Raw genomic sequence first — 112,519 nt, 5'->3', positions numbered from 1 at the left:
CCCCTGCGACAACAGCGGCCCCGGCCAAAGGCGCGAAAGCGGTGTTGAGCAGAAGTTCCAGACCGCTGCGCCAACCGGTAGTGAGGGAGATGATACCGGTAGCGATCCAGAAGAACGGCAACACCACGAAGATGGCCGACTTCACGAAGTAGAGCCCGGCGAACCAGCGCTCTTGCGCGGTGGGAGGATTGGCGGCCAGGGCGGACGCGAGACTGGACGGCCGGATTCCCGTTGCAAGCTTCCACGGTTCCAAGGCGCCGGTCGCGCCGCGCGCGATTTCCCTCGCGGCGTTGGTCCGCATAGGAGGCCGCCAGCCGAGGAGGCCCGCCAGGTCACCGGACCGGTAAAGCATCGCGGCGACCCAAGCGGGCAGGACAAACTCCCTCGCCCTCCCCCACCCCAGCCACTCGCGGTAGCGGGCGACAATTTCGCTCATGGTCAATGCTTCCGGCCCTGCGAGTTCGAGCGTCAGGCGGGACGGGCTATCCCTGCCAATCAGGTTCAAAACAGTGGAAACGACGTCGTCGAGCTGCACGACCTGGAGGAGGCCCGTGCCCGGCATTCTAGGCAGCAGAGGCAGGGCGGCGAGCCCGCGGAAGAGGGCGCTTGCGCCGAAGGCTGGCCGCCCGAGCACGACCGAAGGCCGCAGGATTACCCAATCGAGATCACGCTTCATCAAGGCATGATCGCCAGCCAGTTTGGTGGCCGAGAAAGCTGAAGGCTGTTCCCGGTCGACACCGATCGCGGAGAAATGGATAACCCTTCGAACGCCACCGCGCTCGCAGGCAGCAAAAAGGGCCGAGGCGCCGCCGGCATGAACTTTGTCCGTATTGTCCCGAGCACTGTCCTGCAACACGCCCGCGCAGTTCACGACAGCGTCGACCCCATGAAGGTGTGGAAGCCAGACTTCCGGCTCCAGCGCCTTCGCCATATCGATAATGACGGTTCGCCCCTTAAATAGGCCATTCGATGTGCGGCTACGGACAGCCCGGACAACCTCGTGCCCCTCCGCCCCAAGGCGCGCGCACAAAGCCGCGCCGATCAGACCTGAAGCGCCAATGACCAGAACGAACATGGGTTTAATTGATCCATCAGGTTCTTTCCCCTCTCGATCACGTGGCGTTTCTCCCCGGTCGAACCAAGCTTCTCAACGCTTCAGCTTCGTCTATCGAACCTGGTGCCCGCCGGAGTGTTCCAAGCTCCGCAATGGCTATGGCGCCGGCAGCACCGTTCTCTTCAACTCTGGTGCCGCAGGACGCAACACCGATGAGGTCAATCCGGCCCGACGTGGCAGTCGCTGGTCGCGAGGATCCCGCCGGAACAAGCCGCCCCCATGCCAAGTTAGGATAGTGGTCCCGGAGCGATGCAGACAATGAAGACCTACTGGCTTGAACAAGGAGCCGGCCAGGTAGTCGTGTCGCGTCAAGTAGCTGAGGCGCAGACGCCGTGGGAGGCGGCGACGAAAGTCACGGGCAAGGCTGTCCATGGCCGGCGTGATGGGCCGTTCTGGGTACGGGTCACGGATCAGGCGACGCTTACGACATTCAAGTACGCGTATGACTGAGAGGGTCCTCCCATAAATATCGGTACTCGTTCGGTAAGGCATCCTAGCCCCAAGCGCAAAAACCGATACAACGGGGCGAGATAACGCGGTTTTTTCCTCAATTGCATCAAATCTTATTTCGCCATTGGCGGCCCTGGGCGTAACCATGTTTGATGAAGAACTACGTGGTCGAAGTGATGTCTGGGGAAGTGGTCACATCCAGGCAGTCGGTCCAAGCGCACACCGCCGCTGCGGCGGCATCTCGTGCAACCGGGCGGGCAGTGCGAATCCGAGCAAATGAAGAACTTTGGGTCAGAGTGACGGACGAGCAGAATCGGGTCGTCTACAAATACGCCTTTCAGTGAACGGGATGGGCCGGCATTGCATGGAGCGGCCTCCGCGCTCCGACCGAGGAACCCGCGCCCCTCGGCAAGGGCGCGGGCCGGTGTCGCACACCGATCTGCGAGACTTGAGGGGAACTCATCGCAGACATGCTCAAACTGCGCCTGGACGCTCTGGTTCCGATGCCGACCGGCAAGCGTGGCTTGGAACTGCGGCCCGCCATGGGCTGCAACAACTATCGCGCAGGCAGAGCAAGAGAGCGCGCTAGCATCTGTTATTCAGGGCAGATCTCGCCAAAGGAGGCGTCAACCGTCAGCTGCGCGCCCTTTTTGACCGCCTTTGCCTGGGGTTCTTCCGTGCTGAACAATTCCTCGATTCACAGGTTTGGACAGATGGCTGCCCGCGAACATCGCTGCGAACAACTTTTGCGAGGCGTCCAGTTTCAGTCTCGGGTGCGAAGAACGCTGCGGAGACGCAACAGATCATCGCCGCGAGCCGGAAGCTGTTTAGCCAGTCCGAAAATCTGTAGAGGCGATCGCGGTCGGCAGGCTTCATTACAGGGGAATACAAACCGATCAGCGAAGCACTCACGGAAAAGAACCCATCGCAGCGATAGAGGCGCCGTCGTCGGATTTGAGCAGCCGTATCCAGCTGAGGCCTCGTCGAACGGGTGACGATGCGAATTCGAGGCCGCCTCTCAGGCGTCGAACTTGCGTCCAACACGGCTATTCCGCTCACGAAGAGCTATCTCGCGGTGAACATCGTCGAGCTTTGCTCTTATCGAAAGAGATCGTCGCCTCATGAGGAGGAACAAAATTACAATCATAAACAACAGGACGATTTTCATTGCGCCTAAACATCTTCATGCTGCGATGTTCCACGGGCCGCAGAATTTGAGCGGACAGAACCGAAATGCGGTGATGCTTGCGCAAGGACGCCTCCTTTATCGGCCGTTCGAGCGCTTTGCGATCATGGGTATTCCTAAGACCGACCGATCCGGGTCAGGAGACCTGCTCGATTTCGGGGCAGGCCGATAAGGCGCAGTCAGTGTCAGTTAGCGAGATTGAGTTGCAATGCGCTATGTATTCCGGGCGACAGACAGTTAGGCCTTGTTCCGGTAAACCGCCACAATGAGCAGGCTCAACGAAATATGCGGTTGCACGAATACTGCCAGGCAAAGGCGGATGGAGCGGACTGGCCGGAGTTCCGCGACATGTGGCGGACGATCGCCGCCAGCTATGCCTTGCTGATTGGACTTGAGACCCGGGGATCACAAGGAACTGCTGTCGAAGTCCGGCGGCGTCCGAAGGCTACGGAACCCCCGATGGACCAGAGAATTTGAAGTGGTTCGTGGCGTAGTCACTCCCCATCAACAAGGCGGGTATATTCACGCTTGATCACCCGGTAGCAGGTGCACGAAGCGGCCTCGAGGCCCTTGCGGTGGGCGATCCTGATATTTCCACGTGTATAGTCGATTAGGCCCGCCCTCTGCAGGGTCGCGGCGGCCACACTCACGCTCGGGCGATGCACACCGAGCATCTGGGAAAGAAACTCCTGCGTGAGCGGAAATTCGTCGCTGTCGACGCGATCGTGTGTCTGAAGTAGCCAGCGAGCACATCGCTCCTGCACTTCATGCAGACGGTTGCAGGACGTGTTCTGCGCGATCTGATTCAGCAGGGCCATCAAGTATCGCAGCAGAAACTTGTGTAGCGTCGGAGCGCTCCGCAAGGCCCGTTCAAAGTCCCGCACCTTCATGCGAAGCGCATGCCCCGGGATCTGTACCATGGCGCGACTCGGGACCGAAGCTGTCCCAAGAAGCACCGGGAACCCGACCATCCCTTCGGGACCAATCGTCGCGAACTAGACGATGTCGCCGGTTTCGGGCTCGTTGACCATCGATGCGACGCCGCGTTCGACGAAATAGACGTACTCGATTGGTTCGAGAGCCTCATGCAACACTGTTTTCAACGGTAGCGGGACAGGGTCAAGATCGGGAGCTACTGCCTCCAACTCTGCGCGAGGCAATCTCGCCAACAATTTGTTGCGTGGGGTCATGCGGGCTCCGTCGGGAAGCGCACGCAAACCAAAGCAGAAATTACGCTGGCGTGCGCCGATCCCAGGCGGACCAAACTTGCGAAGCGGCAAGCTGTTCCGCTCGGGTCAGCGGGCCGCCGTCAATGGATCACGGTGGTTCGCCTCCTGACAGCAGCCTCGGCCGATCCGTTGCGTTCGCTTCGACAAGGGCAGCAAGGCGAGAAAGGAAACCCAGCAGCCCTTTTTCAGGATCATCGTCGTCGCCCGTCATCACTGTGATGCCCCAACGCGCCAGCACCGCTTCCTCGACGGGATCACGATGCGCCATGAAGATGAAGGAGGGAGGCCGATCCGCCTCGTAGCCCGATCGGCTCCAGGTCTGCCAAAGCCGGTGCAGGAGCAACCGGATGTTCAGGTCGGAAAGGCTGTAGCCGATGAACAGAACCGTGCTGCCCAAGGCGTCCGAACGAAACCTCACGTCGAGCGGCGAATCGAATGACAGCCGGTCAAGGTAATCGGTTTCTGTGAGAACCAAGGAGGAATCGTCGTCGAAGTCGCCGTGGAATTTCACGATGTAGGGGACGTCCCTGCGAGCCTTCGAGACATCCCGCGCATTGGCCACTTTGACGTATTCGACGCCATGTATCTCAAACGCAACTTCGAGGTTTCGATCGTAGTTCGTGGTATAGATCACTGGGAAGTTCAGCGCGACGATGAGACGGTGCAATTCGGATTTTTGGATTTTCTCGCGGCTAACGGTCCAGTGCCGGTCCATCCAACTGCGAAGCGGTCCGATACTTCCATGCTTGATGCGGTAATACTCGGCCAAGGTCTGAAAACGACCGCGCTGCTTGCCAAGGTCCACCTCCAGGCCCAGTTCATCCGCCATCCGCTTGATCAGTTTTTCCCAGGACGGCAGGCCGACACTCATGGAGACGCCCGCCCCCACGAAAAGCACGACGTCGCGTTCCCTAATGGAGTTTGCGAGCGCCACAAGAGGATCGCCGCTCATTGCCTGACCCAGTAGCGATGATCCCCTACTACCGTAGTGAGCGTCGTCTCAAGAGCAGCGCCGGCGCCTTGCATGCCAACGGGCCAGTCACGACTTGCACAGTTATCGTTGTATCCGGATAGACCCACACTCACCTGCCAAGCGGCTTATGCGAGAGCTCCCTCAACGCCCGTTATCGGTTGCCGGTCATGCAATTTGCAATCAGTCACGATGGGCGGGCCTCGCTCCGGCGCATGACCGCGCCCTTCAAGCCTTTTGTGATTGGCACCGTCTTCTCCATGAACCGCACCCAGGCCTGCGGGATGCGGCGATACCCGAACCAGTATTCGTTAAGAATGTTCCGGATCCGCTTTGCATTGGTCTTGCTTGACCCTAGCGGACGTCACTCGAGCTCGCGCAGCTTCCGAGCTTCCTTGACGAGCACGGCAAGATTGTCTCCATGTTTTCGGATCAATTCCCGGGCCTGTTGCTCTGTGATTCCGTTCACAGCGGAGAAATAGGCGAGCTGCTCTGGATCAACTGTCGAAATGCGATTTGGGTCGCGTACGTCGCCATCAGCGCTTTCAGTCCCGAAATTCAGAATGTTCACACGAGCGCGCACGACATCCTCGCATCAGCTTTTGGGTCGGGCCGGCCGGACGATACGGCTGCACAGAAAGCCAAGAATGAGCCGCCTCACCCACTGGAGTCTCTTGGTTCTTTGCAGCAAGTACATAGCTGGCCGCTCTCTGCTGGACGCGACCGAACCATGTCCGAGAGACATTGTTCCCGACGGCGATCTCATTCGGCGGACCGGTCGCAGCTCTAAGCGGCACTAAACTTGCGGGGATGCCCCGCGATCTCGCGACGAGACGGTCAAGCCGCTTTCGAAAGCAGGGACACGTCGAAACTCGCCAAGCCGTAGCGCCAGCGATGGTTCGTCGCCGCAACGCGACTCTGGTAAAAAAGGGTCAGCCTATCGCCCTCGATCATCACGGTCGAATGGCCGTTTTCTCCAGGCCCGCCCGGATCGAGCACCGGCCCGATCGAGGAGTAAGGTCCGGCAATGGTGTCAGCGATGGCGAAAAACACCCGCTGCCGACTGCCCCGCTGTCCGTTCGGAAGGAAGCAGGTGGCGTTGAGGAGCACGCGGCCGTCCGGAAGCTCCACCAACTGGGCACCTTCGATCCCCCATTCGTAGTCGGGGTCGTCCCGCGTGTTGTGGTGGGGAATGTCATTGTGGTCCAGGATCTTGCCCAGCCGCTTCCAGGGTCCGAACCATGAATCTGACTGGCTGCGGACCAGATAGATGTCGGGCTGCGGTACGCGGGTGAATTTCGGCATCCCGGAATAAACCATGTAGCGCTTGCCGCCGATGAGAGCCGGGTGCGGATCATAGATGCCGTCTTCATCCGTGTCCGGCACGGACAGGATTGCCGGATTGAGCACCACCCAGTTGAACCCGTCGTTAGACACCGCGTGTTCACAGCGGCCGCCGGATTTCATGAACTCGGTTTGGATGAACATGTGAAAGACGCCGTCTTCGTGCACGACGCCAGGCGCCGCGACGCCCGACCCCGCGACAGGGAGCTCAATCGTCGCGTGCTCCGTCCACGGTCCCTGCAACTCCGGCGCCGTGGCGTGAAGAATCTTCCAAGTCTCGCTGGTCACCGTACCGCTCGATCCGAACACATGCCAAAGCCGGCCGTCAAAAACCGGACAAGGATCCTTGAGATCGTCCACCGTCTGAGGGTGAAACAACGGGAACACATTCGTCTCGAACTCGATCTTCATCCGTCTGCCCCAGTGATTGCCGGCCGTTAAGCGCCCTAGCTTCGGTCTGACGAATCAATTCAAGCCGCTGGACATTTTAGCCGCTGATTCAACGAAAATGCGGCGACTAGGCGGCCTTCCCCAGAAAGCTGCCTGCAGGCCGCAGCCACACCGTTTAGCGCGGAGCTCCGCCTGCATATCGCTCGCTGGCTGGAACAAGTTAATCAGCGGACAGTTAGACATGCGGCAGGAATAGCTTCCTGCATCTCGCGATTAACAAATGTTATTCGCAGTCTAAACGGCAATGTCATCAGGGAAAAGCTTATATGGACGCGGCGCTAAGAATACCAGCCACCATCAAAACCAGAAAAAAGCAAGATTTATTGATATGCTTTTCCCATTTGCGATGGAATTTCGTCTATCAACGTCCGCAGCACATTCTCACGCATGCCTCGAGAGAGCACCAAATCGTGTACTTCGAGGAGCCCGTTTTTGAAGAATGCTCCCACTCGTCCATTCGGTTTTGCGACGCTGCGCCGGGCATTCGGGTAGCGACCCCTCTGCTCCCGATCGGCACCAGCCCCCCCAGAGCCGATGCAATCCAGCGCAGATATCTGGACCGGATCATCGCGTCGACACCGCACGCCCAATTGACCGCCTGGTATTATACCCCGATGGCGCTGCGCTTCAGCGCGCATGTAAACTTCGACGTGTGCGTCTATGACTGCATGGACGAGCTTTCGGCGTTCAAGAATGCGCCGGCCCAGCTTGCGCTCCTGGAACGGGCGCTCTTCGAACGCGCCGATGTGGTCTTTACGGGCGGCTTAAGCCTGTTCGAAGCCAAGCGCTCCCAGCATCGCGCGATCCATCCCTTCCCCAGCAGCATTGACGTCAACCACTTTCACAAGGCGAGGGCGCCCGGCGAGGAGCCGGCGGATCAACTCACCATCCCGCATCCTCGGGTCGGCTTCTTCGGAGTCATCGACGAGCGCCTCGATATCGATCTTGTGGCGCAGGCTTCCAACGCGATGCCTGACGTGCACTTCGTGATGCTTGGTCCGGTCGTCAAGATCGATCCGGACAGCCTGCCCAGGGCAAATAACCTGCACTGGCTCGGCAGCAAAGCCTACAAGCATTTGCCCGACTACCTTCGGCATTGGGATGTCGGGTGGATGCCGTTCGCGCTCAACGAAGCGACACGTTTCATTAGCCCCACGAAAACCCCCGAATTCTTAGCCGCCGGCCTCCCTGTGGTCTCGACCGCGATTGTTGATGTGGTGCGAAGCTACGCTGCCGCCGGCCTCGTCGACATTGCGGACGCCGAGGACATCGAGGCCAAGCTGCGCTCCGCGCTCGCGCAGCCGCGCAATACGCGCCTGCCGGCGGTCGACGCCTATCTGGCCAACATGTCCTGGCAGCGGACGTGGGACGCCATGGCCGCCCATATCAGGAATGCCGGTGCAAGCAAGAAGGTCGTGCCCTTCCGCAGGAGCGCATGACATGTTCGATTGGCTGATCGTCGGAGCTGGCTTTGCCGGCAGCGTTCTCGCGGAACGGATCGCCTCGCAAAGGGGCGAAAGCGTTCTTCTCATCGACCGTCGCAACCACATCGGCGGCAACGCGTATGACTGCTACAACGAAGCCGGAATCCTCATCCATCGGTATGGACCGCATATATTCCACACGAACGCCCAGTCGATCGTCGATTATCTCTCGCAATTCACCGCTTGGCACCCTTACCAGCACCGTGTGCTCGCTTTCGTGGACGGCAAGCTTCTGCCGATTCCGATCAACCTCGATACGATCAACCGCCTCTACGGTCTGGAGTTGAGCTCGACCGAGTTGGAAGACTTCTTCGCGTCCCGTCGTGAGACAGTTGAGGAAATTCACACTGCCGAAGATGTGGTCGTCAGTACGGTCGGCAGAGAGCTCTATGAGAAATTCTTCCGAGGCTACACCAGAAAGCAGTGGGGGATCGATCCCAGCCAGTTGAGCAAGTCGGTGACGGCCCGCGTCCCAACCAGAACGAACCGCGACGATCGTTATTTCGGCGACAGCTTCCAGCAGATGCCGGCCGGCGGCTATACGCGCATGTTCGAACGAATGTTGCACAATCCCAACATCAAGATCATGCTGCAGACCGATTATCGAGAGATCCGAGAGCGGATCCCGTTCCGGCGGCTGATCTACACCGGACCGATCGATGAATTCTTTGACTGGAAGCTTGGCCGTCTCCCCTATCGCTCATTGCGCTTCGAGCATGTCACCCTCGACTGCGAGCAATTTCAGCCGGTAGCCGTGGTGAACTATCCGCAGACGGAAGCCTATACCCGCATCACCGAGTACAAGCATTTGACTGGCCAGAGGAATGTCCGGACCAGCCTCACCTACGAATACCCGACAGATATCGGCGACCCGTATTACCCTGTGCCGCGGCCAGAAAACGAGGCGCTCTACAAACAATATGAAGCCCTCTCTGCCAACTGTCCCAACGTGTGGTTCGTTGGCCGTCTAGCGACATATCGCTACTACAACATGGATCAGGTCGTGGGGCAGGCCTTGGCCACCTTCGCGCGTATTCAGAAGGAGCTCCCGGCTACGCACGATTCGCAGACGGCTATCGCGGCGCCCGCCTAACCGCCCGTCCGCGTGTCCGGCACAGCAAGGTCGCGCGCATTAAGAATGTCGCTGAATAGCCTCTGCTGCCTCGCGAGTTCATCGGCTACCAGCTGGCGTATGCGGCGCGAGCCACCCGCATGGATAACGGAAAACAGGCCAACTTCGGCGTGGCGGGAATTGTCCCATCCAGGATAGGCAGTGATAGGATATAGGCAGATACCCTCGATCGGGGCTCCCTGGCCGATAGCATCCCGCACTTCATCACAGACATAATGAAGCCAGGCCGGCCCTGCGGATCCTTCTGCGCCGGTCTCTGCAATATAGAGGGGCTTGCTGTACCGTCGCGCGACCTCGACGAGCATTTCCGACAGAGGCCGGTATTCGTGGTGGCCCATAGGGATTGTCGGCCCCTGCAGATACCATTGATTGTGTGGATAGAAATTGAGCCCGACCACGTCGATCAGATCTTCCGCTCCCCCCAATTCCGGTGCGATTCGCCCCATCAGCATGTCGTAGGCTTCAAATTGTCCTTGGCGAGCATTCTCCGCACGTCGCATTTCAGGACCGCTGCGGTCCCGCGGCGCGATGTGGATAAGCGGCTCCGCCCAAATGAAGCGGCATTCGGGATCAGCTTCACGCATTGCTTCGATACCCTTGACGGCCATCTTCACTAGGTGGCGCTTGAACCAGCCCTTTCTTTTAGGTCCGGCAGGCGGGAAATAACCAACTTCGACGGCCCACGCGAAGAACGAAATTTCGTTGATCGGGCAGACCATTGCGGCTTTGCCCGTCATTGCTCGATGCAATCTGACGGCTTCGCCCGCAAAAGAGGCATAGCTCTCGATCATTCGTTCGCTGCCCTGGTCGAGATAATCAGGGGACCCGTAGTGAAAGACATCCCAGATAACTTGAACGCCCGCGGTTCTGGCAGCTTCGAGCATGAAGACCCAACTCGACCAGTCATAGACGCTCGGAGCGCTTTCGATCAGATGCCACCGCAGCCCATCACGGATGGTCCTCAACCCCAACTCTGCGCAACGACGGTAGTCGTCCGCGGCGTGAATGTCATGGCTTGTTGCCCGCACGAGATCCAGACGATGGCCATCTATCCGACGGTGCGAGGAGCACTCGAACCCAGCCATGAAAAAGCTTTCGAAAGCGGCAGGAGGAATGTGGCCCGGCATCAGACCTGTCTCACATGATCGCTGGCTTCGAATGCTCGATCGGCATGTTCCTGATGCTGGTCATCCCCCTGCCTCAGCAAATGAAGACCAGAACCATCACGCACAAACTTTTTGAGCGCTTCACTCAATTGATATACCGCAACATGATGCCGTGCAGCCATCTGTAAACGCTAATCTCGGCAGGCCGAGTTGCCCGCTCTGCAATCGCAGTCTGGAGTGTCACGACAACCAGATCGTCGCCGGCCATCACCGAGCCCCCTCGGTAGCGAGCGGCTTGTTTGCGCAAGGGGCCAAGCAAACGAACAACATTCAATCGGGAAATTTCACAGGGTGCCATGGCGGTGATTTTACCAGCTCAGCGAGAGGCCGCGTTCACATAGGTTGACCTCGCGCTTTGTGTTTGGAGCCTATCTGTCGACGTCTCCCAGCACGATATCGATAGATCCGAGGACAGCCGTAACGCGCCTTCATAACAACGGGCCAAGAATCGGCCTATGAAGTCGCCGTGCAGCAACTCGAAATGCATGGCCCACCGGCTATTTCACGCCAGACTGGGAAGCCGCCGAGCGCTCGGTCCGCGACCTGGCTGCTCTGAGCCCGGAACTGGTGATCAGCGGTCATGGAGCCGCCGCGGCTGGCGCAGGAATGCGACAAGGTCTCGATCGTCTCGCCGAGCGGTTCAGAGAAACCGCGGTGCCCGCCGGTACGAAATATGTCCGCAAGCCCGCCACGGTCACAAATGGCCGCGCCTACCAGATGCCGTGACCGGACTGGCTGACAGCCCGGCATCCATGCTCAACCACCTCCCCCGGCCAGCCCGCCGATCGTGACGGACCACGCCAAGCGGCGCTCACCTCGCGGCACAGCTCCACAATACGAGGTTTCCGCCTCTAGCTCCGATCTGACGACAACCTCAGACGGAGTGGTAATGAAGCCGATCGAGAGCTGGGCCGAGGCCTGTGACCATTTCGGTTCGCCACCAGAGCGCTCGAGATCGAGCGTCATTGGCAGTCTGCGGCAGGAAGATAGACCGCTGAGTGTTCATCGGCGGCCCTTGACGCCAAAACAACGCCTTCCGATATCTTGGCGGTGGGTCACCTAAGGCCGCCCAAGGTGCTGGATAGCCTGTGCGGCGCCAACACGGGGGATGGCAGCGGGAGTAGGCACATGGCAACCGACGTTTTTCTCAGCCTTGACTGTGCTTCCGAAGTGCATTCTTGCGAATCCGAAGACGAGCATCGAGACGTCTTCTCACGTCCCGTTCTGATCAATGACGAGTTCCTCGGCCCCCGAAGCATATGCTGCGCCATGGACGCGATTGAATTTCTTGAGGAATGGCCAATTGAGCAGCGCGGACGCCTGCACTCGTGCGCCAGCGATTTCTGCTGTGCTGCCTATGACGGACGCAGGCCCGCCGATCTCGCCCGACAAATGTTCATCGCTTGGGCTTGTGAGGTTGGGATCGCTGTCGGCCTGTCGTTCGACGCCGAGGACCTACCAGCACGGGTTGCGATCCGGGATTAGCTTCCTGTCCCTCGGCCAAGTGAATGCCGGATTTTCTCCCCCAGTCGTACATGCGGGTAGGTTTGGTCAGAAGAGCGGTCCCGTGGTCGAGCGTGCCGTTGTGGACTAGGCATTGCGGGTATAGTCGGTCGTGTAAAGCACATCACCGACGGATGTATCGCCTGATGCGATCGGCAAGCGCGATGGCATTTCAGGCATGATGACGTCGTAAACAGAAGAAAACGGCAGCTGACCGGCCTCGACAGAGTCCAGGGCCTTCTGGGGCGTTCTCATCAAGGACCGAGTACCCCATCGACGGGCTTCGACCGCCATCAGCCGCAGGCGGTCCTCGTTTTCGACCACCATGATCACATTTTGAGCGCGCCCGAGAGGCTGAGCCGTGACAGGTAGTGCCTCGCTGTCGGCAGCCACACCGTGCGCGCGCGGCATGTAAATTCTCCGCGTGGTACCGACACCTTGCGCGATAGTTTTTCACACTGCCGCCGGGCTGGCGCGCGAAGCCATACACCTGGCTCAGCCCAGACCCGCTCCCTTACCTGCGCCCCTGGTGAACAAGGGATCGAAGGCCTTCGCCAGCACATCCAATGTCATTCTGGTTCCCGGGTGACGGCGTCATGACGTATTGCCCGAATTCCATGCCGCTCTCCCAGGCATAGCGATCGTCCTGCTCAGGGGTTTCGATCCCTTAAAAGATAGGCGCAGCGTTCAGCTCCGCTTTTCGATCTCCTGCAACGCATGTCGGACGGCGCCAATCAAAGTCGCAGTCGAGTATGGCTTTTGCACCCACCCCAGGGGATTGGCCGCCTCCGCTCGGATCCTCACGTCCCGATCGCCATGCGCCGTTGTAAAGATGCACCGCATTCCCAACTCGCGATTCAACTCTAAGGCCGCATCGACACCATCCCGCGTTCCAAGTAATCGGATGTCCATTAAGACGAGCGCCGGCCTTAGCGAATTCGCCATGCTAATTGCCCCATCGGCGCTCATCGCCGGGCCGGCGACTTCGAAGCCGGCGGCAATAAGCCCTGCCTCCACATCGAGCGCGATCAGGTAGTCGTCTTCGACGATCAGGATCAATTGGCCTCGGGTCTCTCCGGGTCGTTCGCCGCTCATATCATCGCGCGAGAAAACCACCTGGGGCTTGAAGGATCGATTGATATCCGCCGCAAAGCTTAGCTCACGTATCGACGCTTTTGGGCGCAAGACCGCTCTCCTGGGACAGCTGAGAAAAAGTGACGGTGCACCTGGATGGCTGCCGGCCGACTTCAAAAGTCCCGCCGATCTGCCGCACCAGGCCTGCAACAAGTCGCAGACCCGACGAAGAAGATCGCACCGAACTGAGTTCGAAGCCTGGTCCCTCATCCTCGACCACGAGGCTAATGTGTTCGCCGCTTAGCCGGATCGAAACGTGGATGGTTCCTTTCCCATCTCCAGGGAAACCGTACTTCACGGCGTTGATCAAAAGCTCGTTGATGATCAGCGCCAGCGGCATCGCAATGTCGTTTGGCAGTTGGATTGGATCTGCCTCACAGTCCAAATGAACGCCTGACGGGAACATCTGTTTTGCCGTCTCACAAACAGCTCCCAGGAAAGCCTCGGCTCCGAAGTTGACAGCATCAGGCGTGTCATAGAGGACCCGCTGCGCCGCAGCCATCTCCGCCACCCGCTTGCTGGCCTCGTCCAGAACGGTCCGTGCCTCCGAACTCTTGCTGGTCCTCGCTGCCACCGAAAGCAGGGACTTCAGCATCATCATGTTGTTCTTGACGCGATGATTAAGCTCATCGAGCAAGATCCGCTGCTGGGTTTCGGCTTGCTTGCGCTCGCTCACATCGACCAGCATGTTTATGCCGCCGGTGATGTTTCCAGCAGCATCGCGCATCGGTGTCGGATAGGGAATGAAAGGAACCCTGCTCCCATCGGGCCGCTCGGCCACCGCTTCATACCCCCGGATAGGCCGCCCCTCACGCAGGGAAACCGCCATTGGACACTGGTCATGGGGAAGCGGCGTTCCATCGGGCCAGAAGAGCTTCCATGTCACGCACCATTCGTCGGTGCCAATCTCTGGCGTTCGGCCGGCCAGTTGCACTGCCGCTTCATTGAAATAGGTGATCTTGCCGTCCCGATCGGTGGTGTAGATCGCAGCAGGAATGGCGGCGAGCAGGTCTTTGAGTTGGCGTTCGCTGTCTTGTATTTTCGCTTCCGCGGCCTTTTTGTCGCTTATATCTCGGGCGATCTTGGAAGCCCCAATGATGCGGCCTGACGAATCCCGGACCGGCGATATCGTAAGAGAGATGTCCACCAGCGTTCCGTCTTTGCGGCGGCGAACCGTCTCAAAGTGATCGACGAGTTCGCCCTTGCGGATGCGACCTAAGATCAGCGGCTCCTCGGCCAGCCGGCCCTCGGGAATGATGGTGGTGATGGGCCTGCCGACCATCTCCGCGGCCGAATAGCCGAACAGGCGTTCGGCGCCACCATTCCAGGTGGAGACGATGCCGTTGAGGTCCTTGCTGACGATGGCGTCATGCGACGACTCCACGATCGCCGCCAGCCGCTGGGCCGCTTTTTGAGCTCTGACACGCTCAATGCCGAACCCGAGTTGGCGCGCGATTGTCCGGGCGACTTCGATCTCTTCCGCCGAGCAATCGTGCGGCTCGTCGAAATACGCCATGAACTTGCCCAGCAGACGCCCGCCTTCGGTTATCGGGATGAAGCAGGCCGCGCCGATGCGCTCTTTCCGGATTGACTGTTTCAAGCTGTTGGGAAGTTCGGCCTGTTCCACATCGCGCACGAAGATCGGCTGTGGATCGCGGTCTGCCGCGGACCATGGGGAATGGCCTTGCACGGCGACTGGATACGGATCCGATAGCCCCCGCCAGGCGACAAACTTCATGCTGCCGCTTTCCAGAAGCAGAACAGAAGCACGCTGACATCTCAGCCCGCGCTGAATTGCGTCGAGCGCGGCCTCATAGACATCTTCCGGGGCTAGGGCGTGCTGGAGCATTTCTGTCAGTTGATGCAGCGCAGCCTGCTCCTCGGCCCGCCGGGCGAGTGCCGCCTCGATCTCTCTCCGCTCGGAGAGGTCGTGCTGCACCCGGACTGCGTAGCGAAACTGCCCGCTGGCGTCGAGAACACTGGAAGATGTTACGACAGCCCACAAAAGCGACCCGTCCTTGCGCACGAACCGCTTCTCGATGGTGTAGCTTTTGATCTCACCGGCGACCTGTCGGCGATATTTCGCGCGATCCGCCTCGACGTCGGCAGGATAAGTCCAATCGAAAACTAGTCGACCAATCAATTCCTCCTGCGTATAGCCCAAGAGGTGGCATAAATGCCCGTTCACTCGCAGCAGCCGGCCTTCGGCGTCAGCTTCGACGATACCCACGCCGGCGCTGTCATAGGTGAGTGCAAGCCTCTGCTCTTGTTCGCGCAACAGCTCTTCCGCTTTGACCTTTTCGGTCACATCGATGGTGATGCAGCGGGTGTTGATCATCCGTCCGCCAGCGGAACGCGCGTTGGATGTTATCTCCACCCAACGGATGGAGCCGTCACTGGCGCGCAACCTGGCGCGATAATGCTGAAGGTGCTCACGCCGAGAAAGGCGGTTCAAAATATCGTCGATCGTGGCGGGATCGGCGTGAAATTCCCGGATGTTGCGGCCAATGTATTCTTCGGGCGCGTAGCCGAGGAGGTCCAGTTCGGCTCGATTGGCACGCAGTATGGTGCCGTCATTGCTGACTATGTGAAGCCCAACGGCCGCATTTTCGAAGAAATCCTCCAGTTCGCTGCCGGGAAACAGGACCGCACCAGTCCCATCGGCGTTCCCGTTGCTTCCGAAGGATCGCGCGCCAGAAATGCTGGAGGGCAAAGCTCGTTGTTCCATGAAGTGCCGAAAACCCCTTAACCCACGTTAACACCAGGTCAGGCAAGAGGTTCCAACGGCTTGCAAATTCTCATGTCTAAGATGTGTGATGAGACCAAAGGCGGGAGCAGCGGTAAGGGCCGACAAACTCTTTTGCGGGAGCGCGGTTGTCATGTCGAGTGCACTTGGGGAACCCTTCAGCCAGAGCGCCAGGTTTGCCTCGCCGTAAGCTATTGTCTTTGATTTGGCTTTTCCTTGCGCAGCGCCGCCAAAGTGTGGTTGTAGAAGCCAGATTGGCTATGCAACCACCAGGGACGCAGTGCGGACTATGTGCGGACGATGCACGTTCGCTTTGGTGATTAGCAGCGACCTCAAGCCGATTTGAGCCTGAGGGACGGAAGCGGCATCTCGCAGTGGTTCCGGGCAAAAGCAGACGCTGCGTGACGAGCACTTAGGAACCTTTCACGTAACGCCCAGTTCTGCTCGGTGTCTGGGATCAGTTTGCCGGTAACGATGCAACGAAGCAGGCGGAATTCGGAAGAGCTCGCATCGCTTGTGCGACAGCAGTTCAAGAACGAATGATGCGACGCCACTTGTGTGCGCTCCCGATTTTTCGCTCCGAGCGATGGCTGCCCGACCATTTGCGTGCAATCATGGACCGCCTCAGGGCAAGCGACATGAAGAGGCCCAAACGCTTAGTTCAGTTACCGGCACGACGGGAACTGCCTGCATTGCCAGCAACGCGCGGTAGGAGAAGCTGGCGCGGTCAAACCTTCTGAACCGAATCGCGCGACCGCTTGTATGGACATAAACGCGCTCAGTTGAGCGCGCTCGGGCATATAACCTGGTGGTCAAGCAGCTTTTGACGCCTCGGGCTAACTTACCCGAGACATTGGCTAAGTGAGCTACTGCAATGCGGGCTGCGACGGTTGCTTGCCCGGCTGGTCGCCACCGGTGCTAGACCGAGATGTTGGGTCCTTGTCCACCTGTGGGTTCTGGTCGACCGGGGCCACGTTCATGTCGTCGGCTTTGGACCTTGTCGGATCACTTTCCGCCGGATTTGGGCTGGCGGATGAGGGCGCCCGACTATTCTCCTGGGGCGCTGGCTTTTCCTGGGTCGCAGGTGTCTTGGCCGACTCACCATAGATCTCGGCAACGCCCCATGCGATCGCCGCCAGGACCAGCCCGCAGATCAAAACGGCAAGAACCGGAAGTCCGCGGCCACCCTGGCGCGCTTTCTTTTCGGGGATCTCATTGGCCATCGGAATAACCTATCTGGAGAGGGAGAGTGCCTGTGGCACGCCTCTGGTGCTGGAGCTAACAAGCGATTCCGAAGGATGTTCCCGCATTGAATAAGAAAGCACTCGGCGGAGGGTTTCACTGTCGAATCTCCAAGTCAGCAACTGGAACATGGGAAGGCGTTGGGACAGGCATATTGGCCCAAATGCCGTGGGAATGCCTCAATTGCCGGTCGGCCGCCCGCGCGCTGGCGGACGGTAAGGTGAATGTACTTTTGCGTCGTCGGTGAAGATAGCGGCGCAGCCAGCAGCATCCCAGGCAAATACGGCGCCCGGCACGGCCCGTCATTCGTCCCTCCAAATCACCCGCTTCTCCCAGCGGATTTGCACCAGCCGCCGATAGCGCATCGTGTGCGCCTGCTCGCCGGTCGGATGGAATAGCTCGGCGTCCATCCACTCCGGCTGCCGCATTGCTGGCAGCGCACCTTCTCGCGCACCTCGTCGGTCGTAACGTTGCCCGATGACCTCCCGCAACTCGAGCGGCTTGTAGAAGCGCCTGATGTTGCACTTGCCGCAGCGGATGCCCGCCACCTGCCCCGCGTCATGGGCACGCGTAAGGGTCCAGGCAGCGCCTCTCGGCCACTTCTCGGGTTGCTCCGGCATCCCTTGAAATGAGGATTCCTGCTTGGTCAAGAGGCGCTTGACTCCAGAGTTCTCATTTTGTTCACTAGACTCCTGACAGCCACAGGGGAGGTCGGTCATGGACATCATGATGGACGCAAGGGGCGCCACACCTGAAGAAAAACAGCGCGGTATCGCAGCGGCTTGGGCCGTGATCGAGCGTTTTGGCTTGACAGCCGAGGAAGCGGCCGAGGGCTCATTCGCAGTCGAAGTTGGGACGACATGGGCTTTCCGCCGGACCAGGAGCCATCGGAAGACGAGTATGCTGCCGCGGATGTTTGGGGGGCGGCCGGCAATGCCACAACAAGGGGTGGTCTGACGAGAGGCGCAGCAGTTGCAAGCCGTGAACTTGAGGAACGAGTTCTATGATGAGCGGATCGCCATGCTGGCACGCGCGGCAACAGATGACATGGCTGATGGGTGGCGGGCGAGAGACCTCGTCATGGCGGTCATGGTTGCATATACGCCGCTCGCTTGTGCGCAGTTCACGCCGGACGAATCCGACGAGCCAAAGCGCCACGCGGTGTTCGACGCGATCGACGCGCTTGAAGCGGGATCAGCGCCTCTCAATTGAGAAAGGCCGTTGAATGTCGAGCCATGTCGTGCCGGAGCAGAAAAAGCCGAAGCTCATTGTCGTGGTCGCCTTTGACCGCGGCGAGGATGGCGAGCTGTTTCCGATGTATGGGCCTACCGATCAGCAAAGCGAAGAGCGGGCGATCCGAACTGCCAAAGCGCTAGCAGGCAAGCACGTTGGTGTGATCGCTTGGAGCCGGGATGCCGATCCGGCGCTCGGCGACTATGGACCGCCAAACACCCTCTTTGTGAGCGGCGATGTACCCGACCTGGAGTGAGCAGCGCGAATGTGCGGACGCTACACCCGATATCTGCCGTGGTCCGAAATCCACCGGCTTTACCGCCTGACCGCGCCGGCCGACGTGGGCCGCAACGACGCGCCACGCTACAACATCGCGCCGACTGACGAGGTGCCGTTCATCACGGCCGATAACGGCAATCACAAGGTCCGAACCGGCCGTTGGTGGTTGGTGCCTTTTTGGGCGAAGGAAATGCCCAAGGCACCGATGTTCAACGCGCGTATCGAGACCGTCGATACGACGCCGGCATTTCGGGACGCCTTCAGATCGAAGCGCTGCCTGATCCCGGCCGACGGCTTTTACGAATGGACTATCAGCCCGGCCGATCGCGGCAAGGATCCTTGGCACATCTTCATGCCGGGTCACGCGCCTTTCTCCTTCGCCGGCTTGTGGGCCTATAACAAAACGCTGGACGTGACGAGCTGCACCGTCATCACCGAGCCTGCCGCCGAGCCGATGCGCCAGCTTCACGATCGTCAGCCGTTGATCCTCGATCCAGCCTACTACGATGCCTGGCTGAACGCGGAGACGCCGGCAAGCGACCTGAAGGACTTGCTCTCGCATGACATCGACGGGCAGCTTCAATTCAACCGTGTCGGCCGAGAGGTGAATTCCGCGGCGATCAACAAGCAGCCCAACGACCATTCCGGGCTTGTCGGGCCAATCAATCCGCTCTGAAAAAAGTGCCCGGCCCCGCAGATGCCGCAGATCAACTGCGCAAGGGTGCGTGGACCGGGCTCACCCAAGGCGCGCCGCCAGAAATGGGGTGACTTCTCTCAAAGCTCGATGCCACGATCAAGCGCATTAACCCGTGTTAGCGGGCCAGCAACTAGCGGCGCTGTGTTGCGTATGTGCAACCGTTACATCGACAGCAGGGTATCACGAGCCGGAACCCAAGCAGTTAAATGCTCATCATGGTGACACAGGATTCGCGGGCCGAGCCGACCGACAAAGTCAGCTGCCGTTGCGCGTGTTAGCCCACCCGCTCAAGTTCCTCCGACAGACTCGCAAGGTCAATGACACCCTGCCTGAAGAGGCCGAATAACTTAAGCGCGACCTGCTCCCGGTCCATCTCATCGGCGATGCGATGCCTCGCGCAATGGTCGTCGAGAGCTTTTGCCAGGATCGTCAGTTCGGCTGGTTCCACCACTTGATACGCCGTCATCACACGCCTCCCACACCGCGACGCCTGGACGATACACCCAAAAAAATCAGCTTCGAGTCAAACCTCTTTAGGACTGAGGTCCGATGCCGCCGCGCAGCAGTCGTCCTGGCTCCGCCAATAAGTCCTCGGGACGAGCGATTGTTGCATCCTTGCGCGCTTGCTTGCCGACCAGCGCGAAGCTTGAGGAAACCTAGCCCTCCTGCTCCTGGGGTAGGCCGTCGGTTAGATCGTAAAAATCGGACTTCGAGCCCACGAAAATATGCTTGGCAAGGCGCAGGCCGGTCGGTGGGTCAAGGGTTCCCGCAGCGACGAATGTTTCAACACCCGGAGCCGCCTTCCAGAATAGGTTACCGCCGCAGCGGGAGCAGAAGCCGCGCTCGACGTGACGTGACGAGCGGTACCAACTGAGGGTCGACGACGCTACCAGTGCAAGATCCTTCGAGCGACAGGCCGCCATAGCCGCGAAGTTGCCGCTGGTGCGGGCGCATTGGGTGCAGTGGCAGGCTATAGGCTGTGCAAGCTCGCCCGCTATTTGGTAACGCACACACCCGCATAGGCAACGACCAGATGACATGGAGACCTTACCCGTAGAGGAAGATTTTGTTCCATGAAGTTGCAAAGCTCGTTGGAGTCAGTTGATTGGAGTCATTATGTCGAAGTAGCCCTTCAGGTACATTTCGGGGAGACGTAACGCAGCTTCTTCTCGTCCTCAGGCGTCTCGACGTAGCTGACAAGGAGGCTTCAGCCGCCGCGCTGTGTTCTTCTTCAGTCCTTGGGAAGCGGCGGAGGGTTCCAGAACAGCGTCGCTTCTAAAGGGGGATGAAGAACAGCCAGCCCGCGTGCGCATGAGAGCTCGAACGAATTACTGGATTCGATTCCATAACTCGGAGTTCATTAGGACAGCTGGTTTAGCGATTGGAACAATCTCCGGGCGGTCGGCTTTGTTTATCGAATTCAACGGAGGGCCAGCCAATGTCCATCATTGAGAGCATCACCGGCATTTTCTCGTCAAAGGAAGAGCCGAAAAAGGCGCGTGCAAGAAGGACCGCGCCAAAGAACGCAACACCAAAGAAAGCCTCTGCCAAGTCGTCAGCTACCAAGAAGACTGGTGCGGCTCCGGCGATGTCGGCTCACTCGAAAGACGCCGCCCCCAAGAGTAAGTCAGGGCAGCCGAAGGCGCCGGCCAAAAAGAAAGCAGCTCACTGACCGAAGACAACCCCGCGGAAGCGGGGTTCTCATTCAGCAGACGGGCTTTGAAACGGCGTCAACTGCTGGGGTGGCCACTAAGGAACATTCGTTATCGGCCGCTGTTCTTCTCTGACCAGGAGGAACAGCCATGGCAGACGACAAGACCAAACGAGATTTTCGTGACCGCGATCGCATCTCGGCCGACGAGGATTACGAAGTCCGCTATTTCGCCAAGCAGCATCGGATCAGCCCCGACCAGGTGCGCGATCTCATCAAAGAGCACGGCAACGCCCGTAAGACGTTAGAGCGAAGAAAGCTTCGGGGATGACGAGACTTGCCGAACTCGGCTCTCCGAAACGGGTGACGGTGCACTGCCCGCCGGCTCGAAGGAGGATTCCGACTTCTACCGGTGCGAGACATGCGGCCAGTTCGTCGACTGCAAAGACCTCAGGCAGGTAATGTGGCACCAGTTCCAGGACGAGCATGAGCCGCCGGAGTTTGACGCATGAAGCCCGAAGATTGACCGTCCACGGTCCGGCCAGAACGAAGCCGAAAATCTACCTCAGATGGAAGCTTCGACCGCGCAGTGAAGAACGCCGTCAAGGGGATTAAGCCCGGAGACGACTAGCCGCCGCCCGTTCCAACGATGGCGATAGGGGGTCACCGCCCGCCGAGCGGATAAAGGGCACTCTTAAGGTGGCCGAGAGCGATCCCAACTGCCGGGCAGCGCTCCAACTGATCAGGTGACGAATGAGGGACTCTGCCCGCCCGGCGTGCCTCCAAGCGAACGGTCTATCAACGGCCAAGATGGACTTTCGCTGGCCGAAGCCGAGGCCGCGCGATCGTTGCCGTCAAAACTCTTGAGCTTCGACCCGCAAGAGATACGGCCAGCGCCAGGGATAAAGTCGTAGCTGGCCTTCGGTTCACACCACCTGTTCCTTACCTTGACTTGCCGCGCCCGCTACGAGCCGGAACAAGGCTTCGCCCTGATCGTTGGGACCGTGACGGAACGGGGGATTGCATGAAAACCTACCTGGTTGAAGAGATGGCCGGCGACACGCCGGTGTCCCATCACACCGTGATCGCAAACACGCCGTGGGAGGCTGCTGCGGTCGGCACCAAGAAAGAGGTTCAGTCGCGCAGAGATGAACGGCTATGGGTTCGCGTCACCGATGAAGGCAGCCGCGCCGTGTATAAGTATGCGTTCAAATAGGCCGTAACGACCTGTTCAAATCGCCCGTCCACCACGACAGGCGGAACGAGCAACGAACAGCGGCGTTCTTGTGGATGGCTCCAGAAGATGACATTGACATGGTGAAAGGCCATGTGAAGTTGGGGAACAGCATTTGGTTCGTCAACACCAACTGATTGCCCAACTCACGCGCGATAATCTGCCTGTGGCCAAGCTATCAATTTCCTTCACCGGTTGGAGGACATGCCGGAGCTGCATCGCAAGCATTTGGCCCGGATCCAACGCAAGGCCGCGGATAATAGCTGTTCACCTCGCGACGGGCCGCTTTTGAAGCCCGATCCAGCCCCGCATAGTGTGGACGCGTTGGAACTAGATTCCCGATAACCCCAAGCACGGCACTGGGCGATTCATGTGAGCTGAGGCAAGAGCATGACCCGCTTCAAGCAGACAGCTATTCAGAATTTCGGCGATACCGGAATGATCGCGAATATGGTCGTTGAAGAAGCGACCTTTTGCAAAGGCAGAACGGAACGCCACGTAAGTCTCAGGAGGCACCTCGTCAAAGTCGTACCGCTTGCCGCTGCTCACGAACCAGACCGAAAGGGTCCTTGCTCACCGGATCGTACTCTGTCTTTCTGATCGAGGTGGATGGCATGGCGCACCCATCGTTACAGGTTCGCCAACGATCGGAAGCCGTTTTTGTTTCAGGTACGCGAATTAACGCCCAGCATGAAGACGACAGCGACTTACGATTCGGCGGCGGATACATTCACGCTCGAGAAAGGCATCTGGCAGGGGACGTTTCCGATCGTCGATTTGCCTAAGTGGGTGCACTTCTATCGCCAGCAGATGGAGCGCTACCCCGCACATGCGGGATCGTATGCAGAGGATGTAAAAGCCCTTGAGGCGCTGGCGGCTGAGTTGCGTTGGCGGCAATAGAAGAGCCCGCACCGCGGGAACGGTGCGGGCCTATGTCGGGGTACTGCCGACCCCGACACGACGCGTGCGGGGTTTTGGGAGGGGATTGCGTCGCGGCTACCAAACCTCGATCCGACTGGAATGTTCCGCCGAAACTGTGAGGCTCGCGGGCCGCGTACCCAGAGTAGGTACTGAGAAAGTCCGAGCCCGGCCCGCAGATCGAGGGTGACACAGGATTGTGCGAGCCGGGCCAAGCCGCCGGCACCTATTCCGGGGGGAAGCGGTTTTCAAAAGCCGGCGGTGAGCAAAGTTGTTCGACAAACCCTCGTACTGAGGACTGAGGTCCCATTGCGGTACTTGCGATGGTCTATCTGAAAGAGCCCGTCGGCCCTGGTTGCCAGGATTGGTTCTTCATCGGCCTCCCTGCGACAACCGCATCTCCAGTGGAGGGCTGGTGCTGCTACTCTCCGCCCCGACGCGGTGCGCGGCGGGCCCAGCCTGCGCACCGCGTCCTTGGTCAACTTCACCCCCGGCCCGATGTTCCATTAGCGGTTGCTTGACTAAGCCGCTGCCCGCTCCAGACTCTTTTTTATGGCGAAGGGCCAATTCAACATCGGCGATGAAGTCGCCATCACCGCTACCGTGCGCAGGCGCGTCACGGAGGATCGGGTGAGCGTTTCGATTCCGACTTATAACCAACCCCACTCGATCATCGAAAGGGCCAAGGTGATGAAAGGCCAACCGATAGAACTGGTCGGCGACGTCAAGCGTGTCGATGAGGACCAGGTTACCGTCAATCTCGGAGTGCCTGTGACTGTGAACGCCGGCACCCTCAAGCTGGTGACACGCTACGTCGCTCCGAAGCGGAAGAGTCCGCTGATCGACAATGCGACTTCAGGCTCCCGCTATTTCGGTCTTGCGTCTTCTTGGACGAGCGCCTCGAGAGAGGGACAAAGCCGTGAAGGCGCTTTGAAGTAATCTATCGCCCGAGCGGCAGCTTAGACACTGACTGCAGCTCGGCCTCGTCTCTGATTCCTGCGAGGTAATTTGCCAGGAGCCGAGATGCGAGGGCTTCGCGTCGCTCAGGTGATTGATGTTCGTCCTTCAGTTTGTCGAACACGCGACCGAGCAGCGCAACTTCTGAAGGACTGAAGACGCCCGCCTCTCTGGCTCTCTGATAAATTGGCATGAGGTCCTCCCAGCACTGGCCGAGCCCTCAAACGCAGTCAACTGATCTTTGATATCCTCAGTTGTCAAGAAAAACCGCGCTAAGGGTGGGAAGGTGTCTCGCACTGAGTGCAAGGGAGCCAGATGCGATGGGGATCCGCTGTGAGCCGCTAGTCTGGCGCAGGGTTGGGGCCATTTCCTGCAGCAGACTTTGCAGGGCAGCTTTGCGCTCGATCAGCGGCTGGCGGCGGAGGTCGCGACCGTTCAGGTGCAAGAGGTCGAAGGCAAAGAACATGATCTTCGAAGAATTCGGACTTCCCAGCTCTCGCTCCAAGGCTTGAAAGTCAGGCAGGCCTGTTTTGCCGAGGACGACAGCTTCACCATCAAGGATTGCGGATTTAACAGGGAGGTTTGCCGCCGTCTCAACGATGCGCTTGTATAGGTGCGACCAGTCATAGCCCCGCCGCGTAAACGCCCTCGCCTGCCCACTTTCAATGATGAGTTCTGTCCGGTAACCGTCGTATTTGATCTCGTGCAGCCAGTCGGCGTCGGCGGGGGTCTTTCGACGAGCGTCGGTGATTGGAAATCGATGAAGGCGAGTTGCCCCTTCGGTTTAGGCATGCGCTGCGGACTCCCTGAACCCTGATTCAAACCTGGCCGTCGCGATCGGTTCCGATAAAATTAGCAAAAGTGCATGTAAAGCCTGCCCTGGACGCCTATTGCGGATGCATTGCCGAGAGCTTCCGCGATCACACCATGCCTGAAGCAGCATCATTTTAGCTAAACTGTATGTGCGGCGGACCACAGGTTCGCCAGGCCGGCGCACGCTTCAGGCAATCTCCCAACGAGAGGCCCCGGCCACCTTAGCCCGCTGCAGTTGGTGGTGGCACATCTGCAGCGGGTTTTGGGGTGAATGCGCTAGCGGCGGAGCCCCGACGTACGGGCCCTGCATCATCACATGAGTGGCCAGACCCGGATCGCGCTGATAGCGAAAGCAAGTTGTGCGGACAGCGAGTGGCTGCGCGCAACCACCCTTTGGATCAAGCGCGTCGTAAAGCCTGGCGCGCCACGTTCGGCTGCCGAGGTCGCTGATGTTGTCCTAGCTCGATGGACCGAGTGTTGGCCGTCATCGTAGTGATCCGTCGCTGCCGGAGTCTGAGAATGCGGCGATGATCGCCTCGAGCGATACGTTCAATGCGCTGGAGAAGGTGCGACCCTTCTGCCAGACCGCGACGTAGTGATAGAGCGCCGATGGTTCCACCGGCCTCGCCTCAAGGTGAAAGGCAGCGTACTCGCGCGCGATGATCTCGTTGGTTATCGCAATGCCAAGCCCGGCCGACACGTACCCGGCTTCGTGACCGTTGCAATCGAACTCGACAAGTATGTCGGGCTCGGCACCCGCGAAGCGCAGCGCATTGAAATTCATCTGATGGGCAGCGAATTGCGGATCGATATCGACGATGGTCTCGCCGGCGAGGTCCTGAGCCTCGACACGGTCCTGTCGCGAGAACCGGTGGCCGGCAGGAAAGATGCAGACATTGCGCGCCGATCCCAGCGGCGCCCATTCGAACAGGCGCGGGTCGAGCGGCAACCTTGAGATTCCAAGGTCGGCTCGGCCGGCCAGGATGTGCTCCCCGATCTGCTCGTAGCTGCCTGAGATAGAACGCACATTCGAGGCGGTCTTGGCATGGATGATGGCAACCACCTTGGGCAGCGTCACGAAGCCAAACACCGAGGGAGCAGCGATCGCGATCCGCTGCTTTTCTTCATTCTTCATCGCAAAGATGGATGCTTCCAGGCGCCCGAGCGACGTCAGCGCCATCTCGACGTTCCGCAGCAATTCCCAGGCCTCGAGAAGCGGCACGATGCGGTTGGCGGAGCGCTGGAAGAGCGTGAGGCCGACCGTTGCCTCGAGCTGCTTGACATGCTGGCTGACGGCTGGCTGGCTGATGCCGAGCTCGGCCGCGGCGCGCCTTGTCGAGCCGGTGCGCAGCACGGCGCGGAAGACTTGCAACTGACGGAACTTGAAGCCGCCTGGCAGCGGTTCCATTGCCTGCGCTCCTCCACGATGGGCCGTCGCCGCACTTTGCGGGCGGGCAAAAACTTGTGGGTGTTGCGCCTGAGATCAGGCGCGCTCCGGGACGGACTATAATATAGTCACTATAGTGACTGGTAAAGCTGAAGCTTTGCTTATCGCTATGCGCGCATGCGCCTGGCGGAGATTTTTGGAGCAAACGTTCGCAGGGTCCGCCTGAAGCGCGGAATGACCCTGGAGTCGCTGGCGACCGAAGCCGGCCTCGCCTACAGCTATATGGGCGGCATCGAACGCGGGCAGAGAAATCCCAGCCTGGACGTGGTCGAGAGGATCTCGAAGGCTCTGGAGTGCGATCCCGTCACGCTGTTCCGCTCGACCCCCGCGGACAAATAGCTGGCCTGCGAAGTCCAGGAAGCCAGCCCTCAAACCCCCTCCCCGCCGCGCGGGCTCCGCGCTCGTCCCGGCCCGCCAGATGGGCCGCCCCTTTGACTTGCCAAGCATCGGCTGTGCTTTGCAGTGCAAGGTTAATTGACCCACGCGGCCGCCGCGTAACGCACAGCAGTTCAGATTAATTCCGCGCTATAACAATGACTTATAGCAACATTTCCGAAAATTATTGATTGATCTGGGATAAGTCCGATATTACCGTAAGAGAAATCCACAAGTTACTTAGAATTACCTGTGGTAGAATCCGCAACCATAGGTGTGCCAGCCGATTCTGAACTGCAGACGATCGGCACGTCTCACCGTATTGCACCCCGAGGAAAACGCCCGATGGGTGGTTTTACTGCTCAGTTTGCTGTCGCCCTGACCGTGACCATCAGCCTTGGGCTGATCAGCGGCTGGCTTGGGACCGCCGTCGGATTGCTTCTGGCAATCTCGAAAGGCGCGGCTCACCACCCGATGCTCGCCGGTATGGTGACCGTCTACACCACGATTGTGCGTGGCCTGCCTGAACTTCTCATTATACTGCTCATCTATTTCGGCGGGACCACGCTCGCAAGCCGGCTCGCCGGCCGCTATGTCGAGGTGAACGCCTTCACCGCCGGCGCGATTGCGCTCTCGGTCGTTTTCAGCGGCTACGCGACCGAAGTGTTCCGCGGCGCGATCGCCGCCGTGCCCGCTGGCCAGACCGAAGCGGCCAAGGCGCTTGGACTGAGCGCCTGGCAGCGCTGGCTTCTCATCATCGGGCCGCAGATGCTGCGGCTGGCGCTGCCAGCCTACGGCAACCTCTGGATCTCACTCTTCAAGGACACGGCGCTGGTTTCGATCGTCGGTCTCACCGACATCATGCGCGTGGCCTATGTCGGCGCCGGATCCCAGCGCGCGCCACTGACCTTCTATCTCGCGGCATCCGCGCTCTATCTGTCGCTGACCACCTTCACGCTGCTGTCGATCCGCATCGCGGAGCGGCGCTATCCAGCTCTTGGCCGCTAGGAGGGCGCGCTCCATGAACCTCGGTTTGATGCTCGACGCCGTCACCGTGCTGCCTTCCGGCATTGCGCTTACCCTCACCCTGACCGTCCTTTCGCTGACGGCCGGATTCCTTCTGTCCGTGCCGCTGGCCTTCGTCCGCGCCTTTGGGCGACCCGCCTTCTCGGGCGCGGCGCTGGCCTACACCTATGTCGTTCGAGGCACGCCGATGCTGGTGCAGCTCTTCCTGATCTATTACGGCCTCGGCCAGATCCAGGCTGTACGGGCAAGCATCTTCTGGGTGGTCCTGCGCGATCCCTTCTGGTGTGCGCTTTTAGCCTTTTCCTTGAACAGCGCCGCGCACACGACGGAGATCCTCTGCCGCGGTCTCCAGTCCGTGCCCGGGGGCGTCATCGAGGCGGCTGCGTCGGTCGGCCTGAAGCGCTTCCAGACAGCCCGCCTGGTCACGTTCCCGATCGCTTTCCGGATATCGCTCCCGGCCTATGGCAACGAGGTGGTGGGCATGATCAAGGGCTCGTCGCTCGCAGGCACCGTGACGCTGCTCGAGATCACCGGCATGGCGAGACAGATGGTTTCGACGACCTTCGCTCCCTACGAGATCTTCATCGTCGCCGGGGCGATCTATCTGCTGCTGACGTCAATAGCCGTAAAAGCCACGCAACTCCTGGAACGCAGGCTTTCGACCGACCGACGGCCCGCTCAGCGACAGAGATCGCGATGGCGCCCGCCCCTGCCCGGCCAAGGCATCACGACGCCGTCGCCCTGATCGGGCCGACTGCAGAAACTCCTACCAATCCAAATCAACGAAGAGGTGCATCATGCGCATACCCCTTGTTATTGCCATCACGGTCGCGGCGCTGACGCCGGCCTTCCCCGCCGGCGCGCAGAGCGAACGCGTCATATCCATCGCCTCCGAGGGCGCCTCGCCGCCCTGGGACGGCACGAACGAAAAGGGGGAGCTCTACGGATACGACATCGATGTCGGCCGCGAGCTTTGCCGCCGCATCGCGATCAAATGCACTTTCGTGCCGCAGGATTGGGACGGGATCATACCCGCCCTGCTGGTCGGCAAGTTCGACGTGATCATGTCCGGCATGGCGATCACCGAAAGGCGCAAGCAGTCGATCGCCTTCTCCGCCCCTTACGCCAGCGGCTTCAACCAGTTCGTGGTGCGCAAGGAACTTGGTCTCGATCCTGGCGACATTACGCAGAAGGTGAATCTGTCGACCGTCGGAGACAAGGAGAAGGCGGCCATCGAGCGTCTGCGCTCGACGCTCAGCGGCAAGGCGATCGCGGTGCTGCGCTCGTCGAACTCGGAAGCGGTGGTCAAGCAGCTCATGGGCGATGTCGTGACGATCCGCAGCTATGACAGCCTCGACAACATGAAGCTCGACCTCGCGGCGGGCCGCGTCGACGGCGGCCTTGCCGACTATTTCACGTGGCGGGATTTCCTGGAGACGCCGTCTGGATCGGGGGCAGCGTTCTTCGGCCCGGAACTGAAGGGCGGGCTCTGGGGGCCGGGCGTCGGCGCCGGCATGCGCAAGGACGATGCGGAACTGCTCACCAAGTTCAACGCGGCGATCGACGCCGCCACCAAAGACGGGACGATCAAGGCGCTCAGCCTGAAATGGTTTAAGACCGACATCTCGCCGGCGGTCACCAATTGAGCCAGCGCCGAGCCCCGCTACGCATGAGGCCAAAAGCCGGCCGCCCTCCCCTCCTTCAAGGCAAGCTTCCATGAATAACCAATTCTGCGCGGTCGTGACCGGCCAATCGTTGATCACTCATGACGTCCGTCATGTCCAGGATGAGCGGTTCACGGAGGTTGAACGCTTCTTACAACAGGGCGACGTCGTCTTCACCAATTTCGAGTCGACGATCCTGGGGAAACACGGTGGCTGGCCTACCAAGGGTAAGTACTTCGGCTATTCCACGGCTGAAGTGCTGGATGCATTGCAGGACATTGGTTTTAACGCGCTCGCGCTCGCCAACAACCACGCCTTCGATCTCGGCGCCGGCGGCATCCTCTCGACGCTGGAGGAAGTGGAGCGCCGAGGCTTTCTCCACGCCGGCATCGGGACAGACGAGACCAGCGCCCGCAAGCCGGGCCGCCAGCGCTTGGGCGGCCGAGAGGTCGCGCTCCTTGCGTTCGATGCAGGACCCGGTCCCGCGAGCATGTATGCCGAGGACCGCACGGCCTTCCGCCCTGCCCGCCCCGGCGTCAACCGCCTCAAGACCTTTCGCAAGATCGGGGTTCCGGACGGGCATCTGCGCAGGCTGGCAAGACTTGGCGAACATCTGAAGTGCTCGGCCTTCGAGCTCACCAATTACGCGCAGCCGGAGGACCCAGTGGAGGTGACCGCCGGCAGGGAGATCAATTTCTACGGCACGGTGTTCACGCAAGCCGCCGACTTCGGCCGGCTGATCGAGATCGATCCACAGAGCGCGGACGCCCATTTGTCGGCCATCCGGCGAGCGGCGGCGCAGGGGGATTTCGTGATCGCCTACCTCCATCACCATCATTGGGAACCGGGCTGGCAGGACGTGCCGCGCTGGGTGCGGACCTTCGCCCGCACATGCGTCGACGCGGGCGCCAGCCTGTTCGTCAGCCACGGCGCGCCGGTCCTCCAGGCGATGGAAATCTACAACGGCTCCCCGATCTTCTACGGCCTCGGAAACTTCCTCTTCCAGGTGCACGCCGACGAGACGGAGTGGGATCCGCCGGAGGTCTGGCAAGGCATCATCGCCGCCTGCCGCTACGATCCGGGCAAGATCCTCACAGAAATTGACCTTCTGCCCGTTACGATCGGCGCCGAGCCTCATTCTCCCGGATCAGCGGCAGGAACGCTGGTGCCGCTCAGCGCCTCCGGAGGCACCGCGCATGAGATCCTCGAGGGATTCGCCAGGCGCTCGCGGGCATTCGGCGTCGAGATCGACATATCCCTGGCCCGCGGCCGCATCGAGGTGCCCGCCGCCAAAAAATTCGGCTGAAGGGTCCAGCCGGCTTCAGGATGTCCGGCGATCGGCAGGCGCAGGCTCCCCAGCCGGCTCGTCATCGCCGTTCCGGTCGAGCAACGCCAATTCCTCTCCCAACGCTGCGATCAGGGAAGAGAGGCGACCGCGAACGCGCGGCGGAAGATGCATCAGGCCCTCGATCAGATGCCTCCCCTCGGCGCTGGCGATGAACGCCAGGCGCTCATCGACCGGCAAGGGTTGCTCCTGGTGGCGGCTCTCATCATTTCCCGGCAGGCCTTCGAAGAAGCGGCTGACCGGAACTCCGAGCGAAGTGGCGATCTCGTAGAGCATTGACGAGCTGACGCGATTGCGGGCGTTCTCGTATTTCTGGAGCTGCTGGAAACTGATGCCGATGGCGCGGGCGAGTTGGCCCTGCGAGACGTCCGACTGGACGCGAACCGTCGCAATCTGCCTGCCGACATGCCGATCGGCCGGATGAGGTTCGCTCTCCACCGCCTGCTTGCGCGTTGTCCGAAGCAGGACGGGACGTTGCGGTTTCAACAAGGCTTCCGATGCTCCAAAGCGTTCCACCCCCGACAGGTTTGCCGCGACACAGAGGTCTCGCTCTCGTCTGCCAAGCAGGGACGGTCAGCCATTTAATATACCTTATGAGGCTTAAAATCACCCTATAGGTGGCAAAGACCATGTGCCTGCCGATGGTGGATGCATGGTCAGTCCACGACAGATTCGGGCCGCGCGCGCTTTGCTTGGTTGGTCGCAGCAGGAGCTTGCCGACAAGGCGATCGTCTCGCTCAACGCGCTGGCCCGTCTGGAGAGCGGCAAGGTCGATTCCCGGGTCAGCACGATGCAGGCCATCGAAGCAGCTCTGACCAGGGCCGGCGTCGAGTTCCTGCCCGCTGGTCAAAAGGGCGAGGGTGTCCGCCTCCTCGATCCTCACGGCTGAGCCCCCTGCCCCGACTGCTGGCCAATCCGAACGACGTCCTCCAGTACCGAACGTATCTGTGGCCATGGAAATTCAGGATCGTTCTCCGAAGGCTGTCCTTCCCTCAGCACCGCGTCGAGCTTGGCGGCCACTCCTGCAAGCGACGTGGCCCGGGCCGGGACAGAACCTCGAGCAAATCCGCCGCTCTACCAGCAGCTTCGCGTTCAGCCCTCAACGCAGCCGAGTAGCCAAGTTCGTGATCGGCGGTATCCCAGCGGGCCTGATGAGCCGCAAAATCGGCTTCTGCCTTCTCGCCGTCAGACGACTGAATTGTCGCGCAAGGAAGTCCGACCGTTTCGATCAGTTTGCCGCTCCAGGCAATGGCGGCGGGGCTGGTCTACGCTTTACCTCGTCATGAGAACTTAGCAGGTCAAGCCATAGAAAAGTCCCCATGTTCGACCAGAGTTAGGGAGCCGCCGATTGGGCGAATCCCGTTAAGGCTAGCGTGCTCCAGTCTGGCTTTTATGGGACTTTCGAAGCACAAACGGCGAACATAGCGTACCGCCTGTGTGCAACGCGTCTTACAAGAAGACAATCAGAAGGGGTTCAAAGGCCCCGACGGCATGAAGTTCGGTGTCGACGTCCGCCTGTATTGCACTGTCTATGGACAGCAGAACGTGACCGTTCTCGACAGAGATGGCCGAGTGGCCGATCGGATGATGCTTGACGGTCCTTGCCCTACCAACCTCGCCTTTTCGCGAGATGGCAAAAAGATACTTAGATCCTTGAGGCTCCTTGCGCGGGGCAGGCCTACACTATCCGAACACACGTTAGGACTGATCGCGCCAGTTTGCTAGGCCCCGATTGGGACGTCAGGAGCAGACCCCATCCAACGTCCCTATTCGGCGCAATGTGTCTGGGCCCGCAAATAGCATGTCGGCTTTTGTAATGGCGGCGAGAATGACCGCAATGTGGCGCGTTGCAGATCGGCAGCATCGGGCCGAAAGCGGTAGGTCAGCTTGCGGTATTCAGGAATCGATAGCGGACGCAATTTGCGATGCTCTATGTCTCGAGCTAACCGGTGGGAACATGGAATTCGAAGAGAATACGTCGGCTCGCCCATAACTGCCAGGGGCGAAGGCCGGGCGCAATGCAGCTCAGGGCAGTGAAACGGCGAGTCGGCGAGTGTTCGCAGATAGGCGATCACGTTCAGCCGGTCAGTTTCATCGGGTGCGCCTCGAACGTCCATGTTCACGCCCGGCGTCGTGAGAGTAGGACCCGCGAGAAAATGTTGAGGTCCTCGTACGTCCAGGAACCCTCCCAGGCCAAGAGGGTGTGGGAGTAGCCGTCGAACTTCGTCGACGCCTTGTCGCGTCCGACGACGTTCCACAAGTTCGGCCCCTTGGTAGGTACATCCTGTGCACGCACGACATGACAGAAGGAGCAGTTGGAGGCAAAGAACGCCGCGCCCTTTGCCTGGTCACAGATTGCCAGCCTCGCGTAAATCGGCTCGGGCTTCAGAATGACGACCCCATGAGCCTGCAGGTAGGCCGCGATGTCGGGGTGGTCGTCGTGCTTTGCAAGGTGGTAGGGCGTGATAATGCCGGGTAGACGGGCGGGGTCGCCCTGGATCCAGATGGCGTTCACGTCTGCGCCGGCTTCAACGAGCACCTTGACACAATCGAGACAGCCGTTCGCGACCGCGAAGTGCAACATGGGCTCGCCGCCTCTCGCTTTGGCATTGGGGTCAGCACCATGTGACAACAACACTTGCATGAGGTCGGCGTAACCCTTCAGGACAGCAACGGTGATCGGCAGACCGACCGCCGACTCCTTGCTCACCCCCGCGCCGCGCTTGATCAGCAGTTCCGCCGCCTCGGGATGGTGGCTGCGTACTGCCAGGAAGAGAGGAGTGGCTCCCTTGTCCTGCTCCTCGATGGCCGCCCCTGCATCGAGGGCCGCTGCGATAGCGGCAAGGTCCCCGTTCTTGGCCGCCTCGTGAAGCGGACTGCCTTGGGAGCACGCTTCCAATCAGTTCACGCATCTGGCTCTCCCTGGGCCGACACGGTGATTGAGAAGCGTATATCCGCTCAACTCCCTCGACTACTCCGGCGCGTCGCGCTCGCCATGAACGCAGATCAGGCGTATACTTAACGATTGCTGGCTGGGACCTGACGGAGCCGGCAACGGAGAGCGGGAGACTCCGCCTTACGATCTGGCGCGATTCTAACTCGCGTTGTTCCGCGCGCTCTCAAGACTGCCGCCTCGGCCGGCCTCTCGTTTGCGCTATTCCGGCCGCCATCACTTTTTGTCACTGGAGGAGAAAACAGCTTTTCACTGGAGGAGAAATCATCATGTATTACCTTCCACGACGCGAATTCATCGCTCAAGGCAGCGCGGCCCTCGCGGCGCTGGCTATTTTCCACTCACGGTTTGCCCAAGCCTTTCCAAGCCGAGCGGGTGAAACCGTGATCCCGTGGCTTGATCAGCCGCAGCCCAATCCCGTTCCGGCGGTCATCCAGAGCCAGCTTGTCTGGGAGGATTTGGATTCCTGGGTGACGCCTAATGAGAAGTTCTTCAGTATCGCGCATTTTGATCGGCCAACCATTGATGCGAACGCCTGGAAGCTGGAAATCGATGGGTTGGTGAAGAAGCCTCTGAGCCTGTCGCTTGCCGACCTCAAGGCCCGGCCGCGCCAGGAGGTGGTTTTCACCGTGGAATGCTCGGGCAATCACGGTTTTCCATTTTTTACCGGCGGCATTGGCAATGCCCGCTGGGCAGGCACACCGCTCGCCGCCATTCTTGAAGAGGCAGGCGTGAAAGAAGACGGCATCGAAGTTGTTTTCTGGGGCACTGATGTCGGCGACATCGCTCTCAAGGACAATAATCGCGACGTCAAGATGCATCAGAATTTCGCTCGCAGCATGTCGCTCGCCGATGCGACGAATCCCAACAACATCCTGTGCTACGAGATGAATGGTGCCGCTCTGCCAGCACCCAACGGTTTCCCGGTGCGGCTCATCGCGCCCGGTTGGTACGGCATCGCTAACGTCAAGTGGCTCAAGCGCATTGAGATACGCAACAGGCGCTTCATGAGTCTGCTGATGGCACGAGACTACGTCACCATCCGTGAGGAAGAGCACAATGGCGAGACGGTGTGGGCCGAGACCTCGGTAGGCCGCGCATTGCTGAAGTCCGCGCCTGCCAGGGTGACGCGCAGCGATGCCGGGTACCGCATCAGCGGTGCGGCCTGGGGTGCGCCAATCGCAAAGGTCGAAGTGAAGATCGATGATGGCCCGTGGACCGAGGCGACGATCGACCATGCGGAAGAAGCTGAATTCGCGTGGAAGGTCTGGTATCTTGACTGGAAAGACCCATCAAAGGGCGAGCACACGGTCACCTCGCGCGCCACTGATACGTCAGGCAAGGTCCAGCCCGCGATGGACGATCCGGTTATCGCCAAGAAACACACCTACTGGGAAAGCAATGGCCAAGTCACGCGCCGCGTCAGCATTGCTTGAGAAGGTTACCGGTGGCGGCCCTACCAGACTGACGAGGATCGAGGTGACCTCACTCCAAATATGGGGCCACCCGTCATTGCTGTCGAGCAAGCCTATGTCGCGGGCGCATTCATTGATTCGGACAGTCCGCTGTAGGTGCAATGCCGCTAGGAAGCTTTGGGGCCGGCAGCGGAATGGCGGCTTTTGGTATCCGAAGAACGATAGCGGACGTTCGCCCGGTGAGACCAAGGTCAGAAGCTGACCGATGCAGACCTTTGTGTCGATCACTCGGAACGGCTGCAAGTAAACTTGAAGGCACCGTTCGCAATCGTGCGAACGGTCTCCACCGACATCGAGGCGCTGACGTGATGTTTGGCGCGAGCAAGTTTTGGGCTCGCGGCCAACGCAAATTGGGCGTATCGTGGCATATCGTCGGTTGCTAATAAATGAGCCGGCGACTGAGAGCGCAAGACTCCCGCATCGGACTGGGCGCGTTCGAACCACAACTACTCGTTGCGCCCACGAGACCATCTGCCTCCGCCGAACCTCTTTTGCCCGGTTCCGCCCAGAATTGCCGTTTGCGATTCGGAAGAGGAGCGTTCCGATGCGTACTATTCAAAATCGCCGCACCTTCGTGGCCAGCGCTGCGGCGATCGGCGCCGCAAGCCTCATCGGCGGAACGACTGAGGTCTGGGCCGAGGCGCCCCCGGAAACGACTACTGTGCGGCTGGGCCGCTGGCTAGGTGGAGCCTATTGCTGGGGTTCGCTCTATCTCGCCGGGGAGCTGCTGCGCGCCGACGGCATGACCGACGTCCGCTACGTCGAAGGAGACACCAAGGTCGACAACACGCTGTGGCTCGCTGGCGGAGCGACGGACTTTGATTTCAACATGCCGACGATGCATATCCGGTCCATCGATGCTGGAGCACCTATCAAGATCTTGACCGGTGTGCACATGGGTTGCTGGGAGCTGCGGGCCAGCGACAGAGTCAACGGCGTTGCTGACCTGAAGGGCAAGCGGGTGGGGATTTGGGCCCTGAATGACCATCCACACGTATTCCTTAGCCTGATCGTCAACTATGTTGGGCTGGATCCCGGCCACGACATCGAATGGGTCGTGGGGCCCTCGCCGATGCAGGATTTTATCGGCGGCAAGGTCGATGCCTTCCTCGCCGACACCAGCGCGTTCTCGAAGGTCCGTTCCGATGAGATAGGCCACACGATTGTCAGCAACTTGGTCGACCGTCCATGGTCGGAATATTACTGCTGCATGGTCGCAGGGAGGGCGGACTATGTAGAAAAATACCCGCTGGCGACCAAGCGTGTACTGCGAGCCATCCTCAAGGCTGCCGATTTCTGCGCGTCCGCCCCGACCTCGGCGGCGCGCGAGCTGGTCGATCGCGGCTTTCTGCCGAGCTACGACCTTGCACTGACGACCCTGCAGAATACCGCGCACGACAAATGGCGGACCTACGATGCAGAGGATTCGGTCCGCTTCTATGCGCTCCGCATGAAGGAGACGGGCATGATCAAGTCGAGCCCGCAGGCAATCCTGGCCGCCGGCACGGATTTCCGTTTCCTCAACGAGCTTAAGCGCGAGCTGAGGAGCTGAGCAGCTAGCTGGCTCGTGTGCTTTCCTTGGAAAGGACGGCCCAATGCAGATCATCCAGACCCGCCGCCGATTCCTGGCCGGTGCTGCACTGGCGGGCGCTGCCGGTATCCTCGGTCTTCCGGAGTCACTCCACGCGGAACTGCCATTGGAAACGACCACGGTTCGGCTGCCGCGGTGGGTAGGCGGTTCCTACTGCTGGGCCGGCGCGTACATCGCCGGGGAACTGATGCGCGCAGATGGCTTCACAGACGTTCGCTACGTGGAAGGTGACAGGAGCGTCGACCAATCGGAGTGGATCGCACGCGGTGAGACGGATTTCTCGGTCAACTTTCCGCCGAACCAAATTGCGTCGATCGATGCCGGCGTGCCGATCAAGGTGCTAACCGGGTTGCACTCGGGATGCCTCGAACTGATCGCCAAGGAGAGCATCCGCAGCGTCACGGATCTGCGGGGCAAGAGGGTGGGCGTTGATGGTTTCAACAACTCGCGACACGTGTGGCTGTCCCTCATGTCCGCCTATGTCGGGCTCGATCCCGTCAACGATATCCGGTGGGTCTTGACCGAGAACGTCAAGCCCACGGAACTGTTCGTCCAAGGGAAGATCGACGCCTTCCTCGGGACCCCGCCCCAGCCGCAGGAGCTGCGCGCCAAGAAGATCGGCCACACCATCCTCAACAATGCCGTCGACCGCCCATGGTCACAGTATTTCTGCTGTATGATCTCCGCGACGACGGATTATGCAAATAGGTACCCGGTGGCGACCAAGCGGGTCTTGCGCTCCATTCTGAAGGCCGCCGACCTCTGCGTGTCGAATCCGGAAATGGTGGCCCGGCAGATGGTCCATCGCGATTTCGTCCCGTCGTTTGACTACGCGCTGCAAACGCTGAAGGATATCCGGTACGACCGCTGGCGGGAGTTCGATCCTGAAGACTCGATCCGGTTTTACGCCCTGCGACTTCAAGAAGCCGGCATGATCAGGTCGAGCCCCCAGAAGATCATCGCAGACGGTACCGATTGGCGGCTCCTCAACGAGCTAAAGCGAGAGCTGAAGATATGAGCAACAGGCAAGCATGTGGCCGAGCGCTCGCCATGGTGGCATGGCCGAGGCTCGGGTTTGTGCACAACACGGCATCCACTGGTCACCGTTCTCGGTGTCACACTGGCCAGCATTTGGAAGGGAGGTCCCGATGCGTACCCTATACCCCGGACGGTTCAACCGACGCAGCTTCCTGCATGGGATGACGATGGCAGGGACAGCCGGGCTGCTGGGCTGGTCCCACCCTAGCCGGGCCGCTGCCGAGCCGCCGCCCGAGACGACGCGGATCCGGCTCGTCCGGATTCCCAGCATCTGTCAGGCCCCCCAGTACGTAGCCGAGGAACTGCTGCGCAGCGAAGGGTTCACCGACGTGCAGTATATCCAACGAGAGGGTACTGCGGATATCGCACCGGCCCTCGCCTCCGGTGAAGCCGACCTCAACAATCATTTTGCCGCCCCGCTCCTTCTCCGCCTGGAGGCGGGGGATCCCATCGTCATCCTGGGAGGACTCCACGTCGGCTGCTTTGAGCTGTTCGGGAACGATCGCGTCCAGTCAATCCGCGACCTCAAGGGCAAGACCGTGGCCGTGCCGTCGCGAGATTCCAGCCGGTACGTCTTTCTCGCCGCTATGACGGCGTATGTGGGCCTCGACCTCCACAACGACATAAATTTCGTCACGCATCCGGGACCCGAGTCCATCCGGCTCCTGAGTGAGGGCAAGATCGATGCCTACCTGGGCTTTCCTCCCGAACCGCAGGAGATGCGGGAGCAGCGGATCGGCCATGTGGTGATCAGCAGCACCGTCGACCGGCCCTGGTCGCAGTATTTCTGCTGCATGCTGGCTGGAAACCGGGAGTTCGTGGACAAGTATCCGGTGGCCACGAAACGCGCGCTGCGCGCCATCCTGAAAGCGGCGGATTTCTGCGCCAGCAAGCCCGAGCGGTCCGCGCAGCTCTTGGTGGACCAGGGCTATACCAGGCGCTATGACCACGCCCTCCAGGCCATGGAGGCGATCCCCTACGGTTGGCGTGAGTATAGCGCCGAAGACACCCTGCGCTTCTACGCCTTGCGCCTCCACGAGGTCGGGATGCTGAAGAGCACCCCCCAGACGCTTTTGGCCCAAGGCACCGACTGGCGTTTCTTCAACGAACTTAAGCACGAGCTGAAGATCTGACTAGGCAGCCAGCCCGTGCCATTTTCAACGCGAGGGAGAACCCCATGCAAATGATCCAGAACCGTCGTCGTTTCCTTACAGGCTTGTCTGCGCTCGCAGCCGCGGGCCTTGCGAAGGGCCGCAACGCGGCCGCCGCCGAAGCTGCACCTGAAACCACGGTCGCCCGCTTTGCGGCGGCGCCCGGTATCTGCATTGCTCCGCAGTACGTCGCCGAGGATCTGATCCGCGCAGAGGGGTTCTCGGATTTTGGCTTTGTGGCCGCCGAGGCCGGCATCGCCCAGACCGAGATGCTGGCGCGTGGCGACATCGACTTCGGCATTGACTTTGCCACGGCCCTAATCATTCCGGTTGACACTGGCGCCCCGATCAAGGTGATCTCCGGAGTGCATGTCGGCTGCTACGAATTGTTCGGACGCGAAGACATCAAAAGCGTCGCGGAGCTCAAGGGCCGCAAAGTCGGCGTGGGCGGCAATCTATCGTCGGATCCGCATATATTCGTCAGTGCCATGGCGACCTATGTCGGCCTCGATCCGCAACGCGACATCGAATGGATCGTCGGCGCAGCAAAGCCGGCGGAGCTCTTCGCCGAGGGCAAGGTCGACGCCTTCCTGGCTTTTCCGCCTGAGGCTCAAGACCTCCGCGCCCGCAAGGTCGGCCACGTCATCCTGGACAGTTCCAGGGACCGGCCGTGGTCGCAATATTACTGCTGCATGCTGGCGGTCAACGCCGCGTATGCCGAGAAAAATCCAGCCGCCACCAAGCGCGTCATCCGGGCCATCATCAAATCGGCCGACATCTGCGCGGCCGAACCGGAACAGGTGGCACGCCTCCTGGTGGATGGCGGACACACCGAGCAATACGACTACGCTGTGCAGTCGCTCCGCGAGCTCCCATACTCTAATTGGCGTGACTTCGATCCCGAGGACACGATGAGGTTCTTCTCGCTGCGGCTGCATGAAGCCGGAATCGTCAAGTCAAGCCCAAACGAGATCATCGCGAACGGCACGGATTGGCGCTTTTTCAACGAGGTCAAGCGCGAGTTGAAAACATGAGCGAGTGGCCGGCGCGCATCTTGGTGCTGGCGCTGATGGCCGGACCGGCGCAGGCGCATGACGCGCCGCATGATCAACGATTGCCGGCAATAGGACCGGCTCCAGATTTTACGCTGACATCACAGGACCGGGCGCGAGTCTCGCTGCACGACTTTCGCGGCAAGGTGATCGCCATTGCATTCATCTATACGTACTGTGCCGACGTCTGTCCCATGCTGACCGCCCAGATGGCCAGGGTGCAGGAAAAGTTGGGTAGTGCGTTCGGACCCAAAATCGCCTTCATTTCGATCACCGTCGACCCGGAGCGCGATACGTCCGATGTTTTGAAGGAATATGCGCAGAATTTTGGCGCCGATCTGAAGGGCTGGTCTTTTCTTACCGGCGATCCGGCGATTGTTCATGAGGTTGGACGGAAATATGGGGTCTTCGCGAAGAAGGCGGCGAACGGTGATGTCGACCATACCTTGTTGACCTCGCTCGTAGACCCGAATGGCATCTTGCGAGTACAATATCTTGGCGTTCGGTTCGACCTGGAGGAGTTCCGGGATGACCTTCTCAGCCTCTTGGACGAATCCAAATAGCTTAACGAACCGGCTCGTTGGCTGGGTTGCCCGGCTGCCGGCGCGCGTCCAGACCAAGCTCTTGATCGCGTTCCTGTCGATCGTCGGCCTGCTGATCGTGCTCGGGGCCGTCGGGTTGCAGGTGCTGAGTGGCGTCAACGATCAGACCAACGAACTGATCAAGCTGCAGCGCAGGATCGCGGCCTACCGCCAGGTACAGCACGATACGACCACCCAGCTCTACGGCATCTCCACCGCCCTGTTGCTTCAGGACGACCGGATGCTGGATGCGGCGCTGCGCCAGCTCAATCAGTTCGGCTACGACCTCGACCGCATGGAGTTCGTCGCCAAAGCCGAGGTGGACGTGCTTGGCCAGGTCAGGCAAGAGTACGAACGGCTGACGGCCGGGGTAACGCACGTGGCAGGGCTCGTCCGCGCCGGCCGTACCGAGGAGGCGCGCAAGGTTCAGCTTGATGAAATCATACCGTCGGCTGATCGCCTCGAGCGGCTGACAAACCAGCTGGTCAACATCGCCGAAGCCGACATGGTGGTGGCCATCGAAACGACCGAAGGTGCGTACGGCACGTCCAGACTGATCGTGGTCTCGTTTGCGGTGGGCAGTATACTGCTGGCGTTGGGGCTCGGCTACATCATCTCCTGGTCGTTAATCGAACCTGTCAAGAAGATCGAGACGCGTCTCAGCCAGATAGCGGCCGGCGACTTTGCCCAACAAGTTGCCGTCGCCAATCGCGACGAACTTGGAGTCTTAGCCGCTAACGTCAACCAGACCTCCGACCAGCTGGGGCGCCTGTATCAGGAGATTGAGACGCGCACCCAGCAGCTCGACGAAGCCCTTCAGCAGCAGACAGCCACTGCAGACGTTCTGAAGGTCATCAGCCGCTCTACCTTCGATCTGCAGGTGGTGCTCGATACGTTGGTGGAATCGGCTGTCAGGCTCTGCCGTGCCGACAAGGGTGGTATCGTGCAGTTGCTGGATGGCGTATTCCGCTATGTGTCGACGCATGGCTACCCGCCCAGTTTCCGTGCTTATGTCGACGCTAATCCAGTTCCAGCGCTTGCCGCAGGCCGAGGCTCCGCCGTAGGGCGCGTAATCGAAGAACGGCGTATCGTACAAATCGAAGACGTGACCGCTGATCCAGACTACCGCATTGCCTTGATCGCTGAGGCAGGCGGATTCCGCACCGTCCTCGCTGCACCGCTGTTGCGGGAGGGTGATCTCGTTGGCGTATTCGTCCTGACGAGGGTTGAGCCGCAACCTTTCAATCCCAAGGAGATCGCGCTCGTCGAGACATTCGCCGACCAGGCGGTGATCGCCATCGAGAATGCGCGGCTCTTCGAGGCGGTGCAGTCACGGACGCGCGAGCTTGCCGCGTCAGTTGGTGAGCTCGAGGCGCTTGGTGAGGTGAGCAAGGCGGTCAATTCGACGCTGGATCTCGACACGGTGCTGAAAACGATCGTCGCCAAAGCGGTCCAGTTGTCGGAGACGGATGCTGGCACCATCTACGTGTTCAGCAGCACGCGGCAGCAATTCCGTCCGCGCGCAAACTTTGGGATGAGCGATGAGCTTATCGCCGCAGTCTCGCACCAGACGATGGGGCTGGCCGATATGGGGATCGGCGACGCGCCCGGACGGTGCATGCCGGTGCAGTTTCCCGACCTCAGCAAGGAAACCTCATCCTTCCTTGTGAGAAAGACGATCGTCGACGCCGGATATCGCGGTGTCCTGATCGTTCCGCTGCTGAGGCCCAACAAGATCGTCGGTGCCCTGGTCGTCAGGCGCCACAAGCCAGGTCCATTCGATGAGCAGGTTGTTCACCTGTTGGAGACCTTCGCAGCCCAATCGGTGGTCGCGATCCAGAATGCCAAGCTGTTCCGCGACATCGAGGAGAAAGGCCAGGAGCTGGAGGCAGCCAGCCGCCACAAGTCCCAATTCCTGGCGAATATGAGCCACGAGCTCAGGACGCCGCTCAATTCGGTCTTGGGCTTCACAGAGCTGCTGGTCGACGGCATCTACGGCGAACTCCCGGACAAGGCCAAGACAACCGTCGCGCGCGTGCAGGCAAACGGTCGTCACCTCCTCGGCCTCATCAACGACGTACTCGACCTTTCCAAGATCGAAGCCGGACAGCTCACGCTGGCGATCGAGGACTACTCCGTCGCGCAGATTGTTCGATCGACCGTTGCCGCTGTCGAGCCGCTGGCTCGAGCGAAGGGTCTTGAGCTTTCAACGACTGTTGCCGAGAACCTTCCAATCGGTCGCGGGGACGAACGCCGTTTGACGCAGGTTCTATTGAATCTTGCAGGCAATGCCGTCAAGTTCACCGAAACGGGTGCGGTCGACATTCTTGCCGATGCGGTCGACGGCCACTTCGAGATCACCGTCCGAGACACCGGTCCCGGCATCGCGTCCAAGGACCAGGCTCTCATCTTCGAAGAATTCCAGCAGGTCGACAACAGCAGCACCAGGCAGAAGGGTGGCACAGGTCTTGGCCTGGCAATCTCGAAGCGCATCGCCGAAATGCATGGCGGAACCATAGACGTTGAATCCGTGATCGGGTCAGGGTCGACATTCCGTCTGAAGATACCAACCCGGATGAATGAGGACGTGAGGGCCGCATGAGCAAACGAATCCTTATGGTGGAAGACACCGAGGACAACCGCCAGATCATCCGCGATCTCATTGCCACCACCGAATACGAACTGATCGAGGCGGCGGACGGCGCCGCCGGCATCGCAGCAGCCGGAGCACAGAGGCCAGACCTGATCCTTATGGACATTCAACTTCCGGTGATCGACGGGTATGAAGCGGCCCGCCGCATCAAAGCCGACCCGGCGCTCCGGCACATTCCGATTATCGCCGTCACCTCCTACGCGTTGTCGGGCGACGAGGCGAAAGCCCTTGCTGCCGGGTGCGATGGTTACATTGCCAAGCCATTCAGTCCGCGCCGGCTGCTTTCCGAGATTCGCGGGTTCCTTTCTTGAGGGAGGCAGCGCCTTGCACGATCCGCCACGCATTCTCGCGGTCGACGATACTCCGGAAAATCTCGAGATCCTGCGCATGCGCCTCGAGGCGAACGGCTACGAAGTTGCAACCGCTGCCGATGGTGAAGAGGGGCTTGCGAAAGCCCGCGAACTCACGCCGGATCTGATCCTGCTCGACATCATGATGCCGAAGCTCGACGGCATCAGTGTGGTGCGCATGCTCAAGCAGGACACCTCCCTGCTGGCGATTCCGGTCATCCTCGTCACCGCGAAGGCCGACACGCGCGATGTGGTCGAGGGGCTAGACGCTGGGGGCGACGACTATTTGACAAAGCCCTTCGAGCACCAGGCGCTGTTGGCGCGGGTGCGCTCGATGCTGCGCCAGAAGGCACTTCACGACACTGTCGCGAAGCAGGCCAAGTGCCTTGAGGACCAAGCCGCGCAACTTTCCGACTGGAACCGCTCGCTCGAGCAAACCGTGGCCGACCAGGTGACGGAGCTCGAGCGAATGGCGCGGCTCCGGCGGTTCCTGCCCGTACAGGTCGCCGACCTCATTGTTGCGACGGGCAATGGAGACGCGCTCTTGCAGAGCCACCGTCGCGAGGTGACCGTTGTCTTTTGCGATTTGCGCGGCTTTACGGCCTTCGCGGAGACCGCCGAACCCGAAGAAGTCATGACGGTTCTTGCCGAGTATCATTCCTGCCTTGGTCAACAAATCGTCCGCCACGAGGGAACTCTCGAGCGGTTCGTGGGCGACGGCATCGTCGTGGTTTTCAACGATCCGCTGCCATGTGCCGACCACACCGAGAGAGCTGTCTCAATGGCTGCCGCAATGCGCGACGCGATTGACGAGCATTCAGAGCAATGGCGCAAGCGGGACTATTTGCTTGGCTTTGGGATCGGCGTTGCCAGGGGCCACGCAACCATCGGGCGCATCGGTTTTGATCAGCGCTCGGACTATGCCGTCATCGGCACTGTGTCGAACCATGCCGCCCGTTTATGCGAGGAGGCCAAATCGCGCCAGATTCTCGTTAGCCAACGGGTCGTCGGAGCTGTCGAGTCGCTGGTCGAATCCGTTCCTGTTGGCGAACTGACGCTGAAGGGCTTTCGCCGCCCGATGCCTGCCTATGAAATCTTGCGGTGGATTGGTCGGCCAAGCTAGTCTAGCGTTAGACGCACTCCGGTCTCTTCGAACGATAAGGCCCAACCGTCGGCACCAGCCATGGACCAATCTCGAAATCGCCGCAACGGGGGAAAGGCGGTCGTTCCGCGAGTAATAACCAATGGCAGTGCTGGCGCACCCTCGATCTCCAGCGTAATCACCGGCGAGGTCTGCTTTCAAGCGGCAGCAAGTCTAATCTCTACGTCCGACATCAGGCGCGGAGCGGACATGTCTCACGGCCGGAAGTAGTCCGACCGCTTTGGATGATGCTGCCCAAATGCTCATCAGGCGCAAAGCAGTGTACTGGCGCGGGAGACCGTTTGGGAACTCGTTAGCAAGCCGGACCCGCACATCTAGCCGTCGGCGAATGCAAGGGGCCATCTGCAGTCGAGCCGTCTCTGCAATCTTCCAGCATGGTTGCTGTGTGGGTACAGCAGTCACTTCCACAGCCTAAGGCATAGGCCCTCGGCGCTTCGCCGGGGCCTGGCCAAATCTCATCCAGCCTCGTCAGCGATTCATTCGAGAGGTTCAGTGAGGTTGCCTTCAAGTTCTCGCGGAGCTGGACCACCGCCCGGGGCCCGCTGATCACCGCGCTGACAACCGGATTGTGGAGCAACCAAGCGAGGGCCACGAGAGCCGGCGCTTCGCCCAGTTCATCGCAGAGCGCTTCATAGGCTTCCAATTGCGGGCGCAGTTCGGCGACCCGCGTTTGAGGCGGCGTCGACGAGCCGTGCCCCTGGGCTGTCCCGCGGAGCGCGCCGCCGAGCAAACCACCGCCGATCGGTCCATAGGGGATGAGGCCCACCTCGTAGTGACGCAGCGCCGGAATCACCTCTAGCTCAATGGTGCGCTGCGCGAGGTTGTAGAGGCTCTGCTCGGACGCCAGTCCCATCAGATTGCGCGACGCGGCCGTGCACTGGGCGGTGGCGATGTCCCACCCGGCGAAGTTGCTGCTGCCCACGTAGGTGATTTTGCCCTGGTGGATCAGCTGCTCCATCGCCTGCCAGATTTCCTCCCATGGCGTGGCCCGGTCGATGTGATGCATTTGGTAGAGATCGATGTGATCGGTCTTTAGCCGCCGCAAGCTGGCTTCGCAGGCGCGTCGGATGTGATAAGCAGACAAGCGGCGATGGTTGGGACCAGTATCCATCGGCTGGTAGACCTTCGTCGCCAACACAATGTGGTTGCGCCGGCCGCCCTGCGCGAGCCAACGGCCGATTATCTCCTCGGAGATGCCGTAGCCCTTCTCCATTTCGGGCGATTGCGGGCCGCCATAAACATCCGCAGTGTCGAAGAGATTTATGCCGGCGTCGAGCGCTTCGTCCATGATGGTGACACTGTCCGACTCATGGCGTTGCCGAGATGGCCGAGGATCTCGCGGCGTGGTCCCGCACCTTCGCACTTCCGCGGGGACAACTGAGCGCTGAAGCGGCTGCTGCCGCGCTCCAACTGTGGCTTTCTCCCGCCGCTTGCGACGCGCTTGATGCTGCGATGCGTTGCTGAGCGATAATGTTGCAATATCAATCGTTTGTGAAGCTAACCTATCATCGCGTGCCAGCTTCTCACGACGCGTATAACCTGTCAGCAAAGGGCCCACTCGTCATCGGCGGCACTGATCGTTCCCCGCTCCAATCGTCTATGAAATTCCAGCCACGACGGGTCAGTCACGAAGCTTTTCAAACTGCCACACGCCTCGGCCAGGGGAGCGGAGCCAAGACGCTCCGCAACCGCATGGGCGCCACCGGGCCCATCATTCAGAAGCCGCTCGAACGGATCATCGCCGCCCTCGATCACCCGATGTCCCCAAGCCCCCGAAACGTCGTCGGCCGCGAGAGCTTGCCGAAGGTCGGGAGCGACGCCCGCAACCTCGAGCGCCCTGTGAACCACATGGCGCATCAATGGATAGAAGACTGGTTGGTGGCTGCCTCCCAGGACCCGCATCCCGGGCAGGATGGACACTACCAGCATGGCGGTGAAAAAATTTGGGATGAGAGTACGGTCTGACAGCCGCGCCACAATGTCTGAAGGCTTAAAGCCGGCGACCTTTACGCCGCTCGAGGAATCGATCAAATCTCCCGAGGCAAGTCTCAGCGGAAGACGCTTGCCATCGTAATAGAACCAGAAGTAATCGGTAGCCCGCGTGAGCCACCCACTCCAGGGACCGATGGCCAGCCGGTCGATTTCCGCAAGGATATTGAAAGCGAGCGCGGGCTGCTCCAGCAGCGACGTGCGAAGCCAGGAATCTGGGTCTGACAGATGGTCCGCCACCAGGTCTGCGATGTCCTCGTCATCGATCTGCAGAAACGCGAAACGGCTTCCGAAGAGTTTTGGCCAAAGCGCTTGGTTGGCAGCCTTGACCGCATGCGCAGGCCGCTGAAATGGCAAGCTCGGCAGGAGATCGCGCAGCCGCGCCAGCTTTTCGCCGCCCGCCCCTGGATCCACAGGCATCAGTCGATAGGAACCAGGCCCGGTCAAGAGATTGTAGCCGACCATCTGGCTTCGGCTGAGGCCGAAGACGTTGACCGGCCTGCCGTCAACACCGAGCCAGCCTGGTCCTTTGCGCGATCTTTCAACGAGGCTCACTGTTGAAACCGCATAGGACACATAGGTGGAGCAGCCATGCGCGGCGAGACCAAGCATACTGAAGACGTGCGTGTAGTACGCTTCGGGGTCGACGAGCAGAAGCAAATGCGGCCCCGTCTGCAGCACGCGCCGCCGTTCCAGATCACCGCAGATCTTCCCGGCCGTATCGGCGGCGAGCCCCGAGCGCATCGCCGCCTTCCTGATGATGCCCAACAATTTGTCGAGTGCCTGCCTCCGGACCGCGGGTATTGACCCCGAAGCTGGCGCCTCGAAAAGGCGAGACGCGTAGTCGCGCACCGGCCGGGAGCGAAACGGCCTCATCCAAGGATAAAGCGCCTCCAGCGCCTCGAGGACCGCCCATTTCGCATCTATCTCTGCAGTTAGCTCGTCCACCTCACGATCCGCCCTCTTCTTCCGTTGCCCTACCCGAGGCCGATGTCGACGCCGCGTCAATGCCGATCGCATATGCATATCATCCGACGCCAACCCATGCTTTGCGACCGTGTTGCGATTTTCAAATACTTGCTGCCATTAGATGCCGTCGGCCTAGAGTCTGCATTTGCGGCGGAATTCCGTGGGCGACACGCCGAAGGCTTGGCGAAAGGCAATGGAAAAGTGACTCGAGCTTCCGAACCCGCACTCCAAGGCGATTTCGGTTGCCGATAGGCTGGTTGATCGCAACATGCAGCAGGATTTCTCCAGGCGGCGCTCTGCGATGAATGCATGCGGCGTCTTGCCTGTCGACTGCTTGAATGCCCTGCAGAAGTGGAACCGGCTCACACCAAGCTCCTGCGCCAGGACCGAAAGCGTAAGGGTTTCGCCCGACAACGAGCCTATCATCTCCATGGCACGCTTGAGGTCGAATGGAGACAGTCCACCTTTCATAGGTTCATGATATGCGCCATTCAGTCTGACCATCTGCACGAGCAGTTGCCTGGCCTGGCTCTCAACCATCGCGGCGCTGAACGGATCAGGCTGTTTGAGCTCGATTGCGATCCTCTGCAACGCCATTTCGACGAGACCGTCTCGAAATCCGATCGAAGGCGGCAAAACCGTTCGGCGATGTCGCACCGCCTCCCCGAACATCTCCTCCGCGAACTTCTGCTCGATCGAGACCAGCAGGAAGGAAGCTGTCTCGTCGCCCTCGTCCCAACCGGTCCAATCGTTGCCCGCGGGCACAAAGACGACCGAGCCGGCCCGGCGCGGCGAAAAGGAGATCCGGCGCCCGTCGACAAAGTCCTCGCCGTTGCACGCCGCGCCCTGCAGGTTCATCAGGAACACGTGGCCTGGACAAAAGATCTTTGTCTCTTGCCGCTTGAGGCCGGTCCTTTTGACCAAGTCCACCCGTACCTGCCCCCAGCATTCATACTGATGAGCAAGCGTCCGGTGCTGCGAAGGACGCATGTCGTTAGGATCAAAGCCAAGACTACACACGGCCCAAAGCGATTCCCGTACTTACGCAACGTCAGTTCTGTTGGTTTGCCAAACCTTAGGTTGCCAAACAAATCACGAATAACTCAGGATTGGTAGAAGATGTGGCTTTATCGAAAAAACCGCAATCAATGGAAAGCCGCCAGTACCTAGCCTTCCTACGACTTGCCTCAGTCAATGCCCATCCGGCAGAATATTAGACTATTCTTAAACTCTGTCGGAACCCCTCCCCAGGCGCATTGGCACCTCACCATCTCGATGGGTGCAGAGGCACACTGCGATGCGCGGACTTGATGACTTCCTGGCTGAATGCGACCACGCCCCACGCCTCAACGAACTTGCCGGCTTCTTTGCCGCGACAGCCGCGGGCAAGAACGGCGTTCCTCTGCGCAAACCGGTGGCCGACAATCGCCTGCTGCCGCGTGACGAACTTCTGCGCGACCTGGTCAGCCTGCACGCGGCGCGGCAGGGCTTTTTCGACCAGCATTACCACGGCAGCATTCCTTACAGATTGGAGGAAGAATGCCGGATGGCCTATGCGGTCCTAAAGTATGCTCGCCATCGCGGCCAACCGCTCTCGCTGTACAGCCTTGGAATGGCAAGGACACTGTCGGAGCTGTCCGAGGGGCAGATACGCACCTTGTCGTGCAGCCCAAACCCTGAGAACTACGACTGCTTCATGGCGTATGGCGAGCCGCCGCATGCCGACTTCTTCATTGGCCCCTTCCACAGGCTGACCAAGGACGTTCTCGCCTCCACTCCACGGCTGGCGGATTTCACCTCCGGCTTCGACATCATCCTGGAGGATACGACCTTTCAGATGTACTCGCCGAACCGGCCGGCTCAGATCGAGTTCGTGAGCCAGCACCTCAAGCAGGACGGGATCTTCGTCTTCGTCGAGAAGTTCCGGGCGAGCGACGAGATGGACTACAGGCTGCGTGAGTACCAGAAGGATTTCGGCTTCAAGGCGCGCTATTTCCCTCCTGAGGAGATCGAGAAGAAGAAGGCCGCCGTGCTGAATACGATGTTTGGCAATGAGGTGACAGTGGCCGACATGGGTGAGGCCATACACAAGCATTTCAGCCACTGCGTTCTGACATGGAACAGCGGGAATTTCTACTGCCTTGCAGCGAGCAACAGTGAGGAAAACCTGAACCGCTATGTTTCCCAGATGGCCGCCCCGGCCATACCACACGAATATGTTTACGAAACCAGCGGGCATGGCGGCTCCGCGGATTGACGCTGCCGCAGCGTCGAGCCGGTTGGCCCAAACAAGCTCTGTCAGCGAGACGTCCGAGTCTTGAGACAGGCCAGCAACACTTTGCACCGCCTGGACCATGTGTTCGCAGCTGTCGACCATGGCAGCCTCAGGCAGGCGGCAAGAGCTCTCAGGGTGCGGGAATCCTCTGTCAGCCGCAACATCGTTGCCATTGAGCAGGTGCTCAACATGCAGCTGTTCGATCGCGACGTCCATGGCGTGCGGCTGACGGAAGCAGGCCGCGCCTGGACGGACCGCGTGCGGGTTCACTACGAAGGCTTGCAGGATGCACTCGCCGGCGGTGATGACGGCAATCAGGACGCCAGGACGATCCGGATCGGATTGTGCGCCCAGACGGGGCGCGCATTCGTGGCTCGCCTCGTGGAGCGCTTCCACCATCTGCATCCGGACGTCAACGTCGCCATCGAGGACATTGGACATGAACAGTGCCTGGCGGCGATACGCCGGCGGCGCCTCGACATCGTCTTTGCGCACGGGCTCCAGAACACCGCCTCATGCCGAAGCGAGATATTCGCCCATGAGCGCTTGTTCGTTCTCCTTCCCCGCCGCCATCCGCTCGCGGACAGGCTTGCGGTGAGTTGGCAGGATCTCGCGGGAACCAGTCTGCTGGTTTCGACTCCATCGCAGGGAGACCTCACCTTGCTGGAGCATCTCGCTGCCAATGGAGGGCCCATTCCTCAGATATGCCGCGCCAGCGAAACGACGGTCATCCTCAAGGTCCAGCTCGGTCACGGTGTGACCCTGGCGGGCGAAGGCTTCGCCAGAGCAGTGGCCATAGAGTCTGCGGTCTGGAAGCCCATGCAAGGCCAGGACAGCAGCAGGTCCATACAGGCGATGTGGCTGGACTCGAACCCCAAGCGCGCTCTACTGCGGCTGCTGGGGACCGCACGGAACATGGCTTCGCCAAAGCCGCTCGAGCCTGTCGACGGGAGGCTGAAACCCGGCTACCGGTCGCCGATCAGACATGACTGATGGCGAGACGGTCAGACGCTCGCTGACCGCCTGGCGCTGGCAAAGCCACGATCCGTCGCAATGAAGCGCTCCAGCATTGCAACGATGAGCCGCGGTGGATCGGCGGGCCGTTGTCCCGCCTCGCGACCGAGGATCTCGGCATAAGCGGTCAGGTCGCGATGCAATGCGGCCGGCAGCTCCACCGTGACCTTGACGGGCTTGTCGTCGGCGATCGGCCCGAGTTTCAATTTTGCCATTTCAGCCTCCATAAGGTTCGAGCACGAGATCGCGCGTGACGATCACGCGCACTGGAAAACCAGGCCGGATGGTGAGCGTCGGCGCAATGTTGAGCTGCCGCTGGACGATCTGCTGGCCGGTCTGGCTGATGCTGTCGGAGGCGCCTTGGCGCAGGGCACGCACGATGTCACTGTCCTCACCCGAGGAGCCTGCCTGGGCGCCGATGCTCAGAACCGTGGAGAGCGCCGCCGCCTTGAACAGCTCTCCCCAATGGTAGTTCACGCCATCCTCCAGACCGGCATAGCCTTCCGCGTCGGCGCCCGGCTCACGTTCCAGGACGATTGAGCGCCCGTCAGGAAAGATCACCCTGGTCCACACCAGCAAGACGCGTCTCTGGCCGAAGCCGACACCGTTATCGTACCGGCCTACGAGCCGCGCCCCCTGCGGAACGAGGAGAATCCGTCCAGTTGGGCTGTCATAGACATTCTCCGTCACCTGGGCGGTGATCTGGCCTGGCAGGTCGGAGCGGATGCCCGTCATGAGGGCGGCTGCGATCACGGCCCCGGCCTGAAGGATGTTCTTCGACGCCGGCAATTCCACGCGATCGGGCGAGACGGTGCGCTTATCGGGCGGCTGATCGAGGAAGGCGCGCTGCCGGTCCTGCGCCGACGGCGGCGCGGGCTGGGGCGCGAGGCCAAGACTCGCAAGATCGGGCTGAGGCCTGGGGTCGGCACTGGTCTCAGCGGCAACAAGGCCGCTGGCAGGCCGGGTTTGGGTGGATGCGAAAAGGCGCGCGGTCCTGGCTGCCTCCAGCTCCTGCTGCCTTCGTTGCTCCTCCGGATCAGGCCCGACGGCTTGCGGTGACGCCACGAGGCCGGCGTTCTGTGCGCTGAGGATCGGCCGGCCGAGATCGCCAGGAAGCGGCGGACCGAGCTTCGGGACGCCCGCATAGTCCTTTGGAAGGGAGGAGAGCCCGTCGGGGGTCTGGCGATTGTCCGTCGAATAGAGTTCCTGGCCTTGGCCCTGCTGTCGGTTCTGAAGCGCGTAGATCAGTGCCCCGCCGACAGCCAGGCTGGCGCCCAGCCCTAAGCCGGCCAGCACCTTGCGTGACAGGCGCGTCACGCGCGGCGGCTCGGGGCGCAGCCGCATGCCCGCGCCCGGCTCGTGGGTCAAGCGCCGGCCGTCATCCTGGCCTGGCGAATCCGGCCATTCGTTCTCACCGACCGAGAATTTCGAGCGGGCACCGTTATCCGCGCCCTTGGCTTGATCGCTGAAGGGGTCGAATCTGTCCGTCACGACGCTGGCCCTCCGCCCTCGCCCCGGGCGCTGGTGGAACGCCAGGATTCGCCCGAACCTCGCATCCACGAAAATGCGCCGGCGCGTTGCCCATCCGTTCGAGAGACACGGACTCGGATCTGGTTCTTACCGGCGCCGAAGCGCAGCTCGGCGGCGGCAAACAGCCGATCGACGATCATGTAGTTGCCGCGCACGCGATAGTTCACCAGCTCTGAGGTGTCACCTTGCGGTCCCACCACGAAGAGCGGCGGCATCTCGCCTTGCCCTATGCCGCTCGGGAACTCGATGAACACCTGCCTGCCATCGTCGAAAGCGCGCAGCGGTCGCCATGGCGCGCGATCTCCGGTCACCTCGTAGCGGAAATTGACGCGGGACAGGTCGATCCCCGTCGACACCGGCTGCGCGGCCTCTGCCTGTTGGTTCTGGCGGTGCAGGGCAACGAGCTGGTCCTGCGGATATTGCCACGAGACCGAGGCCATATAGGTCGAGGGCATCGAGCGCAGTTCCATGTGATAGGTGCGCCGGTCAGTATTGATGACGAGGTTGGTGAGAAGGTCGGCGCGGGTCGGCTTCACCAGGATGTGGACCTGCTTGGTCGCGCCGGAGCCGCTCTCCGTATCGCCGATGATCCAGCGCACGGTATCGCCGGCTGCGACCGGACCGGAGCCGACAAGCTGCTCGCCGGCTTGAAGCGCGATGTCGGTGATCTGGCCCGGCGAGGCATAGACCTGGTAGAGCGCGCCATCGACGAACGGGTAGGCCTGCATCGAGTTGATGAAGCCGTCACGGACGGGCTGGACGCGCGCAGCCTGGTTGGCAAGATTCACGCGGGCTGCGGGATCGCTTGGCTCCGCCTCTGCCTTCCCGCTCTTGCCTACCGGCTTCAATTGGCCGGGAAGCGGCAATGGCTTTGGAAGCTCCACCACCTTGACGGGCGACGGGGGATCGACCGCTCGCACGGCGGGGACCGGATCGTCATAGGAGATCTCCGGCGGCTTCTGCCGGGTGGCGCATCCCACGAGCGTCGAAGTACCGAGCAGAAATACCGGCAACGCCATCTTGCTCAAGGCAGGCATCGCGCGGAGGAAGGGCGGGCGCGCCGCGGGGGCGGATTTGCATTGTGCGGGCGTCATTGGCCAAGCTCCTTCGACCAGTTGATGGCGTTGATGTAAATGCCGAGCGGGTTCTTCCTCAGCGTGTCGGCGTCGCGCGGCGGCTGCACGACTATGGTGACGATGGCGGACCAGCGCTCGGTTGAAGCGAGCGAGCCGTCCTGGTAACGGCGCTCGATCCAGGCGATGCGGAAGCTTGCCGGAGAGGCGCGGATGACCGACGATACCTCGACGGCGACCTGCTGCTTGCCGATCCTGGTGAACGGGTCGTTGGCGCGGGCATAGTCGTTGAGCGCCAGCGCGCCGCCCTGCGTCGTGAAATCATAGGCGCGCAGCCAGTTCTGCCGCAGGATGACCGGATCGGCGGGGATAGACCTCACCTGTTCGATAAAATGGGCCAGGTAGAAAGCGATCTGCGGATCGCTCGGCTGATAATCGGCGGTCGCCGGCTCAACGGCCTGGGCCTGGCCGAGGCGGTCGACCTGTACCACCCAGGGGACGATCGAGCCGCTGGCCGATTGCCAGACGAGCGCGCCGGAGACGCCCGCGGCAAGCGCCAGCGAGCCGAAGGCCATGTAGCGCCAATTGCGGGCCTGCTGGCGGGCGGAGCCGATGCGCTCGTCCCAGACCTGGGCGGCGCGCTGGTATGGCGTCTCCGGTCGGGGGGATTTTCCGTAGTGCGTGGACGGTCGTTTGAACATGCTCAGTCGCTTTCAGACAGGTTGATCGAGGAGCCGCCGCCATGGCTGTCGCCACTGCGAACGGCGTGAGCGGCGGCCTGGACGCCATGGGTCATCTGTTGCGAGCGCTTCATGCGCATTGCCCAGGCGGGCTGACTTTCGGCCGCGCGGTACGCCACGCCAGTAGCCCCGCCGCCGCTGCTCGCGGCATTCCCGCCGATCGTGCCGGCGCTGGATGATCCGCCGGTCATCTCGAAGGCGGCGCGAGTGCCGGCGCGGTGGCTCTCCTTCGTTGCGCAAGCGGCATGATTGGCCGCGCGCTTCAGAGGCGAGACGACAGCCTGGGCGCCAGCGGCGGCGACGCCACGCAATCCGGCCGCCATGCCGGAGAAGCCGGACTCTCCGGCCGCGCCGAGCTGGTATGCCGTGGATGCCCCGCCCGCGGCCGCGGCGCCACCACCCGCCGCCGTGCCAGCGGCGCGTGAGAAGGCTGCCCCACCCGCCGCTGCAGCGCCGGCCGCCGCAGTCCCTGCCGCGATCATTCCGCCCGCGGCGAGGCCCGCGCCGACTGCCGCGCCGGCGCCGAGCTGCGGGCCGCCGGAGACGAGACCGTTGGCGATGCCCGGGCCGAATATGCCGAGACCAAGCAGCGACAGCGCGGCGAGCACGATCGCCATGGCGTCGTCGATCGACGGCGTGTTGCCATTGAACCCGGAGGTGAATTCGGAAAAGAGCGTCGAGCCGATGCCGATGACCACCGCGAGCACCAAGACCTTGATGCCGGACGAAATGACGTTGCCGAGCACGCGCTCGGCCATGAAGGCGGATTTGCCGAACAGACCGAACGGGATCAGCACAAAACCGGCAAGCGTCGTCAGCTTGAACTCGATCAGCGTGACGAAAAGCTGCACCGCGAGGATGAAGAAGGCGAGCAGCACCAGCGCCCAGGCGAAGAACATGCAGGCGATCTGGATGAAATTCTCGAAGAAGGACCAGTAGCCCATCAGATTGGAGATCGAGTCCAGCAGCGGCCGACCGGCATCGAGCCCGGTCTGCGCCACCTTGCCCGGGCGCATTAGATCATCGATGGCAAAACCGGTGCCCGATGCCTTCAGGCCCAGGCCGGCGAAGCTTTCGAAGACGATGCGGGCGAGGTTGTTCCAGTTGGAGATGAGATAGGCGAAGACGCCGACGAACAGCGTCTTCTTGACCAGGCGCGCCAGGATGTCGTCATCGGCGCCCCAAGACCAGAAGAGCGCCGCGAGCGTCACGTCGATGACGATCAGGGTTGTGGCGACGAAGCCCACCTCGCCGCCAAGCAGGCCGAAGCCGCCGTCGATGTAGCGCGCGAAGACCTCGAGGAAATGGTCGATGACGCCGGTGCCGCCCATCGTCAGCGAACCTTTGGCCCGGAGGCCGCGGCCTGCATTGGCGGGACGCTCGCCCCCTGCCCTTCTTTCCGGTCCGGATCGGCCGATGCCGGCACGTTCGGGAAGAGCGTTGCCGGCTGAGCGGGAGCGGGCGTGATGGCCCCTTCACGCTGGCGCAGAAACCGGCGCCGGCTTTCAGCCCACGCCCTCAGACAGCCGGGATCGCGGGGGCCGGTCTCGCCTATCCCTGAGCAGCGCAGCAATTCGGCCGCGAGCGGATCTCGTGGTGCGATGGTACGGTCGCGCAGCGCGAGGGGCTCGGACTGCTTGTGGGCGCTCCTCGTCGCAATCCAGGCCGCCGCGACAGAGGTTGCAATGAAAACCACCGCGGCGAGGCGGGCGAATATCCTGGTGTCCATCGCAGGCCTCAGTTCTTGCCGTAAAACATCTGCGCGTTGCCGGGCTGGTAACCCGCGCCCTGCGTCAGGAAACGGCGGCGCTGCTCCCTGCCCTGGTCGGCGGCCGTGGCCTGCTCGGCGGCCTGCAACGCCTGCGCCCGGCCGTTCGCGGCGACCACCGCGGTGAGATCGGCAAGTTGCTGCGCCTGCAGTGCGAGGAGCTGGTTGCCGGCCTGCGTTGCCTGGAGCGCGCCCGTCGCGCCCTGGCTTTGGCCGACCAGCGCCGTCATCTCGGAGCGATTGGCGTCGATATTGCCGACGACGCCGGCCTGCACGCGCATGGCGTCCTGAAGGCCACCGACCGTGTTTTGCCAGCGCGAGCGCGCGTCGGTGACGAGTTGCTGATCCGACGCCGATAGAGCGACCGCGCCGTATTTCTGCTGGAAGGCCTGATCGATCTGCTGGACGTCATAGGCAATGTTCTGCGCCTGGCCGAGCAACTGCTGGGTGCGCTGCACCGACTGCTGGAGTTGCTGCAGCGATGAGAACGGCAGGCTGGCGAGATTGCGGGCCTGGTTGATCAGCATCTGCGCCTGGTTCTGAAGCGACGTGATCTGGTTGGTGATCTGCTGAAGCGAGCGCGCTGCGGTCAGGACGTTTTGCGAATAGTTGGATGGATCGAAAACGATGAAGGCGTGCGCCGGGACCGCCATCATCGGCACGAGGCTGACGGGAGCGAGAGCCAGTGCGGCGGCGAACCGCATGGCAACGGAACGATGCAGTTTCATGAGGACTTCTCCTTGCTGCTGAAGGCGGGGCTGGTGAAGGCGGGGCTGGTCAATGCTGGGCCCGCGGCGGCGGAACTGGCCAGGCTGGGGACGAGCTCGGCCGCCCAGCCGAGCCCGCGATAGCTGAGCCAGGCCGCGAGGAAGGCGTCGCGGCCGTGCTCAGCAATGATGCGGGCGATCGCGGCCTGATCGGTTCTTGCGGATGCTGCGCAGAGCGCGAGCGCGACATCCGACAGTCCGAGCTCGAACAGCCGGTTGCCCCGGCGTGACTGGCAGTAGTAATCGCGCTTGGGCATTGCCCGCGCGATGATCTCGATCTGCCTGTCGTTGAGGCCGAAGCGGCGGTATATCGCGGTGATCTGCGGCTCGATCGCGCGCTCGTTCGGCAAAAGAACCCGGGTCAGGCAGCTCTCGATGATCGCCGGCGCGATCGCCGAGCCATCGATGTCGCTGAGCGACTGCGTTGCGAAGACGACGCTGGCATTTTTCTTGCGCAGCGTCTTCAGCCATTCCCGCAGCTGGCCGGCAAAACCCTCATCGTCCAGCGCAAGCCAGCCTTCGTCGATGATGAGCAGGGCTGGTGAGCCGTCAAGGCGTTGCTCGATGCGGTGGAAGAGATAGGAAAGGACCGCCGGCGCGGCGCCTGTTCCGATCAGCCCTTCGGTCTCGTATGCCTGGACCGGGGGGGAGCCGAGCCGTTCGCGCTCGGCATCGAGCAACCGGCCGTAGGAACCGCCGACACAGTAGGGACGGAGCGCCTGCTTGAGGTCGTTCGATTGCAGCAGCACGACGAGACCGGTGATCGTGCGCTCCCCGACAGGCGCGGAGGCCAGCGAGGTGAGCGCCGTCCAGACATGCTCCTTCACCTCGGGCGTGATCGCCACACCCTCGCGGGTGAGAAGCGCCACGATCCAGTCTGCCGCCCAGGCACGCTCTGGAACGTCGTGGATGCGAGCGAAAGGCTGCAGGCTGACGCTGTCGTTCGCCCCATCGCTGAGGTCACCGCCGAGATCGTGCCAGTCGCCGCCCATGGCGAGCGCCGCCGCGCGGATCGAGCCGCCGAAATCGAAGGCGAAGACCTGCGAGCCGGCATAGCGGCGGAACTGCATGGCCATCAGCGCGAGGAGCACGGACTTGCCGGCGCCCGTCGGCCCGACGACCAGCGTGTGGCCGACGTCGCCGACGTGAAGGGAAAACCGGAACGGGGTCGAGCCTTCGGTCTTGCCGAACAGCAGGGGAGGCGCTGCCAGATGCTCGTCCCGTTCCGGCCCCGCCCACACCGCCGACAGCGGAATGATGTGGGCGAGATTGAGAGTGGAGATTGGTGGTTGACGGACATTCGCGTAAACGTGGCCCGGCAGGCTGCCGAGCCAGGCGTCGACGGCGTTGATGGTTTCGATGATCGCGATGAAGTCCCGTCCCTGGATGACCTTCTCAACCAGGCGCAGTTTTTCATCGGCGGCGGCCGGATCATCATCCCACACGGTCACCGTCGCGGTGACGTAGGCCATGCCGGCATAATCCGCGCCGAGTTCCTGCAGCGCCAGGTCGGCGTCGGCGGCCTTGTTGGCGGCATCGGTGTCGACAAGGACGGATGCCTCGTTGGTCATCACCTCCTTCAGGATCGCGGCAATGGACTTGCGCTTGGCGAACCACTGACGCCGGATTTTGGTGAGAAGCCTGGTCGCATCCGTCTTGTCGAGCAGGATCGCGCGCGTCGACCAGCGGTATGGGAAGGCCAGCCGGTTTAGTTCATCGAGTAGACCCGGCGTCGTCGCGGTTGGGAAGCCGGTGGCCGTCAGAACACGCAGATGAGATGCGCCGAGCCGCGGCTCGAGGCCGCCGGTCAGCGGCTGATCTGCCAGCACCGCGTCGAGATACATGGGCGTCTCTGGAACGCGCACACGATGGCGATTGGTCGAGACGCAGCCATGCAGATAAGTCAGCGTCTCGGCGTCATCGAGCCAGCGGCACTCCGGCATGAAGGCTTCGACAAGGCGAAGAATCCGATCGCTGCGGTCCGCGAAACCGGTGAGCGCCTCATGGGCATTAAGGCCTTTTTTCTGGCGCCCTTCGTAGAGCCAGTTCTCTACATGTGCCGCGTCCTCGGGAGGCGCAAGATAGGTGAACGTCAGGAAGTAGCTCGACTCGAAATGCGCGCCGATCTCCTCAAAGCCCGCCTTGCGCTCGGCGTCGACCAGCGCGGAGGCCGCATCCGGAAACTGGCTGTCGGGATAGCGGGTCGACGGATGACGTTGCGCCTCGGCGAAGATCGCCCAGCCGGAACCGAGACGGCGCAAGGCATTGTTGATCCGGCCGGCCACCGCGACGAGTTCCGCGGGGACGGCGCTGTCGAGATCGGGACCGCGAAAACGCGCGGTCCGCTGGAAGCTGCCGTCCTTGTTGAGGACGATGCCTTCTCCGACCAGGGCCGCCCAAGGCAGGAAGTCGGCAAGCCGGCTGTTTCGATTCTGGTATTCAGCAAGGTTCATCATCGGGCGCGACCCTTCAAACGGTGAGATGCGGCGGGATGCGCAGATGCCGGCGCACGACATCGACGAAGAGCGGATCGCGCTTGGCAGCCCATGCGGCGGCAAGATGGCCGATCGCCCAGATCGCGATGCCGGCAAGCCAAAGCCGCAGCCCCAACCCGACGGCGCCGGCGAGCGTCCCATTCATGATGGCAATGGCGCGCGGCGCGCCGCCGAGGAGGATCGGCTCGGTCAGGGCTCGATGAACAGGGACCGCATACCCCGGCACCGCATCATCATGCATCGACCCGCTTAGCTGGACCGTGTTCGCCATCAGACCAGCGCTCCGCCGGCAAACGAGAAGAAGGACAGGAAGAAGCTCGAGGCCGCGAAGGCGATCGAGAGGCCGAACACGATCTGGATGAGCCGGCGAAAGCCGCCCGATGTATCGCCGAAGGCGAGTGTCAGGCCGGTGACGATGATGATGATCACCGCCATGATCTTGGCGACGGGCCCCTCGACCGACTGCAGGATCTGTTGCAGCGGCTGTTCCCACGGCATCGACGACCCGGAGGCAAAAGCGGGGGCGGCCGTCACCAGCGAAAGCGTTGCGGCCGAGGTGGTCATGGCGAGACGACTTGCGAGGCGCAGGCGTTGGATCACGGACGTTCTCCTTCTGGGTGTTGGATGAGCGCAGTTTGCGTGCCGGTGTCCTCGATGACGGCCGGGGCGACGCGGTAGTCACCGTCCGGGCCAAGGCCCTCGATGCGGGCGAGTTCGGTCAGGCGCCGCGCGGAGCCACGGCCGGAAAGAACGGCAACGAGGTCGATGGTCTCGGCGATCAGCGCGCGAGGCACTGTGACGACCGCTTCCTGGATTAGCTGCTCCATTCGCCGCAGCGCGCCAATCGCGCTTCCGGCATGGATCGTGCCGAGGCCACCTGGGTGCCCCGTGCCCCAGGCCTTGAGCAGTTCGAGCGCCTCGGCGCCGCGCACCTCGCCGACCGGAATGCGGTCGGGGCGCAGGCGCAGCGAGGAGCGGACGAGATCGGAGAGCGATGCGACGCCGTCCTTCGTGCGCATCGCCACGAGATTGCGCGCGGCGCACTGCAGTTCCCGCGTATCCTCGATGATGACGACACGATCGTCGGTCTTGGCCACTTCAGCCAGCAGCGCGTTGACCAGCGTTGTCTTGCCGGTGGACGTGCCGCCGGCGACCAGGATGTTGGCGCGGGCGGCGACGCTCTGGCGCAGCACGTCTGCCTGGGGCGCCGACACGATCCCGGCCGCCACATAGTCGTCAAGTGTAAAGATGGCGACGGCGGGCTTGCGGATAGCGAAGGCCGGCGCCGCCACCACCGGCGGAAGCAGCCCCTCGAACCGCTCCCCTGTCTCGGGAAGCTCGGCGGATACGCGCGGAGCGTAAGCGTGCACCTCGGCGCTTACGTGGTGCGCAACCAGGCGGATTATGCGTTCGCCGTCGGCTGCCGAAAGACGCTCGCCGCTGTCGGCGAGGCCCTCGGACAGGCGATCGATCCAAAGCCGCCCATCGGGGTTCAGCATCACTTCGACGATGCCTGCGTCGTCGAGATAGCGCGCGATCGCAGGTCCGAGCGCTGTTCGCAGCATGCGCGCGCCGCGCGCAAGTGCTTCCGAATTGTGAGGCGAAGCTGTCATGCCGGTCCCCATTCGATCCGGGGACATGGATTGGCCCCGGGACGGGGATGATTAAGAGGACCCGATCTCGGCCGGATTCAACAGCTATGTCGGGGCGTAGTAGCGTGGCGTGCAATGACAGGAGATTGGCGGTGCCGTTTGGCGGCGAGGGCTGTCGATGTCCCTGCAAAAGGGCGTGGTAGTTAAGCGCTTGCGATTCTTGCTGTCCCGTTGCCGCGGTTCGACCCTACCTTGCCGACGAGATGAGATGTGATATGTCACGATATATCAAGCTACCCAGTTGATATGTTTTTATCGATCGGTTCTTCCTCGCCTGCCTTGCACTCGATATATTTTAGTGTATACTAGATGAGAAGTGATATGCAGAGACAGATCAATGATCTATTCCACCGAAGGCATCCTGCAGACCTTGCGAAGCGCCCGTGAGCAAAGCGGGCTGAGCCAGCGCGACCTCAGCGCACGCATCGGCGTTCCGCAAAGCCACATCTCGAAAATCGAAAGCGGGGCAACCGATCTCAGGCTATCGAGCCTGGTCGAACTGGCGCGCGCGCTCGATCACGAACTGGTTCTGGTGCCGCGCAAGGCGCTCGCCGCGGTCGAGGCCATCGTCAGCAACGCCCACGCGATGCAGAACGGCGAGAACCGCCGGCGCTCCACGGCATTCAATCGCGCCGAGGCGGCGCTTGCAAAGCTGCGCCGCGACAACCGCGACGCTTTCGAATTCACAAGACTTGACCAGACGTTGCGCGAACTTGCGACCTTCAGGCTGAGCAATGCCGATCTCGGTACGCTGCGCGCCGTCACCGACAGGCTGATGAAGCTCCCGGCTGGCCCTGGCGCGCTTCCCGCCATCGAACGGGCATCGAAGACGCTCAGGGCACTGCGCAACCGAATTGCCCATGCAACGCCGGAAGCGCCGCGGCCTGCCTACGCGCTCGACGACGAGGACGACGATGCCTGAGGTTTCGGTCCTCGATGTCCGCCTTTATGGCGAGAAGATCGCTACGCTGTCGCTCATCCCGGGCGAGCGCACGCTCTTCGCCTTCGAGAAGTCCTATATCGACGATCCCGAACGGCCGACGCTCAGCCTGTCGTTTGAGGATCAGTACGGGCAGCTCCTGACTGACTTCAGGCCGGTCAGCGTCAGGGTGCCGCCCTTCTTCGCCAATCTGCTGCCGGAAGGGCCGCTGCGGACCTACCTTGCCGAACGGGCGGGCGTGAGCGACCGGCGCGAGTTCTTTCTGCTGTGGGTTCTGGGTCGCGATTTGCCCGGCGCGCTGACGATTGCCCCGGCGGACGGAGAGGCATGGCCCGAGGTGAACGACGAGGACAACGAGGAAGCGCGCCGGAAGCGCCGGACCAACACCCTGCGCTTTTCCCTCGCGGGCGTGCAGCTGAAATTCTCTGCGGTCAAGAATCCCGGAAAGGGTGGCGGGCTCACGATCCCCGCGGAGGGGGTCGGCGGATCATGGATCGTCAAGCTTCCTTCCCAGCTCTATGACGGCGTGCCTCAGAACGAATTCTCGATGATGAGCCTTGCAGCCAGGCTCGGCATGGACGTGCCTGAGCTCCAGTTGCTCGAGATCGACGCAGTCGGGGGCCTCCCCGAGGGGATGCGGACCTTGAAGGGACAGGCGCTGGCTGTGAGACGTTTCGACCGCGGCGACGAGGGCCCGGTGCACATCGAGGATTTCGCACAGGTGTTCGGCGTCTGGCCGGAGGACAAATACAAGCGCGCCAGCGCGCGCAATATTGCGACCGTGCTCGGCGTCGAGGCCGGCGACGAGGGCGTGCGCGAGTTCATCCGCAGGCTCGTCTTCAACACCTTGATCGGCAATGCCGACATGCACCTCAAGAACTGGTCGGTGATCTATCGCGATCGGCGCAAGGCGACGCTTGCACCGGCCTATGATTTCGTGTCCACGATCGCCTATATCGACGATGAGTTCGCCGCGATCAAATATGCCCGCACCAAGCGCATGCGTGACTTTTCGCTGGACGAACTCCGCTATCTGGCCGCGAAGGCGCATCTGCCTGAGAAGCCGGTCGTCGATACGGCGCGCGAAACCGTGACCCGCTTCCGCGACGGATGGCCCGAGGCGAAAAAGACGCTTCCCATCGCGCCAGCCGTCGCGAGGGCAATCGACGCCCACCTCAAAAGGCTCGCGCTTGTCTTGGTGGCTTAACAATTGGCTTGCAGCCGAGTCCGCGGCCCTGCCCTGGCCGCGGTCTTACAGTCCAATTATTACCCAGGCACGCCGGAGTGAGTTGTGCCCGGACCGCTCTCCACGTCCTCACTGATCTCCTGCCGCAGCTTCGGTCCCTTCGCCAGACGACGGCCCAAGGCGCTGAGGAAGGCATCGTAGCGTTCGGCGGCCTTGGCGCGAGCGGCCTGCGCGGCGGGCTCGGGTAACGCAGGCGTCGTCGCTAGCCAGAAGCGGACGAACACCGCCAGCGTCTCGACCGCGATTGCTACGTCGCGCTCCTGTCGGGCAAGACGACGGTCGACCTGGTCGAGGCGCTTGGCGATCGCCGCCTCGCGGCGTTCGTCGGCGTCGGGCGACAGGAACGAAGCGATCGCAGCCTCGGCGATCATGGACTGAGATTGATCGCGCCGCGCCGCGTAGTCGGCGAGCATCGCCATGATCGCCTGATCGAGATAAACGGAAATCTGGACCTTCTTCTTGCGGCTGGTCATCGCGGCTACAACTCCATGCCGTCGTCAGGGTCGAGGGATACCTGCCGCGCCACGCCCTCCATGAGGCGCGCCAAGCGCCGATTGCGGACCGCGTCATCGTCGTCGGCATCGTCGGCCGTGTTGATCTCGAACTCGTTCTCGATCGGGATCGTTTGCTCCATCGGCCGCACGCGATTGAGCTCGGGTTGCAGGCGCCGCTCCGACTCGGTGGGATCGGTGTCGTCCTGGCGAGGCGCGCCTGAACCCGCGGCGGCCGTATGGCGAAGCGGGACCGGCAGATGGGTCCAGTCGTCGGGACCGGCCTGTCCGGATGGAGTCAGTTCGGGTGGCGGCAGGACGCGATTGCGAAAGCGGGCATCCTCGTAGTAGCGCGCCTTCTGCGCCCTGATCGGCGGCGTCCCCGCAACCATCACGATCTCATCGGTCGGGGGAAGCTGCATGATCTCGCCAGGGGTCAGCAACTGCCGGGCCGTCTCTTGCCGCGACACCATGAGGTGCCCGAGCCAGGGCGAGAGCCGGTGCCCGGCATAGTTTTTCATCGCCCGCATCTCGGTCGCGGTGCCCAGCGCATCGGACACGCGCTTGGCGGTCCTTTCGTCATTGGTTGCGAAGCTGACGCGCACATGACAATTATCGAGGATCGAGTTGTTCGGCCCGTAAGCCTTCTCGATCTGGTTCAGCGACTGCGCGATGAGAAAGCTTTTCAGGCCGTAGCCCGCCATGAAGGCGAGCGCGCTCTCGAAGAAGTCGAGACGGCCGAGCGCCGGAAATTCGTCGAGCATCAGCAACAGCCGATGGCGGTGCGTCTTTCCGGGCAGGTCCTCTGTCAGACGACGGCCGATCTGGTTGAGGATGAGGCGGATGAGCGGCTTGGTCCTGTTGATGTCGGATGGGGGAACGACCAGGTAGAGCGTCGCCGGCGCTTTCCCGCCGACAATGTCCGCGATCCGCCAATTGCATCGGCTGGTGACCTCGGCGACAACGGGATCGCGGTAAAGACCAAGGAAGGACATCGCGGTCGAGAGCACGCCCGATCGTTCGTTGTCGGATTTGTTGAGCAACTCTCGGGCCGCGCTTGCGATGACCGGATGCGGACCGGCATCTCCGAGATGGGCGGTTGTCATCATTGCGACCAATGTGGACTCGATCGGTCGCTTTGGATCGGACAGGAAGGCGGCGACGCCCGCCAGCGTCTTGTCTTTCTCGGCATAAAGGACATGCAGGATCGCACCGACCAGGAGCGCGTGGCTGGTCTTCTCCCAGTGGTTGCGCTTTTCGAGGCTTCCTTCCGGATCGACCAGGATGTCGGCGATGTTCTGCACGTCGCGCACCTCCCATTCGCCGCGGCGGACCTCGAGCAAGGGATTGTAGGCCGCCGATTTCGCATTGGTCGGATCGAAAAGCAGGACCCGACCGTGCAGAGCGCGGAACCCAGCGGTCAGGTGCCAGTTCTCGCCCTTGATGTCGTGAACGATCGCCGAGCCAGGCCAGGTCAGCAGCGAGGGCACCACCAGGCCGACGCCCTTGCCGGACCGCGTCGGAGCGAAGCACAGCACATGCTCGGGACCATCGTGGCGCAGGTAATGGCGATCATAGCGCCCGAGCACCACGCCGTCGGCGCCGAGCAGGCCGGCAGCCTCCACCTCCCCCTTCCCGGCCCAACGCGCCGACCCGTAGGTGTAGACGTTCTTGATTTCGCGCGCCCGCCAAACCGACATGCCGATCGCAACGACGATGGATAGGAAGCCGCCCGACACGGCGATCAGCCCGCCCTCCACGAAAATCGACGGGGCATAGGCGTCGTAGAAATACCACCACCAGAACACTGCCGGCGGATAGTAGACGGGCAGCCCGGCGAGCTCGAACCAGTGCGGCCCGAGCTGTGGCTGAAAGCCAAGCCTCCAGGCTGTCCATTGTGTCGCCATCCAGGTCGTCAAGACGACGATCAGGAAGACCGAGAGGATCTGACCCCAGAGTATTTTCGTGGCAGACATCGCAGGTTCCTTTCTTTCGGCTGCTAGAGGCCAAGCCCGCGCTTGCGTGCAAAGCTCCAGTCGACGCCGCCGTCGCCCCGAGCGATGCCGCTGACATGCTGGCCGATATGGTTTTCGAGCGCTGGCGTCCAGGGAACGAGCTGGAAGCCCAGTCCGTCGTCGATCATGACGAAACGGCCGGAAGCGAGAGACAGGCGCTGGCGATACGTCCCAGCGACATGCTCGCCGCTGGCGGCACGGTTGAAGGTCCGTCCGCTGTCGTCCGCGAGCTTCTCGCCAATCACCTCCAGCTCGCGACGGCGCAGCGTATCGAGCAGGTTGCTGGTGAATATGATGCGGTTGCCTCGCCGCTCTGCGAGCCCTTGACCCAGAAGATGTCGGGCGCGGCGATCCAAGGCGTCACGAACCTCGGCGCCGAAGCCCGATTCGGCCAGCTCCGCGGGCTTGCGGGCGATGGCTTGGCGATCAAGCCAGGTCGCACCTGGCGCCGCGACTTGCTCATCGACAGTGAGATCGGAGCGAACCGCGAGCGCAACGCGAGGACGGCCACGCGCATCGTCGAATTTGCGCAGCTCGACAATCGATCCGGGCGCGCCGTCGCCGGCTGCTTCAAGGCTGGGAAGCCGGATGTGGTGGGTGCGCCCATCAACGCCATAGACAACGGCATAGGCCGTGCCAGCCAACTCATCGTCGAGCCCGCGATCGATGAGCCGGCCGACGATGGGTGCAACGAGATTTTCGGAAGCCAGAACATAACTGCCCGAGCCACGCTCGATGCCTTGCTCGGTCAATGCCCGATGCATGCGCTTGATGATGTCGCCGCGCTGGCCGAGCTCGCGCAATGTGGCTTCGGCCTTTTCGTCGATGATCCATTGGCCTGGACCGACCTGACTGGCGAGACCAAGAACCTCAAGCTTGCGCAGGCGACCGATCTTCAGCGCGTGAAATTCATCGGGCTGGGTATGAGACCGCGGAGCCAGGTCGATGACACCGGCGCTGCGGGAGTCTCGAAGCAACTGGCGATCGAGTTGCGTCCAGCGCTCAGACTGGACCTGGCTTTCGAGCGATCGCCGAATGTCCCGGTCGGTTCGGGGCCCCAGCTCCTGGGTGATCAGGTCGCGAGCCCGGTCGCGCATTCCTTCCTTGATGTAGTCGCGCGAGATGACCAGATCCTCGCCGTCCTCGCGCACGCCGCGAACGATAAGATGAACATGAGGATGCTGGGTGTTCCAGTGATCGACGGCCACCCAGTCTAGCCGTGTGCCAAGGTCCTTTTCCATCTGCAGGGTTAGGTCGCGGGTGAAAGATCTCAGATCCGCCATGTCGAGGGCATCGTCCGGCGAGACGATGAATCTGAAATGGTGCCGGTCTTCCGCCGAGCGCATCGCGAAGGCTGCGCCATCGGCCTCTTCCCTGCCTGGCCCGAACAACCTCGCCTTCTCGCCCTCGCGGGTCACCCCCTCTCGACGCAGATAATTGAGATGCGTCGCAAGCGGGGTACCGCGCGCGGAATGACGCACGACCCGCGCCTTGACGACGGCGCCCCGCGATCGCGAGTTGATCAGGCGATTGGCCTGGATGCTGGCCCGTTGACCGTGGCCAAAGCGCGAGCGGTTGCTGGAAAACACCTGGCCCGAGCGCGAGATGCCACCGCCTGCCTTTTTGGCCGCGGCCAGCGCCTGGGCGATGAAGGGTCGGGCCTGCTGCGCACGGACTGAGCGGATACGGCCCGGTCTGATGCGAAACTCGCGCTCATCGGCCATGGCATTGACCTGAAATGTGGAAAAGACGTCGCAAACTCAGAAGCTTAGGCCTCCTACCCACATTGTGCCGGACGGCGGCAATGTGTGAAGCAACCCTGAAAGCCGTGCAAACGCTATCGCTCAACCGCGGCGCAATGTGCGCCCTTTTATCCTGCCATCTTCCGGGTGATCTGGGTGCCTCCCGCGTTCCCGCACCCCATGCTGCGCTGGAGCCGGCGATTGCGCGAAAAGCATGGCGCGTGCTCATGGTCTGGTGCCCTCGCCCGCGCTGACCAGGAACAGGCCCGCCGACGACGGCACAATGCCGGAGACATCGCGCACGGTTGTTGCAGAGCCGGTGTTATTCGGCGGCCGGCCGGCCGTCGCGAAGCCGACCGGCGGCGCGCGATCCGGCCGGCGCACAAAGAGCGCGGCATCCTTCCAGGGAATTGCCGTGGCGGTGGCGAAGGCGAAAGGGCGGGCGGTCGCCAGACCTCGCGCGAGCGGAGCAAGCGCCGCAACATAGGCGCGGGTCTCGGCCGGCAGCGGACGTCCGGCGAGATAGGCTTCGTAGCGCGCGGGCCCCGCATTGTAAGCGGCCAGAAAGCCTGGCGAGCCGAAGCGATCATTGAGCTCGCGCAGATAGGCCGTGCCAGCCAGAATGTTGTCGCGCGGATCGAAGGGGTCGGCACCGAGAGACCAGCGGGCGCGCAGATCGTCCCATGTGCTGGGCAGGATCTGCATCAGGCCGCGGGCGCCTGCGCGGGATACGGCTCGCGCGTCGCCTGCGCTCTCCTGCCGCATGACGGCGCGGATCAGTGCGGCGGGAACGCCGAAGCGATGCGAGGCTTCGCTGATGTGCTCGGCAAACGGATCGTGTTGGGAAAGTGGCGCGATGGCCGGGTCCTGCGCCACCGCCACCGTCGGCAAGGCGGTTGCGACCGACAGACCGCAAAGCAGGGAGCAAGCGATGCGCCGGGCAGCGCGAAGCGGCCCGGGCGCACTGTGACGGCTCGTCGGCTGACGGCGAGCGCGCATCCTTCACTCCTTCTCGCCGCGCTCGCGCGGGCGCGACCAGTGCAGCGACCACGACGTCTTGTCTTCACCATTGCAAAAGAGGCTCGCGCGTATCGGCTGCGCCAGGACGGGATCGTCGAGTTGGATCGAGACGAACTCGCCGGCCTTCTCGCTGGAGCGTTTCCAGCCGCCGCCTATCTCGGGCCCATCCTCATTGCCGGCATGGACACGGTAGTCAGGCGCGTTCTCCGTGTCGCTTGCCTCTGCCGCCACGATGGCGACCTCGAGGTTGAGGCTGAGCGTATGGATGCGCCCGCAATAGCCGGTCTTGTGGCGTGTGAACTCTCCGATCTGCTGCATGTCAGTCTCCTGTTCTTGTGACAGTGCGGTGATAAGGGAGGCGACAAGAGGCGCCGCCTGTCGCCCGCGCTCACCGCATTGGCGCGCGCCATTCGAAACCGGCCCCGCCATTCCCGTAGGTCCACAGCGGGAGGGCTCGGCCGATGATCCGGTCGGCGGCGATCAGGCCGAAGTACCGGCCGTCGAGGCTGTCGAGCGCCTGCCGGTTCATAAGAAAGACTTCACCGGACGCGACGCGTCGGCAGCCCTGCCAGACTGGCAAGGCGCGGCCAGCCCGGTCGCGCTGCAGCGCCATTCCAGCGTCAGCGCCATCGACGGTTATGGTGAGACCCGAGCGGCAGACGCTTTGCCCGGACGCCGCAACGATGTGCTTCAAAAGCGGCACGCCCTTCGGCAGATAGCCGCGGTCCTCGAGGAAGGCGGCGAGCGGCGCGGGCGCGTTCACGGCGACCAGATCGCCGACCGCAGGTGGCTCGTCGATGTCGATCAGGTAGACGCCGAGCGGCGCGCTGGCCGACGCGTTCCAGATCAATCTGACTGGCATCGGCACGAAAGCCGGACAGCCAACGGCCAGGCTTGCGAGAGCACCAGACAGGATAGTGGCGGCGCGCTTCATAGCCCCACCCTCCTGCGCAGCAAGGCTGCGCGATGCTGGTCGAGCGTATAGCTGCGCGGCGCCTGCCCGGCGGCTATGCGGTTGTGGATGTTGCGCCAATGATCGGGCGATACCGACTCGGGCTCTATTCCGAGGCGCTCGATCCCGTCGATCGCCTGCAGAACGCGCTCGACCCTCGGCCAGCTCTCGACCTTCAGCAGGAGCTCGCCACCTGGTCGCACAAAGGGAAGCGTCTGGTAGGCTTCGCCGGGCGACATCGCCCGCACGATTGCGATGCGCGAGGTGACCGTCGCGAAATCGTTTGCGGCCCAGCGCACGAAGGCGAAGACCGCGCCGGGCCGGTAGGACAGGATGCGCCGGCGACGATCGACGATCTGCTCGTGGGCGTGCGTGCCGAAGCGTATCCAGTTCTCCTGTCTTTTCTCCATCCAAATCAGTTCGACATGAACGAGATGGGCAGAGAGCTGGGGCGCCGCTGGGAACGCGGCGCGCAGGCTGGTGGCAGCGATAGCCGTCATGAAGGTGCTCCTGGTTCTGCAAGGCGTCGCGCGTACCTCGCGCTGGAATGGAGGAATGGTGAGGCCGCGCTGGACATCCGGCATGCGTCTGCGCGGCTACGGCGTCATCGACGCGCAGTCACCGTGAGTATCGCCCGACTTGCGCCGCTGGCGCCGGCGCGTGTCGCTTGGCCGGCAGAACCGAGCCGCGAGGATCCGATGTCGAGGTCACAGCGCCGCGCTCGGCCCAGGCTTGGAGATCATCGACCGCATAGACGACACGGCCGCCGAGCTTTTTGTAAGCAGGACCTGTCCCGTAGGTGCGGTGCTTTTCGAGGGTACGGGCGGACAGGCTGAGGAAATCAGCAGCTTCCTTGGTGCGCAGAAAGCGCGGCGGCAAAACGGTAATATCGGGTCGCATTGATCGCAGCTCCGTGGGGTTTCGGGCGGCCGCTGACGTCCAGCGGCGAACGGTGACCACGGTGGCGGAGGATGGGCTTCGGAGGGGATGGGGAAGTTGCGGGGTGTCAAAAATCCCACCCCATTTGCCTGAGCCGGAAAGGCTACGCGCGGCGTCGATGGCGCAGTATCTGGAGATAGCCGCCGGCGATAAGCGCCGTGGCGCCTTCGACCAGGCCGATCACCGCATCGCGAAGCGCGGAAGTCTTCCAGGGATCGGCGGCGACCCGGCTGAGCCCATAGAGAGCGATGGCGATGTCGCGATAGCTGGCGCCTGTGGAACGGCCGTCAGCGGCCTGCATCATCAGGCGAAAGCGACGCCGCTGCTGCGATGTCATTCGCGTGTCCGGTGGTACCGGGCGACCCTGCCAGGAACGCCAGAAGCGGGTAAGCGCCTCAATCCGGCCCAACGTCTGCGCGTCCAATGGGATCAATGCGGCCACGTGGCCGCGCGTGTCGCTGCCAGGCAGGAGAAGAAGCTGCGTCACCGCACCGGCTTTGTGGATTGCGTGGCGTCCTTCCGAGCTGTGGTGCTCCTCGCCCAGTCCTGTCAGCGGCGCGAGCGAGGCCGACGACAGGAACTCCGGCATCCGGACCAGTGGAACGACCGCGGGATCGACGTCAGGAGACCACAGGACCTCTTGCGCCAATGCGGACAGGTCAGGCCTGGCCGGGAAATCGCAGCCCCCATATCTCCTGCGCCTCGGGCGTCAGCGGCGCCTTTTGGGCGCTTGTCGCCAGAAGCGCGCCATAGTGCCGTTGATAGGGTTTGTGACGCCGCAGGCATTCCCAGGCGAGCCCTTCAATTGGCAAAGCATCGAAATAATCGTAGCTGTCATGGTCTCGCCAATGGGACGTATCCGGCCTCATCTGAAGAGCTCCTCGCACCAGAGCGTAGCCCCGCCTCAGAGAATTTCGACTCGCGGCGAGTGACGGAAGCCCGTCGGCGGGCAACAGGTGATGCGGCTTCGGCATCACCTGGGACCGGTAGTCGCTGTCGGGCTAGCTGCCGCCTCGCCGCAGGAGATGGCGGTAGCCGGAGCGTGCCATCCAGCGCGCTCGCGCCAAATGACAGTCATGAATGCGCCGGGCGCGCTGCGGCTCTTTCGCCAAATCGATGCCGAACAGGATTTCGACCACCTCGCGCCAGTCCGCGCCGTCGTCGGCCGCATCCAACAGCCGGGCGTAGAGCTTGATGTGATCGCGATCGTATTCGGTAAGTTGGTCGGCGGTCGGCGCGGCCTCGTCAAACGGCTCGATCATCTTTGGCCCTCATATCAACGGAGTGAGAGCTCGCATTTTACCGATGCGGCCTTTCCGGGGAGCCCGGTCCAGAAGCATCGGGCGATGCGATCTCGGCATCGCTGCTCCGAAGCCGTCCTCACCGTTTGTCCGTGTAAGAAGGCCCCGGCATTTCGGCCGGGGCCTTCTTGGGTTAGTCGCGCCGCGCACTCGGCCGTGACCAGATGAGCGAGAAGCCTTCTCCTTCTTCGTCGTCGAAGAGGTTGGCGTAGATCGGGGCGTTGAAGCTAGGGTCGTCGAGCTTGAGGCCCAGATAGTCGCGGCCCTCGTTGGAGCGCTTCGACCAGGCGGCGCCGATCTCGGCGCGACCCACCACGACCCGGTGGCTGGGGGCGTTCTCGCCGGTGGCGCGCTGGTCGGGGACGATGCGCACGTTCTTGGCCTGGACGCTGAGGGTGACGATTTCGCCGGTGAACTCGTTCGAACCGGTCTTCTTGAAAGTGCCGATGGTCGCCATTGTAAGTCTCCGTTTCCGTTTCCGAGCCCGCACCATTGCGGCCTCGATGGCGATCGGCAGGCCGGAGGCGATCGGCGACGCACCCCGTCCCTGGGGTCCCTGGCGCGCTTGCGCGCTGGGGGTGGGGATGGGGCCTGACAGCCAAGGAGGGCTTTCTTGCCTCGCGAGGAATGGCGTCGCCTCGGGGTCCCCGCGCGACCTGTTCGCGTGGGGTGGGGTCCGGCAGGGGAAGAAAGTTTGACGCGGCTGTTGCGTCATAGGCGATCGAGGCGCAGCCGGCCTTCGGCCAGATCAGGCCATTGAAGAGGGCGTTTGGAGCGGTCGACCACGGTCAGATAACGGAGAAGATGGCGGCCCTCACGCACCGGCAAACCGGCGTCACGGCATGCTCACCGGCTTTGTTTCCTCCCGCCAGGCCGACGCTATCGCATTGTGTTCCGCCGCCGCCACGGTGATCGCCGCCGCGGACGCCCGATGACCGCTGAGACATGGTTCTGCCCGTAGCGCTCCAGCAAGGTCCGCTTCTCCGGGCCTACCATTGATCCGCGCTGCACATGCCCATCGCTCCGACATGAGACGACGGGGGTGACACCCTCACCGCTGCTCAGATCCTCCTGACGGCGATGATGAAGATCAGGCCCGTGCAAGATCTCGGCCGAACCCCGGACTGACGCCCCCCGCCCATTCCGGCGACCCGCCCGAAGGCAGTCATGCCGACCGGCACCGCATGGATGACAGAGAACGTTACCTGCCACGCCTCGGACGGCATGAGGTGCTTCACGATGCCATGCGTCGCATCGAAGCCGGTGGTCGCCGCCGGCGCGGCGAAGGCTGCGGCCACGATGAGCTTCAGCCACATGGGCCGGACGAAGGTGATGAGCAGATGGCCGACGGCGAGCGTGATCGCCGCCACGACGGCGCCGACCAGAACGGCGCCGGGGGTGCCGCACCGTGCCGTGCGGCCAGACCCGCGATCACGCCGACGAACGCCGGCAGCGCGAAGACGGCCAGCGTGAACAGCTGCCAGCAAAGCAGTCCGATCGATGCGAGAGATGCATTGCGAGGATGACGATGACGGTGGTCTCCGTAAGGACAAGGTCTGACGGTTGCGCCTTCGACCACAAGGGCGCGCACGAAGTATGGCGCAAGAGCAACGGCGCCGGGAGCGGAAATCGTCGGCGATTTCCGCTCCCGGTCGAGCGTGTCACGGAGCGAACGGATCGATCTCGTGGACGATCGCGGCGGCGTCGCCGTCATATTCGCTGGCGGGGATCACTGAGAGGGTGCCGTCGCCGGCCTGGAAGATGATGATGGCAGCCATCAGCGTAGTAGCGAGGCTGAAGGCGAAGGCGTGGGCGTCGTTGAGAGACATCGATCCGGCTCCTGGTTCGAGCGGAGGACATCCCCCGCTGACAGGCGCCCGATGTGTCGGACCGAGCGCTGCAATCACCTCGCAGGCGAAGCTGCAGCGGCGGCATGGTGGCATAGCCGACCCTTCACGGGTTGATGGCGTCAGGCGATCAGTCTGACCAAGGATCAGCGCAGATAAGCGGGGAGATGGTGCCGCGCGGCGGTGCCGGGTTGATGCGGCGCATCGCACGCCTTCGCTCTGAACCGTCAGATGCAGGTTGCGCATGAAGTGCTCGACCGAACAGAGCAGACGCAAAAGCCGTCGACGATGGCGCCGATGCCTTCCCAAACTACGCGACGTCCCCGAGGCGCAGGCTGAATTCTCCGAGATCCAGCCGGTGGCGCGGCGTCAATCTGAAGGCAGCGGCTCTAAGTGTCGCCGGAGCGGATCTCAATCATTTAGCCCGCGCGTTAGCCAGCGCCCACTCCGCTGACCTGACTACCGGCGGCTGACACGATGGGCGTTCCCGTCTCGCACGCCTGCGGGACCAGCTACGCGCAATGGCGGTTCGGTACCCGGTCAGCGAGCGGCCGCCCAAGAGGCTGCGCAGCCGCGACCTCTTCATTCCCGGCCTTCTCATGGACAACATCAAAGTCAACACGCGCGACTTCAGGGGAAATGCGGAATTTCTTGCGCGGCTTCGGATCGCAAGCCAAACCAGCGCGTTACAGCTCGAGCGTTGTGCCGGCGCAGCTGTGGCACCAAGGGAGACGACAATGGCAGACAACAAACCCAAACGAGCGGCCACCGACCGTCGGCAGGTCTCCGCCGGTGAAGGGTACGAGGTCGCCTACTCCGCCCGCAAGCACAGTATAGGAGAGACCTAGCCGAGGCCTTGATCAAGCGGGTCGGGGATGACCGCGACAAGCTCAATGCGGCCGCGGAGAAACTGAAGAAATAGGCTGCAGATTGCGAATACGGCATCGGGGAATTCAGTTTCATACGAGTGAGGTCAAGTGAGCAAGTCAGCGTCGCGTCGGCCGACCAAAAAAGGGGCATCAGCCAGACCAGCCTCGAGCGGCATGGCCAATCTCGCACCCCCAGCGTTCCGGCCCGTCCAGCTCGCAAAGCTGGTGGACACTGTCCCTGCCGGCGATCGCTGGATCCACGAGATGAAATACGATGGCTACCGCATTCTCGTCGCGGTGGGTGGCGGAGAGGCGCGTGCTTACACACGTTCCGGCCTGGACTGGTCCGGGCGCTTCCCCTCTATCCTTTCGGAGGCAGGCAAGCTCAAGGTTCGATCCGCGCTCATCGATGGTGAGGCCGTTGTCATCGACGCCGAGGGGCGGTCCAGTTTCCAGGCGCTCCAGAACGCCCTGAAGGGCGATCCGGCGAGCATCGATTTTTATGCGTTCGACCTGCTCCAGCTCGACGGCGAAGACCTGACGAGGCTTCCGCTCCTGGAGCGAAAGGAGAAGCTGGAGGAAATCCTGCCGGCGAAGAGCCCTATCCTTCGCTATTCCGACCATATCCAGGGCCGGGGCGAAGAATTGCTGAACCGCTTCTGCGACGCCGGGCTCGAGGGGGTAATCTCGAAACTGGCGGATTCGGACTATGTCGGCGCCCGCGACGGAAGCTGGCTGAAAATCAAGTGCGTCAAACGCCAGGAATTCGTGCTCGTCGGCTGGACGCCGTCAGACAAGGACCGCGCGTTTCGATCGCTGATCCTCGGTGTCCATGACGGCGGAAAGCTGCGCTATGCCGGTAAGGTCGGAACCGGTTTCGATACCGCCGAGATGGCGCGGCTGATGAGGACCATGGCGCCGCTCGAGCAGAAGGCCGCCACGGTCGAAGCACCGCGCGCGGAAGTTCGCGGCGCGCACTGGCTGCGTCCGAAGCTTGTGGCCGAGATCGCCTACACCGAGATGACCAATGAAGGCACGCTGCGCCACCCAAGCTATCTCGGCCTGCGCGAGGACAAGAAGCCGGAAGCCGTTGCGCTTGAGACGGCGCAACGTACAGCAACCCTGCGGCCTCCGGCGACAAGCACGATCGCGATCAGCAATCGCGGCCGCGTCATCTACCCAGAATCCAACATCACCAAGGGACAGCTTGCCGATCACTACGCCGACGTCGCCGCGATTATGCTTCCCTGGGCCGGAAACAGGCCGATCAGTCTTGTTCGCTGTCCGCAGGGCCGCGCGAAGAAGTGTTTCTTCCAGAAGCATGATGCCGGCAGCTTCGGCGACAAGGTCCATCATGTCGGGATCACCGAAAAGGACGGTCATGAGGAACCCTACCTTTATGTCGACGATGCCGAGGGACTTCTAACCTGTGTCCAGATGGGAACCATCGAGTTCCATGGATGGGGAGCGCGCATCGAAGACATCGAGAAGGCCGACCGCCTCGTGTTTGACCTCGACCCCGATGAGGGGCTGGATTTCGAGGCGGTGCGTGCCGCCGCGTTCCAGTTCCGGGATATCCTCAAATCACTAGGGCTGACCACTTTTCCGATGCTGACAGGCGGCAAGGGCGTCCATGTGATCGCCCCGCTTACGCCGCAGGCCGAATGGCCAGAGGTGAAGGCCTTCGCCTCCGGGCTGGCGCAGGCGGTCGCCCAGACCGATCCCTCTCACTTTACGGCCGTGTTATCGAAGGCGAGGCGGAAGGGTCGGATCTTTGTCGACTATCTGCGCAACCAGCGAGGGGCGACCGCGATCATGCCCTACAGTGCTAGGTCGCGGCCGGGCGCTCCGGTCGCCGCGCCCATCACCTGGGCGGAAATGAAGACGATTGATGCGCCCTCGCATTTCCACGTCGGCGATGCTCGTGAACTGACGAAACGCGCAGCGAGCAAATCCCTGGCGGGATGGGGTCGAGCCGACCAATTGTTGCCAAGTCTGTAGCCCGTTCCTCGACGGCAGAAAGACTGGATCAAGGCTTCGCCTCGTGCGCCTGATTGGAACCCTGGGACATCGCTCCCGTTTGCCTCGACCATGGCAAAAACCGATCCACGGACAGTCGCCAGCCTCTTGAGGGAATATGCACATCGCACATCGCTTCGCGGAGGCAATCCCTATCGCGCCAAAGCTTACTTGCGCGCTGCCGATAGCTTGGCTGCGTTGTCGCAACCACTTGATCGGATCATCGCCGCAGGCACCCTCACCAGAATCCCAGGCATCGGCGAAGCGATCGCGGACATTGTGCGCAAGCTCTATGAAACGGGCACGCATCCAAGCCTTGAGAAGCTGCGCGAGGAAGTGCCGGCGGGGGTTCTGGAGCTGTTTGCCATACCGGGGCTTCGGCCCGACAAGATCCTGAAGCTTCATCAGGCGCTCGGCGTGAACTCGTTGGCTGACCTCGAAGCCGCAGCAAAGGCAGATCGCATCCGGCCAGTCAAAGGCCTAGGTGCTTCCCTTCAGACAAAGATCCTGCAGAACTTGGCCATCGCTCGAAGCGGCGAGACACGGCTTCACCTGCACAAGGCTGCGGCGCTCCTTGAGCATGCGGCCCTAGCCTTGAAGCAAGAGCATCCCGAGTTTTCGCGGGTGGAAATCGCCGGTGATTTCCGGCGCGGTTGCGAACTCGTTGCCGACCTCGCGCTGGTCGCGCTTGGGAAGAGGCGGACCGAAATCGAGCAGTCCACCCTCAGGCTTGTCGTCACGGACAACAAGCACTTTGGCGCGAGCCTCCTCGAAGCCACCGGTTCGGTGGCCCATCTTGAGCAGTTGAGGAGGTACGCGGCCGAGAGGGGGTTCGCCCTCAAACCCGAAGGGCTCTACCGCGGGAGAAAGCTCGTGGCGTCAGCGACAGAGGAGGAAATCTACGAAGCGTTGGGCCTGCAGTTCATCGAGCCTGAACTGCGCGAAGGCAGGGACGAGATTGAGCGGGCAGCGAGGCGGCAACTCCCTACCCTCATCCGGGACGAAGATCTGCATGGGATCCTGCATTCTCACACGACCGCATCCGACGGCACCGAGACGCTTGAGGCAATGGCTGAAGCGACCCGGAGGCGCGGGTTCGAGTATTATGGCGTCGCAGACCATTCGCAGTCCGCCCACTACGCGGGCGGGCTCACATTCCAGGAGATTGCTGAACAACACCGCGAAGCCGATCGGCTGAATAAGAAGTATGATGGAAAATTCCGCATCCTGAAGGGCATCGAGGCGGACATCCTGGTCGACGGTTCGCTCGATTATCCTGAGCACGTCTTGCGGCAGTTCGATTTCGTTGTAGCAAGCGTGCACAGCCACTTCAGGTTGCCCGAGAAAGAGCAGACGGAACGTATCGTTGAGGCAATCGGGAACCCTCTCACGACAATCATCGGGCATATGACCGGCCGCCAATTGTTGCGTCGTCCCGGCTACGAGCTCGACGTCGACAACGTCCTCAAAGCGTGCGCGAAATATGGCGTCGCGGTCGAGATCAACGCGCATCCATGGCGGCTCGACCTCGACTGGCGGTGGCATCAGAAGGCACTCGACTACGGATGCATTTTCAGCATCAATCCGGACGCGCATTCAATCCGCGAACTCGACCACATGCATTTGGGTGTCGAGATGGCGCGAAAGGGAGGCGTCCCTAGAAACCGAGTCCTCAACGCGATGGGTTTGGCGGCCCTGTTTGCGCACCTTTCAAAGCGCAAGTTTACGTCAAAGACCCGCGGTAAGAGCCGCTCGCCTGGGCGGAAAACTGTCGCATGAGGCTCGAGTTCCTGTGGCAGAACAGGCAAGTCGATCTCGGACTAGCCGCTGCCGGCGCCGCCAACGAGGGCGGCTGCAACGATCGCGATTGTCTTCATGGCAGCCTGGCTCTTGGAGCCTCCTGGTGCGGATATTCCAACACGGCCGTCCTGATGCGGATTTCCCCCTTCTAAGGAAAGTCCGCGTCGCCACGGTCTTACCTATGACTATCGACAATCAGGCTTTGTCGACGAGGTTCTTCACCGCGTCTTTGACCTGACCCTTCGCAACCTGCGCCTTGCCCTTGGTTTCCTGGACTTTGCCCTTGGCCTGTTCCTCGTGGTTGTCCACTGCCTTGCCCAGGGCCTGGCGCGCCTTTCCGGCGACCTCGTTGCCCTTGCCCTTAACCTTGTCCGACGTGCTTCCCATTACGAGCTCCTTCTTGGATCCAGGCATTCACTCCGCAAGAGAATCCATCAATCGACGATTGGTTCCAGTTTTAGAACACCGCGCCAAGGGCAACGGTGGAACCGGAAGAACGGGTGCCATTTGCTCAGAGAGTCACAGCCCAAAGGACGATCGCAGCCGCTGTCTAAAACTTGGTAGAAAGACATTGTCCTGGACAAAGACGGGAACGCCAAACTCATCGTCATTGGCGCCGGCCGTTTCCTTGGGCGTGGGCGAAAAGAATGTCGGCTACGATTTCAGCAAGGTTGAATGGGTGAACAAAAAATGCTGGTTGGTGGCAAAGACGACCCAGGACCGGCTGCGACGCCTCGATCGACAAGTCGAGCTAGACAGAAACGCCGGCAGAAAAAGTCAGCGCGGCGAATCTCATTGGAACCAATGTCTACGGTGCCGATGATGCGAAGGGCGGCGAGATCGGCGACGTAATCCTGACGGACGACGCGGCGTGGTCTGAGCCGCCGCGACATTGGGGCAAATGCAGGGCGGCGGCAAATTTTTCCAGCCACGGAACTTCCCGACCCATTGCAGGTTCGCATGCATAGGGACGACTGAGGCCCATTCCGGCCTGTGCATTATGCAGGCAGAGCGCCTCGCCAACAGGAGACGGCCATGAAACATCAGACAATCGAAGAACTGTATGAGGTCGCGGAAGTCGCGGCATCGCTTCCGGCTATGACACGCCCTCAGCGCTTGGAACATTGGGCAAGGCTGCTAGAGCAAAATCCCGAACAGTGCCTCGCCGCTTTCCCCGGCACTGAATACATGACGTTGGATGTACGCGACAAAGCCCAGTCGCTGGGCTCCGCGCTCAGCATCGCTTTCGCCGATCCGGTGTTGCGCGCGGAAGGACTGAAAAACGACATGTATGGCGAAGCTAAGCGCTTCTTCGAGCTAACAGATTGGCAGTTGCACGCTATTGTCTGCCATTGCCATGTCGGCGGGACGATGAAAGCCGGATGGGCTGCTGTTCAAGTCCGCTCTGCAATCGGCAAGGAGGGCAAGCTCTTCAGCAAGTTGCGCGAAGCGATCTCTCATTGGCCGGTATTCCGCATGTTGACCCATGTGAGGGAGTAAGACGCGCGCGAGCGAGCCAAGCTCTGACGGTCAGTCGCTAGAACAGATATTTCGAACTTGACCGCTGAATTTTGGCAATAACGGGCGACACTTGCGAACATGTCATCGCGTCACCCGTTTTATCGCCCCACTGCCGAAGGCCGGCAGGCGAGATTACGCCCGGACTTCTGGGATCTTGCCCCGCACAGGCGTCTCAAGAAACGAGCTTACGGAATCGATGTTCGTCAAAGGCATTATTGGAATGTATCCGGTGCAGATCCTACTGCCTCGCTCAGACACATCGCACGGCGGTTGCGCGGCCAAAGTCAAAGCCCAGGACGGGGCGCAAGCAACTGGAAGCTGATCGGCAGCTACCGCCACGGCTTCTACGAAACTGAAGTCTGACGGCACTCATGTGCCGCCGGATTTCCAAACCGGGATGCCGAGCTTCCTGGCCTTGTCGGCGAGATTGTCATTGATGCCCGTACCCGGGAAGTGCATCACGCCTTTCGGCACGATCTGCAGCATCTCGTCGTTGCGTTTGAAGGGCGCTGCCCGGCCATGCTTCGTCCAGTCCGGCGCGAAGCCGATCTGCGGGACGTTGCGGTTCTTTGCCCAGAGCGAGGCAATCTTCTCGGCGCCTTTCGGCGACTTGCCGTGGACCAATACCATGTCGGGGTGCTTCTGATGCACTTGGTCGAGCTTGGCCCAGATCAGCCGATGGTCGTCATAATCGAGCCCGCCGGTGACGACGATCTTCGGGCCGGGCGGCAGGAGCACCTCCTGGTCGGCGCGCTTCTTCGCCATCAGGAAATCGCGGCTGTCGATCATCGCCGCGGTCAGATTGCGATGGTTGACCTTCGATCCGCTGCGGGGAAGCCAGGGCTTGCCGACATGGCGTTCGTAGTGCTCGGCGGCTTGGTCGCGCATCAGCTCGAAGGCGTTCTGGCGCTCGACGAGCGTCACGCCCTCGGAGATCAGGCGCTCCAGCTCGACCGATTTCACCTCGCTGCCGTCCTGTTCCCGCTGCGCCCGCTTCTGGGCTTGCTCATTGTCATCGAGTTCCCGGCCGATCCGGTCGTTGGCGCGGTGGAAGACGTTGACGGTCGACCAGAGGAGATCGTCGAGGTCGGATTCGAGGCGCGTGTCCTCCAAGGTGCCGATCAGCGCGTCGAAGATGTCGGCGACAGCGCCCGCGACCTGGTTGCCGTCAGGCAGAAGCCGCCGGTCAGGCTCGTCGGCAAAGGGTCGGTAGCCGTGCAGCTGGAGTTCGTTGAGGACATGGTCGGCGGGCGAGGATTCGTGGTGCGGTTCGAAGTCGTCGTGATCGCGCATGGGATGCTCCGTCGGTTGGACCGCGACCGTCGCGGCCTTCATGGCGACGAAGCCCACGGGCCGGACAGGCCGGACACCCGGAGCGCAAGCGCAGGGCTCGATGGCTAAGGCCGGCTATTTTGCCTCGCGATGGAAAGCGGCCTTCAGGCCGCGCCGGAAAATAGTCGGCCGCCGCCATTGCCCGGCTGACCGGCTTGTGGGCCGATCGCCCCTCGAAGGCCGACGCGCGGTGCCTCTCCGACGGATTGACCCATCCGCCGAGCACGGCTGCGACCCGCACGCTCGTTCTCCTTCCGGCTATGTCGCCAACGCCATGAAGCGGGCGACGTCCTGCGGCGCGACCTGCAACCGGGCTTCCATGCGAAGCGTCTCCAGGCCGAGGGTGCGGAGATCCTCGTTGAAGTCGTCTAGCTCCGGCGAGATGGCGATCGCCTCGATCCCGGCAGCGTTCGCCCGTTCGATCAGGGTATCGCGCGCGCGGTTACCGGCGGGATCATTGTCGCGCATGATGTAGAGCCGCCGCAGCGTGTCGGCGAACAGGATAGCGGCGAGATGGGCCGCCGAGAGCGCTGCCAGCATCGGCATGTCGGGAAGAACCTGCCGGAGCGACAGAACGGTCTCGATGCCTTCGCCGGCCGCCATCACTTCGCCGCCGATGCCGAAACGCACAGCATGCCCAAGAAGATCGCCCATCGCCCGCCTCGGCGTTTCGATCGGCGCCTTGTCGCGGCGGCGGGGGTCGAGCCAGGTGCGATGTGCCCCGGTGATCTTGCCGTCGAGGTCGGTGACTTCTGCAATCATCGCCGGCCAGGTCTCGGTCGGCGAATGCTCGTCGTGCCGATAGTAGCAGTGCGGGTGGAAATGCAGGCTTCCGGTTCCGCGTAAATCCGTAACGCCGCGTTCCCGTAAATACGCTTGCACGATTGTGTGTCTAATCGGCTGCGACATGCGGACCAGCCGACGCGCCGCCTCGGGAGACCCATGCGGCGCCGGGCTCTGCTGTTGGTGCTCACAGGCTTCCGGCTCCGCCGGCGCCGTCGAGAGGAAAGTCCGGGCCTCGTCGGCGACGTCTGTGAAGTCGATGAGTCCGCAGCTTTCGCGGATGACGTCGAGCAGATCGCCATGCTCGCCGGTCGCAGCATCGGTCCATTTACCGGCTGGACCTTTGGGCGTGTCCTTGAGCCGAACGTACATCGAGCGCCCCGGCGCGTTGCGCACATCTCCCACCCGCCAGTAACCGCCCTCGCGTCGGCCGCTGGAGAGATAATGCCGGCACACCGCCTCGGCCTGCCGGCCGAGACTGTGCGCGAGATCGGAAGCGTCTTGACGTGCCATCACGCGCCTTCCCCCCGCTCGGAGATGCGCGCAACAGGATAAGTGTCGAGCAGCTTGGCGAGGACGTTCGGGCCCGTTGCGTCGACTGGTACGAAGAAGCGGAGCTTCCACGAGATGATCTCGCTGAACAGGCCATAGGCCCGCAGCCGATCCCGCTTGGCGTCGGTGAAGCCGGTCAGCTCGAGTCGTTGGGCGCCCATGACGCGCGCACGGCGAAGCTGCAGCCCATCGGCGAGATCGAGGATCGTGGTGCCGTCCATCAGGGCGGCGAAGGCCTGCTCCGGGTTAAGCGACGCGGCGCCCGTGGTTACGGCGGTCGCCGCCCAGGCGGGCGAGACGCGGCGGCCGATGATGCGCTCGCCGGCATCCGTCTGGAGCCGGTAGACGCGGGTCGACTCGTTCGGCAGCCGCTTCCAGATCGGCAACAGCAGGCCGGCGACGATGTGGATCGTGCTGTCGGAGAACTCGGGCACATCGTTCAGTTCGGCCGACCACGCGGCGACGAAGGCGGCGCGATTTACCTCCTCCCAATGGCTCTCGTCCATCATGCGCAGCGGCGCGTAGTGCCGCTCCATCGGCCGGATCAGGCAGACGCGGCGCTCGATCTCGCCATCGTCGAGCATTATCGACGGCACTGGAACCTGCACGGCGGCCCGCCCGGAACGGCCGTTGACCAGGAGCCGCGCGCGTGGATCGGAGAGATGGTCTAGCGCGTCGGCGAGGCTCGTCGGCCAATTGCGCTCCCGACGGGTGATGGTGAGCAGCCGCGTTTCCGCTCCGGTGCCTGAGTGCGTGTGGATCACTCGGGCGTCGGTAACGGCGAAGCTCTCGGCTTGCAGCGTCTCGAGCCCGATGTCATAGACGCCGCTGCGGATCGCGCCTTCAACCTTGGCGGTCAGGAGCTGCTCGAACGCCGTGAACAGCACGCCCTGCAGGTCAATGGTGAGCGCGAGCAGACGATTCAAGAAGGTGGTGATCGGGGGCAGCTCGTCCTTGATGCCGTTGTCGTCCATCAGCTTGATGCCGGTGGCTGACTCGAAGCGGTCGAGCGAGCAGCCCTCGACCTTGCCGCGGACGAGCAGCAGATAGAGCTGGCGCAGCGCGTCTCGCGCGTATGGGCTTTCCAGATTGTCCTCGGGCCGAAACAGGCCCTGGCCGCCGGTCTGGCGCTGCCCGCGCGTGATGGCGCCGAGCGTGTCGAGCCGGCGCGCGATCGTCGAGAGGAAGCGCTTCTCGGCCTTCACGTCGCTGGCGATCGGCCGGAAGAGCGGCGGCTGCGCCTGGTTGGTGCGGTTGGTGCGGCCGAGCCCCTGGATCGCCGCGTCAGCCTTCCACCCCGGCTCCAGCAGATAGTGGATGCGCAGGCGCTGGTTCCGGGCGGCGAGATCGGCGTGATAGCTGCGCCCTGTGCCGCCGGCATCCGAGAAGATGAGGATGCGCTTCTGGTCGTCCATGAAGGCCGCGGCCTCGGCGAGATTGGCCGACGCTGCGCGGTTCTCCACAGCAAGGCGCTCGCCCTTGCGCACCACGCGACGCGACCGGCCGGTGACCTCTGCGACGACGTCGGTGCCGAAGCGCTGGACGATCTGGTCGAGGGCGCCGGGAACGGGCTCAAGCGATGCGAGCCGGTCGATCAGTTCGTCGCGACGGGCGACGGCTTCTCGGCTTTCGACGGGCTGGCCGTCCCGGTAGACCGGGCGCGACGACACATTGCCCTCGCTGTCGGAGAATGCCTCGTAGAGCTGCACCGGAAAGGAATGGGCGAGATAGTCGAGGACATATTCGCGCGGCGTGATGTCGACGCGGACGTCGTTCCATTCTTCGGTCGGGATCTCGGCCAGACGCCGCTCCATCAGGGCTTCGCCGGTCGAAACGATCTGGATGACCGCGCTGTGCCCGTCGGCCAGGTCCTGCTCAATCGAGCGGATCAGCGTCGGGGTTTTCATGCTGGTCAGGAGATAGCCGAAGAAGCGCTGCTTGGCGCTCTCGAAGGCCGAACGGGCGGCCGACTTCGCCTGCCGGTTCAGCGTGCCGGCCGAGCCGGTGATGTTGGCGGCCTGCATCGCGGCGTCGAGATGATTATGGATGATGGCGAATGCTCCGGCATAGGCGTCGTAGATACGGGTCTGCTCGGGCGTAAGCCGGTGCTCGACCAGCTCGTATTCAACGCCGTCATAGGAGAGCGACCGGGCAGTGTAGAGACCAAGGGCGCGCAGATCGCGGGCGAGTACCTCCATGGCCGCGACGCCGCCATTCTCCACGGCCTCGATGAACTCGGCGCGATTGGGGAAGGGGAAATCGTCGCCGCCCCAGAGGCCGAGCCGCTGGGCATAGGCGAGATTGTGGACGGTGGTCGCGCCGGTCGCCGAGACGTAGACGATGCGGGCGTTAGGCAGCGCGTGCTGGAGCCGGAGCCCCGCACGGCCTTGCTGCGACGGGGCGACATCGCCCCGCTCTCCCTTGCCGCCGCCGGCGTTCTGCATCGCATGGGACTCGTCGAAAATGATCACTCCGTCGAAATCGGAGCCCAACCATTCGACGATCTGCTTGACCCGCGAAAGCTTCTCCCCACGATCGTCTGACCGTAGCGTAGCGTAGGTTAGAAATAGGACGCCGTCGTCCAGGCGGATGGAGGTCCCTTGGGGGAAGCGCGACAGCGGCGTGACCAGCAGGCGTTCCATGCCCAGCGCCGACCAGTCTCGTTGCGCGTCTTCGAGCAGCTTGTCCGATTTCGAAATCCAGACCGCCTTGCGCCGTCCCTGAAGCCAGTTGTCGAGAATGATGCCGGCGGACTGGCGACCCTTAACGGCTCCGGTGCCGTCGCCGAGCATGAAGCCTCGGCGGAAGCGGACGGCGCCCGGCGCATTGTCCGGCGCAGCGGTTACGAGATCGCCGGTCTCATCCACGGTCCAGGCGCCTGCGAGATATTCGCCATGGGCCTTGCCCGCATAGATGATGGTCTCGAGCTGGGCGTCGGACAGCACGCCGTCGGTGACGATCGCGGGCGGAAGCGTCGGACGGTAGCTTGGCTTCGGCGGCGCGACCGATGCCATAGCCGCCGATTGCACCAGCTTGGTGGGATGAGGCTGAGCGTCCGGGATGCGGATCGATTGCAGCGCAAAGGCCTCGTAGATCGAGTCCGACAGGCGGCCACCCTCGGGAGGCGTCCAGTCGATGGTCTCATAGTCGAGCGGTGTGCCTTCGATATCAGCCGTGCGCCGGATGGGCGCGGCGGCTGCGGCCCTGGCGAGGTAGCCGCGAACAGTGCGCGGCGCGGCGTTGGTGACAATCGTCGACAGCATGACGGCCATCCGCGACGGCACCTCCCGCTCGGTCCATGCGAGCAGCGTCGCCACGTCCGGCGCGACACCGGCGGATTCAGGGAAGCGGGTCGCATCTTCGGCCGGCGCCTTGTCGATGACGGTCAGACGCGTCTCGATGGTCGTGCCGTGCTTGGCATAGACCGCGCCCGCGATCGCCGCGGTGAACAAGACGCGGCCGCGCTCCTGCAGCCGGACGAAGTGGTCCCGCCAGGCCGGCAGTTCGGGCGAAAAGTTCGCGCCGGTGATCGCCACCAGCCGACCGCCTGGAGCAAGCCGCGCTAACGCCGAGGCGATGTGGCGATAGACGGCGTCAGCCACGCGACCCGACAGGGAGGCGAGAAGATCGGCACGGGTCTCGGCAAGCTCGTTCAGGATGAGATCGGAACCGGCGACTTCCGCGAGGACCGCGAGCAAGCCGGTGCCGGCCGAGGGCTCCAGCACCCGGTCGGCGGATGTGAGCGATGCTGCGGTCAACGCCACGAGACCGAGCGGAGTCGGCGTCGAGAACTGCTGGAAGGCCTGGGCCTCCTCGGACCGACGCGTATGTGTCGGCAGCAGGGCGGCGATCTTGGTCAACGCGGTTAGCCGTGCAGCCGGACAAGCGGCTTTGCGGAAAAGCGGCTTTCCGTATTTGCGCAGGAACAGGACGGTCGCTGCCTCGCACGCATCGTATGCCATCTTCCAGTCCCAGGCGCCGCTGGCGTCGGACGCGCCAAATGATGTCTCCATCGCGCCGCGCAATAGGGCTGCCTCAATGCGTTGGCCGCGTTCGAGATGGGGAACAAGCCGCAAGGCGGCGGTATGGATGGCAGCAGCCGGGTTGCAAACTGTGGAGGCGCACAAGGCGTGATTGGCGGCGGCGGCGGGAAGCAAAACGTTCATCGGGAAGACCTCGGAGAGCGAGAGTGGGAACGCCCGCCAGCTCTCTCTGACCGCACGGGCTCACCCTCGCCGCGGCCGAACTTTCACTCTGGGTCTTTCCACCAAAGAAATGCCCGGCGCTCTTGCGGGCGCCGGGCGATCAGAGTCTGGAGTCGGGAGAAATGCCTACTCGGCAGCATCGAGCTGCTGTTCGCCTTCGCCCTCGGCTAATTGATCTTGCTCGTCGCTCGCGAGGAACTCGGGCAGCGGCTCGCCGTCGCCATCCGAGTCGGCGGCGGCTTCGATATCGAGATCTGCTAGACGCAGTGGCTCAGGCAGCCACCCGCTGTCCGCAAGCAGTCGTTCCGCCTCCTTGGCCATGTCGCCTTTCTTCAGGTGATCGATGAGCTGGGCCGCGCGCTCCCCCTCGCCTTCCCGGACGGCCTCAAGGATACGAGCCTTGGTGACGCGACCGAAATAATTGCCAACTGTCGGCCGCCAACCTGCTTCCACCATGTCCAACCCAAGGACGCGGGCAAGGTGGTCGGCTTCCGCAAGTCGCTGCTCGACGCCATGCGCTGAGATGGCGCCATTGCCATAGCGATCGGCCCGTTCGTAAAGGGCATTCACGCCAAAGGATACGCAATGAGCAAACAGTTCGGCCCGTTCGGTGTCGTTGAGAGCCGCCAGCTTGTCCCACAGGTCGGCAACGTCGCCGAGAAGACGCGCTTCCCAGGCCTTGTGCCGGGCCACGATCGACCGCGCAATAAGGCGTATCGCGAAGATCGGCAGACTGTGCGGAGAAAACAGTGCCGCGTACCGAGACCTCCATCGCGACGCCGTGCGAGCTGTGGCGCAAGAACGCGTCACGGGCGAGCTTGTGAAGCACGGCAAGAAACGCCGTCGCCGGATTGGTCGCGAGTTTATCCCGCAGCGCCAAGGTGCGCTCGGCGGTCAGCTCCATGATCAACCGATCGGGCAATGGCTTGATGGCCTCCTCATCATCACCCTCCGGCTCGGTCGGCTGGGCACCGAGGGTGATTGTTGACCGCTGTACCGAGCCGGTCGTCGACCCATCGTCGGATCCAGCAGCGCCGCCAGGCTCGCCGTCGGTCTGGGGCGCATCGCGAGCGTCGTCTTCGGGCTTCACATAGCCACGTTCGACGAGAAGCGACCCGTCCGCATCCACGCTGATGAAGGCGCCGGCGCGCGCCTTGTCCGCTGGATCGAAGCGGACGGGACGCGCCTGCAGCGCTTGGAGGGCAGTTTCAAGTTCACCGAACCGCTGATCGATCTCGTCCGGCAACTCGTCGGCTTCCTCATATTCGGCCTGCAGCTTATCGTACTCATCCCGCAGCGCATCGAGCGTTGCCTGCTCCTCCTTGGTCAGGTCGACCGGCGCGCCTTCGAGTTCGCGCAAGCCATTTGCCGCGCCATAGGGGAAACTCACCGCGACTTCGATCCATTTCCAGCCCTCGTTGGCGATTTCGTCGGCGATCTTCTTAAGTTTCTCGGCAACGAGGCGATCAAGCAGAGCTACGTTCTGCAGCCACCCGCCATCATCCGACTGGAAGAGATCGCGCAGTACCTCGCCGCCCGCCGCCTCGTAGGCGTCGATACCCACGAAGATGGCCCGCTTGTCGGAAGCGCGCACCGTGTCCTCGGTCAACATGCGTCGGATCTGATATGGTTCCTTCGACCAGCTGTTTCTGATCGCTTCCCAGACCTGTTCCTGTCGAGCGTGGTCAGTGCTGACCGAAAAAGCCTCGAGCTGCGCAATCGTCATGCCGTCGCCGGCATAGATGTCGAGGAGCGCTGGCGACACAGCGGTGAGCTTGAGGCGCTGCTTGACGATGTTGACCGAGATGAAGAAGGCTGACGCTATCTCCTCCTCCGACATGCCTTTTTCACGCAGCTCCTTGAAAGCTTGAAACTGATCGAGGGGATGAAGCGGCGCGTGCTCGATATTCTCGGCAAGCGAGACCTCCTCGGCGAGCACCGAGTTGGACGCATTGCCGACGATGCAGGGAACCGGTGCGGTTTTGGCAAGCCGCTTCTGCTTCACAAGCATTTCAAGCGCACGGTAGCGGCGACCGCCGGCCGGGATCTCGAACATGCCGGTCTCGTAACCCTTGGCGTCGAGAACGGGAAGGACATGGATGCTCTGAATCAGACCGCGGCGTGCGATCGAGGCAGCGAGGTCGTCGATCGAGACGCCGGCTTTAATGTGCCGAACGTTGCTCTGGGCAAGCACCAGCTTGTTGAAAGGAATGTCGCGCGCGGACGACAAGGTGATCTTTTGAACGGCAGTGGTCATCTGGGATCTCCGCGACGGGCGCCGAGAGCCTCTCTCTCAGTCCTGAACCCGTCGCGAAAGCCCGCTCAAATCTCTCGCTCTCCTCCGCTGGATCTGCGCCACCTCAGTCCCTCAGCAGCGGCCCGCCGAATCCGTTCACCTCGGGATGCCTTCAGCGGCTAAGATAGCCTTGGCGTCACCGCGATCGGTATGTCGACGTCTTCAGGCAGGTGGCTGAGGAGCCAGTCAGTTGCTTTGCTGGCTTGGCTCGCGGCGCGGACGATGGCGCGATTGTCCTCCCGTAACACCTCGAGCCACGATCCGATGTAATCGGCATGCCGTACCGTAGGGTAGATGCCGAGCGCCGCGCAGGCGAAAGCGGCGCCGATCTCGGCCACCAGTTCCTCCAACGCATATTTCTTGCTGCCGAAACAACCGGAAAGATCACGTGCAAGCCGTGTTGCATGCCCGGTTGCATGACCAAGTTCGTGGAGGGCCGTACGATGCCAATTGATCGGCTCGAAGAAGGATTGCGGCGGCGGCACCTGAACATAGTCGTGGATCGGCATATAGTAGGCCTTGTTTCCGCCGATGCGAAACTCGATGCCGGCGGCGTCGATTAGCGCCTCGACCCGCGGCTCGATCAAGCTGTGATCCGGCAGCGGCGGCTGAATCGCGGTCTCTTCAGGCAAATTCTCGCATTGCTGGACATTGAAGACTGTGAAGCGCTTGAGGAAGGGGATCGCTCGGGCGTCTTCGTCAGCTGTCCTGGCTCGCATCTTCTCGTCGTGGGGAACAAAGCGGTCGGCATAGACAATAGTTGTTCCGCGCTCACCTTTCCGGACATTTCCACCGAGCGAGATGGCTTGCCGGTAGGTGAGCCAGCTTTGCGTTGCAAACCCGTGCTCGACCACGGCGCCCCAGAGGATAAGCACGTTGATCCCGCTATAGGCTTTGCTGGTGGCGGCGTTTCTCGGCATCGAGAAAGGCGCCTGTGCGGCGGCTGTTCCCCAGGGCTGGACCCACGGGAAGCGACCGGCCTCCAGCTCAGCGACGATCTTGTTGGTGATATCGTCATAGAGGTTGCTGCGATCGGTAACGGCCCGGGCTCGATTGTTTCCATAAGGCATCACGGTTCTCCGCGACAGGCGCCGGAGGACTCTCCTCTGGCTCTCAACCCATCATGGAAAACCCGCCCCTCCTCTCACTTTCGTCGGGAGAAAGGCCGCGCCTCTCTCCCGACCTAAGCAAACAAGGGCGTACAAGGCGGAAGTACCGAAATGCCCCCCAGCGGGACCAAGTCGGTTCGGTGCTGGAGAAAGTTCGTGGTCCTGAGACCGGTCCAACAGGGCGGCCGTAGGAGCATCAGCATAGCGCCGCCGCTCAGGCGGGATGCGGGACCGACAGCCCCCGGCGAAGGGCGCCGTGTGAATCAGTGATGCTGACATGGATGTCTTTTGCTTCGATCTACGCCGAACCTGGGCCAAAGCGTTCACACCGACCGATATGTGCGAAATAGCTGCCCAGAGTACCCAGGCAAACCTTCCGTTGGTGTCACCCCCGCGAACTTTCGGTTCGAACCAAGGTGGCAGGCCCGCCGCTTCGCGTTAACCCCCCGTTGCCTCGTTTGGGACTTGGCTGAGGCGCCTGGTTCCGAGTTCGCCCGACAGCCCCATCCGGCGCGCCAAACCTCCCTATGTTTGCGAAAAGACCTGGCCTCAAAGCGCAGGGTCAGGCTCAGATACGGTCCGAGGAGGAGCACGACGGTCGTTTCATTCCTTCAACTCATGCCTCACGATGTCTGACCAGTTGCACGACGTGGCGGCGCTCGATTTTGCGGCTCAGCGAGACGGCGTCAAGTCACGAGAACATCAAGGCTCAACTAGCGTCGGCGATCGCGACTGCTTCCTGTGGCGAGCCTTTCTGACCCGGCGACGGAAGGCCGCACAGAGCGCACCGTGCGGGCCTTCGTCGGAGCGAACGCAAAGGCGCCGGCTGGTGGCAGGTCGAAAGCCTGGAGCGAAAGTGCCGCGCCAATCGAACTGGCGTCGGTTTAGATGTTCCAAAGAAGCACGCCGGCCCTAGCCAGCGGAGCGAAATGCTGGCTTAAAATGCGAATGCCAGAGCCGAGCGAAGCTGCTATGCGGCTGGCGCTAGTTCGACCGCCGTTCTCCGTGTTTCGGCCGTTGTCGTCGCTGTCAGTCCGCTACCCTAACTGCCAAACCTTTTCCGTGCAGCGGGAGTGTTTGCTTCAGCTTTTTGCCGGCTCTCCCGCCTCCTTGAGGTGGGCGTATTGCAAGGTCACAGCTTCCAGATTTTGGTCCAGCCACGTAGCCATGGCCTGCTCCTCCTCCAAGCTCTGCTGGAGACTGTCCGTCGCCTGATCGTACCCAATCGCCCTGCCGAGCGTAATGAGGGATTTGTAGGCTGCGATCTCGTAGTTCTCGAAAGCGAAATTTGCGAAGCTATTTTTCAAAATTTCATCTCCCGCCATGGAATGGCCCATCGCGGCGACGCTCCCCACCGCTGACATGAGGGTGTCCTTTATGGTGGAAGAGTCTTCTTCGACACCTTCCAGCAGATCTTCAAGCCTCTTTATCTGCCCTTCCGTTTCGGCAATATGCTGTCTCAATCGCTCCGCTACCTCGGGATAGTTTTCGATGCGCTCTACTTGAGGCCGCATGATCGACAGTGCCTGGTTCTCCATGGCATGTGCATTGCGCAACCCGGTGACGAAGGTGGAGCGTGTTTCCGATTTGAGATTGGCATCCATAATGCAACTCCTTCTTGGAAACCGCCGAACCTCTCGTTGACCGGTTTGTTCCTCGCTCACGGCGCCGGTGGCAAACGAATGCGTCGCACGTTTCAGCCTTTGCCGTTTGACGCTGATAGTTGCACCGTCATGTGGTAGCGTTTCAACCCCTTTGAAGCTACCGCCCCGGCTATAGCAGAGACCTACCGATCTGATGCCTGTAGCCAATCGGCGCAAGTGTGCAGCATCCCTACCATCACGGCATCATCGCGCGTGGCAATCTTTTTGGGGCAACGGGTAGCAATCAGCAGCTCACCGGTTCGTTGCAAAGCGTCCGTCGGCTCCACTTGGCTGCTCGCGCATGAAACCCCAAGGGAACAACAGGAGGCCGTGCCTGTTCGGCGGCGATGATCGATCTGGGCATCAACCGCTTTTGCGATGTCGCTGTCGTGGGAGGCGGTCCCGCGGGCCTCGCCGCGGCCGTCTATCTGTCCCGTTTCTTGCGTTCCGTCTTGGTCTTCGACGTTGACGACGGGCGTGCGAAACTCATCCCCAGGACCAACAATTGCCCAGGCTTTCCCGAAGGTATTTCCGGCAGGGATTTGCTGCGCCGCTTGAGGGAGCAAGCTACCGCCTACGGCACCGAAGTCCTCTCGACCGACGTCGAGTCTCTTTCAGGACGTCACGGCGCGTTCGTTCTCGAAACCGCTGCGGGCAATGTTCAGGCGTCCCGTGTTGTGCTGGCGACCGGCGTCGTCGATCGGGCGCCCGCGATAAGCGACCTTCGTAAGGCGATTGCATCAGGAGCTGTCCGGCTGTGTCCTGTTTGCGATGCCTACGAGGTCCAGGGACAGCGCATCGCAATCGTCGGCCCGGACCACTCAGCTCTTAGAGAAGCATTGTATCTGCGGCGCTACAGCCCATCGGTATCTATCATATGCAACTATCCCGAGGATATTTCCGCGGCGATACGCAGTGAGGCGCGGGCCGCCGGTATAGCGGTCTGGGACGCCGTTGATGACCTCGTCTTGCGCGAGGCCGGGCTCGATATCGTCATGGCGGGTGGATCGAAGACCGAGCGGATCGGCGTGCTCTATGCCGCGATGGGCTGCGACGTTCGATCGGAACTCGCCATGGATGTTGGCGCACACTGCGATGAAGAGGGCTACATTCTCATCGGTCCACACGCGCAAACCTCGGTCGACGGTGTTTACGCGATCGGCGATGTCGCCAAAGCGCTCAACCAGATCGCAGTGGGATTTGGCCAGGCGGCTCTGGCTGCCACCCACATTCACAACAGTCTGATGGCAGAGCAGGCTCGCGGCGGTAACTCATGAACGTTCCATCGGTTGAAGCAACCGACCTGAAACATCGAGTTAATGAAACTGTCGGGACTGAACCAACGAAAACGACTGAACGTGCTGCCCCGTTCAGGCGTTGAATCGCGACCAAGCTAAGCAGCCGCCGACCAACGGCGATGTGCTGACCACAATGGCACCGTTCGCATGCAACTTGAATAGCCCTCCCCATGAGAGCGGCCCAACGACCCACACCGATCCGTCGGAGTTAGTCCACTTTAAGCTCGTGCCGGCGGCAAGAACCATTTGCATCATGGAGGCCGGGCTCATCCCCTCTTTAAACACCACTATGGCTTCGGAGTTTCGGGTGAAGCTCGGTCCGAGCCCTGCCATCAGTCCTGACAACATTGCGACGCTCATCAAGGCGGCGCTCGCGCTCCCACTTGCCACCCCGCTCCGGCTCGGGAATGCCCACGCGAGCAGCAAAGGTCCAAGGCCAAAGACAACGAGCCACCCGATGTCCCAGGCAAGCGGAGCATCACTGTTCATCTTGATCTGATGGAGCCCCAGCAGCCAGTGAAACACAGCCGCATCGACAACGTGCCACAAGCCAAACCCGACCAGTGACAGCCGCAGAATCTCACTTGTCGTGGCAATGCGTGAGTTCGTTGCGCGTGCCGCTACCAGCAAAATGGTGGCCAACACGAGCAACAGGTACATCGCTAGATGAAAAAGGCCGTCGGCCATGATCTGGGCCCGCAGGCCGGACCCGGGGGAGAAGGCTGAGAGCAGGTGGTGCCACTGCAATATCTGGTGGAGAACGATTCCGTCGAAAAAGCCCGCAAGCGCGAAGCCGACCAACAGCCAACCCCAGAGCGCTTTGCGATCCAGGCGACGACGCGAGCCGTCCAACAGCATCATGGAGCGACATCGGGTCCTCCTACATCCGTGCCACGGCCGAAGCATACAGCCCCTTCTCAGCCGGACCATGAAGGCCATATCGGGCTTCCAGCCAGAACACGAAGATCAGTCCCCCCGCGACCGTTGAAAGCACCAGTACGGCTGCAAACATCTCAATCATCGCGGCACTCCAACAGGGGGATATCGCGCAACCGAACCGATCATCGCTTCTGTTGTTCCCCCGGCGGAAAAAATCGCCGCTAATCGCCGGGAACAATGCTTTCAATGCCGGGTTCGGTGCGCCTGGGGCGTGCACAACTCGCTGCCAGTCATCCGGCTGATCATTGAGAGTTGCCATGTCCCCCACCGACACAAGTGCAGAACTGCATGCTGGGGCTCACCACCCTACTGGAGCCGTGCGCTGGCTGTTCTCGACCAATCACAAAGACATCGGAACGATGTATCTGGTCTTTGCGATCATCGCGGGCATCGTTGGAATGCTTCTGTCAGTCGCGATGCGAATGGAGCTTCAGGAGCCAGGGATTCAGATTTTTCCCGGCTTGGCTGCATTTATCTACGGCTATCAAGGCGATTCGGCGATCGATGGCGGCAAGCAGCTCTATAACGTGTTCACCACCGCACATGCGCTGATCATGATCTTTTTCGCCGTGATGCCGGGACTGATCGGGGGATTCGGCAATTGGATGATCCCGTTGATGATCGGCGCGCCCGATATGGCGTTCCCGCGGATGAACAACGTTTCGTTCTGGCTTCTCCCACCGGCCTTCATGCTGCTCCTGCTTTCCATGTTCATGCCTAGCGTGCCTGGAGGCTACGGAGCTGGAACCGGCTGGTTCCTCTACCCGACCCTCTCGACGTCTGGACACCCGGGGCCGGCAGTAGACCTTGTGATCCTGGCGTTGCACATCGCTGGCGCATCGTCAGTTTTAGGCGCCATCAACTTCATCACCACGATTTTCAATATGAGGGCCCCGGGCATGACGCTGCACAAAATGCCCCTGTTTGCCTGGTCGGTTTTGGTCACCGGCTTCCTGCTGCTACTTGCGCTACCTGTGTTGGCTGGCGCGCTGACCATGCTGCTCACCGACCGCAATTTCGGCACCGCCTTCTTCGTGCCGGACCAAGGAGGGGATCTGATCCTCTACCAGCATCTCTTCTGGTTCTTTGGTCACCCGGAGGTCTACATCATGATTCTTCCGGCCTTCGGCATCGTCAGCCAAGTCATCTCTACATTTTCCCGCAAGCCGATCTTTGGATATTTGGGGATGGTTTATGCAATCGTCGCCATAGGGGCGATCGGCTTTGTCGTGTGGGCGCACCATATGTACACGAGCGGGATCGGTCTCGATACCCAGCGTTACTTTACCTTTGCCACGATGGTCATCGCCGTTCCGACGGGCATCAAGGTCTTCTCCTGGATCGCCACCATGTGGGGTGGATCAATACGCTTACAGACGCCGATGCTCTGGGCTCTCGGGTTCATCTTCCTTTTCACGATTGGTGGCGTAACCGGCGTCCAGCTGGCCAATGCGGGGCTCGATCGCGAGCTGCACGACACCTACTTCGTTGTCGCCCATTTCCATTACATCCTATCGCTGGGTGCCCTCTTCGGTATCTTCGCAGGGTGGTACTACTGGTTCCCCAAAATGACTGGATACATGTACAACTCCGTTCTTGCCGGCGTACATTTCTGGACAACTTTCGTCGGCGTCAATCTGGTGTTCTTCCCGCATCACTTCCTCGGCCTGGCCGGGATGCCACGGCGCTACATCGACTATCCTGACGCATTTGCCGGCTGGAACATGGTGTCCTCATATGGTTCGTACATCTCTGGCGCGAGCGTGCTCTTCTTCCTGGCCTGTGTGATAGAAGCATTCTACAGGAGACGCCAAGTTGGCAGCAATCCGTGGGGTCCAGGGGCCACGACGCTGGAATGGATGCTGCCCTCGCCCCCTCCGTTTCATCAGTGGGATCGCCTGTCCGTGATCAAATGGGATTAAGCGCGCCGGGCGGCAGGGGCCGCGTGCGGGAGAGGCCGCTGCGTGCTTTTTGACAGCGTCGATTTGGGACGCTCGCCGATACTGTGATCCTCAACTCACGGTGTGTACCACCGGGCGGCACCTGGGCTCATCTCCATCAATGATCTGACGCTTCCGCCTTGGCAACTTCGAGGTCGCCAAACTCTGCCCCAGTTCCAGTTCAGCCTGACCAGCGAAGGCAGCACAGCGTGGCGCAGCACCGTCCCGAGCAGCGGAACCGCCGGCACCGCGGAGACGGCAAGGGCCAGTCTCGGCGACGGGTAATGATAGCCGGCGACGACAACGACGCCGGCTACCGACCGGGGATGCCGGCGCGCCATCTCGAGCGCCACCGTTGCACCCCAGGAATGGCAGACAACCATGTAGCGCTCGATGCCGAGTTTCGCGACCGCGGCATCGATGAGGTCGGCCTGGGCAGCTGCGGTCCAAGGTCTGCCTGCCGGGCGTGTGCTCATGCCGAAGCCGGGCCTGTCGAAGGCAAGTACGCGATATCTGGGGGCGGCCCTGTCGAAGATGCCGCTTGTCGTGAAGTCTTCCGCCGAGGCGCCATTGCCGTGCAACAGCAGAAGCGGTTGCCCGTCGCCCGCCTCCAGGAAATGCAGCTTCGTTCCGCCGATATGGACGAAGCGCCCGAGCGGACGCCCAGTCAACGCCCGCCTTGCGAGGATATTGTTGTAGAGCGCCAGCCCGACCGTTGCGGCGGCGAGAAATAAAAACAGGTATTTCCTGGGCCGAGCCGTCTTCATTCTTGGGAAAATTGCGGGTCGGCGCGCCGCCTCAACCGCCCGCCGCACTCCATCGCCTTCGCAAAGCTGCCGGCCTCGTCGAGCAGAGCACTCGCTTGGTCGGCAAAACCCCTGCCCGTTCCGCGATGAGCTTGATTTCCTGATCTCGATCGCTCGACCTGCATCTTCTTTGGACCGACCGGCAGGTTGTTGTGCATGAGCATCTCCTGGATCTCCCAACCATCCCGCGGTGTCATGTTCCTTGGTGGAACAATGCTTCAACCATTGTGTTCGGCCATTGCAACGGGATCGCACGGATGGATCGACCATCACCCAGCGATCAGCAATCCACACGAGGCCCGGATCGACACAGGTTGCTGTTCGATCCGAACTTACGGATTCATGGGCTGATCGACGACCGAGCAGTTATGAACTTCCTTGCCGATCTGAAAGAGGTTCGCAACGGGGAGAACGACCTCTATGTCGAGATCGACACGTCGGGTGGCGACGGCGATGGTGCGCGCCGCATGGCCCTGGAGATCAAGCTGTCCCTGAAACATTCGGGCCGTGCGGGCTACGTCATCGGCAAGAATACGGTGTACTCTGCCGGCGTAACCGTACTTGCCGCGTTTCCGAAGGCCTCCAGGTATCTTTGCCCGCAAGCGGTCTTGTTGATCCACGAGCGGCGGCTTGAGAAGGAACTTGTGCTGAACGGCCCAATACGCGGGTGCCTGCAGATCGTGCGCGAACAACTGGCGTTGCTGCAGACCGCGGAGCAGCTGAGAACGAAGGCTTCGCGGACCTGGTTCGTGGTTCGAAGATCTCGCTCGATGAACTTAGGGATCACGCCATAAACAGCTGCTACCTGCTGGCGGAGAAAGCTTTGGAGTTGGAGATTGTCGAAGACATCGCTGACTGACCTGAACGAGCATACGCGCGAATTGAGCGAGCCGGCTGAGAGGGCCTCCGACAGCGGCGAGCGAAGCGGCGGCTGTCTCTGTGGCGCGGCAAGATACGTTGTAGCCGGCGAGCCGCTGCGGGTCGGCCTTTGCCACTGCACGGATTGCAAAAGAACAAGTGGTAGCGCTTATGCAGCGTTCGCAGTCTGGCCCAGATCAGCTTACCAAGGCACAGGTAAGCTAGGCACGTTCAAGGGCAGGAGCTTTTGTCCGATGTGCGGGTCAAGGGTGGTGAGCCTTCGCGACGACGAAGCCGAGATTATGGTCGGCAGCCTCGACACCGCGCCGAGTGATCTGATTCCATCTTACGAACTGTGGACGCCGCGGCGGGAAGGCTGGCTGCACAACCTGCCCTGGGCCGATCAGTACGAAGCTGACCGGAGTGACGAGCCCCGCAATTGGCGGCAGGCCCGACGCGCCCATCAGGACGGTTGAGGGCCCTGCTCACAACGAACAAGTCACCGTTCAGAAGGCAATTTCATGCGCCACGCATCCCTTGAATTTTTCCAGAAGCTCGTGGCGACACCGTCCCCAAGCGGGTTCGAGGAGACCCGTTGCCGAACTCTTTCGCGAATATGTCCGCCAGTTCGCTGACAAGGTGGCTACGGACGTCATGGGCAATGTGATGGCGATAATTAATCCATGCGCTTCATGTATGCCGGGCATATGGATGAGATCGGCTTCATCGTTCACTACATCGACGAGAATGGGTTTCTGTTCTTCAGCACGATCGGGGGAACGGATGTGGCAACCGAGATGGGGCAACGGGTCTGGGTTCACGGCAAGGAATCCGTTCTAGGCGTGGTTGGCCGCAAAGCAGTTCAGACCTTCGCGGCTTCGGATTCCTCGCAGACCCCTTCTCTGAAGGATCTATGGATCGACATCGGCGCGCGTTCGCAAGAAGAGGCGCTGGAGGTGGTGGAGGTTGGCAGCGCGGTAACGATCTAGGGTCATTTCGAAGCGCTGAGAGGCGGCCTCGCGGTAGGACGGGCCTTCGACAACAAGCAGGGCTCTTCGTCGGTGCCGAGATGCCGCGCTGCCTCTCCGAAGAAGGCGGCGTCCATCCAGACGTTGGTCTGTATATCCTTGGCACGGTCCAGGAAGAGATCGGCTCACGCGGAGCGAGACCGGCCGCCTTCAACATCAATCCGAAAACTGGACTGGCAGTCGATATGGGGGTGGCGATGGACTTCCCCCGTGGCCGCCTCGAGGATCAGGGAAGGCTGGATCTCGGCAAAGGGCCAGCAATCACCCAAGGTGCGAACACAAATCCGGTGGTCTTCGACCTGCTTCGGTCGGTGGCCGAGCAAGAGGACATACCTTTCCAGATCCAGGCGTTAGGTAGTTCCAGTTCGACAAACGCGCGTGTGATCCAGGAGGCGGGCGGCGGCGTCGCCAGCGGTGTGCTTTCGGTACCCTTGCGCTATATGCACACGCCGTCGGAAGTTCTCTGCCTCGACGATGTGCAAGCGACCGTCGATCTGGTCTAAGCCTATTGCCGACGGCTGGCGCCTGTGCTGGACTTCACACCTTGGTGAGAGGCTAAATAGAACCCTAAGCCAGTATCCCGCCACAACAGTCCCTGCTGGCAACGGCGGAGCACATGTCGGTGAGCCGTAAACGCCAGGCAATGGTGGTGACTGGGAACCGCCGCCCTGCCTGCCGTATTTGCAGCCCAGCTCGAAGGTCGCGCTCGGCCGGCCGACAATCTCACGCACCTCCTTAGCCGGGACTTAGTCCTGCAGTCGGATGCCGGCTACCTGAATCAGGCCGCCACCGACCGGGCTGCGATCCGCCCTCCGTTCACGGATTCGTCCAGCTGAGACCCGGTATGCGGAACTCACCGGGGCTTCTGTTTAGCCGCTCTTGGGTTCCCAAGCGACGTTCGCGCGGTGGCTTCCCGAATGGTCTTAGCGGCTTCATCTACGGTGATCCCACACTTCCGGGCATAGTAGGCGGCTTCACCAAGAATCGGGCCTTCAATCGGCACATCAATCGCTTGCTTGGCCCTAAGTTTTGCCTTCTTTCCCATCCGTCGAATCACACCCAGTCTTGGTGGTGAGAGCCCGCTGCTAGTGATGCCTCAGCCAACAGAAGTAGCAGCGGGCGGGCAGGTCCCCAACCCGGGAGCACACGGATTGGCTGCCTGCAGTCCGAACCGCCCAGAATGATCTCTGTTCCACTGACCTCACAAAGCTACACGAGGTAGGTGGCGCTTAGCCTCGGCCGTAAGGTGCCGGGGCTCGGTTTCAGCCACTGCGCACTTTGCTTTTAAGCTCATTGCTCGCGAGGCGGCCCGCCGCTGTGCTGATGCGGCCGGCCGAGCACTGGCGATCGCTAGTGAAACCTTAAGGCGGGTCGCTGGTTGATACGGCTGGCGGAGATTTTTAGCTATGGTTAGAGTTCGGGACAGCAGCGACAGGCGAGCCAAGAAGCCCCGGAGCCGCCCGCTTAAGGGCGAAGACACCGAGGTCAACCACGTTGTCGACACTCACGCTGTTTCGGAGAACCAAGCTCGAGAACTCGTCAGGCGCCACGGCAACGATTGGCGTAAGATCGACGAAGCTGCGAAATCTTATAAGGGGTGAACTGACCCCCCGTTCATGTTTCAACGCGTCCAGCCTTTCGGCCCAATGCGGAACCGCCGGGTTGCAGCCCTGGCTGGTAGCCGGTCGTTGCCTAGCGGGCAAAAAGATTCGGCTGGCAAACTGCCCGACCCCAAGGTGAGTGAGCCTGGCGAAGCTGTAGCGCGATGAACTTTCCAGATTTAGAGCGAGACGATTTGGGTGGCCTGATGCCTCGGGGCCTAAGCGTTGCACCCCTTTCCCTGATAACCTTGACGGTATCCCCGAGGCCCCGCACCGTCAGTCGGCCATTTTGTTCCCCTCCGTCATTGCTTGGCAGGGAACTCTGGCATACCAGCGGCGCGACTGATCGAGGACGGCGAAGCCAACGCAAGATGTCCGCCCTCGGGGCTTCGTTCATTAACCGGTACTAGCACCCTTCGGCCTTCAACGATCTCACCATGCGAAGCACGAGCGGATCATAGGGCACCTTTTCATCACGATTATAGTTGATCGTGAACAGCGCTGCGCGGTCGTCGCAGACTTTAATGGCGCGAACATACCTAATCTTACCGTCCTGGACACCCGAATAGCTGGCCCATTGTGGCGTAAGGCGTCTATACGTCAATTTCCAACCGTCTTTCTCTTCCTGCATCATGCGATGCTCAATCTCCTCTTCAAAGCTGGCTCTGCCCAGCCGAGCACCCCATACGGCAAGGAGCGCCTGCCTCTGGCCCTCAAAAGCCGCGCCCCGATCGGACCGCTGCGACAGCGCAAAGCCAGGGGGAACGTCGAATATGAAGCCAAATTCCTTGACCCCGAAATGCTGCCAAGCCTCGGCTTGTACCAAAGCGGTAGAGCAGAAAATGTAAGCAAAGGCCAATGCAATGCGGGTCACCGGGGGGTCCTAACTAGCCGAACCTGCTCGGCTTGTGTCAAAGGAGAAGGTTGTAGGAGCACCGGAAGCGCCGCTCCGGACTGGCCCAACTTTCGCCCCGATGGCAGAAGCCGCCGGGGGCTGCGCAGCAGCTGCTACTTGTTGCAGTTCTGGACATCGGAAGTCATCGCGCCACTGGGCGTATTGTTGTCGGTGTCGGTACCGTCGACGTCCTTGCAGCGATCCTCCATGCCGTTCGGCTTCGCCTGGGTCGTGGCACCCGTCGTCCTGGTATCCGTCGTGCCGGTCAGCGTCCCGCCAGCTGTGGTCCCGCTGGAAGCGCTGCCCGTCGTATCACCTGTGCCGCTATCCGACGTCCCAGCCGTGGCGCCATCGGAGGCAGTGCCGCTGCCGCTCCCTGAAGTGCTGCCAGATACGGTTCCGGAGCCGCCGCCCGAGGCACCGCCGGAAAGGGTGCCTGTACCGCTACCCGACACGCCGCCGGTGAGACCGCCATTCGTGCCAGCGGACACGCCGCCCGACGCACTTGCGCCGCCGTTCGCCCCGACCGATTGTGCCATTGCGCCCGAGGCTGCGAGCGCAATGGTGAGTACGGAGGCCGCGAAGATTTTCTTCATCATGAGGAATTCTCCTATGGTCAAACTGTGATTCCCTTCATCGAGCCAACGGGGCGTCGCAGGCGATGTTCCAGAGAGATTTCGTGAAAAGCTAGAGAAGAACCGAGAGCAAGGCCGCCATGCGGCCGTGGTTCTCCTGCCTGAGTTTCGACCTGCGCTCCACTGGCCGCAGATGGACAAAGCACTGGGGCTGGCGCGCGCCTTTGCCTGCACATCGATCGTGCTGGAGCACTTCGGCATGGTGGCGTACGGGGAAACGGGGAGACAGCATCGCGTAACCAGTTGGCGCGCCCAAGCGACCGGCCCCCTGATGCCTGGAACGAAACAACGGTACGTCGATTGAATTATCGAAGGGACGGCAAACCGAAAGGATGCCGCACAATGATTGAGCTTGCCGTTTTAGAAATGGCAGTCGCCAGGCAGCGCGCAAAGCGAGCCGAGCTCTCCCCCAAGCAGGCAACGGGCCTGCTGGACGACAACCACGGTCTCGCTGTTAGCCTTGCACTTTGCAGCCGGATTCGAGCCGGCCGAGCTAGAGCGAAGGCAGCCAAGCGGCGGTTGCTGAAATCGCGCCTACTGCGCATTGAGGAACCGATGCTATGACGACGATGTTTGCCCCGCTTGATTTTGCCCATCACGAAGAGCGCTCCGATCTCTACAGAGCTGCGCGCCTCGAAATGCTGCATGATCGTCTCGCGAAGCGCCTGGATCGCATTGAACGCGCGGCCGACGAAGTGGAAAAGGCGGCCGCCGTTCTGGTCGGCATCACGCATGGCAACGCGACAGCGGCCTTCGAGGACGCCATTCGCAGCAATTCGTCGGCGGCGTTTCTGCACCTGGACGCGGGGCAGACGCTGGGGCAGATGTAGCGAGGGGGCTGGTTTTGGGCTGGCTCCAAAGCACTAGGCCGCTGCTTCGAGGAGGGTCAAGCCAACGGGCCCAGCTTCTCGCCCAGCAGCTCGCCGTCACCGCCAGCGCGCAGCCGATGCAGATCGGGTCGATCAGGAGCCAGCGGGTGAATGCGGCCTACGCGTTGGCCTTGGGTAGCTTTCGGCTTCGGTGCCTCCCAGGCCGAGTGCCTGGATGATGCTTGAGCTCGTTGAACCCACACAAATCCCGACAGGCTGATTCAAATGAGTGGGAAAAATCCCAACAAGACCCAAATCAAGAAGTCCCGCGAGGCCGCCCGCGAACTCGGGACGGGTGACGGCGCAGGCTGCGGTCGCGTCGCTGCCTACACCGCCTAGCGTTCGGCAGCCCGCTGCCCGGATATATCGTTCTACACAATCCTCAATCGGTGGACTCGCGCGACATATCGGCAGCTAGTGTGTCTCAGGTCAGAAGGAGGGCAACGCCTGCGGAATCCGGGAGGAAACGATGTCTGCAAAAAAGAAGACTACCGCACGAACAGAGCTGACTATCTGCTTGCCGCAAAGTTCGAGGGACCTCCGATGATGATCGCAATGAGTTAAAGGGAGATATGCCAAAGAGACTGGCGCTTAGCCGCATTGGCTGCAAATCCTTGCCGGAACCGAGGAAGCCAAACCGCCCCGTTCTGTAAGAAAGCGGAAATCGCCTCATTGGCAAGGCTTCCAGCCTTTGCGTGTTACGGCGCCTTCGAGCGTCCTTTGTTCACACGACGGGAGCTTTAGCGATAGCTGATATAACTTCGCCAGTCGGTGCAGTTTATCTAGTGCCCCGCCGGTCAGGCCGGCTCGCGGAGCCTACCCCGCTTCGCGGCGGGCCGCCTGGCGGCGCGGCATCCGGACAGAGAATCAGTGAATGTAACCAACCGTGATATTGATGCGGCCTTGCTAATGTAACCTCTGCATCGGCCGACTCCCGCCACGCCACCCCCGAGTCGGCTAGGCCCGGCGGTTCAACCAACGCTACCCCAACAGAGCGCGGAACTGTCGGGCCGCTACAGGCCCCCGCTTCCTAACTGGATAAAAACTGGGAGCGTCCGTTTACCCTATCTAAATTAGCAACCCCTCATACTTGCGTGATCTGCAGTCGGGGCTTTGTGCAAAAATGCGATTGATAGCGAGTTTTCTGCGTGACGATTCCGGAGCAACAGCCATCGAGTATGGTTTGATTGCAGCGCTTATCGCCTTGGGAATCATGCTTGGGGCCAGCTCACTGGGGGGCGCGCTCAATGCTGAGTTTGTGTCGATTGCCACCGCTGTTAACACCGGCAGCGCACCGTGAGGGCGCGCCAAGGTTATGGGCAAGGCATGAGTCGCTTCGCGATCTCGGTTGCCGTGGGGGTGGTGATCTTGGTGATCCTTTATCTGCTGCAATGGCACAGCATGATCAGATTCTAGGTCGGGCCCTTATAGACCAGGCGTCCAGCCCTTTCGCTTCTCCGGCGTCACGGCATGGTTGGTGAACTGGAGATTTCGATCGTCACGGCCGGCGCGCGCGGCATTCGCTGCAATGGATGATCTTCAGCAGATCCCAATGAAAGCAGGGCTGATCCGGCCCGAACCGCTTGGCCAGCGCGGCGACGTGGAGACACCGCGCGGCGCTGGCAGCCGGGGCAGTAGACCGATAGGCCTGTGCCGGCCCCAAGCTTGCCGCCTAACGTGACCTCTGAAAACGGATATTCCTTGCCCAGGGCGATCTCCAACGAGGTCGCCCCACCCATCGATTGATATGCCGCCCCACCTCTGACTTCCATGGATTTGTGGGTCTTTGCATCAAATTTTATCTCACAGGAACGCCACATCGGCGAAACTGGGATCATGAAGGAATATCTGGTGGAGTCATGTCGGGTGAGACCGTCACCTCGTGGCAAGTCGTTGATGCTCAAACAGCCTCAGCGGCTGCTTCACGCGCGACAGGACGAGCGGTTCGCATTCGAGTTCATGAGGAACTCTGGGTCAGGTCACCGACGAAGAACTCGGGGTCGTCTACAAATACGCGTTTTTTGCCTAAGCTCCGCTCAGAGCCAGCCGTCCAAACAGCACCAGGCCCGCTGCTTCCAGGGGGGTTCAAAAAAGCAACGGGCCTAGCTTCATTCCCCAACGCGATACAGCCCCACGTAACTGCCATCTTGCGCCTTCGCCAAGCTGCGCCCCGTATAACATGTGAATCAGAGGTGGTGAGTGAAGTCCCTTGGGCTATGGGCACTCAGTCGCAATTGAGCTGCTAATACGCTTCTAGATTTGCCTGCGCGAGAGGAGCGGTTGCCACACCAACCCGCATCGGCGGGTGCCGCACACCCCCCAAGGAACCCAGTGCGCACCGGCCACCCCGCTATTCACCCTTCATTCACGATATTAGCGAGCACTGATACACCTCTCCCTCATTTGCGTTTGAGGGCGCGAAGCCGCCGCCCTATGGTTTTCATCAGCACGGAATGTTCGGCATGGCGAAAATCACAAACGCAGCCTGGATGGCTTACGCCGCCGGTCTTGATCCGGACAGGTTTAGGGAGGCGCTGCGAGACGCGGATTTCCCCTGGTACGAACCCGCCGACGACTGGACCGTCGAGCTTGGAAGCCCGGAACATGAAGCGGTGCGCACTGTCTTGCTGCTGCTTCTTTTGAAGCGAAAGCAAGTCACTCCCGAGGCGCCGGCACATGCAAAGAAAATCCACCGCAAGCATTGAATGGCAATCAGCGCTGACGAGAAGTGGGCGCAGGATTCCTGACTAATCCACGCCTCTTGCTTTTGCCATTTGCGCATCGAAAGTAATTGCGAGCTTCATAAGCCTGTCACCGGCCTCGTCCCGGACGCAGAAAGAGATTTCACGGTGATTGCCGTCGGGAAGGATCTCCTGAAGGATTTCCGCGAGGGTGCGAATGGCCTCGTTCTTCGCCTCGCCTACGTCTGGTAGGTCCACGCCCTCGGGATCGGGGGTCTCAGATGCGTTGTCTGTGAAGTCGAAAAAATATCGAGGCATTCACAATAATTGCGGGGCGGGAGAAAGGTTCAATCCAAGCGCCAACCCGCCGCCCTGGAGCAAGAGCGACGGGCCTGAACGCAGCTAGCCGACCTCGACAGACGAAGGACCGTCTGCCGGCTTCCGATCTGGCGCGCAGCCTGCCTGTTCCGCTTGTTAGATCAAATTTTAGCAACTGCTTGAATGGGCCGTCCCGCGCCACAGACTAATGGAATCGCCAAGCGCTCTTTCAAGATAGGAGATGAGGTCGCGATTACTTGTTCCGCTAGATGTGAACGACCTTATCGAGATGCAGCCGTATCCGCTGGCCTTCGGCATAGCTGGCTGCATACGCTTCGGTATTGAATGTGCGGACTTTCGAGGCAACGCCAGGTTCCTCGACCATGACATGCCATTCGTCACCGGCTTGCACAACGATTACGTTCTTGCCATTGACGTTTGTGATGCGTTCAGCCGCGTGCATGAGATCCCCTCCGCGATGGGGCGGCCCGTTGCCGGGAAGGCTTGGGCGGACGCTACTGATTGGTTGGCAACGGGCCGTTTTGCCGTCCTCATGGAAGGATGGACTAGGCGCCGGCATTAGGCACCTTGCACCGCGATCCCCGCCATCACATGGGTTAAGGTGAAACATACATTTTGGTAAGACAGCGCGGCACGTCGAGAACGGCACGGCGCTGGCATGTGAGGCACTAGACGGCGCCCAAAGCTGCCGCTCCGCCTCAGCGGACCCGGCAAAAATCTTCGTCCGCGTGATCCTAACTGCCTATCGGAACTAGGAAGGATCTCTCTGCCGGGGATCAAAGGATTATGCAGACTGACGCTGAGGAACTGGTTTCAAAACTTCGCGGTGCGATCAAGGCGATTGGGAACCACCTTTCGCAAATCGATTGCATCCATTTGCAAGCTTTAGAGGCAACGATCCCTCATAAGGCTCCAGCAGAGAGCGCGGAAATGGTGACGCTTCTTTTGATCTACCGGAAGATGGAGAACCCTACCGGAAGAATGGAGAACCGAAAGCAAACCCGCCCGAGTTGAGGTCGGGCGGGAGGTCAGGTCATCCCCAACGGCGGCGGCACGTTAGCAGTGTTCCAGTCCTACGAAATGCGCCGCCCCTCCAGGCTGCGCAATTCGTCCGCATCACTCCATAACAAATGTTAAAATCCGGGTGGAACAAACTTCGACTCTCGAAGCGTTCGCGTGATTGGGGCTGACGGAGGCACCCGAGATGACGCCGACCTAGAGAGCGAAACGCTCACGCAGCGGCTAATGCGGGAAGCCGGCGTAAGTGGGGCGCAAGCGAACGAACTTGTTCTGCTAATCGGGCTAAATTGGGCATCCCTTATGCGAGAGGCCAAGGAGATCACCAAGGCCGGCGCATCGCATGAAAGAGCCCGCTCCTGAGAAAAGCGGGCTCTCTATCGGGGCTCCTTGGGTGCCAGCGTCTCCCCTCTCAAATAATGGAGGCGACATTCGTTCCCCGACTGACGCTTGGCGGCGTCACTGATATGAAACGGTTAACATAGGTTGGGTTCCCGGGGGGCCATCGCATCTGCCACGATGGCGCATGAGAACGGCTCCAACTATTCCTCGCAAAAATCCTTCAGTGAGGCATGGCGCAACGTCTCTTCGCCCTTGAGGAACTTCACCCGTCCGACGAGCCCCGGCTTCAGCCATTCCGCCTTCTGCTTTGCAACTTGGCGGCGGCGCGCCGGTCTTGCCTTGCACCCGGTCCCATAGCGCCTGGCGCTTGTCGGTCTTGAAGGTGACGAAGGCGCCGCCCATGTACAATCCGCTTGCCTGCGACTATTTCTGCCGGAACGCGGTGTGCAAAGATGTCGTCAGCGGTCCCAGAATGTAATCCAACGCGGTCCGTTCCTCCGTCACGATCATGACCGACGCCGGCATGCCGGGATAAAGCTGAATCTGCGGCGCTGCGACGAGTTCCTGCTTATCCACCGCTATGTCGGCGACATAATAGGGAAAGCCGGTCTTGGCGTCGATCACACGGTCCGCCGAGAGGCGGGTGACACGGCCCTGGATGACCGGCGTCGTGCGCTGTTTGTAGGACGTGAAGCGGACCTCGGCCGTCATGTCGGCGCGCAGGCTGGAGATGTCCTCCACGCGCACCTGCGCCTGGACGATCAGCGAATTTCCGGTCGGCACGATGTCGAGGATGGTCTGGCCGGGGGAAACGACAGCGCCGATCGAGAAGATGGTGAGATCCATCACCTGGCCGTCATAGGGCGCGCGCACCTCGGCGCGATCGATGGCGGCCTTGACAGCAGATATCTTCGGGACGAGGTCGGCAAGGCTGGACTGCGCCTCGATCAGCATGGATGAGAGTTTCGCGCGGCGCTCGTTTGTGAGCTGGACGATCTGGCTTTCAAGCTCGGCCTTGCTCTGGCGGCTGCCGGCGATTTCCCCTTGGGTCTCGTCGATCAGGCCCTGCAGGTCGGAGGCCGAGCGGTCGAGTTCCAGGATCCGAGGGCGCGTGGTGAGACCCGCCTTCAGCAGCTTATTTAGGCTAGCCTTCTCGTCGACAGTCGACTTGAGCTGCGCCCGGTAGGAGTTGACGCGAGCCTCTTTGCCCTCGATCTGCTCTTCGAGTTCGGCGATCCGCTTTTGCAGAATCTGTCTGGCACCCGCCATTGAGGCACGCTGGCTTTCGAGGTCGGCGATTTGGTTGGCCATCGCGTCCTTGAGATAAGCCTGGTGCTCCGCAATGATGTCGGTCGGGAAGACGACCGCCTCGGCGCCGTCGAGTTCGGCCCGGATGCGAGCGACAGTGGCGCGCAGCAGCGCATATTGCTGGGAATAGAGATTGAACTCTGACCGCACCCGTGTGTCGTCGAGGACAACCAAGACATCGCCCGAGCGGACCATGTCGCCGTCCTTCACCCTGATCTCCTTCACTGTGCCGCCGTCGAAATGCTGGACGCTCTTGCGGTTGCCCTCGACCTTGACCACGGCGTCGGCGAGCACCGCGCCGTTGAGCGGGGCGACCGCCGCCCAGCCGCCAAAGGTGCCGAAGAAGGCAAGGATGATCAGCAGGCCGATCCAGACCGGCCCCTTGATCGAATCCGGGTCGGCGCCGATATCGGCGCCGGGCTGGCCCCGGTAGGTGATGTCGGTCATTGGGTTGCCACCGCCATTGGTGCCGCGCGCTGGTTGAGCAGCGCCACGATTTCGTTGCGCATGCCGAAGGCCTCGACGGCGCCGTCCCTAAGCAGAAGGATCTTGTCGACATTGGCGAGCGTTGAAGGCCGGTGCGAGACGATGATCACCGTGCTGCCGCGGCGCTTGAGTTCGAGCGCGCAGTCGCTCAGCGCCCGGTCGCCGTCGGCGTCGAGATTGGAGCTCGGCTCATCGAGGACGATCAGGTTCGGCATTCCGAACACCGCGCGGGCCAGCGCGATACGCTGCCGGTAGCCGCCGGACAGCACCGCGCCGCCCTCGCCGATCTGTGTTTCGTACCCCTGCGGCAGGCGAATGATCATCTCATGCACGCCGGCCAGCCTCGCGGCCTCGATCACCTCGCGGTCGACATCGGCCTTGAAGCGGCCGATGTTGGCGGCGACGGTATCGGAAAAAAGCTCGATGTCCTGCGGCAGGTAGCCGATATGGTCTCCGAGCGCCTCCCTGCCCCATTGCGTCATGTCGGCGCCGTCCAGTCTGACGGTGCCGCGGCTGGGCTGCATGATGCCGGCGAGATGGCGCGCCAGCGTTGATTTGCCGGCGCCCGAGGGACCGACGATGCCGAGCGCCTCGCCGGGATCGAGCTGAAACGAGACATCGCGCAGCAGCGCCTTCTGTAGGTTGGGAATGGCGAAGCTGACCTGCTCGACGGCGATCTTGCCGCTCGGTTTCGGCAGATTGAACGCGCGTTCCGACGACGTGCTGCCATCGACCAGCTTCTCGACCCGCGCAAGCGCCGCCCGCGCGAGGATCAGGCTGCGCCAGAGGCCGACGATCTGTTCGACCGGCTGCAGCCCCCGGCCCAAAAGCAGGCTCGCGGCGAACATGGCGCCGCCGCTGACCTGCCGCTCGATGACCAGCCAGGCGCCGAGGCCGAGGATCAGCGACTGCATGGTGAGACGCAGGAAGCGGATCAGCCCGGACATCAGGGCGGCGCGGTCGCTGGCCTGGGCCTGGCGCTGCAGCGCCAGGCCGCGGTCGCGGCCCCAGCGGCGGACGAGCCCGTCGATCATGCCCATGGCGCGAACGACTTCCGCGTTTCTCAAGCTCATTTCGGTGAAATTGTAGTTAGCGGTGGCGAGGTCGTTGGCCTGCTTCAGCGGCTTGCGCACCAGATATTCATTGAGCACGGCCATGGCGATGAGGAGCAGCGAGGAGCCGAGCGCGAAGAAGCCGAGCCATGGATGCAGGAGGAAGATGATGCCGATATAGATCGGCGACCACGGCAGGTCGAACAGGGCATGAATGCCGCTGCCGGTGATGACCTGCCGGAACATGTCGAAATCACGGATCGGCTGGCTTTGCGAAGAGCCCCGCGACGGCGTCTCGACTGACGCCGCCAAGATCTTCGCGGACAACAATCGGTCCAGCCGCGCGCTGGCGCGGGTCAGGATCCAGGAGCGGACGAGGTCGAGACCAGCCAGCGCCAGGAAGGCCGCGAGAAGCACGATGGTCAGCATGACCAGCGTGGTCTCGCTGCCGCTGGTGACCACCCGGTCGTAGATCTGCAGCATGTAGAGCGGCGAGGCGAGGTAAAGCAGGTTGATCGCCAGGCTGAACACCGCCGCGACCAGGAAATAGCGGCGGCAGGCCGCGAGCGCATCCTTTACAATTCGAGACTCGCCGTTCACTTCCTAAACCCCCACCCGATACACACCAGGTCATTCAGTGGGCGAGCCGCCTCTGCCGGCGGCTGGCGGTTGGTTCACAGCACGAAGTCGCTTGCGGTCAGTCCAAGGCCGACGCCCGTCAGCGTGATCTGGAACTCGATATTGCCAGTGTTGCCGTTGACGTCGGCACGGACGATCGTGTTGCCGCCGACCTCGGACCAGGTGATGCTGTTGGCGACTGTGGCCGCACTCTGTCCGCCGAACAGGAAGGCCTGGTCTCCGGCGGTGCCCGTGCTGGCGTCAATCGAGGACAGGTCAATCTTGTCCACGCCATGCGCGAAGTCGGTGATGGTGTCGAAGTTGCCGGAACCCGGCGCTGAATCCGAGACGGCGGAGCCGTAGTAGAACGTGTCGGCCCCCGCCCCACCTGTAAGCGTGTCCGCGCCGGCAGCGCCGACGAGCGTATCGTTGCCATCACCGCCATTCAGCGTGTCATTGCCGCTTTGACCAAACAGCGTGTCGTTGCCGGCCATTCCGAGAATGATGTCCGCCCCACCATTGCCGTAGAGGACGTCGTCGCCCCCATTGGCTCCGTTGAGACCATCACTCGAGTTGCCGTTGCTTCCGGTGATAACCTGGAACGTCTCGCTGTATTGGTAGGCCGCGCCTGACGGGTCGCCGATCTGAGTGGCCTGGACGGTGATGGAGTAGGCTTTGCTCGGCGACAATCCGGCTACGCTAGAACTCAGCGTACTGCCGGAAATTGAAAAAAGCCCAGGGTCCGATTGCGAAGTGATGCTGTAGACGAAGCTGCCGGGATCCGGATCAGTGGCGGACAGTGTTCCTGTGAACTGGAACGAACTGAAACTGACATCCCCGGTGGTGGTGCTTGGCGTGAGCTGGATGTCGGTTGGCGAGAAGCGCGGCGGTGCATCGGCAGTCCCGAGGATGTCGATGGCGACCGAGGTGTGGGTGCCGTCGGCGCTCACAACGTCGAAGTTCTCCGTATAGTGCTGGCCGGCAACGAACTCGTCGTGTGCCGAGGACGCGGTGTAGGTCCAGGCGCCGGCGGCGTTGATGGCGAAGGTGCCGTAGCTGCCCACGGTCCCGGCCTGGGCGACAAAGGTCTGCGGGCTGTCGACATCGGAGATCGTCAGCGTGCCGGAGGTCGAGATCGCAGCCGCAGTATTGCCCTCGGTCAGATTGACCGAAGCCGATGACAGGACCGCCGGGTCATTGGTGCCGAGGATGTCGATGGCGACCGAGGTGTGGGTGCCGTCGGCGCTCACAACGTCGAAGTTCTCCGTATAGTGCTGGCCGGCAACGAACTCATCGTGTGCCGAGGACGCGGTGTAGGTCCAGGCGCCTGCCGTATTGATCGCGAAGGTGCCGTAGCTGCCCACGGTCCCGGCCTGGGCGACGAAGGTCTGCGGGCTGTCGACATCGGAGATCGTCAGCGTGCCGGAGGTCGAGATCGCAGCCGCCGTGTCGGCTTCGCTCACCGACTTCGAGTCCGAGCTCACCGTCGCCGCATCGTTGGTGCCGGTGATGGTCACCGTCACCGTCCCCGTCGCCGTGCCGTCCTGGCTCGTCACCGTGAAGGTGTCGCTCACCACCTGGCCCGCGGTCAGTTCGTCGTGCGCGCCGTTGCCGGTGTAGGTCCAGGCGCCGTCGGCGTCGATCGAGAAGTCGCCATAGGTGCCGGCCGCGTTGGTCTGCGCCACCACATGCGCCTCACCCGTGTCGGGATCGGTGATCGTCAGCTGGCCGCTGGTGTTCAGCGCCGCCGCCGTGTCGCCCTCGCTCACCGACTTCGAGTCCGAGCTCACCGTCGCCGCATCGTTGGTGCCGGTGATGGTCACCGTCACCGTCCCCGTCGCCGTGCCGTCCTGGCTCGTCACCGTGAAGGTGTCGCTCACCACCTGGCCAGCGGTCAGTTCGTCGTGCGCGCCGTTGCCGGTGTAGGTCCAGGCGCCGTCGGCGTCGATCGAGAAGTCGCCATAGGTGCCGGCCGCGTTGGTCTGCGCCACCACATGCGCCTCACCCGTGTCGGGATCGGTGATCGTCAGCTGGCCGCTGGTGTTCAGCGCCGCCGCCGTGTCGGCTTCGCTCACCGACTTCGAGTCCGAGCTCACCGTCGCCGCATCGTTGGTGCCG

111 protein-coding genes and 2 pseudogenes (1 of these 113 cut by a window edge) are annotated in these 112,519 nt (G+C 61.9%); 48 read left to right on the top strand and 65 right to left on the bottom strand.

Annotation, left to right across the window (positions count from 1 at the left end; genetic code table 11):
• A protein-coding gene (locus CK230_RS15170; RefSeq protein WP_095817984.1) for an SDR family oxidoreductase crosses the window boundary here: on the bottom strand, positions 1-1,075 show its 5' portion. It extends 212 nt beyond the left edge of the window; the window shows 1,075 of its 1,287 coding nt (coding positions 1-1,075); it begins with the start codon at positions 1,073-1,075; its stop codon lies off the left edge, out of view.
• Positions 1,076-1,372: 297 nt separating this feature from the next.
• Here CK230_RS15170 and CK230_RS15165 point away from each other — a divergent pair, with 297 nt between their 5' ends.
• Entirely contained in the window at positions 1,373-1,564 is a 192-nt protein-coding gene (locus CK230_RS15165) for a hypothetical protein (RefSeq protein ID WP_141246035.1), read from the top strand.
• Positions 1,565-3,244: 1,680 nt separating this feature from the next.
• Here the strand turns inward: CK230_RS15165 and CK230_RS15155 are convergent.
• The 4 genes from CK230_RS15155 to CK230_RS15140 all read right to left on the bottom strand — a co-directional run bounded on the left by CK230_RS15155 (position 3,245) and on the right by CK230_RS15140 (position 6,704).
• Positions 3,245-3,568: a helix-turn-helix domain-containing protein gene (locus tag CK230_RS15155; RefSeq protein WP_176480107.1), complete on the bottom strand. Its 324-nt coding sequence runs from the start codon at positions 3,566-3,568 to the stop codon at positions 3,245-3,247.
• Positions 3,569-4,067: 499 nt separating this feature from the next.
• On the bottom strand, positions 4,068-4,931 hold the full coding sequence (locus tag CK230_RS15150; RefSeq protein ID WP_095817980.1) for an SIR2 family protein: 864 nt from the start codon (positions 4,929-4,931) through the stop codon (positions 4,068-4,070).
• A 382-nt stretch (positions 4,932-5,313) separates the two neighbouring features.
• Entirely contained in the window at positions 5,314-5,520 is a 207-nt protein-coding gene (locus CK230_RS15145) for a DUF3606 domain-containing protein (protein ID WP_176480106.1), read from the bottom strand.
• A 266-nt stretch (positions 5,521-5,786) separates the two neighbouring features.
• Positions 5,787-6,704, bottom strand: coding sequence for a hypothetical protein (locus tag CK230_RS15140; protein ID WP_095817978.1), 918 nt, complete (start codon positions 6,702-6,704; stop codon positions 5,787-5,789).
• Between the two features lie 305 nt (positions 6,705-7,009).
• Here CK230_RS15140 and CK230_RS15135 point away from each other — a divergent pair, with 305 nt between their 5' ends.
• Positions 7,010-8,182, top strand: a complete 1,173-nt coding sequence (locus tag CK230_RS15135; RefSeq protein ID WP_095817977.1) for a glycosyltransferase — start codon at positions 7,010-7,012, stop codon at positions 8,180-8,182.
• Between the two features lies 1 nt (position 8,183).
• Positions 8,184-9,320 (top strand): UDP-galactopyranose mutase, encoded by a 1,137-nt coding sequence (gene glf, locus CK230_RS15130; protein ID WP_095817976.1) that lies wholly within the window; start codon positions 8,184-8,186, stop codon positions 9,318-9,320.
• Here glf and CK230_RS15125 read toward each other — a convergent pair.
• The gene (locus CK230_RS15125) at positions 9,317-10,486 is read right to left on the bottom strand and encodes a beta-glucosidase (RefSeq protein ID WP_095817975.1); all 1,170 of its coding nucleotides are present in this window, start codon (positions 10,484-10,486) and stop codon (positions 9,317-9,319) included. The genes glf and CK230_RS15125 overlap by 4 nt on opposite strands.
• Before the next feature lie 463 nt (positions 10,487-10,949).
• Here CK230_RS15125 and CK230_RS33600 point away from each other — a divergent pair.
• Positions 10,950-11,251: pseudogene (locus tag CK230_RS33600) on the top strand (MBL fold metallo-hydrolase); the annotation flags it as partial.
• 402 nt (positions 11,252-11,653) lie between these two features.
• Positions 11,654-12,010, top strand: coding sequence for a DUF982 domain-containing protein (locus tag CK230_RS15115; protein ID WP_095818159.1), 357 nt, complete (start codon positions 11,654-11,656; stop codon positions 12,008-12,010).
• A 105-nt stretch (positions 12,011-12,115) separates the two neighbouring features.
• Here the strand turns inward: CK230_RS15115 and CK230_RS15110 are convergent, their stop codons facing one another.
• From CK230_RS15110 to CK230_RS33100, 5 genes are all read right to left on the bottom strand, one after another.
• The gene (locus tag CK230_RS15110; protein ID WP_095817974.1) at positions 12,116-12,439 is read right to left on the bottom strand and encodes a hypothetical protein; all 324 of its coding nucleotides are present in this window, start codon (positions 12,437-12,439) and stop codon (positions 12,116-12,118) included.
• 276 nt (positions 12,440-12,715) lie between these two features.
• Positions 12,716-13,213: a response regulator gene (locus tag CK230_RS15105; RefSeq protein ID WP_245429928.1), complete on the bottom strand. Its 498-nt coding sequence runs from the start codon at positions 13,211-13,213 to the stop codon at positions 12,716-12,718.
• On the bottom strand, positions 13,188-15,890 hold the full coding sequence (locus CK230_RS15100; RefSeq protein WP_095817972.1) for a PAS domain S-box protein: 2,703 nt from the start codon (positions 15,888-15,890) through the stop codon (positions 13,188-13,190). Before CK230_RS15100 ends, CK230_RS15105 begins: the two co-directional genes overlap by 26 nt.
• Before the next feature lie 884 nt (positions 15,891-16,774).
• The gene (locus CK230_RS15095; protein WP_095817971.1) at positions 16,775-17,131 is read right to left on the bottom strand and encodes a hypothetical protein; all 357 of its coding nucleotides are present in this window, start codon (positions 17,129-17,131) and stop codon (positions 16,775-16,777) included.
• 321 nt (positions 17,132-17,452) lie between these two features.
• Entirely contained in the window at positions 17,453-17,800 is a 348-nt protein-coding gene (locus CK230_RS33100; RefSeq protein WP_176480105.1) for a hypothetical protein, read from the bottom strand.
• A gap of 67 nt (positions 17,801-17,867) precedes the next feature.
• Here CK230_RS33100 and CK230_RS15085 point away from each other — a divergent pair, with 67 nt between their 5' ends.
• Genes CK230_RS15085 through CK230_RS15070 form a run of 4 tightly spaced genes read left to right on the top strand, consistent with a single transcriptional unit; the run spans position 17,868 to position 19,338 of the window.
• On the top strand, positions 17,868-18,107 hold the full coding sequence (locus tag CK230_RS15085; protein WP_095817969.1) for a hypothetical protein: 240 nt from the start codon (positions 17,868-17,870) through the stop codon (positions 18,105-18,107).
• Positions 18,108-18,131: 24 nt separating this feature from the next.
• Positions 18,132-18,362, top strand: coding sequence for a hypothetical protein (locus CK230_RS15080; RefSeq protein WP_141246034.1), 231 nt, complete (start codon positions 18,132-18,134; stop codon positions 18,360-18,362).
• A gap of 13 nt (positions 18,363-18,375) precedes the next feature.
• Positions 18,376-18,639 carry a hypothetical protein gene (locus CK230_RS15075; protein WP_095817967.1) on the top strand — a complete coding sequence of 88 codons (264 nt, stop codon included), beginning with the start codon at positions 18,376-18,378 and terminating at the stop codon, positions 18,637-18,639.
• Between the two features lie 9 nt (positions 18,640-18,648).
• Positions 18,649-19,338 (top strand): SOS response-associated peptidase, encoded by a 690-nt coding sequence (locus CK230_RS15070; protein WP_095817966.1) that lies wholly within the window; start codon positions 18,649-18,651, stop codon positions 19,336-19,338.
• Between the two features lie 295 nt (positions 19,339-19,633).
• Here CK230_RS15070 and CK230_RS15065 read toward each other — a convergent pair whose 3' ends face one another.
• On the bottom strand, positions 19,634-19,825 hold the full coding sequence (locus CK230_RS15065) for a hypothetical protein (RefSeq protein WP_095817965.1): 192 nt from the start codon (positions 19,823-19,825) through the stop codon (positions 19,634-19,636).
• A gap of 190 nt (positions 19,826-20,015) precedes the next feature.
• On the bottom strand, positions 20,016-20,399 hold the full coding sequence (locus CK230_RS15060) for a GFA family protein (RefSeq protein WP_095817964.1): 384 nt from the start codon (positions 20,397-20,399) through the stop codon (positions 20,016-20,018).
• Between the two features lie 398 nt (positions 20,400-20,797).
• Here CK230_RS15060 and CK230_RS32480 point away from each other — a divergent pair, with 398 nt between their 5' ends.
• The 3 genes from CK230_RS32480 to CK230_RS15050 all read left to right on the top strand — a co-directional run bounded on the left by CK230_RS32480 (position 20,798) and on the right by CK230_RS15050 (position 22,226).
• The gene (locus CK230_RS32480; RefSeq protein WP_141246033.1) at positions 20,798-21,031 is read left to right on the top strand and encodes a hypothetical protein; all 234 of its coding nucleotides are present in this window, start codon (positions 20,798-20,800) and stop codon (positions 21,029-21,031) included.
• A gap of 130 nt (positions 21,032-21,161) precedes the next feature.
• Entirely contained in the window at positions 21,162-21,341 is a 180-nt protein-coding gene (locus CK230_RS15055) for a DUF3606 domain-containing protein (RefSeq protein ID WP_095817963.1), read from the top strand.
• A 693-nt stretch (positions 21,342-22,034) separates the two neighbouring features.
• Positions 22,035-22,226, top strand: a complete 192-nt coding sequence (locus CK230_RS15050) for a hypothetical protein (protein WP_095817962.1) — start codon at positions 22,035-22,037, stop codon at positions 22,224-22,226.
• 348 nt (positions 22,227-22,574) lie between these two features.
• Here CK230_RS15050 and CK230_RS34095 read toward each other — a convergent pair whose 3' ends face one another.
• The gene (locus tag CK230_RS34095; RefSeq protein WP_348629161.1) at positions 22,575-22,760 is read right to left on the bottom strand and encodes a hypothetical protein; all 186 of its coding nucleotides are present in this window, start codon (positions 22,758-22,760) and stop codon (positions 22,575-22,577) included.
• A 93-nt stretch (positions 22,761-22,853) separates the two neighbouring features.
• Between CK230_RS34095 and CK230_RS15040 the strand changes: the two genes are divergently transcribed.
• Together CK230_RS15040 and CK230_RS15035 are read left to right on the top strand one after the other, a co-directional pair.
• Positions 22,854-23,144 (top strand): hypothetical protein, encoded by a 291-nt coding sequence (locus CK230_RS15040; RefSeq protein WP_210201481.1) that lies wholly within the window; start codon positions 22,854-22,856, stop codon positions 23,142-23,144.
• Positions 23,145-23,714: 570 nt separating this feature from the next.
• On the top strand, positions 23,715-24,101 hold the full coding sequence (locus CK230_RS15035; protein WP_348629159.1) for a hypothetical protein: 387 nt from the start codon (positions 23,715-23,717) through the stop codon (positions 24,099-24,101).
• A gap of 268 nt (positions 24,102-24,369) precedes the next feature.
• On the opposite strand, the gene CK230_RS15025 is transcribed toward CK230_RS15035, so the two are convergent.
• Together CK230_RS15025 and CK230_RS15020 are read right to left on the bottom strand one after the other, a co-directional pair.
• Positions 24,370-24,786: a hypothetical protein gene (locus CK230_RS15025; RefSeq protein WP_245429939.1), complete on the bottom strand. Its 417-nt coding sequence runs from the start codon at positions 24,784-24,786 to the stop codon at positions 24,370-24,372.
• A gap of 630 nt (positions 24,787-25,416) precedes the next feature.
• Positions 25,417-26,340 carry a LysR family transcriptional regulator gene (locus tag CK230_RS15020; protein ID WP_095817959.1) on the bottom strand — a complete coding sequence of 308 codons (924 nt, stop codon included), beginning with the start codon at positions 26,338-26,340 and terminating at the stop codon, positions 25,417-25,419.
• 156 nt (positions 26,341-26,496) lie between these two features.
• Between CK230_RS15020 and CK230_RS15015 the strand changes: the two genes are divergently transcribed.
• From CK230_RS15015 to CK230_RS14995, 5 genes are all read left to right on the top strand, one after another.
• Positions 26,497-26,718 (top strand): helix-turn-helix transcriptional regulator, encoded by a 222-nt coding sequence (locus tag CK230_RS15015; RefSeq protein ID WP_095817958.1) that lies wholly within the window; start codon positions 26,497-26,499, stop codon positions 26,716-26,718.
• A 381-nt stretch (positions 26,719-27,099) separates the two neighbouring features.
• On the top strand, positions 27,100-27,762 hold the full coding sequence (locus tag CK230_RS15010) for an ABC transporter permease subunit (protein ID WP_095817957.1): 663 nt from the start codon (positions 27,100-27,102) through the stop codon (positions 27,760-27,762).
• A 13-nt stretch (positions 27,763-27,775) separates the two neighbouring features.
• Positions 27,776-28,525: an ABC transporter permease subunit gene (locus tag CK230_RS15005; RefSeq protein WP_095817956.1), complete on the top strand. Its 750-nt coding sequence runs from the start codon at positions 27,776-27,778 to the stop codon at positions 28,523-28,525.
• A 52-nt stretch (positions 28,526-28,577) separates the two neighbouring features.
• Positions 28,578-29,426 carry a transporter substrate-binding domain-containing protein gene (locus tag CK230_RS15000; RefSeq protein WP_095817955.1) on the top strand — a complete coding sequence of 283 codons (849 nt, stop codon included), beginning with the start codon at positions 28,578-28,580 and terminating at the stop codon, positions 29,424-29,426.
• Between the two features lie 70 nt (positions 29,427-29,496).
• Positions 29,497-30,750 (top strand): CapA family protein, encoded by a 1,254-nt coding sequence (locus CK230_RS14995; RefSeq protein WP_095817954.1) that lies wholly within the window; start codon positions 29,497-29,499, stop codon positions 30,748-30,750.
• Between the two features lie 15 nt (positions 30,751-30,765).
• Here CK230_RS14995 and CK230_RS14990 read toward each other — a convergent pair whose 3' ends face one another.
• Positions 30,766-31,275, bottom strand: a complete 510-nt coding sequence (locus CK230_RS14990; protein ID WP_245429925.1) for a helix-turn-helix transcriptional regulator — start codon at positions 31,273-31,275, stop codon at positions 30,766-30,768.
• A gap of 166 nt (positions 31,276-31,441) precedes the next feature.
• Here CK230_RS14990 and CK230_RS14985 point away from each other — a divergent pair, with 166 nt between their 5' ends.
• Entirely contained in the window at positions 31,442-31,678 is a 237-nt protein-coding gene (locus CK230_RS14985; protein ID WP_095817952.1) for a helix-turn-helix domain-containing protein, read from the top strand.
• A gap of 1,230 nt (positions 31,679-32,908) precedes the next feature.
• Here CK230_RS14985 and CK230_RS14975 read toward each other — a convergent pair.
• The gene (locus CK230_RS14975; RefSeq protein WP_245429924.1) at positions 32,909-33,688 is read right to left on the bottom strand and encodes an ankyrin repeat domain-containing protein; all 780 of its coding nucleotides are present in this window, start codon (positions 33,686-33,688) and stop codon (positions 32,909-32,911) included.
• A 323-nt stretch (positions 33,689-34,011) separates the two neighbouring features.
• Here CK230_RS14975 and CK230_RS14970 point away from each other — a divergent pair, with 323 nt between their 5' ends.
• From CK230_RS14970 to CK230_RS14930, 9 genes are all read left to right on the top strand, one after another.
• Complete coding sequence (locus tag CK230_RS14970; protein WP_095817951.1) at positions 34,012-35,178, top strand: sulfite oxidase; 1,167 nt, start codon at positions 34,012-34,014, stop codon at positions 35,176-35,178.
• A gap of 583 nt (positions 35,179-35,761) precedes the next feature.
• A complete protein-coding gene (locus tag CK230_RS14965) occupies positions 35,762-36,769 on the top strand; it encodes an ABC transporter substrate-binding protein (RefSeq protein WP_095817950.1) in 1,008 nt (335 codons plus the stop codon).
• A gap of 43 nt (positions 36,770-36,812) precedes the next feature.
• Positions 36,813-37,826: an ABC transporter substrate-binding protein gene (locus CK230_RS14960; protein WP_095817949.1), complete on the top strand. Its 1,014-nt coding sequence runs from the start codon at positions 36,813-36,815 to the stop codon at positions 37,824-37,826.
• Positions 37,827-37,956: 130 nt separating this feature from the next.
• Complete coding sequence (locus CK230_RS14955) at positions 37,957-38,979, top strand: ABC transporter substrate-binding protein (protein WP_245429923.1); 1,023 nt, start codon at positions 37,957-37,959, stop codon at positions 38,977-38,979.
• A 44-nt stretch (positions 38,980-39,023) separates the two neighbouring features.
• Positions 39,024-40,031 carry an ABC transporter substrate-binding protein gene (locus tag CK230_RS14950; RefSeq protein WP_095817948.1) on the top strand — a complete coding sequence of 336 codons (1,008 nt, stop codon included), beginning with the start codon at positions 39,024-39,026 and terminating at the stop codon, positions 40,029-40,031.
• Positions 40,028-40,612: an SCO family protein gene (locus CK230_RS14945; protein WP_095817947.1), complete on the top strand. Its 585-nt coding sequence runs from the start codon at positions 40,028-40,030 to the stop codon at positions 40,610-40,612. Before CK230_RS14950 ends, CK230_RS14945 begins: the two co-directional genes overlap by 4 nt.
• The gene (locus tag CK230_RS14940) at positions 40,578-43,232 is read left to right on the top strand and encodes a GAF domain-containing protein (protein WP_176480104.1); all 2,655 of its coding nucleotides are present in this window, start codon (positions 40,578-40,580) and stop codon (positions 43,230-43,232) included. Before CK230_RS14945 ends, CK230_RS14940 begins: the two co-directional genes overlap by 35 nt.
• Positions 43,229-43,594, top strand: coding sequence for a response regulator (locus CK230_RS14935; protein ID WP_095817945.1), 366 nt, complete (start codon positions 43,229-43,231; stop codon positions 43,592-43,594). The genes CK230_RS14940 and CK230_RS14935 overlap by 4 nt, the downstream gene beginning before the upstream one ends.
• A 13-nt stretch (positions 43,595-43,607) precedes the next feature.
• On the top strand, positions 43,608-44,756 hold the full coding sequence (locus CK230_RS14930) for a response regulator (protein ID WP_095817944.1): 1,149 nt from the start codon (positions 43,608-43,610) through the stop codon (positions 44,754-44,756).
• Between the two features lie 331 nt (positions 44,757-45,087).
• On the opposite strand, the gene CK230_RS14925 is transcribed toward CK230_RS14930, so the two are convergent.
• The 3 genes from CK230_RS14925 to CK230_RS14915 all read right to left on the bottom strand — a co-directional run bounded on the left by CK230_RS14925 (position 45,088) and on the right by CK230_RS14915 (position 48,611).
• Positions 45,088-46,158, bottom strand: a complete 1,071-nt coding sequence (locus CK230_RS14925) for an aldo/keto reductase (protein ID WP_280952543.1) — start codon at positions 46,156-46,158, stop codon at positions 45,088-45,090.
• A 179-nt stretch (positions 46,159-46,337) separates the two neighbouring features.
• Complete coding sequence (locus tag CK230_RS14920) at positions 46,338-47,732, bottom strand: hypothetical protein (RefSeq protein ID WP_095817942.1); 1,395 nt, start codon at positions 47,730-47,732, stop codon at positions 46,338-46,340.
• A 153-nt stretch (positions 47,733-47,885) separates the two neighbouring features.
• Positions 47,886-48,611: an AraC family transcriptional regulator gene (locus CK230_RS14915; protein WP_245429922.1), complete on the bottom strand. Its 726-nt coding sequence runs from the start codon at positions 48,609-48,611 to the stop codon at positions 47,886-47,888.
• A 439-nt stretch (positions 48,612-49,050) separates the two neighbouring features.
• Between CK230_RS14915 and CK230_RS14910 the strand changes: the two genes are divergently transcribed.
• Both CK230_RS14910 and CK230_RS14905 read left to right on the top strand, forming a co-directional pair.
• Positions 49,051-50,010 carry a hypothetical protein gene (locus tag CK230_RS14910; RefSeq protein WP_095817940.1) on the top strand — a complete coding sequence of 320 codons (960 nt, stop codon included), beginning with the start codon at positions 49,051-49,053 and terminating at the stop codon, positions 50,008-50,010.
• A gap of 60 nt (positions 50,011-50,070) precedes the next feature.
• A complete protein-coding gene (locus CK230_RS14905; RefSeq protein WP_095817939.1) occupies positions 50,071-51,021 on the top strand; it encodes a LysR family transcriptional regulator in 951 nt (316 codons plus the stop codon).
• Between the two features lie 11 nt (positions 51,022-51,032).
• Here the strand turns inward: CK230_RS14905 and CK230_RS14900 are convergent, their stop codons facing one another.
• The 11 genes from CK230_RS14900 to trbB all read right to left on the bottom strand — a co-directional run bounded on the left by CK230_RS14900 (position 51,033) and on the right by trbB (position 61,028).
• Positions 51,033-51,257: a DUF2274 domain-containing protein gene (locus tag CK230_RS14900; protein WP_095817938.1), complete on the bottom strand. Its 225-nt coding sequence runs from the start codon at positions 51,255-51,257 to the stop codon at positions 51,033-51,035.
• A 1-nt stretch (position 51,258) separates the two neighbouring features.
• Positions 51,259-52,410 carry a TrbI/VirB10 family protein gene (locus CK230_RS14895; protein WP_245429938.1) on the bottom strand — a complete coding sequence of 384 codons (1,152 nt, stop codon included), beginning with the start codon at positions 52,408-52,410 and terminating at the stop codon, positions 51,259-51,261.
• A gap of 119 nt (positions 52,411-52,529) precedes the next feature.
• Positions 52,530-53,666 carry a P-type conjugative transfer protein TrbG gene (trbG, locus tag CK230_RS14890; protein WP_095817937.1) on the bottom strand — a complete coding sequence of 379 codons (1,137 nt, stop codon included), beginning with the start codon at positions 53,664-53,666 and terminating at the stop codon, positions 52,530-52,532.
• Positions 53,663-54,346: a conjugal transfer protein TrbF gene (gene trbF, locus CK230_RS14885; RefSeq protein WP_095817936.1), complete on the bottom strand. Its 684-nt coding sequence runs from the start codon at positions 54,344-54,346 to the stop codon at positions 53,663-53,665. The genes trbG and trbF overlap by 4 nt, the downstream gene beginning before the upstream one ends.
• Positions 54,347-54,348: 2 nt before the next feature.
• Positions 54,349-55,716: a P-type conjugative transfer protein TrbL gene (trbL, locus tag CK230_RS14880; RefSeq protein WP_095817935.1), complete on the bottom strand. Its 1,368-nt coding sequence runs from the start codon at positions 55,714-55,716 to the stop codon at positions 54,349-54,351.
• Positions 55,717-55,718: 2 nt separating this feature from the next.
• Positions 55,719-56,114: a putative entry exclusion protein TrbK-alt gene (gene trbK-alt, locus CK230_RS14875; RefSeq protein WP_095817934.1), complete on the bottom strand. Its 396-nt coding sequence runs from the start codon at positions 56,112-56,114 to the stop codon at positions 55,719-55,721.
• A gap of 8 nt (positions 56,115-56,122) precedes the next feature.
• The gene (gene trbJ / locus CK230_RS14870; RefSeq protein ID WP_095817933.1) at positions 56,123-56,881 is read right to left on the bottom strand and encodes a P-type conjugative transfer protein TrbJ; all 759 of its coding nucleotides are present in this window, start codon (positions 56,879-56,881) and stop codon (positions 56,123-56,125) included.
• Positions 56,878-59,376 (bottom strand): conjugal transfer protein TrbE, encoded by a 2,499-nt coding sequence (gene trbE / locus CK230_RS14865; RefSeq protein ID WP_095817932.1) that lies wholly within the window; start codon positions 59,374-59,376, stop codon positions 56,878-56,880. The genes trbJ and trbE overlap by 4 nt, the downstream gene beginning before the upstream one ends.
• A 13-nt stretch (positions 59,377-59,389) precedes the next feature.
• Positions 59,390-59,686, bottom strand: a complete 297-nt coding sequence (locus CK230_RS14860; RefSeq protein WP_245429921.1) for a VirB3 family type IV secretion system protein — start codon at positions 59,684-59,686, stop codon at positions 59,390-59,392.
• Positions 59,686-59,979 (bottom strand): TrbC/VirB2 family protein, encoded by a 294-nt coding sequence (locus tag CK230_RS14855; protein WP_245429937.1) that lies wholly within the window; start codon positions 59,977-59,979, stop codon positions 59,686-59,688. Before CK230_RS14855 ends, CK230_RS14860 begins: the two co-directional genes overlap by 1 nt.
• 32 nt (positions 59,980-60,011) lie before the next feature.
• Entirely contained in the window at positions 60,012-61,028 is a 1,017-nt protein-coding gene (gene trbB / locus CK230_RS14850; protein WP_095818155.1) for a P-type conjugative transfer ATPase TrbB, read from the bottom strand.
• A gap of 376 nt (positions 61,029-61,404) precedes the next feature.
• Between trbB and CK230_RS14845 the strand changes: the two genes are divergently transcribed.
• Positions 61,405-61,989: a helix-turn-helix domain-containing protein gene (locus tag CK230_RS14845; protein ID WP_095817930.1), complete on the top strand. Its 585-nt coding sequence runs from the start codon at positions 61,405-61,407 to the stop codon at positions 61,987-61,989.
• The gene (locus CK230_RS14840) at positions 61,982-63,214 is read left to right on the top strand and encodes a HipA domain-containing protein (RefSeq protein WP_095818154.1); all 1,233 of its coding nucleotides are present in this window, start codon (positions 61,982-61,984) and stop codon (positions 63,212-63,214) included. The genes CK230_RS14845 and CK230_RS14840 overlap by 8 nt, the downstream gene beginning before the upstream one ends.
• A 59-nt stretch (positions 63,215-63,273) precedes the next feature.
• Here CK230_RS14840 and CK230_RS14835 read toward each other — a convergent pair whose 3' ends face one another.
• From CK230_RS14835 to CK230_RS14805, 7 genes are all read right to left on the bottom strand, one after another.
• Positions 63,274-63,726, bottom strand: coding sequence for a CopG family transcriptional regulator (locus tag CK230_RS14835; protein WP_095817929.1), 453 nt, complete (start codon positions 63,724-63,726; stop codon positions 63,274-63,276).
• Between the two features lie 5 nt (positions 63,727-63,731).
• The gene (locus CK230_RS14830) at positions 63,732-65,720 is read right to left on the bottom strand and encodes a conjugal transfer protein TraG (RefSeq protein WP_095817928.1); all 1,989 of its coding nucleotides are present in this window, start codon (positions 65,718-65,720) and stop codon (positions 63,732-63,734) included.
• Between the two features lie 23 nt (positions 65,721-65,743).
• Entirely contained in the window at positions 65,744-67,483 is a 1,740-nt protein-coding gene (locus CK230_RS14825) for a VirD2 family relaxase/mobilization nuclease (protein WP_095817927.1), read from the bottom strand.
• A 243-nt stretch (positions 67,484-67,726) separates the two neighbouring features.
• Positions 67,727-68,500: a lytic transglycosylase domain-containing protein gene (locus tag CK230_RS14820; protein ID WP_095817926.1), complete on the bottom strand. Its 774-nt coding sequence runs from the start codon at positions 68,498-68,500 to the stop codon at positions 67,727-67,729.
• A gap of 3 nt (positions 68,501-68,503) precedes the next feature.
• Positions 68,504-68,839 carry a DUF736 domain-containing protein gene (locus CK230_RS14815; protein ID WP_095817925.1) on the bottom strand — a complete coding sequence of 112 codons (336 nt, stop codon included), beginning with the start codon at positions 68,837-68,839 and terminating at the stop codon, positions 68,504-68,506.
• Between the two features lie 70 nt (positions 68,840-68,909).
• The gene (locus tag CK230_RS14810; protein ID WP_095817924.1) at positions 68,910-69,455 is read right to left on the bottom strand and encodes a S26 family signal peptidase; all 546 of its coding nucleotides are present in this window, start codon (positions 69,453-69,455) and stop codon (positions 68,910-68,912) included.
• On the bottom strand, positions 69,452-69,973 hold the full coding sequence (locus CK230_RS14805; protein ID WP_095817923.1) for a DUF2840 domain-containing protein: 522 nt from the start codon (positions 69,971-69,973) through the stop codon (positions 69,452-69,454). Before CK230_RS14805 ends, CK230_RS14810 begins: the two co-directional genes overlap by 4 nt.
• Between CK230_RS14805 and CK230_RS34000 the strand changes: the two genes are divergently transcribed.
• Positions 69,972-70,100 carry a hypothetical protein gene (locus tag CK230_RS34000; protein ID WP_280952538.1) on the top strand — a complete coding sequence of 43 codons (129 nt, stop codon included), beginning with the start codon at positions 69,972-69,974 and terminating at the stop codon, positions 70,098-70,100. The genes CK230_RS14805 and CK230_RS34000 overlap by 2 nt on opposite strands.
• Here CK230_RS34000 and CK230_RS14800 read toward each other — a convergent pair.
• From CK230_RS14800 to CK230_RS33090, 7 genes are all read right to left on the bottom strand, one after another.
• Positions 70,092-70,373, bottom strand: coding sequence for a helix-turn-helix domain-containing protein (locus tag CK230_RS14800; protein WP_095817922.1), 282 nt, complete (start codon positions 70,371-70,373; stop codon positions 70,092-70,094). The genes CK230_RS34000 and CK230_RS14800 overlap by 9 nt on opposite strands.
• A 142-nt stretch (positions 70,374-70,515) precedes the next feature.
• Entirely contained in the window at positions 70,516-71,061 is a 546-nt protein-coding gene (locus CK230_RS14795; RefSeq protein WP_348629158.1) for a DUF2285 domain-containing protein, read from the bottom strand.
• A 10-nt stretch (positions 71,062-71,071) separates the two neighbouring features.
• Positions 71,072-71,281, bottom strand: coding sequence for a DUF6499 domain-containing protein (locus tag CK230_RS33095; RefSeq protein WP_176480103.1), 210 nt, complete (start codon positions 71,279-71,281; stop codon positions 71,072-71,074).
• A gap of 132 nt (positions 71,282-71,413) precedes the next feature.
• On the bottom strand, positions 71,414-71,674 hold the full coding sequence (locus tag CK230_RS14790; RefSeq protein ID WP_095817921.1) for a DUF2285 domain-containing protein: 261 nt from the start codon (positions 71,672-71,674) through the stop codon (positions 71,414-71,416).
• A 172-nt stretch (positions 71,675-71,846) separates the two neighbouring features.
• Positions 71,847-72,170, bottom strand: coding sequence for a DUF736 domain-containing protein (locus CK230_RS14785; protein ID WP_095817920.1), 324 nt, complete (start codon positions 72,168-72,170; stop codon positions 71,847-71,849).
• Positions 72,171-72,774: 604 nt separating this feature from the next.
• Positions 72,775-73,083: a hypothetical protein gene (locus CK230_RS14780; RefSeq protein WP_348629157.1), complete on the bottom strand. Its 309-nt coding sequence runs from the start codon at positions 73,081-73,083 to the stop codon at positions 72,775-72,777.
• Positions 73,084-73,374: 291 nt separating this feature from the next.
• Complete coding sequence (locus tag CK230_RS33090; RefSeq protein ID WP_176480102.1) at positions 73,375-73,542, bottom strand: hypothetical protein; 168 nt, start codon at positions 73,540-73,542, stop codon at positions 73,375-73,377.
• A gap of 1,061 nt (positions 73,543-74,603) precedes the next feature.
• Here CK230_RS33090 and ligD point away from each other — a divergent pair.
• Together ligD and CK230_RS14765 are read left to right on the top strand one after the other, a co-directional pair.
• Positions 74,604-76,430, top strand: a complete 1,827-nt coding sequence (gene ligD, locus CK230_RS14770; protein WP_095817919.1) for a DNA ligase D — start codon at positions 74,604-74,606, stop codon at positions 76,428-76,430.
• Between the two features lie 90 nt (positions 76,431-76,520).
• The gene (locus tag CK230_RS14765; RefSeq protein WP_095817918.1) at positions 76,521-78,227 is read left to right on the top strand and encodes a DNA polymerase/3'-5' exonuclease PolX; all 1,707 of its coding nucleotides are present in this window, start codon (positions 76,521-76,523) and stop codon (positions 78,225-78,227) included.
• 216 nt (positions 78,228-78,443) lie between these two features.
• Here the strand turns inward: CK230_RS14765 and CK230_RS14760 are convergent, their stop codons facing one another.
• Positions 78,444-78,635, bottom strand: a complete 192-nt coding sequence (locus tag CK230_RS14760) for a CsbD family protein (RefSeq protein WP_095817917.1) — start codon at positions 78,633-78,635, stop codon at positions 78,444-78,446.
• Between the two features lie 407 nt (positions 78,636-79,042).
• Here CK230_RS14760 and CK230_RS34090 point away from each other — a divergent pair, with 407 nt between their 5' ends.
• Together CK230_RS34090 and CK230_RS14755 are read left to right on the top strand one after the other, a co-directional pair.
• Entirely contained in the window at positions 79,043-79,216 is a 174-nt protein-coding gene (locus CK230_RS34090; RefSeq protein WP_348629160.1) for a hypothetical protein, read from the top strand.
• Positions 79,217-79,283: 67 nt separating this feature from the next.
• Complete coding sequence (locus CK230_RS14755) at positions 79,284-79,748, top strand: hypothetical protein (protein ID WP_095817916.1); 465 nt, start codon at positions 79,284-79,286, stop codon at positions 79,746-79,748.
• 390 nt (positions 79,749-80,138) lie between these two features.
• On the opposite strand, the gene CK230_RS14750 is transcribed toward CK230_RS14755, so the two are convergent.
• The 6 genes and pseudogenes from CK230_RS14750 to CK230_RS14725 all read right to left on the bottom strand — a co-directional run bounded on the left by CK230_RS14750 (position 80,139) and on the right by CK230_RS14725 (position 91,650).
• Positions 80,139-81,062 (bottom strand): DUF2493 domain-containing protein, encoded by a 924-nt coding sequence (locus tag CK230_RS14750; protein ID WP_095818153.1) that lies wholly within the window; start codon positions 81,060-81,062, stop codon positions 80,139-80,141.
• A gap of 297 nt (positions 81,063-81,359) precedes the next feature.
• Complete coding sequence (locus CK230_RS14745; RefSeq protein ID WP_095817915.1) at positions 81,360-82,397, bottom strand: toprim domain-containing protein; 1,038 nt, start codon at positions 82,395-82,397, stop codon at positions 81,360-81,362.
• Complete coding sequence (locus CK230_RS14740) at positions 82,397-86,602, bottom strand: strawberry notch family protein (RefSeq protein ID WP_095817914.1); 4,206 nt, start codon at positions 86,600-86,602, stop codon at positions 82,397-82,399. The genes CK230_RS14745 and CK230_RS14740 overlap by 1 nt, the downstream gene beginning before the upstream one ends.
• 165 nt (positions 86,603-86,767) lie before the next feature.
• Positions 86,768-88,898: pseudogene (locus tag CK230_RS14735) on the bottom strand (ParB/RepB/Spo0J family partition protein).
• 158 nt (positions 88,899-89,056) lie between these two features.
• Entirely contained in the window at positions 89,057-90,007 is a 951-nt protein-coding gene (locus tag CK230_RS14730) for a zincin-like metallopeptidase domain-containing protein (protein ID WP_095817913.1), read from the bottom strand.
• Positions 90,008-91,128: 1,121 nt separating this feature from the next.
• Positions 91,129-91,650: a ferritin-like domain-containing protein gene (locus tag CK230_RS14725; RefSeq protein WP_095817912.1), complete on the bottom strand. Its 522-nt coding sequence runs from the start codon at positions 91,648-91,650 to the stop codon at positions 91,129-91,131.
• 386 nt (positions 91,651-92,036) lie between these two features.
• On the opposite strand from CK230_RS14725, the gene CK230_RS14720 reads away from it, so the two are divergent.
• Positions 92,037-92,966, top strand: a complete 930-nt coding sequence (locus CK230_RS14720) for an NAD(P)/FAD-dependent oxidoreductase (RefSeq protein ID WP_095817911.1) — start codon at positions 92,037-92,039, stop codon at positions 92,964-92,966.
• Positions 92,967-93,059: 93 nt separating this feature from the next.
• Here CK230_RS14720 and CK230_RS14715 read toward each other — a convergent pair whose 3' ends face one another.
• Both CK230_RS14715 and CK230_RS14710 read right to left on the bottom strand, forming a co-directional pair.
• The gene (locus CK230_RS14715) at positions 93,060-93,848 is read right to left on the bottom strand and encodes a DUF2243 domain-containing protein (RefSeq protein WP_245429920.1); all 789 of its coding nucleotides are present in this window, start codon (positions 93,846-93,848) and stop codon (positions 93,060-93,062) included.
• A 19-nt stretch (positions 93,849-93,867) separates the two neighbouring features.
• A complete protein-coding gene (locus tag CK230_RS14710) occupies positions 93,868-94,185 on the bottom strand; it encodes a hypothetical protein (RefSeq protein WP_095817910.1) in 318 nt (105 codons plus the stop codon).
• Here CK230_RS14710 and ctaD point away from each other — a divergent pair.
• The gene (gene ctaD / locus CK230_RS14705; protein WP_095817909.1) at positions 94,184-95,848 is read left to right on the top strand and encodes a cytochrome c oxidase subunit I; all 1,665 of its coding nucleotides are present in this window, start codon (positions 94,184-94,186) and stop codon (positions 95,846-95,848) included. The genes CK230_RS14710 and ctaD overlap by 2 nt on opposite strands.
• Positions 95,849-95,943: 95 nt before the next feature.
• Here ctaD and CK230_RS14700 read toward each other — a convergent pair whose 3' ends face one another.
• Both CK230_RS14700 and CK230_RS14695 read right to left on the bottom strand, forming a co-directional pair.
• Positions 95,944-96,633 (bottom strand): alpha/beta fold hydrolase, encoded by a 690-nt coding sequence (locus tag CK230_RS14700; RefSeq protein ID WP_095817908.1) that lies wholly within the window; start codon positions 96,631-96,633, stop codon positions 95,944-95,946.
• The gene (locus CK230_RS14695) at positions 96,630-96,830 is read right to left on the bottom strand and encodes a hypothetical protein (protein ID WP_141246032.1); all 201 of its coding nucleotides are present in this window, start codon (positions 96,828-96,830) and stop codon (positions 96,630-96,632) included. The genes CK230_RS14700 and CK230_RS14695 overlap by 4 nt, the downstream gene beginning before the upstream one ends.
• Before the next feature lie 156 nt (positions 96,831-96,986).
• Between CK230_RS14695 and CK230_RS14690 the strand changes: the two genes are divergently transcribed.
• The 4 genes from CK230_RS14690 (at position 96,987) to CK230_RS33990 (ending at position 99,061) form a co-directional block, all read left to right on the top strand.
• Positions 96,987-97,466 (top strand): hypothetical protein, encoded by a 480-nt coding sequence (locus CK230_RS14690; RefSeq protein WP_141246031.1) that lies wholly within the window; start codon positions 96,987-96,989, stop codon positions 97,464-97,466.
• Between the two features lie 42 nt (positions 97,467-97,508).
• Positions 97,509-98,006 carry a GFA family protein gene (locus tag CK230_RS14685; protein WP_348629156.1) on the top strand — a complete coding sequence of 166 codons (498 nt, stop codon included), beginning with the start codon at positions 97,509-97,511 and terminating at the stop codon, positions 98,004-98,006.
• Between the two features lie 207 nt (positions 98,007-98,213).
• Complete coding sequence (locus CK230_RS33995; RefSeq protein ID WP_280952537.1) at positions 98,214-98,519, top strand: hypothetical protein; 306 nt, start codon at positions 98,214-98,216, stop codon at positions 98,517-98,519.
• A gap of 80 nt (positions 98,520-98,599) precedes the next feature.
• Entirely contained in the window at positions 98,600-99,061 is a 462-nt protein-coding gene (locus CK230_RS33990) for a hypothetical protein (protein ID WP_280952536.1), read from the top strand.
• 1,504 nt (positions 99,062-100,565) lie between these two features.
• Here CK230_RS33990 and CK230_RS14665 read toward each other — a convergent pair.
• Both CK230_RS14665 and CK230_RS14660 read right to left on the bottom strand, forming a co-directional pair.
• Positions 100,566-101,033 carry a hypothetical protein gene (locus CK230_RS14665; protein ID WP_095817903.1) on the bottom strand — a complete coding sequence of 156 codons (468 nt, stop codon included), beginning with the start codon at positions 101,031-101,033 and terminating at the stop codon, positions 100,566-100,568.
• A gap of 134 nt (positions 101,034-101,167) precedes the next feature.
• A complete protein-coding gene (locus CK230_RS14660; RefSeq protein ID WP_095817902.1) occupies positions 101,168-101,653 on the bottom strand; it encodes a hypothetical protein in 486 nt (161 codons plus the stop codon).
• A 596-nt stretch (positions 101,654-102,249) separates the two neighbouring features.
• Here CK230_RS14660 and CK230_RS14650 point away from each other — a divergent pair.
• Both CK230_RS14650 and CK230_RS14645 read left to right on the top strand, forming a co-directional pair.
• Positions 102,250-102,519, top strand: coding sequence for a hypothetical protein (locus tag CK230_RS14650; protein WP_095817900.1), 270 nt, complete (start codon positions 102,250-102,252; stop codon positions 102,517-102,519).
• A gap of 1,162 nt (positions 102,520-103,681) precedes the next feature.
• On the top strand, positions 103,682-103,858 hold the full coding sequence (locus tag CK230_RS14645) for a Flp family type IVb pilin (RefSeq protein WP_095817899.1): 177 nt from the start codon (positions 103,682-103,684) through the stop codon (positions 103,856-103,858).
• Positions 103,859-104,021: 163 nt separating this feature from the next.
• On the opposite strand, the gene CK230_RS32475 is transcribed toward CK230_RS14645, so the two are convergent.
• Positions 104,022-104,462 (bottom strand): hypothetical protein, encoded by a 441-nt coding sequence (locus CK230_RS32475; RefSeq protein ID WP_141246030.1) that lies wholly within the window; start codon positions 104,460-104,462, stop codon positions 104,022-104,024.
• A 558-nt stretch (positions 104,463-105,020) separates the two neighbouring features.
• On the opposite strand from CK230_RS32475, the gene CK230_RS14640 reads away from it, so the two are divergent.
• The gene (locus CK230_RS14640; protein WP_141246029.1) at positions 105,021-105,263 is read left to right on the top strand and encodes a hypothetical protein; all 243 of its coding nucleotides are present in this window, start codon (positions 105,021-105,023) and stop codon (positions 105,261-105,263) included.
• A 42-nt stretch (positions 105,264-105,305) separates the two neighbouring features.
• Here CK230_RS14640 and CK230_RS14635 read toward each other — a convergent pair whose 3' ends face one another.
• Positions 105,306-105,557 (bottom strand): hypothetical protein, encoded by a 252-nt coding sequence (locus CK230_RS14635; protein ID WP_095817897.1) that lies wholly within the window; start codon positions 105,555-105,557, stop codon positions 105,306-105,308.
• A gap of 265 nt (positions 105,558-105,822) precedes the next feature.
• Positions 105,823-106,020: a hypothetical protein gene (locus tag CK230_RS14630; protein WP_095817896.1), complete on the bottom strand. Its 198-nt coding sequence runs from the start codon at positions 106,018-106,020 to the stop codon at positions 105,823-105,825.
• A 344-nt stretch (positions 106,021-106,364) separates the two neighbouring features.
• Between CK230_RS14630 and CK230_RS14625 the strand changes: the two genes are divergently transcribed.
• Positions 106,365-106,592, top strand: coding sequence for a hypothetical protein (locus CK230_RS14625; protein WP_095817895.1), 228 nt, complete (start codon positions 106,365-106,367; stop codon positions 106,590-106,592).
• Positions 106,593-107,360: 768 nt separating this feature from the next.
• On the opposite strand, the gene CK230_RS14615 is transcribed toward CK230_RS14625, so the two are convergent.
• From CK230_RS14615 to CK230_RS14605, 3 genes are all read right to left on the bottom strand, one after another.
• On the bottom strand, positions 107,361-108,692 hold the full coding sequence (locus CK230_RS14615; protein WP_095817894.1) for an HlyD family type I secretion periplasmic adaptor subunit: 1,332 nt from the start codon (positions 108,690-108,692) through the stop codon (positions 107,361-107,363).
• Entirely contained in the window at positions 108,689-110,383 is a 1,695-nt protein-coding gene (locus CK230_RS14610; RefSeq protein WP_095817893.1) for a type I secretion system permease/ATPase, read from the bottom strand. Before CK230_RS14610 ends, CK230_RS14615 begins: the two co-directional genes overlap by 4 nt.
• Before the next feature lie 74 nt (positions 110,384-110,457).
• Positions 110,458-112,519 (bottom strand): VCBS domain-containing protein (locus CK230_RS14605; RefSeq protein ID WP_210201480.1); only part of this gene is annotated, 2,062 nt, incomplete at its 5' end.

This window comes from Mesorhizobium sp. WSM3859, from assembly GCF_002295065.1.
In the GTDB taxonomy this organism is placed as follows: domain Bacteria; phylum Pseudomonadota; class Alphaproteobacteria; order Rhizobiales; family Rhizobiaceae; genus Mesorhizobium.
The sequence above is the reverse complement of the archived record's forward strand: the minus strand, read 5'-3'. Positions and strand labels throughout refer to the sequence as shown.

Coding starts and splice junctions, on each gene's coding strand:
- CK230_RS15165 (WP_141246035.1), top strand. CDS start 1,373: ATGAAGACCTACTGGCTTGAACAAGGAGCCGGCCAGGTAGTCGTGTCG.
- CK230_RS15155 (WP_176480107.1), bottom strand. CDS start 3,568: ATGGCCCTGCTGAATCAGATCGCGCAGAACACGTCCTGCAACCGTCTG.
- CK230_RS15150 (WP_095817980.1), bottom strand. CDS start 4,931: ATGAGCGGCGATCCTCTTGTGGCGCTCGCAAACTCCATTAGGGAACGC.
- CK230_RS15140 (WP_095817978.1), bottom strand. CDS start 6,704: ATGAAGATCGAGTTCGAGACGAATGTGTTCCCGTTGTTTCACCCTCAG.
- CK230_RS15135 (WP_095817977.1), top strand. CDS start 7,010: ATGGACGCGGCGCTAAGAATACCAGCCACCATCAAAACCAGAAAAAAG.
- glf (WP_095817976.1), top strand. CDS start 8,184: ATGTTCGATTGGCTGATCGTCGGAGCTGGCTTTGCCGGCAGCGTTCTC.
- CK230_RS15125 (WP_095817975.1), bottom strand. CDS start 10,486: ATGCCGGGCCACATTCCTCCTGCCGCTTTCGAAAGCTTTTTCATGGCT.
- CK230_RS15115 (WP_095818159.1), top strand. CDS start 11,654: ATGGCAACCGACGTTTTTCTCAGCCTTGACTGTGCTTCCGAAGTGCAT.
- CK230_RS15110 (WP_095817974.1), bottom strand. CDS start 12,439: ATGCCGCGCGCGCACGGTGTGGCTGCCGACAGCGAGGCACTACCTGTC.
- CK230_RS15100 (WP_095817972.1), bottom strand. CDS start 15,890: ATGGAACAACGAGCTTTGCCCTCCAGCATTTCTGGCGCGCGATCCTTC.
- CK230_RS15095 (WP_095817971.1), bottom strand. CDS start 17,131: ATGGCCAATGAGATCCCCGAAAAGAAAGCGCGCCAGGGTGGCCGCGGA.
- CK230_RS15085 (WP_095817969.1), top strand. CDS start 17,868: ATGGACATCATGATGGACGCAAGGGGCGCCACACCTGAAGAAAAACAG.
- CK230_RS15075 (WP_095817967.1), top strand. CDS start 18,376: ATGTCGAGCCATGTCGTGCCGGAGCAGAAAAAGCCGAAGCTCATTGTC.
- CK230_RS15070 (WP_095817966.1), top strand. CDS start 18,649: ATGTGCGGACGCTACACCCGATATCTGCCGTGGTCCGAAATCCACCGG.
- CK230_RS15065 (WP_095817965.1), bottom strand. CDS start 19,825: ATGACGGCGTATCAAGTGGTGGAACCAGCCGAACTGACGATCCTGGCA.
- CK230_RS15060 (WP_095817964.1), bottom strand. CDS start 20,399: ATGTCATCTGGTCGTTGCCTATGCGGGTGTGTGCGTTACCAAATAGCG.
- CK230_RS32480 (WP_141246033.1), top strand. CDS start 20,798: ATGTCCATCATTGAGAGCATCACCGGCATTTTCTCGTCAAAGGAAGAG.
- CK230_RS15055 (WP_095817963.1), top strand. CDS start 21,162: ATGGCAGACGACAAGACCAAACGAGATTTTCGTGACCGCGATCGCATC.
- CK230_RS15050 (WP_095817962.1), top strand. CDS start 22,035: ATGAAAACCTACCTGGTTGAAGAGATGGCCGGCGACACGCCGGTGTCC.
- CK230_RS15040 (WP_210201481.1), top strand. CDS start 22,854: ATGGCATGGCGCACCCATCGTTACAGGTTCGCCAACGATCGGAAGCCG.
- CK230_RS15035 (WP_348629159.1), top strand. CDS start 23,715: ATGGCGAAGGGCCAATTCAACATCGGCGATGAAGTCGCCATCACCGCT.
- CK230_RS15020 (WP_095817959.1), bottom strand. CDS start 26,340: ATGGAACCGCTGCCAGGCGGCTTCAAGTTCCGTCAGTTGCAAGTCTTC.
- CK230_RS15015 (WP_095817958.1), top strand. CDS start 26,497: ATGCGCCTGGCGGAGATTTTTGGAGCAAACGTTCGCAGGGTCCGCCTG.
- CK230_RS15010 (WP_095817957.1), top strand. CDS start 27,100: ATGGGTGGTTTTACTGCTCAGTTTGCTGTCGCCCTGACCGTGACCATC.
- CK230_RS15005 (WP_095817956.1), top strand. CDS start 27,776: ATGAACCTCGGTTTGATGCTCGACGCCGTCACCGTGCTGCCTTCCGGC.
- CK230_RS15000 (WP_095817955.1), top strand. CDS start 28,578: ATGCGCATACCCCTTGTTATTGCCATCACGGTCGCGGCGCTGACGCCG.
- CK230_RS14995 (WP_095817954.1), top strand. CDS start 29,497: ATGAATAACCAATTCTGCGCGGTCGTGACCGGCCAATCGTTGATCACT.
- CK230_RS14985 (WP_095817952.1), top strand. CDS start 31,442: ATGGTCAGTCCACGACAGATTCGGGCCGCGCGCGCTTTGCTTGGTTGG.
- CK230_RS14970 (WP_095817951.1), top strand. CDS start 34,012: ATGTATTACCTTCCACGACGCGAATTCATCGCTCAAGGCAGCGCGGCC.
- CK230_RS14965 (WP_095817950.1), top strand. CDS start 35,762: ATGCGTACTATTCAAAATCGCCGCACCTTCGTGGCCAGCGCTGCGGCG.
- CK230_RS14960 (WP_095817949.1), top strand. CDS start 36,813: ATGCAGATCATCCAGACCCGCCGCCGATTCCTGGCCGGTGCTGCACTG.
- CK230_RS14955 (WP_245429923.1), top strand. CDS start 37,957: ATGCGTACCCTATACCCCGGACGGTTCAACCGACGCAGCTTCCTGCAT.
- CK230_RS14950 (WP_095817948.1), top strand. CDS start 39,024: ATGCAAATGATCCAGAACCGTCGTCGTTTCCTTACAGGCTTGTCTGCG.
- CK230_RS14945 (WP_095817947.1), top strand. CDS start 40,028: ATGAGCGAGTGGCCGGCGCGCATCTTGGTGCTGGCGCTGATGGCCGGA.
- CK230_RS14940 (WP_176480104.1), top strand. CDS start 40,578: ATGACCTTCTCAGCCTCTTGGACGAATCCAAATAGCTTAACGAACCGG.
- CK230_RS14935 (WP_095817945.1), top strand. CDS start 43,229: ATGAGCAAACGAATCCTTATGGTGGAAGACACCGAGGACAACCGCCAG.
- CK230_RS14915 (WP_245429922.1), bottom strand. CDS start 48,611: ATGAACCTGCAGGGCGCGGCGTGCAACGGCGAGGACTTTGTCGACGGG.
- CK230_RS14910 (WP_095817940.1), top strand. CDS start 49,051: ATGCGCGGACTTGATGACTTCCTGGCTGAATGCGACCACGCCCCACGC.
- CK230_RS14900 (WP_095817938.1), bottom strand. CDS start 51,257: ATGGCAAAATTGAAACTCGGGCCGATCGCCGACGACAAGCCCGTCAAG.
- trbG (WP_095817937.1), bottom strand. CDS start 53,666: ATGACGCCCGCACAATGCAAATCCGCCCCCGCGGCGCGCCCGCCCTTC.
- trbF (WP_095817936.1), bottom strand. CDS start 54,346: ATGTTCAAACGACCGTCCACGCACTACGGAAAATCCCCCCGACCGGAG.
- trbL (WP_095817935.1), bottom strand. CDS start 55,716: ATGGGCGGCACCGGCGTCATCGACCATTTCCTCGAGGTCTTCGCGCGC.
- trbK-alt (WP_095817934.1), bottom strand. CDS start 56,114: ATGGACACCAGGATATTCGCCCGCCTCGCCGCGGTGGTTTTCATTGCA.
- trbJ (WP_095817933.1), bottom strand. CDS start 56,881: ATGAAACTGCATCGTTCCGTTGCCATGCGGTTCGCCGCCGCACTGGCT.
- trbE (WP_095817932.1), bottom strand. CDS start 59,376: ATGATGAACCTTGCTGAATACCAGAATCGAAACAGCCGGCTTGCCGAC.
- CK230_RS14860 (WP_245429921.1), bottom strand. CDS start 59,686: ATGGCGAACACGGTCCAGCTAAGCGGGTCGATGCATGATGATGCGGTG.
- CK230_RS14855 (WP_245429937.1), bottom strand. CDS start 59,979: ATGACCACCTCGGCCGCAACGCTTTCGCTGGTGACGGCCGCCCCCGCT.
- trbB (WP_095818155.1), bottom strand. CDS start 61,028: ATGACAGCTTCGCCTCACAATTCGGAAGCACTTGCGCGCGGCGCGCGC.
- CK230_RS14845 (WP_095817930.1), top strand. CDS start 61,405: ATGATCTATTCCACCGAAGGCATCCTGCAGACCTTGCGAAGCGCCCGT.
- CK230_RS14840 (WP_095818154.1), top strand. CDS start 61,982: ATGCCTGAGGTTTCGGTCCTCGATGTCCGCCTTTATGGCGAGAAGATC.
- CK230_RS14835 (WP_095817929.1), bottom strand. CDS start 63,726: ATGACCAGCCGCAAGAAGAAGGTCCAGATTTCCGTTTATCTCGATCAG.
- CK230_RS14830 (WP_095817928.1), bottom strand. CDS start 65,720: ATGTCTGCCACGAAAATACTCTGGGGTCAGATCCTCTCGGTCTTCCTG.
- CK230_RS14825 (WP_095817927.1), bottom strand. CDS start 67,483: ATGGCCGATGAGCGCGAGTTTCGCATCAGACCGGGCCGTATCCGCTCA.
- CK230_RS14820 (WP_095817926.1), bottom strand. CDS start 68,500: ATGCGCGCTCGCCGTCAGCCGACGAGCCGTCACAGTGCGCCCGGGCCG.
- CK230_RS14815 (WP_095817925.1), bottom strand. CDS start 68,839: ATGCAGCAGATCGGAGAGTTCACACGCCACAAGACCGGCTATTGCGGG.
- CK230_RS14810 (WP_095817924.1), bottom strand. CDS start 69,455: ATGAAGCGCGCCGCCACTATCCTGTCTGGTGCTCTCGCAAGCCTGGCC.
- CK230_RS34000 (WP_280952538.1), top strand. CDS start 69,972: ATGAAGGTGCTCCTGGTTCTGCAAGGCGTCGCGCGTACCTCGCGCTGG.
- CK230_RS14805 (WP_095817923.1), bottom strand. CDS start 69,973: ATGACGGCTATCGCTGCCACCAGCCTGCGCGCCGCGTTCCCAGCGGCG.
- CK230_RS14800 (WP_095817922.1), bottom strand. CDS start 70,373: ATGCGACCCGATATTACCGTTTTGCCGCCGCGCTTTCTGCGCACCAAG.
- CK230_RS33095 (WP_176480103.1), bottom strand. CDS start 71,281: ATGAGGCCGGATACGTCCCATTGGCGAGACCATGACAGCTACGATTAT.
- CK230_RS14790 (WP_095817921.1), bottom strand. CDS start 71,674: ATGATCGAGCCGTTTGACGAGGCCGCGCCGACCGCCGACCAACTTACC.
- CK230_RS14785 (WP_095817920.1), bottom strand. CDS start 72,170: ATGGCGACCATCGGCACTTTCAAGAAGACCGGTTCGAACGAGTTCACC.
- CK230_RS33090 (WP_176480102.1), bottom strand. CDS start 73,542: ATGTCTCTCAACGACGCCCACGCCTTCGCCTTCAGCCTCGCTACTACG.
- ligD (WP_095817919.1), top strand. CDS start 74,604: ATGGCCAATCTCGCACCCCCAGCGTTCCGGCCCGTCCAGCTCGCAAAG.
- CK230_RS14765 (WP_095817918.1), top strand. CDS start 76,521: ATGGCAAAAACCGATCCACGGACAGTCGCCAGCCTCTTGAGGGAATAT.
- CK230_RS14760 (WP_095817917.1), bottom strand. CDS start 78,635: ATGGGAAGCACGTCGGACAAGGTTAAGGGCAAGGGCAACGAGGTCGCC.
- CK230_RS14755 (WP_095817916.1), top strand. CDS start 79,284: ATGAAACATCAGACAATCGAAGAACTGTATGAGGTCGCGGAAGTCGCG.
- CK230_RS14750 (WP_095818153.1), bottom strand. CDS start 81,062: ATGCGCGATCACGACGACTTCGAACCGCACCACGAATCCTCGCCCGCC.
- CK230_RS14745 (WP_095817915.1), bottom strand. CDS start 82,397: ATGGCACGTCAAGACGCTTCCGATCTCGCGCACAGTCTCGGCCGGCAG.
- CK230_RS14740 (WP_095817914.1), bottom strand. CDS start 86,602: ATGAACGTTTTGCTTCCCGCCGCCGCCGCCAATCACGCCTTGTGCGCC.
- CK230_RS14730 (WP_095817913.1), bottom strand. CDS start 90,007: ATGCCTTATGGAAACAATCGAGCCCGGGCCGTTACCGATCGCAGCAAC.
- CK230_RS14725 (WP_095817912.1), bottom strand. CDS start 91,650: ATGGATGCCAATCTCAAATCGGAAACACGCTCCACCTTCGTCACCGGG.
- CK230_RS14720 (WP_095817911.1), top strand. CDS start 92,037: ATGATCGATCTGGGCATCAACCGCTTTTGCGATGTCGCTGTCGTGGGA.
- CK230_RS14715 (WP_245429920.1), bottom strand. CDS start 93,848: ATGATGCTGTTGGACGGCTCGCGTCGTCGCCTGGATCGCAAAGCGCTC.
- ctaD (WP_095817909.1), top strand. CDS start 94,184: ATGTCCCCCACCGACACAAGTGCAGAACTGCATGCTGGGGCTCACCAC.
- CK230_RS14710 (WP_095817910.1), bottom strand. CDS start 94,185: ATGGCAACTCTCAATGATCAGCCGGATGACTGGCAGCGAGTTGTGCAC.
- CK230_RS14700 (WP_095817908.1), bottom strand. CDS start 96,633: ATGAAGACGGCTCGGCCCAGGAAATACCTGTTTTTATTTCTCGCCGCC.
- CK230_RS14695 (WP_141246032.1), bottom strand. CDS start 96,830: ATGCACAACAACCTGCCGGTCGGTCCAAAGAAGATGCAGGTCGAGCGA.
- CK230_RS33995 (WP_280952537.1), top strand. CDS start 98,214: ATGCGCTTCATGTATGCCGGGCATATGGATGAGATCGGCTTCATCGTT.
- CK230_RS33990 (WP_280952536.1), top strand. CDS start 98,600: ATGCCGCGCTGCCTCTCCGAAGAAGGCGGCGTCCATCCAGACGTTGGT.
- CK230_RS14660 (WP_095817902.1), bottom strand. CDS start 101,653: ATGATGAAGAAAATCTTCGCGGCCTCCGTACTCACCATTGCGCTCGCA.
- CK230_RS14650 (WP_095817900.1), top strand. CDS start 102,250: ATGACGACGATGTTTGCCCCGCTTGATTTTGCCCATCACGAAGAGCGC.
- CK230_RS14645 (WP_095817899.1), top strand. CDS start 103,682: ATGCGATTGATAGCGAGTTTTCTGCGTGACGATTCCGGAGCAACAGCC.
- CK230_RS14640 (WP_141246029.1), top strand. CDS start 105,021: ATGGCGAAAATCACAAACGCAGCCTGGATGGCTTACGCCGCCGGTCTT.
- CK230_RS14635 (WP_095817897.1), bottom strand. CDS start 105,557: ATGCCTCGATATTTTTTCGACTTCACAGACAACGCATCTGAGACCCCC.
- CK230_RS14630 (WP_095817896.1), bottom strand. CDS start 106,020: ATGCACGCGGCTGAACGCATCACAAACGTCAATGGCAAGAACGTAATC.
- CK230_RS14625 (WP_095817895.1), top strand. CDS start 106,365: ATGCAGACTGACGCTGAGGAACTGGTTTCAAAACTTCGCGGTGCGATC.
- CK230_RS14615 (WP_095817894.1), bottom strand. CDS start 108,692: ATGACCGACATCACCTACCGGGGCCAGCCCGGCGCCGATATCGGCGCC.